The organism is Cellvibrio polysaccharolyticus (genome assembly GCF_015182315.1).
In the GTDB taxonomy this organism is placed as follows: domain Bacteria; phylum Pseudomonadota; class Gammaproteobacteria; order Pseudomonadales; family Cellvibrionaceae; genus Cellvibrio; species Cellvibrio polysaccharolyticus.
Map to the genome: position 1 here is coordinate 3,282,442 of NZ_PRDL01000001.1, position 115,343 is coordinate 3,397,784.

The 115,343-nt window shown below is 49.7% G+C and carries 94 protein-coding genes (1 of these 94 running past the window's edge); 35 read left to right on the forward strand and 59 right to left on the reverse strand.

What is annotated here, in order from left to right; translation table 11 throughout:
* Positions 1-104: 104 nt before the first annotated feature.
* Positions 105-965, forward strand: a complete 861-nt coding sequence (locus C4F51_RS13885) for a 6-carboxytetrahydropterin synthase (protein ID WP_193910763.1) — start codon at positions 105-107, stop codon at positions 963-965.
* Between the two features lie 66 nt (positions 966-1,031).
* Here C4F51_RS13885 and lpxL read toward each other — a convergent pair whose 3' ends face one another.
* The 6 genes from lpxL to fabV form a co-directional block, all read right to left on the reverse strand.
* Positions 1,032-1,958, reverse strand: a complete 927-nt coding sequence (lpxL, locus tag C4F51_RS13890; RefSeq protein WP_193910765.1) for an LpxL/LpxP family Kdo(2)-lipid IV(A) lauroyl/palmitoleoyl acyltransferase — start codon at positions 1,956-1,958, stop codon at positions 1,032-1,034.
* 173 nt (positions 1,959-2,131) lie between these two features.
* Positions 2,132-5,200, reverse strand: coding sequence for a non-ribosomal peptide synthetase (locus C4F51_RS13895; RefSeq protein ID WP_193910767.1), 3,069 nt, complete (start codon positions 5,198-5,200; stop codon positions 2,132-2,134).
* 420 nt (positions 5,201-5,620) lie between these two features.
* Positions 5,621-7,246 carry a methyl-accepting chemotaxis protein gene (locus C4F51_RS13900; RefSeq protein ID WP_193910769.1) on the reverse strand — a complete coding sequence of 542 codons (1,626 nt, stop codon included), beginning with the start codon at positions 7,244-7,246 and terminating at the stop codon, positions 5,621-5,623.
* 196 nt (positions 7,247-7,442) lie between these two features.
* Entirely contained in the window at positions 7,443-7,679 is a 237-nt protein-coding gene (locus tag C4F51_RS13905; RefSeq protein ID WP_193910771.1) for a DUF2789 domain-containing protein, read from the reverse strand.
* A 222-nt stretch (positions 7,680-7,901) separates the two neighbouring features.
* A complete protein-coding gene (locus C4F51_RS13910; RefSeq protein WP_193910773.1) occupies positions 7,902-8,810 on the reverse strand; it encodes an acyltransferase in 909 nt (302 codons plus the stop codon).
* A 248-nt stretch (positions 8,811-9,058) separates the two neighbouring features.
* Positions 9,059-10,234 carry an enoyl-ACP reductase FabV gene (fabV, locus tag C4F51_RS13915; RefSeq protein ID WP_193910775.1) on the reverse strand — a complete coding sequence of 392 codons (1,176 nt, stop codon included), beginning with the start codon at positions 10,232-10,234 and terminating at the stop codon, positions 9,059-9,061.
* A 326-nt stretch (positions 10,235-10,560) separates the two neighbouring features.
* Between fabV and C4F51_RS13920 the strand changes: the two genes are divergently transcribed.
* The 6 genes from C4F51_RS13920 to C4F51_RS13945 all read left to right on the forward strand — a co-directional run bounded on the left by C4F51_RS13920 (position 10,561) and on the right by C4F51_RS13945 (position 20,694).
* A complete protein-coding gene (locus tag C4F51_RS13920; protein WP_193910777.1) occupies positions 10,561-10,980 on the forward strand; it encodes an MAPEG family protein in 420 nt (139 codons plus the stop codon).
* Between the two features lie 210 nt (positions 10,981-11,190).
* A complete protein-coding gene (gene ydiJ / locus C4F51_RS13925; protein ID WP_193910779.1) occupies positions 11,191-14,259 on the forward strand; it encodes a D-2-hydroxyglutarate dehydrogenase YdiJ in 3,069 nt (1,022 codons plus the stop codon).
* A 200-nt stretch (positions 14,260-14,459) separates the two neighbouring features.
* Positions 14,460-15,338, forward strand: a complete 879-nt coding sequence (locus C4F51_RS13930) for a 3-keto-disaccharide hydrolase (protein WP_193910781.1) — start codon at positions 14,460-14,462, stop codon at positions 15,336-15,338.
* A 553-nt stretch (positions 15,339-15,891) separates the two neighbouring features.
* Positions 15,892-16,995 carry a phosphoribosylaminoimidazolesuccinocarboxamide synthase gene (locus C4F51_RS13935; protein ID WP_193910783.1) on the forward strand — a complete coding sequence of 368 codons (1,104 nt, stop codon included), beginning with the start codon at positions 15,892-15,894 and terminating at the stop codon, positions 16,993-16,995.
* An 85-nt stretch (positions 16,996-17,080) separates the two neighbouring features.
* A complete protein-coding gene (locus C4F51_RS13940) occupies positions 17,081-19,891 on the forward strand; it encodes a DUF349 domain-containing protein (protein ID WP_193910785.1) in 2,811 nt (936 codons plus the stop codon).
* Positions 19,892-19,980: 89 nt separating this feature from the next.
* Positions 19,981-20,694 carry a GntR family transcriptional regulator gene (locus C4F51_RS13945; RefSeq protein ID WP_235992339.1) on the forward strand — a complete coding sequence of 238 codons (714 nt, stop codon included), beginning with the start codon at positions 19,981-19,983 and terminating at the stop codon, positions 20,692-20,694.
* 6 nt (positions 20,695-20,700) lie between these two features.
* Here the strand turns inward: C4F51_RS13945 and C4F51_RS13950 are convergent, their stop codons facing one another.
* The 3 genes from C4F51_RS13950 to C4F51_RS13960 all read right to left on the reverse strand — a co-directional run bounded on the left by C4F51_RS13950 (position 20,701) and on the right by C4F51_RS13960 (position 23,643).
* Complete coding sequence (locus C4F51_RS13950; RefSeq protein ID WP_193910787.1) at positions 20,701-20,937, reverse strand: hypothetical protein; 237 nt, start codon at positions 20,935-20,937, stop codon at positions 20,701-20,703.
* Positions 20,938-21,083: 146 nt separating this feature from the next.
* Positions 21,084-21,869 (reverse strand): co-chaperone DjlA, encoded by a 786-nt coding sequence (gene djlA, locus C4F51_RS13955; RefSeq protein ID WP_193910798.1) that lies wholly within the window; start codon positions 21,867-21,869, stop codon positions 21,084-21,086.
* 169 nt (positions 21,870-22,038) lie between these two features.
* Positions 22,039-23,643 carry a protein adenylyltransferase SelO gene (locus C4F51_RS13960; RefSeq protein ID WP_193910800.1) on the reverse strand — a complete coding sequence of 535 codons (1,605 nt, stop codon included), beginning with the start codon at positions 23,641-23,643 and terminating at the stop codon, positions 22,039-22,041.
* Positions 23,644-23,794: 151 nt separating this feature from the next.
* On the opposite strand from C4F51_RS13960, the gene C4F51_RS13965 reads away from it, so the two are divergent.
* Complete coding sequence (locus tag C4F51_RS13965) at positions 23,795-24,928, forward strand: AI-2E family transporter (protein ID WP_193910802.1); 1,134 nt, start codon at positions 23,795-23,797, stop codon at positions 24,926-24,928.
* Between the two features lie 57 nt (positions 24,929-24,985).
* Here C4F51_RS13965 and gloA read toward each other — a convergent pair whose 3' ends face one another.
* The 13 genes from gloA to sbcB form a co-directional block, all read right to left on the reverse strand.
* Complete coding sequence (gene gloA / locus C4F51_RS13970; RefSeq protein ID WP_193910804.1) at positions 24,986-25,369, reverse strand: lactoylglutathione lyase; 384 nt, start codon at positions 25,367-25,369, stop codon at positions 24,986-24,988.
* Positions 25,370-25,508: 139 nt separating this feature from the next.
* Positions 25,509-27,215 (reverse strand): BamA/TamA family outer membrane protein, encoded by a 1,707-nt coding sequence (locus tag C4F51_RS13975; RefSeq protein WP_193910806.1) that lies wholly within the window; start codon positions 27,213-27,215, stop codon positions 25,509-25,511.
* Positions 27,216-27,492: 277 nt separating this feature from the next.
* The gene (locus C4F51_RS13980; RefSeq protein ID WP_193910808.1) at positions 27,493-28,416 is read right to left on the reverse strand and encodes a sulfite exporter TauE/SafE family protein; all 924 of its coding nucleotides are present in this window, start codon (positions 28,414-28,416) and stop codon (positions 27,493-27,495) included.
* 36 nt (positions 28,417-28,452) lie between these two features.
* Positions 28,453-28,665: a cbb3-type cytochrome oxidase assembly protein CcoS gene (gene ccoS / locus C4F51_RS13985; protein ID WP_193910810.1), complete on the reverse strand. Its 213-nt coding sequence runs from the start codon at positions 28,663-28,665 to the stop codon at positions 28,453-28,455.
* A 111-nt stretch (positions 28,666-28,776) separates the two neighbouring features.
* Positions 28,777-31,257 (reverse strand): heavy metal translocating P-type ATPase, encoded by a 2,481-nt coding sequence (locus C4F51_RS13990; RefSeq protein ID WP_193910812.1) that lies wholly within the window; start codon positions 31,255-31,257, stop codon positions 28,777-28,779.
* Positions 31,258-31,266: 9 nt separating this feature from the next.
* Positions 31,267-31,791: a FixH family protein gene (locus C4F51_RS13995; RefSeq protein ID WP_193910814.1), complete on the reverse strand. Its 525-nt coding sequence runs from the start codon at positions 31,789-31,791 to the stop codon at positions 31,267-31,269.
* Between the two features lie 39 nt (positions 31,792-31,830).
* Complete coding sequence (ccoG, locus tag C4F51_RS14000; protein WP_193910816.1) at positions 31,831-33,267, reverse strand: cytochrome c oxidase accessory protein CcoG; 1,437 nt, start codon at positions 33,265-33,267, stop codon at positions 31,831-31,833.
* A gap of 253 nt (positions 33,268-33,520) precedes the next feature.
* A complete protein-coding gene (gene ccoP, locus C4F51_RS14005; protein ID WP_193910818.1) occupies positions 33,521-34,423 on the reverse strand; it encodes a cytochrome-c oxidase, cbb3-type subunit III in 903 nt (300 codons plus the stop codon).
* 2 nt (positions 34,424-34,425) lie between these two features.
* Positions 34,426-34,626: a cbb3-type cytochrome oxidase subunit 3 gene (locus C4F51_RS14010; RefSeq protein ID WP_193910821.1), complete on the reverse strand. Its 201-nt coding sequence runs from the start codon at positions 34,624-34,626 to the stop codon at positions 34,426-34,428.
* A 2-nt stretch (positions 34,627-34,628) separates the two neighbouring features.
* Positions 34,629-35,240: a cytochrome-c oxidase, cbb3-type subunit II gene (gene ccoO, locus C4F51_RS14015; protein WP_193910824.1), complete on the reverse strand. Its 612-nt coding sequence runs from the start codon at positions 35,238-35,240 to the stop codon at positions 34,629-34,631.
* An 11-nt stretch (positions 35,241-35,251) separates the two neighbouring features.
* On the reverse strand, positions 35,252-36,706 hold the full coding sequence (gene ccoN / locus C4F51_RS14020) for a cytochrome-c oxidase, cbb3-type subunit I (protein ID WP_193910826.1): 1,455 nt from the start codon (positions 36,704-36,706) through the stop codon (positions 35,252-35,254).
* 383 nt (positions 36,707-37,089) lie between these two features.
* Entirely contained in the window at positions 37,090-38,307 is a 1,218-nt protein-coding gene (locus C4F51_RS14025) for an argininosuccinate synthase (RefSeq protein ID WP_193910829.1), read from the reverse strand.
* A gap of 234 nt (positions 38,308-38,541) precedes the next feature.
* Complete coding sequence (gene sbcB, locus C4F51_RS14030; RefSeq protein ID WP_328701379.1) at positions 38,542-40,032, reverse strand: exodeoxyribonuclease I; 1,491 nt, start codon at positions 40,030-40,032, stop codon at positions 38,542-38,544.
* 149 nt (positions 40,033-40,181) lie between these two features.
* Between sbcB and can the strand changes: the two genes are divergently transcribed.
* A complete protein-coding gene (gene can / locus C4F51_RS14035; RefSeq protein WP_193910833.1) occupies positions 40,182-40,811 on the forward strand; it encodes a carbonate dehydratase in 630 nt (209 codons plus the stop codon).
* Positions 40,812-40,922: 111 nt separating this feature from the next.
* Here can and C4F51_RS14040 read toward each other — a convergent pair whose 3' ends face one another.
* Positions 40,923-41,297 (reverse strand): 4a-hydroxytetrahydrobiopterin dehydratase, encoded by a 375-nt coding sequence (locus C4F51_RS14040; RefSeq protein ID WP_193910835.1) that lies wholly within the window; start codon positions 41,295-41,297, stop codon positions 40,923-40,925.
* Positions 41,298-41,619: 322 nt separating this feature from the next.
* Between C4F51_RS14040 and C4F51_RS14045 the strand changes: the two genes are divergently transcribed.
* From C4F51_RS14045 to C4F51_RS14130, 18 genes are all read left to right on the forward strand, one after another.
* Positions 41,620-41,961, forward strand: a complete 342-nt coding sequence (locus C4F51_RS14045) for a zinc ribbon domain-containing protein YjdM (RefSeq protein ID WP_193910837.1) — start codon at positions 41,620-41,622, stop codon at positions 41,959-41,961.
* Positions 41,962-42,096: 135 nt separating this feature from the next.
* Positions 42,097-42,438 (forward strand): DMT family transporter, encoded by a 342-nt coding sequence (locus C4F51_RS14050; RefSeq protein ID WP_193910839.1) that lies wholly within the window; start codon positions 42,097-42,099, stop codon positions 42,436-42,438.
* Between the two features lie 570 nt (positions 42,439-43,008).
* Positions 43,009-43,884 (forward strand): glucose-1-phosphate thymidylyltransferase RfbA, encoded by an 876-nt coding sequence (gene rfbA, locus C4F51_RS14055; RefSeq protein WP_193910841.1) that lies wholly within the window; start codon positions 43,009-43,011, stop codon positions 43,882-43,884.
* Positions 43,881-44,762 (forward strand): dTDP-4-dehydrorhamnose reductase, encoded by an 882-nt coding sequence (rfbD, locus tag C4F51_RS14060; protein WP_193910843.1) that lies wholly within the window; start codon positions 43,881-43,883, stop codon positions 44,760-44,762. The genes rfbA and rfbD overlap by 4 nt, the downstream gene beginning before the upstream one ends.
* Before the next feature lie 8 nt (positions 44,763-44,770).
* Positions 44,771-45,319 (forward strand): dTDP-4-dehydrorhamnose 3,5-epimerase, encoded by a 549-nt coding sequence (gene rfbC / locus C4F51_RS14065; RefSeq protein ID WP_193910845.1) that lies wholly within the window; start codon positions 44,771-44,773, stop codon positions 45,317-45,319.
* Positions 45,320-45,337: 18 nt separating this feature from the next.
* Positions 45,338-46,111 carry an ABC transporter permease gene (locus C4F51_RS14070; protein ID WP_193910847.1) on the forward strand — a complete coding sequence of 258 codons (774 nt, stop codon included), beginning with the start codon at positions 45,338-45,340 and terminating at the stop codon, positions 46,109-46,111.
* On the forward strand, positions 46,111-46,821 hold the full coding sequence (locus C4F51_RS14075; protein ID WP_193910849.1) for an ABC transporter ATP-binding protein: 711 nt from the start codon (positions 46,111-46,113) through the stop codon (positions 46,819-46,821). The genes C4F51_RS14070 and C4F51_RS14075 overlap by 1 nt, the downstream gene beginning before the upstream one ends.
* Before the next feature lie 80 nt (positions 46,822-46,901).
* Complete coding sequence (locus tag C4F51_RS14080) at positions 46,902-48,290, forward strand: hypothetical protein (protein ID WP_193910851.1); 1,389 nt, start codon at positions 46,902-46,904, stop codon at positions 48,288-48,290.
* On the forward strand, positions 48,291-49,313 hold the full coding sequence (locus C4F51_RS14085) for a hypothetical protein (RefSeq protein WP_193910853.1): 1,023 nt from the start codon (positions 48,291-48,293) through the stop codon (positions 49,311-49,313).
* Positions 49,314-49,362: 49 nt separating this feature from the next.
* Positions 49,363-51,768: a glycoside hydrolase family 99-like domain-containing protein gene (locus tag C4F51_RS14090; protein WP_193910855.1), complete on the forward strand. Its 2,406-nt coding sequence runs from the start codon at positions 49,363-49,365 to the stop codon at positions 51,766-51,768.
* Positions 51,758-53,578, forward strand: a complete 1,821-nt coding sequence (locus tag C4F51_RS14095) for a hypothetical protein (protein ID WP_193910857.1) — start codon at positions 51,758-51,760, stop codon at positions 53,576-53,578. The genes C4F51_RS14090 and C4F51_RS14095 overlap by 11 nt, the downstream gene beginning before the upstream one ends.
* 66 nt (positions 53,579-53,644) lie before the next feature.
* Positions 53,645-55,243 carry an aldolase catalytic domain-containing protein gene (locus C4F51_RS14100; RefSeq protein WP_193910859.1) on the forward strand — a complete coding sequence of 533 codons (1,599 nt, stop codon included), beginning with the start codon at positions 53,645-53,647 and terminating at the stop codon, positions 55,241-55,243.
* A 10-nt stretch (positions 55,244-55,253) separates the two neighbouring features.
* A complete protein-coding gene (locus C4F51_RS14105) occupies positions 55,254-55,994 on the forward strand; it encodes a 3-deoxy-manno-octulosonate cytidylyltransferase (RefSeq protein ID WP_193910861.1) in 741 nt (246 codons plus the stop codon).
* Positions 55,991-56,635, forward strand: coding sequence for an HAD family hydrolase (locus C4F51_RS14110; RefSeq protein WP_193910863.1), 645 nt, complete (start codon positions 55,991-55,993; stop codon positions 56,633-56,635). Before C4F51_RS14105 ends, C4F51_RS14110 begins: the two co-directional genes overlap by 4 nt.
* Before the next feature lie 33 nt (positions 56,636-56,668).
* Positions 56,669-59,371, forward strand: a complete 2,703-nt coding sequence (locus tag C4F51_RS14115; protein ID WP_193910865.1) for a class I SAM-dependent methyltransferase — start codon at positions 56,669-56,671, stop codon at positions 59,369-59,371.
* A 96-nt stretch (positions 59,372-59,467) separates the two neighbouring features.
* Positions 59,468-61,540 (forward strand): glycosyltransferase family 2 protein, encoded by a 2,073-nt coding sequence (locus tag C4F51_RS14120; protein ID WP_193910867.1) that lies wholly within the window; start codon positions 59,468-59,470, stop codon positions 61,538-61,540.
* A complete protein-coding gene (locus C4F51_RS14125) occupies positions 61,537-62,409 on the forward strand; it encodes a glycosyltransferase family 2 protein (protein ID WP_193910869.1) in 873 nt (290 codons plus the stop codon). The genes C4F51_RS14120 and C4F51_RS14125 overlap by 4 nt, the downstream gene beginning before the upstream one ends.
* A 33-nt stretch (positions 62,410-62,442) precedes the next feature.
* Positions 62,443-62,907, forward strand: coding sequence for a hypothetical protein (locus C4F51_RS14130; protein WP_193910871.1), 465 nt, complete (start codon positions 62,443-62,445; stop codon positions 62,905-62,907).
* 23 nt (positions 62,908-62,930) lie between these two features.
* On the opposite strand, the gene C4F51_RS14135 is transcribed toward C4F51_RS14130, so the two are convergent.
* From C4F51_RS14135 to C4F51_RS14190, 12 genes are all read right to left on the reverse strand, one after another.
* A complete protein-coding gene (locus C4F51_RS14135; RefSeq protein ID WP_193910873.1) occupies positions 62,931-63,902 on the reverse strand; it encodes a glycosyltransferase family 2 protein in 972 nt (323 codons plus the stop codon).
* Positions 63,895-65,754, reverse strand: a complete 1,860-nt coding sequence (locus C4F51_RS14140; RefSeq protein ID WP_193910875.1) for a DUF2142 domain-containing protein — start codon at positions 65,752-65,754, stop codon at positions 63,895-63,897. The genes C4F51_RS14135 and C4F51_RS14140 overlap by 8 nt, the downstream gene beginning before the upstream one ends.
* The gene (locus C4F51_RS14145) at positions 65,739-67,859 is read right to left on the reverse strand and encodes a DUF7657 domain-containing protein (protein WP_193910877.1); all 2,121 of its coding nucleotides are present in this window, start codon (positions 67,857-67,859) and stop codon (positions 65,739-65,741) included. The genes C4F51_RS14140 and C4F51_RS14145 overlap by 16 nt, the downstream gene beginning before the upstream one ends.
* 208 nt (positions 67,860-68,067) lie before the next feature.
* Positions 68,068-69,096 (reverse strand): protein-glutamate methylesterase/protein-glutamine glutaminase, encoded by a 1,029-nt coding sequence (locus C4F51_RS14150; RefSeq protein ID WP_193910879.1) that lies wholly within the window; start codon positions 69,094-69,096, stop codon positions 68,068-68,070.
* A 9-nt stretch (positions 69,097-69,105) separates the two neighbouring features.
* Positions 69,106-69,714, reverse strand: coding sequence for a chemoreceptor glutamine deamidase CheD (gene cheD / locus C4F51_RS14155; RefSeq protein WP_328701381.1), 609 nt, complete (start codon positions 69,712-69,714; stop codon positions 69,106-69,108).
* Positions 69,707-70,564 carry a CheR family methyltransferase gene (locus tag C4F51_RS14160; RefSeq protein ID WP_193910881.1) on the reverse strand — a complete coding sequence of 286 codons (858 nt, stop codon included), beginning with the start codon at positions 70,562-70,564 and terminating at the stop codon, positions 69,707-69,709. The genes cheD and C4F51_RS14160 overlap by 8 nt, the downstream gene beginning before the upstream one ends.
* A 32-nt stretch (positions 70,565-70,596) precedes the next feature.
* Positions 70,597-72,555: a methyl-accepting chemotaxis protein gene (locus tag C4F51_RS14165; protein WP_328701382.1), complete on the reverse strand. Its 1,959-nt coding sequence runs from the start codon at positions 72,553-72,555 to the stop codon at positions 70,597-70,599.
* Positions 72,556-72,580: 25 nt separating this feature from the next.
* The gene (locus C4F51_RS14170; protein WP_193910883.1) at positions 72,581-73,063 is read right to left on the reverse strand and encodes a chemotaxis protein CheW; all 483 of its coding nucleotides are present in this window, start codon (positions 73,061-73,063) and stop codon (positions 72,581-72,583) included.
* A complete protein-coding gene (locus C4F51_RS14175) occupies positions 73,060-74,868 on the reverse strand; it encodes a chemotaxis protein CheA (RefSeq protein WP_193910885.1) in 1,809 nt (602 codons plus the stop codon). Before C4F51_RS14175 ends, C4F51_RS14170 begins: the two co-directional genes overlap by 4 nt.
* Before the next feature lie 22 nt (positions 74,869-74,890).
* Positions 74,891-75,256, reverse strand: coding sequence for a response regulator (locus C4F51_RS14180; protein WP_193910887.1), 366 nt, complete (start codon positions 75,254-75,256; stop codon positions 74,891-74,893).
* Positions 75,257-75,280: 24 nt separating this feature from the next.
* Positions 75,281-76,414, reverse strand: a complete 1,134-nt coding sequence (locus C4F51_RS18365) for a methyl-accepting chemotaxis protein (protein ID WP_328701383.1) — start codon at positions 76,412-76,414, stop codon at positions 75,281-75,283.
* Positions 76,415-76,772: 358 nt separating this feature from the next.
* Entirely contained in the window at positions 76,773-78,293 is a 1,521-nt protein-coding gene (locus C4F51_RS14190; RefSeq protein WP_193910892.1) for a fumarate hydratase, read from the reverse strand.
* 329 nt (positions 78,294-78,622) lie between these two features.
* On the opposite strand from C4F51_RS14190, the gene C4F51_RS14195 reads away from it, so the two are divergent.
* The gene (locus tag C4F51_RS14195) at positions 78,623-80,671 is read left to right on the forward strand and encodes a methyl-accepting chemotaxis protein (protein WP_193910894.1); all 2,049 of its coding nucleotides are present in this window, start codon (positions 78,623-78,625) and stop codon (positions 80,669-80,671) included.
* Positions 80,672-81,338: 667 nt separating this feature from the next.
* Here the strand turns inward: C4F51_RS14195 and C4F51_RS14200 are convergent.
* From C4F51_RS14200 to C4F51_RS14220, 5 genes are all read right to left on the reverse strand, one after another.
* On the reverse strand, positions 81,339-82,145 hold the full coding sequence (locus C4F51_RS14200) for a hypothetical protein (protein WP_193910896.1): 807 nt from the start codon (positions 82,143-82,145) through the stop codon (positions 81,339-81,341).
* 252 nt (positions 82,146-82,397) lie between these two features.
* The gene (groL, locus tag C4F51_RS14205; RefSeq protein WP_193910898.1) at positions 82,398-84,041 is read right to left on the reverse strand and encodes a chaperonin GroEL; all 1,644 of its coding nucleotides are present in this window, start codon (positions 84,039-84,041) and stop codon (positions 82,398-82,400) included.
* 55 nt (positions 84,042-84,096) lie between these two features.
* The gene (locus C4F51_RS14210; protein ID WP_193910900.1) at positions 84,097-84,387 is read right to left on the reverse strand and encodes a co-chaperone GroES; all 291 of its coding nucleotides are present in this window, start codon (positions 84,385-84,387) and stop codon (positions 84,097-84,099) included.
* 263 nt (positions 84,388-84,650) lie between these two features.
* Positions 84,651-85,130, reverse strand: coding sequence for an FxsA family protein (locus C4F51_RS14215; protein ID WP_193910902.1), 480 nt, complete (start codon positions 85,128-85,130; stop codon positions 84,651-84,653).
* 35 nt (positions 85,131-85,165) lie between these two features.
* Complete coding sequence (locus C4F51_RS14220) at positions 85,166-86,179, reverse strand: DUF481 domain-containing protein (RefSeq protein ID WP_328701385.1); 1,014 nt, start codon at positions 86,177-86,179, stop codon at positions 85,166-85,168.
* Positions 86,180-86,286: 107 nt separating this feature from the next.
* Between C4F51_RS14220 and C4F51_RS14225 the strand changes: the two genes are divergently transcribed.
* A complete protein-coding gene (locus tag C4F51_RS14225) occupies positions 86,287-86,598 on the forward strand; it encodes an MGMT family protein (protein WP_193910904.1) in 312 nt (103 codons plus the stop codon).
* Here C4F51_RS14225 and C4F51_RS14230 read toward each other — a convergent pair.
* The 5 genes from C4F51_RS14230 to C4F51_RS14250 all read right to left on the reverse strand — a co-directional run bounded on the left by C4F51_RS14230 (position 86,569) and on the right by C4F51_RS14250 (position 92,555).
* Complete coding sequence (locus C4F51_RS14230) at positions 86,569-87,954, reverse strand: AmpG family muropeptide MFS transporter (protein WP_193910906.1); 1,386 nt, start codon at positions 87,952-87,954, stop codon at positions 86,569-86,571. The two genes, C4F51_RS14225 and C4F51_RS14230, sit on opposite strands and share 30 nt — an antisense overlap.
* A 115-nt stretch (positions 87,955-88,069) precedes the next feature.
* Positions 88,070-88,552, reverse strand: coding sequence for a YajQ family cyclic di-GMP-binding protein (locus C4F51_RS14235; protein WP_193910908.1), 483 nt, complete (start codon positions 88,550-88,552; stop codon positions 88,070-88,072).
* A 65-nt stretch (positions 88,553-88,617) separates the two neighbouring features.
* Complete coding sequence (gene ampE, locus C4F51_RS14240) at positions 88,618-89,532, reverse strand: regulatory signaling modulator protein AmpE (protein ID WP_193910910.1); 915 nt, start codon at positions 89,530-89,532, stop codon at positions 88,618-88,620.
* On the reverse strand, positions 89,529-90,089 hold the full coding sequence (gene ampD / locus C4F51_RS14245) for a 1,6-anhydro-N-acetylmuramyl-L-alanine amidase AmpD (RefSeq protein ID WP_193910912.1): 561 nt from the start codon (positions 90,087-90,089) through the stop codon (positions 89,529-89,531). Before ampD ends, ampE begins: the two co-directional genes overlap by 4 nt.
* 87 nt (positions 90,090-90,176) lie before the next feature.
* Positions 90,177-92,555, reverse strand: coding sequence for a DUF1631 domain-containing protein (locus C4F51_RS14250; RefSeq protein ID WP_235992340.1), 2,379 nt, complete (start codon positions 92,553-92,555; stop codon positions 90,177-90,179).
* 408 nt (positions 92,556-92,963) lie between these two features.
* On the opposite strand from C4F51_RS14250, the gene nadC reads away from it, so the two are divergent.
* Positions 92,964-93,824, forward strand: coding sequence for a carboxylating nicotinate-nucleotide diphosphorylase (nadC, locus tag C4F51_RS14255; RefSeq protein ID WP_193910916.1), 861 nt, complete (start codon positions 92,964-92,966; stop codon positions 93,822-93,824).
* Positions 93,825-93,944: 120 nt separating this feature from the next.
* Here nadC and tfpZ read toward each other — a convergent pair whose 3' ends face one another.
* The 4 genes from tfpZ to C4F51_RS14275 form a co-directional block, all read right to left on the reverse strand.
* Positions 93,945-94,682, reverse strand: coding sequence for a TfpX/TfpZ family type IV pilin accessory protein (gene tfpZ / locus C4F51_RS14260; protein WP_193910917.1), 738 nt, complete (start codon positions 94,680-94,682; stop codon positions 93,945-93,947).
* 36 nt (positions 94,683-94,718) lie between these two features.
* A complete protein-coding gene (locus tag C4F51_RS14265; protein WP_193910919.1) occupies positions 94,719-95,450 on the reverse strand; it encodes a glycerophosphodiester phosphodiesterase family protein in 732 nt (243 codons plus the stop codon).
* 106 nt (positions 95,451-95,556) lie between these two features.
* Positions 95,557-97,053: a sulfatase-like hydrolase/transferase gene (locus C4F51_RS14270; RefSeq protein ID WP_193910921.1), complete on the reverse strand. Its 1,497-nt coding sequence runs from the start codon at positions 97,051-97,053 to the stop codon at positions 95,557-95,559.
* Positions 97,054-97,128: 75 nt separating this feature from the next.
* A complete protein-coding gene (locus tag C4F51_RS14275; protein WP_193910923.1) occupies positions 97,129-97,599 on the reverse strand; it encodes a pilin in 471 nt (156 codons plus the stop codon).
* 343 nt (positions 97,600-97,942) lie between these two features.
* Here C4F51_RS14275 and pilB point away from each other — a divergent pair, with 343 nt between their 5' ends.
* The 5 genes from pilB to yacG are packed head-to-tail and all read left to right on the forward strand — an operon-like array spanning position 97,943 to position 102,664.
* Positions 97,943-99,667 carry a type IV-A pilus assembly ATPase PilB gene (pilB, locus tag C4F51_RS14280; RefSeq protein ID WP_193910925.1) on the forward strand — a complete coding sequence of 575 codons (1,725 nt, stop codon included), beginning with the start codon at positions 97,943-97,945 and terminating at the stop codon, positions 99,665-99,667.
* A 6-nt stretch (positions 99,668-99,673) separates the two neighbouring features.
* Entirely contained in the window at positions 99,674-100,939 is a 1,266-nt protein-coding gene (locus tag C4F51_RS14285; RefSeq protein ID WP_193910927.1) for a type II secretion system F family protein, read from the forward strand.
* Positions 100,939-101,841 (forward strand): prepilin peptidase, encoded by a 903-nt coding sequence (locus tag C4F51_RS14290; protein WP_193910929.1) that lies wholly within the window; start codon positions 100,939-100,941, stop codon positions 101,839-101,841. The genes C4F51_RS14285 and C4F51_RS14290 overlap by 1 nt, the downstream gene beginning before the upstream one ends.
* Positions 101,838-102,479, forward strand: coding sequence for a dephospho-CoA kinase (gene coaE / locus C4F51_RS14295; RefSeq protein ID WP_328701387.1), 642 nt, complete (start codon positions 101,838-101,840; stop codon positions 102,477-102,479). The genes C4F51_RS14290 and coaE overlap by 4 nt, the downstream gene beginning before the upstream one ends.
* Complete coding sequence (yacG, locus tag C4F51_RS14300) at positions 102,476-102,664, forward strand: DNA gyrase inhibitor YacG (protein ID WP_193910931.1); 189 nt, start codon at positions 102,476-102,478, stop codon at positions 102,662-102,664. Before coaE ends, yacG begins: the two co-directional genes overlap by 4 nt.
* A gap of 76 nt (positions 102,665-102,740) precedes the next feature.
* On the opposite strand, the gene C4F51_RS14305 is transcribed toward yacG, so the two are convergent.
* From C4F51_RS14305 to murC, 10 genes are all read right to left on the reverse strand, one after another.
* Positions 102,741-103,682, reverse strand: coding sequence for a Nudix family hydrolase (locus tag C4F51_RS14305; RefSeq protein ID WP_193910933.1), 942 nt, complete (start codon positions 103,680-103,682; stop codon positions 102,741-102,743).
* A gap of 82 nt (positions 103,683-103,764) precedes the next feature.
* Entirely contained in the window at positions 103,765-104,985 is a 1,221-nt protein-coding gene (gene argJ, locus C4F51_RS14310; protein ID WP_193910935.1) for a bifunctional glutamate N-acetyltransferase/amino-acid acetyltransferase ArgJ, read from the reverse strand.
* Positions 104,986-105,322: 337 nt separating this feature from the next.
* Complete coding sequence (secA, locus tag C4F51_RS14315) at positions 105,323-108,031, reverse strand: preprotein translocase subunit SecA (RefSeq protein ID WP_193910937.1); 2,709 nt, start codon at positions 108,029-108,031, stop codon at positions 105,323-105,325.
* 113 nt (positions 108,032-108,144) lie between these two features.
* Positions 108,145-109,080: a M23 family metallopeptidase gene (locus C4F51_RS14320; protein ID WP_193910939.1), complete on the reverse strand. Its 936-nt coding sequence runs from the start codon at positions 109,078-109,080 to the stop codon at positions 108,145-108,147.
* 311 nt (positions 109,081-109,391) lie between these two features.
* Complete coding sequence (gene lpxC / locus C4F51_RS14325; RefSeq protein WP_193910941.1) at positions 109,392-110,303, reverse strand: UDP-3-O-acyl-N-acetylglucosamine deacetylase; 912 nt, start codon at positions 110,301-110,303, stop codon at positions 109,392-109,394.
* Positions 110,304-110,601: 298 nt separating this feature from the next.
* Positions 110,602-111,765 (reverse strand): cell division protein FtsZ, encoded by a 1,164-nt coding sequence (gene ftsZ, locus C4F51_RS14330; protein ID WP_193910943.1) that lies wholly within the window; start codon positions 111,763-111,765, stop codon positions 110,602-110,604.
* Positions 111,766-111,851: 86 nt separating this feature from the next.
* The gene (gene ftsA, locus C4F51_RS14335; protein WP_193910945.1) at positions 111,852-113,090 is read right to left on the reverse strand and encodes a cell division protein FtsA; all 1,239 of its coding nucleotides are present in this window, start codon (positions 113,088-113,090) and stop codon (positions 111,852-111,854) included.
* A 54-nt stretch (positions 113,091-113,144) separates the two neighbouring features.
* Complete coding sequence (locus tag C4F51_RS14340; RefSeq protein ID WP_193910948.1) at positions 113,145-114,023, reverse strand: cell division protein FtsQ/DivIB; 879 nt, start codon at positions 114,021-114,023, stop codon at positions 113,145-113,147.
* A 1-nt stretch (position 114,024) separates the two neighbouring features.
* The gene (locus C4F51_RS14345) at positions 114,025-114,966 is read right to left on the reverse strand and encodes a D-alanine--D-alanine ligase (protein WP_193910950.1); all 942 of its coding nucleotides are present in this window, start codon (positions 114,964-114,966) and stop codon (positions 114,025-114,027) included.
* A gap of 13 nt (positions 114,967-114,979) precedes the next feature.
* A protein-coding gene (murC, locus tag C4F51_RS14350) for a UDP-N-acetylmuramate--L-alanine ligase (protein ID WP_193910952.1) crosses the window boundary here: on the reverse strand, positions 114,980-115,343 show its 3' end. The gene runs 1,061 nt beyond the window's last position; the window shows 364 of its 1,425 coding nt (coding positions 1,062-1,425); the start codon falls outside the window, past its right edge — the gene reads right to left on this strand; it ends in the stop codon at positions 114,980-114,982.

Consider the following 115,343-nt stretch of genomic DNA (forward strand, 5'->3'; position numbering starts at 1 on the left):
GGGTAATTGGCCGGCACCGGCGCTGAAAAACTCATCGGGACCTCAGGCATGCGCAGAGCGATCTGTTATCATAGCCGCCCCGAAACATCATCACCGGCCCCATCATGTTGCTATTTGTCGATAACCTCACCAATGTGGATTTCAGCTTTCTGGATGATCAACGCGGTTTGCTGGGTGAAACCTGGCTGGCCAATATCCGTTTGCATGGCGCGCTTGATCAGCAAGGCATGGTGTGCGATTTCGGCACAGTAAAAAAAGTGATGCGCCGCTGGCTGGATGAAGAACTGGATCATCGCCTGGCGATTCCGCTACGGTCGCCGCGCCTCACGCTGAAAGAAGAAGGCGAGCTGCTGGATATCGAGTGGCGCTACGCCGATAGCAACGAAATATTGCACACCCGCTGCCCCCGCTCCTCCGTCGCGCTGGTAGATACCGATGTACTGACCGACCGCAGTATTGCCGACTGGTGCATAGGCCAGTTTAAAGCGCTATTCCCGGATTCCATTGAGCAAATCGAACTGACGTTTTCTACCGAAGTGATCGACGGCGCTTTTTATCATTACAGCCACGGTTTGAAAAAACACGATGGTAATTGCCAGCGCATCGCTCACGGCCACCGCTCGCGTATTGATGTGTATCTGGATGATGTGAAATCAGCGCAGCAGGAAGCCTTATGGGCCGAGCGCTGGAAAGATATTTATGTAGGAACTCGTGAAGATATTCTTGCCGAGCCGGAAATCAACGGCCACGCTTGCTACCGTTTTGCTTACACGTCCGCGCAAGGTTATTTTGAAATTACCTTACCCAAAGCCCGCTGCTATTTGATGGATACCGATTCTACCGTGGAGCTGATTGCGCACCATATGGCACACAGAACAGCGGATGAAAATGCGGGAAAAACCGTGCTGGTACGCGCCTATGAAGGTATCAACAAAGGCGCGATGGTTATTGCAAGAAAGGATTAAACAGAAAAAATAAAACCGGCTATTTGGATGCCGGTTTTATTTTTTCTGTAAAGAACTCACTGATTTTTAAATCCTGCCCGTGTAGAAAGACGTTTCACCCTCAGGCCGGGTTTTAAAACGCGGTGTTGCCCAGAAGTATTGATCCGGACAGGGCAGGATTTCCCGCTCCATAAACTGATTTACCCGCAACGCATCCTCGTATTCATCACCGGCAGGATAATTTTCAAACGGTGGATGAATAGTCACCTCATAACCTTTGCCATCCGGCAAGCGGCGCTGGGTAAACGGAATGACTTTGGCTTTACCCATACGGGCAAACGTGGCCGTTGCCGTTACGGTAGCGGTTTGCACGCCGAAAAACGGAACAAAAATACTCACCTTGGGGCCGAGATCGCGATCCGGCGCGTACCAGATCATACGGCCCTGGCGCAGGCGGCTGATCATGGTGCGTACATTGTCACGGGGAATGGTAATACCACCTGGGCAGTAAGCCTCACGGCGCACCTTTTGCAAATAGTCATACACCAGATTTTTATGCGGACGATACATACCATCGTAATTGACGAACTGCCCCAACATGGCACTGCCAAGATCCAGATGAGTGAAGTGCAAACTCAGCAGCAAGGCGCCCTTGCCTTCGGCATTGGCGGCCTCGATGTGCTCCACACCGGTGATGGTGAATAATTTATGCAAGCGCTTTTTCGACCAAAACCAGGCAATACCGGTTTCGAACAGCGCCATCGCCATGGAGAACATATTGTCGCGCAATATTTGTTCGCGCTCCGCTTCACTCAAATGTGGAAAACACCGGGCAATATTCACTTGCGCCATGGCATAGCGGCGCTTGCGGCCTTTTAACAAAGGCGCCAGGGCTTTTGCCATGCGGTATTGAATGCCGTAAGGAAGTTGAGCAAGCAGAAACCAGACGCCAGCCCCCAGCCAGGATAACCAGTGGCGCGGTGCCAGCAATGAACGGGAAAAATGCGAAGCCATAAAGCAATCAGAATCCGAATAAACCTTGCCATCCGGTAGAGACGGCAGAAAAGCCGAATTATAGGCCAAACCACTACCGATAGTGGTGATGAAATAGCCTCATTGGAAAGTGAAACAGCAAAATAAAACCCGGCGTCGCCGCAATAGCGACGCCGGGCGATGACGAGCGGTTATCAGGCAGACAGCTTTCGTGGCTGCGCGGGCAGGAATCCGGACGCGCGCCAGGATTGTAAATAGCGGTCCAGCAGCGCCTGGTTCATGGTCGGGCAATGCGCGTCGGCGCCCAGCACCTGCCGGACGTTATCGGTGCGATAGACCGGCATATTTTCATAGACTTCCCAGCGCGTCAGAGCACCAAATACCGGCTCTTGCAGCATCGGCACCAGCGGTAATAAAGGGTTGTCTGACAAGGTGCTGTGCGCGGCCAGCCGCTGTACCCAGCGTGAATAGGGCAACAGCTCCAGTGCGTAACCACTTTGCTCCAGCATGGCATGCAACTCCAGCACACTCACCGAATCTCTCGCGTGCAGCGGCACCAGATTGTAGGCATGGCCATAATGCTGCGGGTTTTTGGCAATAGTGAGAATAGTGCCAGACACATAATCGACGGTGATGAATTCTTTTTTCTGCTTTTCCAGCCGGGGAAATGCGCCCAGTAATATGCAGCCTTTAATCAACCGGGCAACGAAGTCTTTGTGGTTGCCAATTCCCTGCTGGCTGTCGCCCATAATAAAACCGGGGCGGTACACCACCACCGACAACCCCCGCTCTTTGGCTGCCCATACCAACTGTTCGGCAACCCACTGGCTTTGCGAGTAGCCGGTGTCGTATTTCTGCGACTGCAAATGCAAATCCAGCGACTCTTCTTCGTAGAGTTCGGTGGTGCCGGTAAAGAAACCGGTGGGCCCGTAAGCGGCAATACTGGAAACGTAATGCACACCCTTGCCCCGGCCGGTATTGGCGAGGTTCAGAATGTTCAAAGTGCCCTGCACATTTGCCTCACGGTGGAACTCGTAGGGCTGGGTATAGTTGACGTGCGCGCCCAGGTGAAAAATAACGCTGGCCCAATTTGCCAGCTCGGCAAAACCCTGTGCCCCCAGCCCCAGGGTTTCATCGCCAAGATTGCCGATCAGCACCCGAATGCGCGCAGTGAAGGTTTCATTCCATAAACCATAGGCATCAAGATTATCGCGAATGCGGGCCAGCCCATCGTGTTGGTTGTCCGCCCGCACCAGACAGGCAACCGTTTGCACACCCGCGGTATGCAGCAGGTCATGCAGAAAAAAGGCGCCCAGAAACCCGGTCACGCCGGTTACAAAAATGCGCCCTTCATCAGCGGCCAGCCAATCCGTCACTTCATTCGGCCTGGCGATTATCTGGTCCGCCAGGCGGGCATCTTCGCGCAAGGCGGCTACCGTATCGGTCACCTGTAACCCGGCTTGATTGACAGACCAGTTTTGCACGAATGAGGAAAAGTCTTTCAAGTGCGGATGTTCGTACAGCGTTCGGATGGGCAAATCAAAAGCCAGGCGCCGCTTCAACTCGAGAACCAGACTCGCCGCTTGCAAGGAACTGCCGCCAACCTGAAAAAAATGATCTTCTGGCGTTAAAGAGTGAATGCCGAGAACATCCCGCCAGATACGGGCAATCTTCCCGCTCAGGGTTTCTTCCTCGTCGGCGGAGGGTTCAACGGGGGCGACATCATCCACATACAAACTCTTCAATGCACGACGGTCCGCCTTGCCATTCGGGTTTAATGGAATAAACGGCACCTGACGAATGCGCGGCAACATCCAGACCGGCAAGCGACTTTTTAAATCATTATTTAAAAGCTCGGGATCAAAACCGGCATCATCTGCCGCTACCACGTATGCCAGCAAATAGCCCTCGGCTTCGCCAATCTGTGGCCGAATATAATCAACCACCGCACCATCCAGCGTCCCGCCAGACAATAAAACCGTTTCTATTTCCTGCAGCTCGATCCGGTGGCCACGCAGTTTGATCTGGCTATCGGCGCGCCCGAGATATTCAATGGTGCCATCACGATTCCATGAAGCAAGATCACCGGTACGGTACACACGTACGGGTGGTTGATCCGCCGCGAGGCTCAAGGTGACAAAACGCTGCTGATTTAAAGCATCCTGTTTCCAGTAGCCTCTCGCCAAACCGTCACCGGCCAAATAAATTTCTCCCGTTTGTACGCCGGTCACCGGGCGCTGTTGTTCATCGAGAATAAATACCTGGGTGTTATCAATGGCACGACCAATGCTGACAGTATTTTTACCGTCCAGTAACCCGGGGACGATATGCAGTGAGGTGGCATACACCGTACTTTCTGTAGGGCCATAAGCATTGCGTAAATTTTTCACACCCGAATGCGCCAGCACTTCGCGTAAGGCGTGAGCATTGGCAGCTTCTCCGCCGACCAATACATGATGCACACCGGTAAACGCATCGGGCAGCGCCAGTGCCGTCAAATTAAATAGCGCGGTGGTAATACACATCGCCGTAATGTTGCGGTTACGAATCACCTCGCGAAATGCGTAAGGGTCAATCAAAGTTTGTTTGGGAATAACTACCAGTGAAGCACCATTCAGCAGTGCACCGTAAATTTCATAAAGCGATGCATCAAACGTCGGGTTGGAAATATGCGCCCATACGTCATCAGCAGACAGGGGGGAAAAGTCGCGGTTAAAGGCCAATCGCAAAATATTCAGCGCTTCTATTTCTACCGCTTTCGGGCGGCCGGTGGTACCGGAGGTGTGCAGAAAATGAGTGCGATGTTGTGCGTTGGTGACCACCGGCTTGAAATGAATGTCGGCAGGCGGGCTATCGGTCAGCAGAATATGATCGACGTTCAAACGCTCTTGCCATTGGGCGGTAGTGACCAGCAAACGGGTTTCCAGGTCGGCCAGCATATCATTCAGGCGCGCATCCGGTTGCGCCGGGTCTAATGGCACACAGGAGCCACCGGCGCGTAAAACACCCAGCTGCACCGCGATTTGATCAATACCGGAATCCAGCAATAGGGCAACCGGCTCTTCCGGCAAGAGTTGATGATCCTGAAAAAGTTTTGCCCAGGCGCTGGCTTGTTGATCCAGAGCGGCATAGGTGATGGTTTGTGAGCCAAAAATAACGGCGGGTTTGGCGGAGTGTTGTGCAGCTTGAAGACGAAAAATGCTGTCCAGACTGCCGGTAAACGGATAAGGCGTGTGAACGCCCTGACTTGAAAAATACAACATACGTTACTCCCTGATTCCATGTAAAAATACAATCCACTGGTGCAAATCACTTTCGCACTGCAGGAGTCTGGCCTATTTTACGGATCAGGTATTGAATTATTTCGTTCTAGCGATATAAATTATTATTCCCTGCGTTACATCAATTTTTTTTCGTGAAAAATTATTTTTTTAATACAACGGACATAAATAAAATAAAAAATGCACGTGCCGCTATGTCAGTTTGTTGTTAGGGGCATGCTGCAAAACCGACAAGTCACTGCGCCTGCGTTGCGCCAACCGTGTTGCGCCAACCGCGTTGCTCCAGCTTCCGCCATCCATGGCGGGCTTACATGACAGTTTTGCAACATGCGCCCTAACACCAAACTCGCATACTGCCTGTCGTAGAACTGGCTGCAACCTGAGAAGGCAAAAACGTCTTAATTACACCCGGTAAGAAGATGCCTGTTGCTGCAAACGAGCCGCCAGTGCGGCGAGTGAGCTGCTGGCACCAGCACTGTGGCCGGCGCTGCGGGTAATTTCCCCAATACTGCGACTGAAAGCAGCGATATTCTTGCTGATATCATCAGCCACCACAGTTTGTTCCTCGGTGGCGGCAGAAATCTGCACGTTCATATCTACAATCACCCCCACCGCCGATTTAATGGCTCCCAGCACACCGCCAGCATCCTTCGCATGGTCAACACTGGTATTGGCATACTGTGCTGACTGCGTCATGGCACTCACCGCTTCATGCGCAGCATTTTGTAAATTGTCGATCATAGTGCGGATAGATTCGGTGGCTTTTTGGGTGTTGGTGGCCAGCGTACGAACCTCATCCGCCACTACCGCAAAACCGCGCCCGGCATCGCCGGCGCGCGCCGCTTCGATAGCTGCGTTAAGCGCCAGCAAATTGGTTTGTCCGGCAATATTTTGAATAACCGCCAGCACCTGGGTAATTTGTTCAGACTCCTGATTCAGCTGCTCAATCACGTCGCTGGCGCTGTGGATAATCGCCGAAAGCTGCTCAATGGAGCTGACATTGTCGGTAACTTTTTGATAACCCTGACCGGTTTTTTCATTCACGTCGCCAGCCTGCTCGGACGTTGACGACGCGCGGTTGGCAACCTCCTGAATCGCCATCGACATTTGACTGACGGCGGTAGCAATGTGCGTTGCCTGTTGTTCCTGTTCAGAAGCGGTATCACTTACCCGCTGGCTGATCTGGCTCATTTCTTCCGATGCCGCCGCCAGTTGAAAAACTGCCTCTCCCAGCTCGGTAAAATTTTGATGCACCACATGAATCGTCTGGTTAAATGCGAGTGCGGTTACCGCAATTTCATCATTACCAAATACTTCTGCGCGAGCACGCAAATCCGACTGGTGCCTGACCACTGAAATAGCTTCTTGCAATTTGTGCAGCGGGTTTTGTATGGAGCGATAAATCATCCAGGAAAGCAGCGCAAGAACCAGCAGTACCACCACCAGTACCGTTAAAAATAATTGCAGAAAAAATTCATATTGTTGCGCAGCGTCGGTTTTGAATTTTTCGGCTTCAACCAGCTGAATGTCCATCAAACGATCCAGCGTAGCACTGAGCGGATCGGCAATTTGATACAGCTCCCGGTTAAATTCAGTGGCGCTGTCCTGCTGCAAACTGCCATCAATAATGCGCTGCTGATAGTCGGTTATTTTTTGTTGAAAGCGGGCAATTTGAGGGCGAGCCTGTTCAACCAGTTGTTCCTCTTCGGGAGTAAGCGTGGTTGATAAATAATTCTGCCAGATCTGACTGGCTAGCGTTGCCTGCTGCTGCAATTGCGCGGCAGCTTCCGAGCCGCCCATCAAATTGCTGCGGTATTTGTGCAACACATCGACCGAGGCAACCGCGTAGGCATCGGCGACCTGTTTGATCTCTTTAAGCGGCACTACCCTGTGCTCGTATATTCCGGACGCACTATCGCGCAGCATTCCCATCTCCTTAATAGCGATGGTACTGGTGGCGATTAACACCAGTAAGGGCACACACACCAGAAGTAAAAGACGCGCTTTTACCGAAATTTGATTTAACATTTAAATAATTAATCCTCAACAGATCAGTACTTTTTCACATTGACGCGGTAATCACCGCGAATACATCCAGCCGCTTGCTGCCAAAAAACCGAATAACAGACACAACAACTCGCGAGGTTGCCGGAGCAGCCTCGCGAGGATGGGTGAGTTGGGTTGTTATTGGAGGAAATTGGAAGGTAGTGGTAAGAATTTGCTCTTAGTCGCGCAATAAAACATTCAGCTCGTCGACAATCTCGGCCCAGTCGGAATCCTTGGCTATCGCGTCACGCAGAAAATCAGCCTGCGATGGCGTCCAGCAAGGGGCACTGGCCAAAGGTTCTGCTTGTGGCAGAGGTCTATGGGTCTCAACAAATTGCTGAATTTCATGCGGGGCGTTGGGCAACCCCAGTTGTGCAAACAAACCACTCATTGAGTGGACAGACGTATCAAGCATTCTGACCTCCCCACGGTTAATTGACCCCGGAAACGTTCAGCAGACAGAAAGCCCCGCTTTCATAATCACACTGACACACCGCGACGAATTTACAGAGTCCTGACGCGGAAGTCGAGCTTTTCACAGCCAGGATTAACACCCGGCCATGCCTGTCAAGCTACGACGCCGGTCAATGGTCGGCGCCTCAGGGAGTTGGAGGTTACGAAGATAACTTCGTTCCCATTAATTGCCCTGGCAATTCCCCTGGGCCATCTCTTTAAGCCGCTGCAAACGCTCGTCCTTGGCTTGCCAGAGGGTGTTAACCCAGGCTTGAAAACGCTGGCGAAAGGCGGCGTCGTTGGCGTAGTCACCAATCATATCGGCGGGAATGCGATATTCACGAACATCCACCAGGATGCGCGGCACCAGGCCACTGGCATATTGCCAGTAAGTGGGAGCGCCATCCGGGTAAAAAATCGTTACATCCAGTAATTTGTGCAATTGCCCGTCCATCGCCGCCAGCGCGAAAGCCATGCCACCCGCCTTGGGAATCAGCAAATTCCGGTAGGGTGACTTTTGCTGGCGGTGTTTTTCCTCGGTAAAGCGCGTGCCTTCCAGGAAGTTGATAATGGTCACCGGGTTGTGGCGGTACATTTCGCAGGCGCGGCGGGTTTCTTCGATGTCTTTGCCTTTCAGCGCCGGGTTACGCTCCAGCTCGGCTTTGCTGTAGCGGCGCATAAATGGAAAGTCCAGCGCCCACCAGGCGATACCCAAAAACGGCACCCAGATCAGCGATTTTTTCAGGAAGAATTTCACGTAGGGAATGCGGCGGTTGAAAACCCGCAAAATAACCAGAATATCCACCCAGGATTCATGGTTGGCCGCCATTAAATACCATTCCTGGCGGCTGAATTTTACATCACCGGTTACTTCTATTTGGGTACCGGCCAGCCAGCGCTGATGCAGGGTGTTGGCCGATATCCAGGTGCTGGCAATCCAGTCGAGCGCGCGGTTGCAGTGCTTTTGACACCAGGCAAAGGGCAGCAGCCGCTTTACCAGCGCCAGCGGCAATAGCGGTACGAAAGCGACCAGCGTCAGCACCAGGAATAACAGGCTGGTCAGCAAGCCGATGAAATGACGCACTACAATCATGAAATTTCCTGGCGGTTAAACTTTGATGTCGTGATTTCTGTACATAACAAAATGGCTCCGCGAAAGGAGCCATTTTGTTATGTGGCAGGTGCCGTTCTGTCCGTTTGTCATCAGGATGTTTCTTCCAAAAACGCATGAATACGTTCCCTGTAGCTCTGACGAGTCATCCCTGACTCGACAGTTTTGGAAGAAACATCCTGACGCAAAACTCACATTGTGCGGATCTGGAGCCTGGCGTCAAAAGACAATCAAAAATTGGTAGCAACCAGCGGGCTGGTTTCGGCGTCGTAATCTACGCCATCAATACCGAAACCGAACAGGCGCAGGAACTCAGCCTTGTAACCTTCAAAATCGGTCAGCTCGAACAGATTCTCTTCGGTTACCTGATCCCAAATCGCTTCCACCTGGGTTTGTACTGAAGGGTCCAGCTCAAGCTCGTCTACGCGGTAGCGGTTATCAGCATCCAGACGCGGTGCGTTGGAATACAAACACTCGGTAAACAGGCGCTGAATTTGCTCGATACAACCTTCGTGGGTGCCCTGCGCTTTCATTACCTTGAACAGAATCGCCAGGTACAAAGGCATAACAGGAATCGCCGAGCTGGCCTGGGTTACGACCGCTTTCAATACCGCAACACGGGCTTTACCACCGTGTTTGGCACTCAGCTCGCGGGCTGCTCGGTCGAGGTCTTCTTTGGCTTTACCAATGGTCGCTTTGCCATAAATTGGCCAGGTCAGCTTGTCGCCCAGGTAGGTATAGGCCACGGTTTGGAAGTTGTCTGCCAACAGGCCGGCAGATTTTAATGCATCAATCCACAGCTCCCAATCTTCGCCGCCCATCACTTTTACGGTGTTGGCGATTTCTTCGTCCGAAGCCGGTTCGATAGATACATCGGAAATTTTCAGCGTATCGGTGTTCAGGTTTTTGGAGGTGTAGGTTTTGCCGATAGGCTTGAGCACCGAGGAATAAACGTCGCCGGTTTCCGGGTCGGTGCGGCGAGGTGATGCCAGGCTGTAGATGACCAGATCAACTTTGCCGATGCCGTTTTTCAGGGTTTCGATAACCTTGTCTTTGCAGGCGTTGGAGAACGCATCGCCATTGATGGTTTCAGCGTACAAACCGGCCGCTTTGGCCGCATCGTGAAAAGCCGAGGTATTGTAGTAACCCGCAGAAGCGGTTTTGGTATCGGTAGGCTCTTTTTCAAAGCACACGCCCAGAGTATCTGCGCCGCCACCAAAAGCGGCCGTAATACGCGACGCCAGGCCAAAACCGGTAGAACAGCCCAGTACCAGTACTTTTTTAGGTGCGTCTGCAATGTCGCCCTTGGCTTTGGTGAAAGCAATTTGCTCCTGCACATTGGCAGCGCAGCCTTGCGGGTGGGCGTTGGTGCAAATAAAACCACGTACTTTGGGCTTGATAATCATGAATGAGTCCTGTTGATAGAATCCGGGGCTGAAACCTGTCTGAACGCTGCAAAGCTGGCCGAAAACCTTGCGCACCTTGCTCGGTCCGGGCTAACCAGACCTTTTCGATGGCATGCGGCCGTTGGTAAAACCTGCTCCAGACACAAAAGCCCGACATTATAGTGTGCTAAACACCAGAAAACAGTGCTTTTTTCCCGCCAGCTGCCAGCCGCAGTAAACCGCCTTCATCCGCCGCCTCCGCGGCCAGCTCGCCGGATACCCGGGCGCTGCTACACTGAGTGGCAGAGCATTTGCTCACCTTCATTTGCCCTGCACGGAGACGCTCTATGTTTTACCCCATGTTTGCCATGGTTTTGCTGACCCTTCTGGTTGCGATCGTGCTGATGATCAAACGCTTCCGCGCCGTTAAAAATAAACAGGTGTCTATCGGGTACTTTCGCCTGAACCGTGGCGAACAAAGCCCACCGCCCGACGTTATTGCAACTGCGAATCATTTCAGTAACTTATTTGAAGTGCCTTTGTTGTTTTACGTGGCCTGCCTGCTGGCTTTTGTCTGGAATTTTCAGCCCGCCACCATGGTGCTGCTGGGATGGATTTTTGTTGCCTCACGTGCCGTACACGCGTTTATCCACATCACTTATAACAATGTGGTGCATAGAATGTTGTCATTTGCCGTCAGTTTTTTGAGTGTCATTCTCATTTGGTGTCTGCTTGCCGCGCACGTTATTGCTCGTCAAAGTTTTTAAATCGCAGCGCATGGAATATTGCCGGTCTGACCGTTGGTGGCTGAGCCCGGCAAAAAAACGGATGATGATCTGCTTTGTATTGGCCGGTTAAATACCGGCTTGATAAATCAGCCCCGGCACGCCATCGAATGCACTGATTTTTACCTGGAGTTCCAGTAGAATGCGCCCCCTGTAAATCTCCGTTATCGTTCCTCGTGGTATATCCGAACTATGATCCCAGCCATTTCACAAACCTCCGCCGTTCAGGCTCTTTATCTGGCATTTATTGATGCCTTGCGCCAACAGGAATTTGAGGGTGATCTGAGCCCGGATTATGCCAACCGCACGGTACTGGCCACCGACAACTCGATTTATCAGGTCTTGCCGCAGGGTGTTATTTACCCGCGCAATACCGGTGATCTGATTAAAATTACCCGCCTTGGGCAGACCGATGCCTTTAAAAGCATCGTGCTCAGCCCACGTGGCGGCGGCACCGGTACCAACGGCCAATCACTCACCGACGGTCTGGTAATTGATACCTCGCGGTACATGAATCAGATTCTTGAAATCAATACCGACGAAAAATGGGTGCGTGTGCAGTGCGGCGTGGTGAAAGACCAGTTGAACGCAGCGATCAAACCTTATGGTTTGTTTTTCGCACCGGAACTCTCCACCAGCAACCGCGCCACTATCGGCGGCATGATCAATACCGATGCCTCCGGTCAGGGCTCCTGTCGTTATGGTAAAACCCGCAACCATGTACTCGAATTGCACACGGTGTTGCTGGATGGCAGCGAGTTGCATTCCTCAGCAATTTCTGACGAAACCCTGGCGGCCTATTGCCAGCGCACCGATCGCATTGGTGAAATTCACCGCCTGGTGAACAGCATTGCCGACGAACACGGCGCGTTGATTGATGAAAAATTTCCGAAACTGAATCGCTGCCTCACCGGTTATGACCTGGCGCACATCCGCGATGAAGAAGGCCGTTTTAATCTCAACAATATTTTGTGCGGTAGCGAAGGCACGCTCGGTTTTATTACCGAAGCCAAATTGAATTTGCTGAGCATTCCCAAACATGCGGTATTGGTGAATGTAAATTACCGCGATTTTAACGCCGCCCTGCGTGACGCTACCGAACTCATGAAGGCCAACCCGACCTCCATCGAAACCGTAGACTCCAAAGTATTAAACCTGGCGATGAATGACATCGTCTGGCACAGCGTTGCCGACTTTTTCCCGGCGCCGGAAAGCGGCGAAAAAATTCAAGGCATCAACCTGGTGGAATACACCGGTGATGATGAAGCGGCGCTGCAAGACGCCGTAAAAAATCTTACCGACATGCTCAACGCCACCTCGGCTAATGATGGCTCAGGCCGTATCGGCTACACCACCGTGTGGGGCAATGATGCGGTTGGCAAAATCTGGGGCATGCGTAAAAAAGCCGTTGGTTTGCTGGGCAACGTCGACGGCGAAGCGCGCCCGCTGCCGTTTGTAGAAGACACCGCCGTACCGCCGGAAAACCTCGCCGACTATATTCTCGAATTCCGCCAATTGCTGGATGAGCATAAACTCGCTTACGGTATGTTTGGTCACGTCGATGCCGGCGTATTACACGTACGCCCGGCGCTGGATATGAAAGACCCGGCGCAGGAAAAACTGATCCGCACCATTACCGATGCCGTGGCGGCACTCACCCACAAATACCACGGTTTGTTGTGGGGCGAGCATGGCAAGGGCGTACGCTCGGAATACGCACCGAAATTTTTTGGCGAGCTCTACCCGCAACTGCAACGCATCAAAGCCGCTTTCGACCCGCGCAACCAGTTAAACCCGGGCAAAATTGCCACTCCGTCCGCCGACCTGGCGCTGCTGAAAATTGATGAAGTGGCCACACGCGGCCAATACGATCGCAAAATTCCAACCCAGGTGTGGGAAGCGCACAGCGAAGGCATGCACTGTAACGGTAACGGCCTGTGCTACAGCTGGAACCCGAACGATGCCATGTGTCCGTCCTGGAAAGGCACCCGCGAGCGCGTTCACTCGCCCAAAGGCCGCGCTTCATTAATGCGCGAATGGTTAAAGCAACTGAGTGATCGCGGTGTCAATCCGCTGGCAGAAAGTGTTGCGGTAAAACAAAGCAGTTTTATCGGCACCCTGCCCGGCCGTATTAAAAACACGCTGCAAAAACGTCGTGGCGATTATGACTTCTCGCACGAAGTGCACGAAGCCATGGCCGGCTGCCTTGCCTGTAAATCCTGCGTGGGGCAATGCCCGATCAAAGTCGATGTACCGGAATTTCGCAGCAAATTTCTCGAGCTTTACTACGGCCGCTATTTGCGCCCGCTGAAAGATTATTTTATTGGCGGCCTCGAATTTATGATGCCGGCGCTGGCGCGAGTGCCCTGGCTGTACAACGCCATGATCAAACCGAAATTTATGCAGCGTTTTATGGCGCGCTTTATCGGCATGGTCGACAGCCCGAAACTGTCCGGTGTTTTGCTGGACAAAGCTACCGCCAAAATGGGTATTCGTTACGCCAGTCTGGAAAATATTGCGCAACTGTCTGACGAGCAAAAAGAACGCGCGGTAATTGTGGTGCAAGACGCGTTCACCAGTTATTTTGAAACGTCTTTTGTACTCGACTCACTGGCACTACTGCAAAAGCTCGGTTTTATTCCGTTGATTGCGCCGTTCAAACCCAACGGCAAACCCTTGCAAGTGCACGGCTTCCTCAAAGCGTTTAGTAAAACCGCTGACCGTAACGCCATGCTGTTGAATGGTTTGGCCTCGTCCGGCATTCCGCTGATCGGTCTTGAACCGGCCATGACACTCACCTACCGCGCCGAATATAAAAAGGTACTGGGTGCGCAGGCGCCGAAAGTTCAATTGATTCAGGAATTCCTCGCCGGGCAGAAAACCCGCCTGGAAGAACACAAAGCGCTGTTTGGTAGCGGCGAGTTTTCCCTGCTGGCACACTGCACCGAAAAAACCAACGCGGTGGCTTCCATTAAAGATTGGCAAACCGTATTCGCCACACTCGGGCAAACACTGCAAGTCATCGAAACCGGCTGCTGCGGTATGGCAGGCACCTACGGCCACGAAACGGCCAACGTGGAAACCTCGAAAAAAATCTATGCCCTGTCATGGGAAAAAGTGGTCAACAATCCCGCCAATGAAGGCAAACTGACCGCCACCGGCTATTCCTGCCGCAGCCAGGTAAAACGTCTGGATGACGCCCAATTGCCACATCCGCTACAAATTTTGCTGGCGCAGCTGCAAACCGGCAACCCACAGTAAACAATGGCACACGGCGGTGGTCGCAAACCTGCACCACCGCCAGCAAAACCCACCGCACACCCCGCCCTTCTTTTGCACTTCTTAACGATACTTTCCGTCAGTTTGACTTTATGTTGTGACCACCTGCGCCTGTAGCTGCAGGATCACATAACACCGGGGCGCACCTCCGGGAACATAACAACGACTTAACGGACTTCACCATGCGACAATTTTTATCGGCACTACCTCTCTCCCTCTGCGCGCTGGCGGTAACGCCTGCACTGGTACAAGCAGAAGAATGGAAACCTTTACTGGATCTGGAACTCAGCCAGTGGAACACCTACCTCGGCACCCCCAACCCGGAAACCCCGATCAGCGATCTGCCAAAAGACGCTGACGGCAACTACACCCGCCCGATTGGCCACAATAAAGACGAGCTCAACGTATTTTCCGTGTCTGACGTAGACGGCCAACCGGTGCTGCATATTACCGGCGAGATTTACGGCAGCGTTTACACCAAAGCCGAATACAGCAACTACCACCTGAAAGCCCAGTACAAATGGGGCACCAAAAAGTGGAAACCGCGGCTGGATCTGGAGCTGGACACCGGCATCCTCTACCACGCGATTGGCGAACACGGTATCGATTACTGGAAAGCCTGGGCACTCTCCCAGGAGCTGCAAATTATGGAAGGCAGCACCGGTGACTGGTGGCAAATTGCCGGTTCACAAATTGATATCGCGTGTGAAAAGCCGGAAGGCGAAGAAGTGCATATTTTTAATCCCGAGATTGAGCCCATCAGTTTCGGCCCGGGTGGTGCGGGCATAACCTGCCTGCGCAGCCACGATATGGAAAACCCGAAAGGCTCCTGGAATACCGTTGAGTTGATTACTTACGGCGACAAGAGCTTGCATATCGTTAATGGCGAAGTGGTGATGGCGCTGAGTAATTCACGTTATACCAAAGAAGATGGAGAGGTGGTTCCTCTCACCAAAGGCGCAATTTTGTTGCAGAGTGAAGCTGGAGAAGCGTTTTTCCGGGATATCAAGTTGAAGCAAATTACAGGGATTCCGAAAGAGTATCAGCATTATTTTGAGTAAATAAATATCTGGCTGGAAATTGGCTGGTCAGAAGGATTGCACTTCGCCAGCCGCTTTCCGTCCGGGTAGCACTTTCAAAAACGCATAAACACGTCCGTGTGGCTCCCGCAAGCCATCCATGGCTTGCAAGGTTTTGAAAGCACTACCCGGACGGCAAGCTCACCCTGAGTGGGCACCGACACAGAAAATCAAACCGGGGATATCAGGTGGTAGCTTTTTAAAAAGTCGCATATCTCTGTTTTTTTAAGTACCCCGACCACGCCCAGATCGGCACAATGCGAGTTTGGCCTCCGGCAGTTTGTTCCAAAACCGTCGAGTCAGGGATGACTCGCCGGAGCTACAAGGACTGTATTCATGCGTTTTTGGAACAAACTGCCGGAGGCCAAACGGACAGAAGGCACCTTGTTCAAAATCCGCTCCTCGACAAACTGGCATTGTATCGGCCATCGCTCACTAACAAGCATCACTCCCGAGGTGGATTAGCAGCAAGCAGTGGATCTGGTATGATTCGGCCTTTGTTCCTGTAACCCGGATATTGTGGAAAACGCACCCCATGAGCCTTGCCAACCAAGTACTAGCTGTCAACAATGACCTCCCCATCCGAACCGACAAACCGGTTCACAGCGGCAAGGTTCGCTCCGTTTACTGGTTAACCGCAGAAGACAGCCGCCGCTTGATCGCTGAACGTGGCTACAACGTACCTGCTGACGCACCACTGGCCATCATGGTCATCAGTGACCGCATCTCTGCGTTTGACTGCATCTGGCACGCCGAAGGCGGCCTCAACGGCGTACCGGGCAAAGGCGCAGCGCTCAACACCATCTCCAACCACTGGTTCCAATGCTTCCGCGAACAAGGCCTGGCTGACAGCCACATTCTGGAAATTCCACACCCCTTTGTCTGGATCGTACAAAAAGCCCGCGCCATCAAAATTGAAGCCATCTGCCGCCAATACATCACCGGCTCCATGTGGCGCGCCTACAGCAAAGGCGAGCGCGAGTTCTGTGGCATCACCCTGCCCGACGGTTTGCAGAAAGATCAAAAACTGCCCGAACTGCTGATGACCCCGTCCACCAAGGGCATTTTGAAAGGTATTCCCGGTGTGCCGGAAGCGGACGACGTGAACATCACCCGCAAGAATATTGAAGACAACTACGCCGCCTTCGGTTTCAGCACCCCGGCCGATATTGACCGCTACGAAGTGCTGTTAAAAGACGGCTTTAAACTGATCAGCGATGAGCTGGCTAAAATTGATCAGATTTTCGTGGATACCAAATTCGAGTTTGGCTACGTCACCGATCGCGATGGCCAGGAAAAACTGATTTATATGGACGAAGTCGGTACACCGGACTCTTCCCGCATATGGGACGGCGAAGCCTGGCGCCGGGGCGAGATTGTTGAGCGCTCCAAAGAAGAGTTTCGCCAGGAGTTGTTGAACTACTTCCCGGATCCGGACATCCTACTCAACAAGGATCGTATGCCAGAGCGCGAAGCGCTGGCGCGTGATAATGCATTACCGGTTGATGTACTGCAGCGAGTGTCCAAAACCTATTTAACCATTGCCGAAAAAGTTGCCGGCCATGCGATAACCTTGTCGGACAATCCTCGCCAGGAAATTATTGATATCCTGCGCGACCAGTACGGCCTGATTGACTGATGTTTGCGCCGGGGTTTCTGTCTACGGACCGAAACCCCTGTTGTTTTACAAGGAACCATTCCATAACAGCTATCCGGTATCTGCCATGAACTTTCTCCGCCGCCTGTTTTCTCCCAAGCCTGCTGCCAAACCAGTCCGCACGGCAACGCCGCCGGTAACACCGCTGGAACAGCAATCACCGGAGCAATTACTCAACATTGCCCGCACCGAGTCAAGCGACTCGCAACGCGAAGGGGCGATTGCCCGCTTACCCTTCAGCAGCGAGCTGGTTGAGCTGGCAAAAAACCCGAGTGGAAAAATTCAGTCGGCGGCGCGCAAGCGCATCGGTCAATTACTCGAAGATGGCAGCCTCAGCCTCGCGCAATTACAAGCGCAAGCAAGCGGTGCCGATGACATTATCCATCTGATCAGCTACGCACCCACGGCACAGCAACAATTTCTTGTTTCCGTCACCGACCCGGCAGCCTTGCTGCAACTGGCCAGCGACGGTGCCAGCAGTCAATTGCGCCAAGCCGCCGCCAACCGCCTGGAAACCCGCGATGAACTGGAACAACTTTGCAAGCGCGTGCAAAGCAAAGACAAAAACGTTTATAAAATTGCCAAAAGCAAACTGGATGTTTTCAAAGCAGACGATGCCCGCCTTGCGCTGGTTCAGCAACAGGTTGGCACCCTGTGCGAAAAACTGGAAAAACTGTCTCGCGTAGAAGCCGATTCGCTGTACAAAGCCCGTGTTGAATTACTGGAAAGCGAATGGAATGGCCTCGCGGCTGAAGCCTCCCCGGCATTGACCGAACGCTACCAACATGCCCTGGCCGGCTGTCGCCAGCAAATTGAAAAGCGTGCAGAAATTATTGCCCGTGAAGAAGAACAGCAAGCGCTGGATCAACAAGCTGAAGACTTTTCCCGCAGTGCCCGCAGCGAAGCGCTGGCGCTGGTAAGCGAACTGGAAAACACCCCGGCGCTCACCGAAGACCTCGCCAATCAATTCCGTCAAAAACTGAATGATCTGCAACAGGCAGCAAGGCTTGCCGCGTCACGTACCGGCTCTGCTACTGAAGTACAGCAAGTGCTGGAACGCGCCCGCCATTACGCCTTGAATTTGCTGGAGCAATTTTCCCGTCACGGTACGCTGGTGCAATTGCAGCAAACCCTGGCCGAGGCCGGTGAGAACCTTTCCACTGAAACCCGCCAGTTCGCCAACACATTGATTGGCGGCGCGCGTGAATTTCACCAGCAAACCTTACCCGCTGCGTTGCAATCTGTTCAGGAACAGCTACAGTTGCTACGCCAGCGTGAGTCCGAACTGAATCGTCAGGTAAAAGAAAACCTGCGCAGCATTGAAGACCTGGTGCGCCGCGGTTTGCGCGCCGCCGAACAAGGTATGGTGCGCAAGGCGCGTGGCATTCATAAAGAAGTGCAGGAAAAAACGGCCGTTTTATCCTCAGTGCCGCAATCCATCAGCAACAAACTTACCGATCTGGATCAGGCCATCCATCGTCTCGCCGATTGGCATGAGTTTGCGGTTACGCCGAAAAAAGAAGCCCTGATTACACAAATGCAAGCGCTGGCCACCAGCACCCTTGCGCCCAATGATCTCGCCACCCGTATTCACGATTTACAAGATGAATGGCGCAGCCTGAGTAAAGGTGTGCAGCAAGCCGATGAAACCTTGTGGGAACAATTCCAGCAAGCCTCACAAGTGGCCTTTGCACCTTGTAAAGAATTTTTTGACGAGCAAACCCGCGAGCGTGAAGCCAATCTGGAAAAACGTCGCGCACTGACTGCCACGCTGCAAACTTACATTGACCAATACGATTGGGACAATGCGGTGTGGAAAGACGTTGAACATACCCTGAAAGTTGCCCGTCAGGAATGGCAAGGTTACTGGCCGGTACCGCGCAAAGCGGCGGAAGCCTTGCAGGAAGCCTTTGATCAATTAATGGATCAGGTTTACAACAAGCTGAAACAGTATTACCAGGCCAACAAACAACTCAAGCAGGAATTGATTGCCAGCGCCGAAGCATTAACGCAACAAGACAATTTAGCTGAAGCGATTGAAGGCATTAAACAACTGCAAGCGCGCTGGAAAAATATTGGTAAAAGTTACCCGCGTGAAGACCAGCAACTTTGGCATAACTTCCGCCAGCATTGCGATGCGGTATTTGCCCGCCGTGCCGGTGAACACAACGAACAACAAGCTTTCAGACAGCAGCAGGCACAACAAGCCACTGCCCTGACGGAAGAACTGCAAACGCTGGCAACACAGGATTATGAAACACTGCTGCAAAGCAAAGATCGCGTTGAAGCCATCAAGCAGGCATTCAAAGCACTGAACGAGCTGCCACGCGATCAGCAAAAATCCCTCACCCAGGCTTTTTACCAGGCGGCTGACACGATTCGTGATCGTATCCGTGCCGAGCGTAACCAGGCAGAAATTCAAAGCTGGCAGGATTTATTCGCCCTGGCCAACGATGTTTTGCGTTACGAAAACGGTTTGCTGGATGGCAATCTGCAAGATTCGCTGGCTGGTGCGCTGTCCGATAAGCTGGCATCAGCGCCGAGCTTGCCGGCAGGTACACTGCCGGTGTTGCAACAGCGTTTTGATCGCGCCGCACAACTCAATGCTGGCCTTCGCGAAGAAAATACCACCCTGCTGCAAACCCTGACTATTCGTGCCGAAATTGCCGCCGGTTTACCAACACCGGAAAGCGACAAGCAACGCCGTATGAGCTACCAGATCAGCCAGCTGCAACAGGCATTTGGTAAACAGGATGCCGCACTGGAAGCTCTTGTATTCGAGTGGATCGCTATTGGTGGCGTCAGCGAAGCCGATTACCAACCGCTATTTGTGCGCTTTATGGAATGTTTGGCGGCGGGCGACAATACCAACGCCTGATAGCCTGCCGGCCTTGCGCCGGCAGTTGATTTTTTGCTGTTAACCTGGTGTTACGCCGCAGGCGGGAACACTGCAGAGAGGATATAACCTTGGCCAAACGACCCGTTAGTATTTCAATGAAATCCGGATCTGAAAATCGCGGCTTGTCGTTTGATCGCCCCGTTGCCAGTCAGATTTATGCCTTTATACGCGATGCGATTGTCAGCATGGAGTTGCTGCCCGGACAGATGATTTCTGAAACGGCGCTGGCCGAACAATTTGGTGTTAGCCGCACGCCGGTGCGCGAAGCGCTGATTCAGCTGGCCAATATCGGCTTTGTGGAAGTGTTGCCGCAGCGGGGTACTTATGTATCCCGTTTCAGCGTAGAAAAAATTCTTGAAGCGCGGTTTATTCGTGAAGCGCTGGAAGTTGCGGTGGTGATGCACCTGGCCGAAAACGTAACGCCGGAAATTGTGCAGATTGGCGAAAAAATGATTGCCGAGCAAAACGTGGCCGCCAATGACGACGACCCGCATGCGTTTCAACGTCTGGACGACGAGTTTCATAATACCCTGGCAAATTTCACCAGCTACTCGCGCGTCGCAACGCTGATTGAAGCTGAAAAAGCGCATATGGATCGGGTGCGTAAACTCAGCTTGCATATGACCGGACAATACAAGCGGCTTATCACCCAGCACACCGCGATCATCAAGGCTATTAAAGCCGGCTCACCGGAAAAAGCCGCCAAAGCCATGGGTGTGCACATGAAAGACGTTTACAACGTGTTGCAGGTTATTCCCAAAGAACATCCGGAATATTTTTAACAGCGCTTAACCATTCAGTTCATCCGGCGAATCCATGGGCGGTAACTCGGTGGATTCACCGGCGGGAATTTCGACCGGCTCTTCAACAGGATACTCTTCCGGCTGGTGGTGCGGCGCTTCTTCCGGCTCCTGCACCGGTTTTTCATCAGGCGTTTCGGGCGGCAATTCAACCGGCGGATTTACCAGCGGCTCGGGTTGTTCCGGGGTGTGTTCGGCGGGTTTACCTGGTTGTTGCGTTGCCATACAGAGTACCTCGTTTAATAAAACAGGATGTACTCTTAACTCTAGGGAGCGCCGGGGGAAACGCAAACCCGGTAGAGAAGTTTGCGCAGGCCATCACGCCTGCGCCCCTGATTCGACACTTCCCCGCCACAAACTGCAGGGTGCGATTAACGCCCGCGGGATTTTTTAATCAGATCGTAGGCCGCCTGCACTTCTTGCGACCGCTCCGTTGCTTCCTTGATCATATCTTGCGGCATACCCTGGCCCATCAATTTATCCGGGTGGTATTCGCTCATCAATTTACGCCAGGCTTTTTTGACCTCGGCGTCAGATGCACTGGCAGAAACACCCAGCGCCTTATAAGCCAAAGCTAACTGATCCGGGCCTGGTGCCTGGTTGCCGCCACCGGTGTACCGGTGCTGACCGCCGCCAAAACTGTTTTGCGCCTGAATCATGCCGAGAATTTGCTCGAAGGCAAAGCTGGAGATGCCCAACCCTTCAGCAATGCGGCGCAGCACGGTGGCTTCTGCCTGTTGCAGCTGCCCATCGGCAATGGCCAGATTGATCAAATAAACCAGTAGCATTTGCGTCAGGTTGCGGCTGCGTGAGCAGTCTTCACGAAACTGGCGCAAGGCTTCATCCGGGTTGAAGTCGGCACCTGCACCGGTTTTAAATAATAAAATGGCTTCCTTACGGTGTTCCGCGGTCAAGCCCATTTTGCTCATCAGCGATTCCGTCAGGGCAATTTCGGTTTCCGAAATACGGCCGTCAGACTTGGCAACGTAACCCAACAGCAAAAACAGGGTTTTGAAAAAAGTGCGCTGAATTTTTTCCCGCTCTTCGGGGGAAACCGGCTTTTTGAAAAGGCGGAAAATGCGGTAGGTGATAAACCCGACCAGCAGGCCGAACAAGGCCAGCAAGCCAAAGATAGCCGCAAGAATTTTTCTGATCATAAATTACCTGTAGTCAGTGTCGAGATGATGCCATTATCCAATAGTGCGCGTTAATACACGCTTAATTTTTTGTAACTATTTTGCTATTCCAGCGAACTGCCCTGCACCTCAGCCGCGCAGCCTCCTCACTTTTATCAGCACGGCCATAGCCCGGCAGCAACGCGCTGCGTCAGGAGCTGCATGACAACATCGAGCAGCCCGCCTTGTTGCGCGCCCACTCCGGGCGTTTGGCAAAGAGATCCTGATGTTCGGGTTGTTCGTCGTAGGGTCGTTTCAGCACGTCCAGCAACCGCTGCACCATGGAATAATCGCCATCAGTCGCCAGGTCAATCGCCTGTTGCGCCAGATAATTGCGCAACACATATTTGGGATTGGTGGATTGCATCAACCGATAACGCCGGTTCAAGGCATCGTCATACTGCTGCGCCTCCTGCTGCACGCGCAGGCGATATTGCTGCAACCAGTTTTGCAGTTGCTGCTGATAACCGGCTGGCGGCGCCCGGTAAAGCGCCTCGGCCAGCAGCGAAGCATCAATAGTTTCTGCCGCCACGCTATTGAGCTGCAAGTCCACGTCAGCGAGGTGACGATAGAAGATCGTCATATCTGTTTCGGTAAGTTGCAACACCCGGTGCAAGTCATCAATCAGCAGGTCATCCTCGGGCTGCCACTGTTGTAAACCCAGCTTGGCGGTCATATCCAGCTGGCGAGCCTGCTCAAGGGTTTGTCGATACACATCAAGCCCGGCATTCAGCGGTTCGACCTCTTCCACCAACGGATAGAGTGCGTTACCCAGCTGCGCCAGATTCCACAGCGCCACCGACGGCTGGTTGCCGTAGCGATAGCGGCGACCCTCAGCATCCGTGGTGTTGGGCGTCCATGCCGGGTCAAATCCTTCCAGCCAGCCGTAGGGGCCATAATCAATGGTCAGCCCGAGAATGGACATATTGTCGGTATTCATCACGCCATGCACAAAGCCGACCCGCATCCAGTGAGCAACCATCTCCGCTGTACGGCGGCTGACGTCGTGAAAGAAGGCGATATACGCCGCCTTGCCCGGTTCGCCAAATTGCGGAAAATCGTTGCGCAGGGTCACATCCACCAGCTGGCGCAACAAGGCTATATCCCCGCGCGATGCAGGTAACTCGAAATGACCGAAGCGGGTAAAGGACGGGGCGACCCGACACACCACCGCGCCCGGCTCCCATTCCGGCCGGCCGTTGTAAAACATATCCCGTCTGACGTTATCGCCGGTGGTTACCAAGCTGAGGGCCCGGGTGGTGGGCACACCGAGATAATGCATCGCCTCACTGCAGAGAAATTCACGCACCGATGAGCGCAACACCGCCAGGCCATCGGCGGTGCGGGAATAAGGGGTTAACCCGGCACCTTTCAGTTGCAGGGTAAGATGATCGCCCTGCGGCGTTACTGCCTCGCCAAGATTAATAGCCCGCCCGTCACCCAATTGACCGGCCCAGTTGCCAAACTGGTGGCCGCCATAAACCATGGCGTAAGGCTGCATACCCGGTAGCAACCGGTTGCCGGCCATCACCTCGGTGAATAGCGTCTTGTCGGCGTCGGTGAGATCAAACCCCAGATCATTGGCAACATCGCTGGAATACGCCACCAATGAGGGACGGGAGGCAACCCGGGGTTGAACTTCCGACCACAAAGCGCCCTCCACAGAACGGGGGAAATTACGGTGCTCCGGGTCAGCGGGAAGCTGCTGGATAAACCGGTTGTCGAACTGCAGAGACTGAAAAGTGCGAGAGGCCATGAACGATTTCCCGGTGAAAAGCAGGAGTGTATCACCGGTGCTTACCCTTTGCCGGAGGCGGAGGCTGTAAACGCGACTCACTTAGCGGTAGGCAATTTGCCGGGGAGTGACTTACAATCAAAGCTCTGTTGACAGAGTCGGAATGGTTTTTATGTCGTCTGTTTTGCCCGAAAAAGCTTTTGCTCGCTGGTTACTGATCTTTGTCCTGATTGCCGGTATCTACTTCTTCAGCGGTTTCCTGGTGCCGGTTCTGGCAGCACTTATCATCGGTTTTGCCAGCTGGCCACTGTACGAACGGCTGCTCACACTCTGCCGCGGCAACACCGCCGCCGCCGCCACACTGGCGCTGCTGGTCATTCTCACGGTGCTGGTTATCCCTATCGCGATGGCCTTTTCCTACGCCTTGCAGGAAGCGCGGCAGTGGATTGAGTGGTTGATCATCGCCAACCGCGATGGCGCGGCCATGCCGGAATGGATTTCTGCCTTGCCTGGCATTGGCGACTGGCTTACTCCTTATTGGGAGGCCAACCTCAGCAAACCCCACGCACTTGGCGAATGGGTGCAGGTAATCAGCGGCGAACATCTGGGCAATATTTATCGCTGGGCGTTGGCTTTCAGCGGCAAGGCATTTCACCTCGCACTGACCCTGCTCTTTATGCTGATCACGCTGTTCTTTATTTATAAAGACGGCATTCGCCTGAGCTTGCAGCTGGACAAAATTGGCGAGCGTATTCTCCCCGACCAATGGCAGCGCTTTTCCCGTGTAGTACCGGCCACTATCAGCTCTACCGTGATCGGCATGGGCGTTATCGCGCTGGGTGAAGGGGTGATTCTCGGTATCGCCTACGCGATTGCTGGTGTGCCCTCGCCGGTGGCGCTGGGGGTAATCACCGGCTTTATGGCATTGATTCCCGGCGGTGCGCCGCTGGCGTTTACCCTGGTGTCGCTGTACCTGTTCGGCTCGGGCCATGTTATCGAGGGCATCGCGCTCTTTATGTGGGGTTCTATCGAGCTGTTTATCGTCGATAAAACCTTGCGTCCACGCCTGGTCGGCGGGCCCATCAAGCTGCCCTTTCTACCCACGTTTTTTGGCCTGATTGGCGGTGTACAAACCATGGGGCTGGTGGGTTTGTTTATCGGCCCGGTATTGATGGCATTGCTGGTGGCGATCTGGAAAGAATGGTTGCGACAGGCCGAAAATGATAGCCACAAAGAGCTGCTACAAAATGAAGAGGTGGGTACGCTTGCAACCAGCCGCCCGCCACCGGAAACGCCTTCCCCATAAAACAAAAAGGGCAGATGGAATCACCATCTGCCCTTTTTTATAGTTCGCCCTGCCGGCTTATTTAACACCCAGCAACTCTACCTTGTAACCGTCCGGATCTTCTACGAACGCCAGAATGGTCGTGCCGTGCTTCATCGGGCCCGGCTCACGAACCACCTTGCCGCCAGCGGCGCGGATTTTTTCACAGGTTGCATACACATCGTCGCAACCCAGCGCGATATGTCCGTAAGCAGTTCCGAGCTCGTATTTTTCCACACCATAGTTGTAGGTCAATTCAATAACCGAGTGGTCTGACTCGTCGCCGTAACCGACAAAGGCCAGGGTAAATTCTCCCCCCGGAAAATCCTCCTTGCGCAACAGCTTCATACCCAGGGTTTCGGTGTAGAAAGCGATGGAACGTTCAAGGTTGCCGACGCGCAGCATGGTGTGTAATAAACGCATGAAAAATCTCCGATGCTTACCGCTTGTACTTCACTTTATGACAACGGCTTTTTTAAAAGAAAACGACGATGAGCGGCTGCAACCGGTCATCGTCGATGCTGTATTACAAACGGTTACCCGTTATTAAATGCCAGGCCCACTAGAAGGACTGCTGGGCATGAACCAGTAATTGTAAATCACTGATACCTTCACGTTCGACCAGCGGCGTCGCCACGTTAATGTGAATCACATTACCCACCCGTACTTTACTGGAGCTGAGGCGCAAACCAAAACCGACGTTGGCAAGAAAAGGATTGGAGATACCATCGTTGTCACCCCAAACGCGCCCGCCATCCACAAAAATAACGCCGCCCATACGAACCAGGTTAAACAGGTGAACGTCGGAGAAGTAACGACGTTCTATGGAAACCACATAGCGTTTATTGCCGCGCTGATAGTCGGTCGGGTAACCGCGCAAGCCTGTGGTATCGCCACCGGTTAACTGTTCGTATTGCTCCAGGTTTTGCCCGGCAGCCACATTGAGGCTGGCATACCAACGATTTTTTTCATCAAGAAAATAGTTGTAGGCAACCTTACCGCCAATAATTGTGCTGTCTTTGAAATTGGATTTCAGGCCATAACGACCATCCACATGCGCGCCCATTTCCAGCACATGACGACCGCGAACATCGCGAGCGTTGGAAATTTCGCCCATGTAACGAATCATTTCATCGGCGCCATCCAATGCGGTGCCGCCGTAACCCAATCTGAAATCGGCATTGATACCCAGCGGAATATCTTCGGTACGGTTGATCTGGTTGACGTTGCGGTAAACACCGAATTCATTACGAATATATTCGTAACCAATCCACGGATAAACCGCCTTGCGGTATTCCGGTATGCCCTGTTCTGTTTTTTCAGTCGCGTAAAAAGAATCTTCTTCTTTGGTTATACCCACATACCAGCGGTCAGTAAAATCGGAGTGAATACGCGTTGCCAGACCGGCATAAATTTCCTGTTTTACAATCTGGTGGCGAAACTCATTAATAATTTTGCCACCGGAGCGAATCGGATTCACCTCGGTAATATCTTGCGCCAGCACACCGGCTGACCAGGGTGTATTCAGCGAATAAAACGGGCGGGAGAAACTGAACAAGGTATTTCTACCATCACTGGTATCGGCGTATGACACCTGAATAGAGTAAGGCTTGTTCAAAAAATGCGGGTTGCGAAAGCTGTAACCGATACTGTTACGATCGGCGAGCTGTTCGTATTCAATTTTGGCACTGTTGCCGGTACCGAAAATATTATCGTCGCTAATACCGAAACCGGATTCGCTTTCACCGGCTTTGCGTTTGAAGGAAACTTCCGGCTCCAGTGACCAGGCGTCCTGGGTTACTACCAGCACATCAATTTCGTTATCGCAAATTGCCGCAGGCTGAATATAGGCGTTGGTCAAATAACTGCGCGTACGCAAAATACGCTCGGTCTCGTGTACCGAATCTACCCGCAAGGAATCGCCTTCTTTAAACAGCAACTGCGACTTGATGACATTCGGCAAAGTATTAATGTGCAGACTGTTTACAAAACGATACAGACGATTGTTTTCTTCCGGATTCTCCTCGTCGAATACATCAATCGTTTTGAGAACAATGTTACGAATCGTTTTACCTTCATGCCCCGCAAAAGGATCGCGCGTATCCCGCTTGGCACCAGCCTTGGGGCGCTCGGCGAGGATGACGCGCTGATCCAGATAGGTACAACCATCGTTGGGCGGCGTGGTTGGTTCTGCGGTTTCCTGTGCAGTGGCCTTGAATGTCCAGAGGGCGCAGGCAATGCATAAGCCGTTACGCAAGGCGTTGATCATTTTTCACTCTCTGGCAGGGTACGTTCGGGATAGACATAATAGATTCAAAAGTCAGCAATGTTATTGGAGTGATTATAGCCGCTATAGTTGGAAGCTCCTCACAAGCTTGACATTAACACGCCAAACCCGGGAATCACAAAGGGGGAAATGCAAGAATATGTGAGCGACTTCCGCAATCCGCCAACAAACTGACGAATTGCGAAAAAGTGAAGGCAGACGAAGAATTCATCAAAATAAAGGCAGAAAAAAATACCGCTATTATTTTCAGCGCGGCAATCTAGTGATGGTGTTGGTGGTCATTGTGAGCGTCCGGATTTTCAACCGGATGGGCATTATGTTGCTGAGGCGCATTGGGATCTGATTCAGGAAGCTGCTCATGAGCGCCATGCTGATCGGACGTGCTTTGGTTGTGATCAATCGGCGCACTGTGATGATCGTGGCTGCTCGTTGATGCGTCATGATGATCATGATTTTCCACAGAGGCGCCATGGTCATGATCGCTGTGATCGCTGTGATCGCTGTGATCGCTGTGATCATGATGGTGATGGCCGGTGGCGGCCGCCAGTGTCCAGATACCGAAGGCAATAATCAGCAGCGCAAAGCCGGTGCGCACCGAGCGCTTTTGCAGCAGGCCGGCAAAACGCTCGGCGGCGAGGCCGGTAGCCATTACCGCTGGCAAAGTGCCGAGACCAAATGCAAGCATCAACAAGGGAGCCATATTGCCGTGGGTCATACTGAAGGCCAGCGCGGTATATACCAGCCCGCACGGCAGCCAGCCCCACAAAGCACCGAGAAAAAAAGCCTGGGAGACCGAACGCACAGGAAGCAAGCCTTTACCCAGGGGTTGCAAATACACCCACAGGTAACGCCCCAAGGTTTCCAGACGGGTGAGCCCTCGCCACCAGTTGGCCAGGTACAAGCCCATCGCAATCAGTAACAAACCGGCAACAACACGTAACCAGGCAGCACCGCCCGCCATAATGATGGCACCGGCAAACAGCGCGGTAATCGCGCCCATGAAAGCATAACTGAGAATGCGCCCGATATTGTAAGCCGTAACCAGCTGAACACGTCGTTGACGGGCTTCCGCCGGAATCGCCATGACCAGAGCGCCCATAATGCCGCCGCACATACCCACGCAGTGGGCACTGCTGAGTAACCCGAGCAAAAACGCAGAAAGCAACGAAGCCCACTCAATCATAAGTAACCCGTTTTCACCACAAAAAAGCTGCCATTGTTAATCCACTTTGTCTGGCGACGAATCTTTTCCGGTTGCAGCTGGCTGCGGTTTGGCAGGTTGTTCCAGAGGCGTATCATCATCAAAGAGAATACGGTTGGCTTCTGTTTCCAGGTTATCGTATTGGCCGCTTTTCAGCGCCCAAAACAAAAAACGAATCGCAAGGCCGATAAAGATCAGTCCGACAGGAATGATAAAAAAATAAATTTCCACACTCAGCCTCTCATTGTTTATACACAGTGTTTGTAAAAAAACACCGGCAAGGGGTGCATGTCATTTACCAACTGCATGAATCAGGCAGTTGGTAAACCGCGAGCAAAATCGCTACTTTTGCTGGTCGTTATCACTCAGTCGCAGCGAGTTGAAAATCACTACCAGAGAACTTGCCGTCATACCAATGGCGGCCATCCAGGGAGCAATCCAGCCTGCCGAAGCGAGGGGTAAAGCCACGATATTGTAAGCCAGCGAAAAGCGCAGGTTCTGCCGAATGATACGGCGAGTGCGACGGGCGATGACCATGGCTTCATGAACCACCATAAGATCGTCATTCAGCAACACCGAATCGGCTCTGGTTTGCGCCAGGTCAGAAGCGGCAGCCATGGCAACAGAGACATCGGCACCCGAAAGTACCGGCACATCGTTAATGCCATCCCCCATCATCAGTACCTTATCACCCTGTTGTTGCCAGGTGTGCAAGTGCGACAATTTGTCATCCGGGCTGGCGCCGGCGACAAAGGTATCTATGCCCAGCTCGGCGGCCAGGTGCGCAACGGCGCCGGACTGATCGCCACTCAACAAAGCCACCGCAATGCCATCGGCACGCAAAGCCTGCACCAGCGCTTTGGCGCCCGGACGAATTTCATCGGCCAGGCCGAACCATGCCAAAGGCTCGTCCGTGTTCGCCAATAACAACCAGGTTTTTTCGCTGTCCGGCAGTGTCGGAAGCGAATTTTCCGGGCTTGTTGTATACAACGCTGCGGCGAAATCGGGGCGACCGAGCCGGTAGTGTTTACCGGCGATAAAACCTTCAACCCCGGCGGCGGTAACCTGCCGGAATTGTTGTACCTCCGGTAACGCGGCCTGGTGGTCAAAAGCCGCCGAAAGCGGGTGATTGGCCCGCAGTTCCAGCGCGCTGGCAAGTATCAGACAGTCGGCGTTGCCGGTTGATCCCAGGGCGATCTGTTGTTGAATAACAAATTGTCCACGGGTCAGCGTACCGGTTTTATCAAACACCACGCGATTGATCCCGGTGAGGCTTTCAATCACATGGCCACGGGCAATTAAAAAACCGCGTTTGCGCAAGTTGGCCGTGGCCGCACTCAGGGCCGCCGGCATTGCCAGCGCCAGTGCACAAGGGCACGTGACCACCAGCACCGACAAGGTTACCCAGAAAGCGCGTGACGCGTCGTACCACAGCCAGAAGGCAAACACTGCCACACAAATAACCAGCAGGCGGGCAATAAAAAACCGCGCAATGCGGTCTGCCATGGTGACCTGCACCGGCTTTTCAGACGATGCCTGCGCCGCCAGGCGTTCGATAGCTGACAGGCGCGTTGCCGCACCGGTGGCGGATACGCTCACCACCAGCGAGCTGTCGTTATTCAAAGTGCCGGCAATCACCTGATCGCCCGGTTGCTTGGCGACCGGAACCGATTCACCGGTGAGGATGGCCTCTACCGCACTGCTCTGCCCGTCTTCAACCACACCGTCACAGGGGAAAGTTTCGCCAGCCCGTACCAGCACCCGGTCACCCGGGCGCAACAATTTCAAAGGTACTTGCTGCAATTCGGTGTTGGCGTTCAATTCTGTCAGCGAGGGATGGCTATTGTCGGAGGGCAAACAACAGGCGGTCAGCGGCATCAACTGGGCGAGATTGCCGAAAGCCTGACGATTTTTATGACGGGCCCGCATCTCGATGTAACGCCCCAACAACAGGAAGAAGGCAAACATTGAAACGGATTCAAAGTAGATTTCACCGGTGCCGCGCACGGTGGCGTACAAGCTGCCGAGGTAAGCCAGCCCCATTGCCAGCGCGACCGGCACATCCATCACCAACTGCCCGGCCTTGAGGCTTCGCCACGCGGTTTTGAAAAAAGGCTGAGCACTGAACAGGATAACCGGGGTGGCGGCAATCAAACTTTGCCAACGCAAAAATTCCACCCAGAATTCGCTGGCGCCGGTGTACATACCTACTGCCACCATCATCGCCTGCATCATGCCGAAGCCGGCAACCCCGATGCGCATCAACGCCATGCGGTTTTCCTTGCGCACCAGCTCCTGCTGCTGCTCGTCCGTTGCCGGGCGGGGGGAATAACCGATGTCGGCCAGCGCGGCCATGAGTGCGGAGAGATTTTGCTCTTTACCGGACCACAGTAGCGTACAGCGGTGGGTGGTAACGTTGATGGTTACCGACCGGACACCGGTCTGCTTTTTCATGTGGGTTTCAATAAGCCAGGAACAGGCCGCGCAGGTAATGCCTTCAAGTAGCAGGTTGGCCTGGCGGATATCCTGCTCATCATCCAGCGGGGTGACGAAGTCTGCCTGAATTTCCGGCAGATCATAAATAGACCAATGGGTATTCAGGGTATTCCCGTCCGCCTCGGGACGGGCGCTGACGCTGGTGCGAAAACGGTAAAAATTGTCCAGACCACCATCAACAATGGCGGTCGCTACCGCCTGGCAGCCGGGGCAACACATCCACTCCTGCTTGCCATTGATTGCCACCGGAAACCCGGGGCTGGCAGGAACCGGCAAACCACAATGAAAACAGGGTTGCCCCGCAACAGGGCCGTCAGCAGTGGACATAGCTTGTTATCAATGCGCCAGCGGTTGGAGAACGATAAAGTCACCTTCGGTAAAACGGATCTGACCGCTCAACACCCAATCGGCGTTCTTGCGCTGATTTTTGTCGAGTTCAGGAATCAGCGTCAGGTACCACATATGGTCAATGGTCTTATCCAGCTGACCGGCATAACGCTGGTCTGTCAGGCGATTGAGGATGACGGTTTGATCCAGATCGGCCTCGAAGGGATGATCGAGCAGCAACAATAAGGTATCCGGCAGCTCCGCGCCCGCTGGCATATCCAGGGTTACGTCACCGGTGGCGCGGTCAAACGCCAGTGCACCGGTGAGGTTCAGTTCGGCGGCACGGCGGTGTTGCACCATGACCTGATTGATCATGCGGCCTTCCTTGTAGTAGTTATCAATAACCACGTCGTCGGCGTTTTTGTAGGCCACACTAATCAGAATGGAAACCACAATCACCACCACGAACAGCGGTGTCATCAGGTACCAGAACCAGAATTGGCGATACCAGGGCTTGATAATTTCAGTACTCATACATATCTCACTACAAGAGAAGTGAACGCCCGGGCGGCGTTAACGGGCGCCCGAAGCAGGACCAATAAAGCTGGTGGAGTGGGAAGCCCGAACATCCGGGTTCTCCCGTGACTGCACCGTGATGATGATTGGCGTCTGCACATCTTTCAGTTCACTGCGTTTAACGGTTACCCGCACAGGAACCGTAAGGATATCACCTTCTGCCACTTCACTTGGGCGATAGCCCTTGAGTTCGAAGCTATAACTTCCGGTAACCGCCACATCAAAGACATGGCCATGACGGTCCATGTTGTTGATTTTGATGGTGTAGACGTTCTGGATTTCATCACCGGCGACGCGATACATGCGCACGCCCCTGTCTCTCAGTACCTCCATACCCACCGGCACACGGGTGGAGATGGTGTAAACAAAGACACTGATCATCGCCAGCAAAATAAATGCATAACCCACCAGGCGCGGACGGAAGACGTTGCTTTTGCCGGTTTCGATGGCTTCTTCGGTGGTGAAGCTGATCAGGCCGCGCTCGTAACCCATTTTGTCCATCACGGTATTACAGGCGTCAACGCAGAGGCCGCAATCAATACAATCCGGCTGCAACCCGTCGCGGATATCAATATCCACCGGGCACACCTGAACGCACCAGGAACAGTCGATACAATCGCCCAGTCCTTTTGCCTTGTAGTCTTCATTGGGTTTGCGCGGGCCGCGATTTTCGCCGCGCTTGTAGTTATAAAACACGGTCAGGGTGTCGCGGTCGTACATCACTGACTGGAAGCGGGCATAAGGGCACATGTATTTACACACCTGCTCGCGCAGGAAGCCGGCGTTCATGTAAGTCGCCCCGGCAAAAAAGACCACCCAGAATGCCGGTGCCAGATCGGACTGGAAGGTCACCAGGTCATAAATCAGGCCGCGAATCGGGAAAAAGTAACCCACGAAGGTCAGCGCGGTAATCAGCGAAATCGCCAGCCAGATGGTGTGCGTGCCGGTCTTGCGCAGGATTTTTTCTGCATTCCAGGGGCCGGCATCAAGCTTCATACGCTTGTTCCGATCGCCCTGACAAAAGTGTTCCGCCCAGATAAACATCTGCGTCCATACGGTTTGCGGACAGGTAAAACCACACCACACACGCCCCACCAGCACGGTGACAGTAAAGAGCGCAAAAGCGGCGATAATCAGCAAAAACGCCAGCAACATGCCGTCATGCGGCCAGAAGGTCAACGAAAGGATATGAAACTTGCGCTCGGGCAAATCAAACAACATGGCGGGCCGGCCATCGATGACCAACCAGGGCATCAACAAATAGCCCAGCAAGAGAGGAATACCGGTGTAACGTCGCAAGCGTTGGTAAAAGCCGGTGATGCGACGGGTATAGATTTTGTCGGCAGCTTCGTAGAGGTTTACGTAGCGAATTTCGTTGGCGGGGTCCTGATGCTGGACGGTGTTTTTTGAAGATGTCTCTGGTTTATCGCTCAAGGGAAAAACCTCGCAGGAAGAGAGATAACAGCTGAAAAAAAAGGGAAAAGAAAAAATGTTTTCTTTTCCCTCTCTTATCTTTTTAACACTTGCTCCTACGGAACCTGCCTCGAATCGTGCAGGCCGCGGTCAAGAATGACGATCACTGAAAGATGCATTTTACATGCATTAAATGGTAATTTTCCAGCGATTTTCAAGGCCTGCGGCCAGCAAATATCAATTCCTCAGCGAATTCCTGTAATGCACTGCAGCGTTATTCCGCATCCTCAAGGGACAGGCTGTAAACATAAGCAGCCAACAGATGGATACGCTCCTCTTTCAGCAGTTCCTGCTGTGCAGGCATCATGCCGTTACGGCCCTGACGGATGGTTTGACGGATTTCGTGTGGCTCACCGCCGTATAACCAGATGTTGTCAGTCAGATTAGGCGCGCCCAGTAACTGATTACCTTTACCGTCTACGCCGTGGCAAACCGCACAGTTGGTAACAAACAATTGCTCACCCGCCGTACTTTTAACATCATCATGCTCGCTACCGGACAGCGACAGTACATATTCAGTGACGTTGGTAATGCCGGTTTCACCCAAAATGGCAGACCAGGCGGGCATTGCTGCCTGACGACCATGAAGAATGGTCTCCTTGATCTTTTCCGGGGTACCGCCCCACAGCCAATCGTCATCTGTCAGGTTAGGGAAACCGAAGTTACCACCACCGTCAGCACCGTGGCACACCGCACAGTTGTTGGCGAACAGACGCAAGCCCATTCTCATCGCTGCCGGATCACGCGCCAGTTGTTCAATAGGCGTGTTGGCATAGATACCAAACTGTTCTGCGTAACGGGCATCTGCCTGCTGTTGATGGCCACGCAATTCTTTTACCGACGTCCAGCCGGAAACACCTTTCCAGTCACCCAGACCCGGGAAAACAATCAGATAGCCAATGGCAAAGATGAAAGTGCCGATAAACAGGTAGAACCACCAGCGAGGCAGCGGGTTATCGTACTCTTCAATACCGTCGTAAGAGTGACCGGTAGTCCGGTTCTCTTCCTGATCCTGATCGCTAACAGCAACTTTACTGTTGGCCAGCAGAACCCATAACAACAACGCAAGGTTGGTCAGGGTTAAACCGATAATCCAAAAATTCCAAAATATACCCATGCTTATTTCCGCCCTGCTTCATCATCATCGGGATGATGTTGATCATTCTGTTTGTGTTGCTCTTCATCATCGTCGGCAAAAGGAAGGTTGGCGTCGTCACGAAAGCGACCCTTCCTTTTAGGCGCGAACGCCCACCAGCAAACTCCGATGAAGGCAATCGTTACCAAAACTGTGGAGATGGCGCCAAGCGTTCCCTGGTCCATAATCAACGTTTCTCTTTAAGCAGTATTCCAAGTTGCTGCAGGTAAGCAACCAGCGCATCCATCTCGGTAACACCTTCAACAGCTGCTCGGGCACCGTCGATATCATCATCGGTATAAGGCACACCGACACGGCGCAGGGCACGCATTTTGGCAGCGGTGTGCTTGCCATCCAACTTGTTGTCATACAACCATGGGAAGGCAGGCATGTTCGATTCCGGTACCACGATACGCGGGTTGAACAAGTGCACCTTGTGCCAGTCATCTGAATAACGACCACCTACACGGGCCAAATCCGGACCGGTACGCTTGGAGCCCCACAGGAAGGGATGCTCATAAACAGATTCACCGGCAACTGAATAGTGACCGTAACGCTCAACCTCGGCACGCAATGGACGAACCATTTGCGTGTGACATACGTGACAACCTTCGCGAATATAGATATCACGGCCTTCAAGGATCAACGCCGGCAGCGGCATCAGGCCTTCAACGGGCGTGGTTGTTTCTTTCAAAAAGAACTGCGGTACGATCTGAACCAGACCACCGAAGCTGATGGCAACAATCACCAGCACAGTCATCAGACCAATATTTTTTTCTACTACATCATGACCTTTCATCGAATTTCCCCTTAAGCCGCCTGTGGAGCCGGAGCCACATTGGTATCCAATGCGACAGCATCAGGAGCCTTGGCTGTACGGTAGGTGTTATATCCCATCAGCAACATACCCGCGAGGAAGAACGCCCCGCCCAGGAAGCGGACAAAGTAGCCCGGGTAGCTGGCATCAACGGCCTCAACAAAGCTGTAAGTCAGGGTGCCGTCAGCATTAAATGCACGCCACATCAAACCTTGCATAATGCCGTTTACCCACATGGAAGCGATGTACAAAACAGTACCGATGGTAGCCAGCCAGAAGTGGATATTTACCCACGCCACGCTATACATGTGCTTGCGTCCGTAAAGGATTGGCAACAGGTGATACACCGCACCGATACTGATCATAGCTACCCAGCCGAGCGCACCGGCGTGTACGTGAGCAATGGTCCAGTCAGTGTTGTGTGACAAGGCGTTAACGGTTTTGATGGACATCATCGGGCCTTCAAAGGTCGACATACCGTAGAACGACAGGGAAACCACCAGGAAGCGCAGTGTCGGGTCGGTACGCAGTTTGTGCCAGGCACCGGACAGCGTCATAACACCGTTGATCATACCGCCCCAGCTTGGCGCCAGCAGAATCAGGGACATCACCATACCGAGGCTTTGAGTCCAATCCGGCAGTGCGGAGTAATGCAAGTGGTGAGCACCAGCCCAGATGTACAGGGAGATCAGCGCCCAGAAGTGAACGATAGAGAGCTGGTAAGAATAAACCGGACGACCCGCTTGCTTGGGTACGAAGTAATACATCATGCCGAGGAAGCCGGCAGTCAGGAAGAAACCTACCGCATTGTGGCCATACCACCATTGCACCATTGCATCGGCAGCACCGGCGTAAGCAGAATAGGACTTGGTCAAGCTAACCGGCGTAAAGGCACTGTTAACGATATGCAACACCGCAATCGTCAGAATAAAACCACCGTAAAACCAGTTAGCGACGTAGATGTGGTCGGTGCTGCGCTTGACGATAGTGCCGAAGAAAACCACTGCGTAGGAAATCCAGACAACCGCAATCAGAATATCAATTGGCCACTCCAGCTCCGCGTATTCCTTGGCGCTGGTGTAACCCAGGGGCAAAGTAATAATGGCCAGAATAATAACCAGTTGCCATCCCCAGAAGGTGAACGGCACCAGCCAGCCACCGAAAAGATTGGCCTGACAGGTACGCTGCACAACGTAGTAAGAGGTACCAAACAACGCACAACCACCAAACGCGAAAATTACCGCATTGGTGTGCAGAGGACGCAAGCGACCGAAGTGAGTGTAAGGTTGGAAAATATCATTCAACTCAGGCCAGAACAGCTGAGCGGCGATAAGCACTCCGATAGCCATACCGACCACACCCCAGACGATGGTCATAATGGCGAATTGGCGTACTATCTTGTAGTTATAGACCGGACGGTCATTGGCGGCAGCCACATTACTACTCATAGGACATTCCTAGCGACAATTTAAAAACTGAAAACGAATCGAACCGATTCGGGCATAGCCGAGATCGGATCTCCGCAGTTGCCTATGGCATGACTGTGGCATCTTCCGCCAAAATCCGACCGTCGGCTTTGATATTGATCAATTTACCTAAAAACAGATCAATATCAGAAACTTGCAGACTGTCTTCACAATGCCATAAGCGATGCGCCTGCCCATTAAACTGAATGAGCAAACGACCACAGGCGCCCAGGCGCCTGTCCTATAGCATCGGAGTCTTTGCAGCGATCACAGGAGGGTCACTGAAAGCCAAAAGACAATCCCGGGATATAGCTAAACCCGGAAATCATCCAACTTCCGGGCTAAATATCCATATCTGAGAACAATCAGAACAGCGAACGGCCTTTGTTGGCAGCAATACGCATACGCAGCGCATTGAGCTTGATAAAGCCTTCGGCATCTTTCTGGTTGTAGGCACCAGCATCATCTTCAAAGGTGGCGACTTTTTCGTCGAACAGGCTGTCAGCAGAGCGACGACCCACAACGTGTACAGCACCTTTATAGAGTTTGACGCGTACTTCACCGTTTACAAACTGCTGTGACTCGTCGATAGCCGTTTGCAGCATTTTGCGCTCCGGGCTCCACCAGTAACCGTTGTAAATCATTTCGGCGTAGCGTGGCATCAAGCTGTCTTTCAAATGCGCCACTTCGCGGTCCAGAGTAATAGACTCAATCGCGCGGTGTGCCTTCAGCAAAATGGTACCGCCGGGGGTTTCGTAGCAACCGCGAGACTTCATGCCCACGTAACGGTTTTCCACGATATCCAGACGACCTACACCATTCGCACCACCCAGCTCGTTCAAACGCGCCAGAATGGTAGCCGGTGACAAACGTTCGCCATTGATAGCAACCGCATCGCCTTTTTCATAGGTCAGGTCGATGTAGGTAGCCACGTCCGGTGCAGCTTCCGGAGAAACACTCCAGCGCCACATATCATCTTCAGCTTCGGTCCATGGGTTTTCCAGCACGCCGCCCTCGTAAGAGATGTGCAGCAAGTTGGCATCCATAGAATAAGGGGATTTTTTCTTTTTGTTGAAATCCACCGGAATATTGTGCTTCTCACAGTACGTCATCAGGGTTTCGCGGGAAGTCAGATCCCACTCACGCCATGGCGCAATCACTTTAATTCCTGGTTTAAGCGCATAAGCTCCCAGTTCGAAACGAACCTGATCATTGCCTTTGCCGGTAGCACCATGAGAAATGGCGTCGGCACCAACTTCGTTGGCAATTTCAATCAGACGTTTGGCGATCAGAGGGCGCGCAATGGAGGTACCGAGCAAGTACTCACCTTCATAGATGGTATTGGCACGGAACATAGGGAATACGAAATCGCGAACAAATTCTTCACGCAGATCGTCGATGTAGATTTGTTTAACACCCAAAGCCTGAGCCTTGGCACGGGCTGGCTCCACTTCCTCACCCTGACCAATATCAGCGGTAAATGTAACAACTTCGCAATCGTAATTTTCCTGCAACCATTTAACGATTACGGAGGTGTCCAGGCCACCCGAATAGGCCAGAACCACTTTTTTGATGGATGACATAGGGAGCTCCCACGAGAATTCTGTTTGTAAATACGGCGTAAACCACGGGTGAATCAGCGCGCAGGATTGTACTCGTAAAAATAACAAATTCCCACACACTCGTTAAGGATTCGTTGTTTTTTCCTGTTTAAACAGGCATATGGTAAACCTTCTCATTTAACCAGCCACGAGGCGGCATCTTTTATAACCATGCCAATGCGGCATAAGCTGCCCTGGTAAAATCCGCTATCAATGTTACAAATAAAGCCGTGGATCGCCACCTGCCATCCGCAACTTTTCTTCAGCCCACACCTGCAACTGTTGCAGCAATATTAGCCGGGCCTCGTCAGACACTTGCAACCGCGACTGCGCCAGCCGCTCGGCAAACGCTGGCCAGGCAATGCTCGCCCCGGCGGCCGGGTCTGTCAGCCGCTGATAGCAGAACTGCTGCCAGCGCTGCTGCTCTTCAGCCGAGAGCGTATGCGGATAGTTTCGTGCGCGGTAGCGAAATAAAAGCTCGGGCAGCCGGGCATCTTCAAACGGAAAATCCGCTTGTGCCAACCCCTCGGGGGCCGATAGCCGCACAGCTTTCATCAGCCGTTTGTCGGCATCACTGAAAAAGCCGCCGCTGTAGAGCATTTGCTCGGGATCAGTGCGCGGAGCAAATTCCCCCATGGCATAGAGCGCCGCCAGCTTTTCCCGTAGCGCCGTACCCTCAAAAAGCGATAGCTGATTAAAGACCTGCCAATGACGCTCGCACCGCCCACGATCCAGCCCCAGCCGCTGCGCCGTGCTGGCATCCAGCATCGTCAGCGGCAGAATCATCGGGGTTTTATTCAGGTGAATTTCTTTCAGCGCCAGTCGTTCCTGCCCGGCAGGGAGGTCTTCCTGCCTAACATAAAGCCGTGCGTGCAATTCCTCCGCCGAAAAATTCAACAAGTCAGCAGGGTCAGAAGAGAGATTAAAAGCAATCACACTGTTTTTGTTGGCGGGGTGCAACGCCAACGGCAACATCACCGCCGCATTGCCCTGCCCGGCCGAAAATCGGGAAGAAATATGCAATACCGGCTTGCTACCATCAATATCAATAAGGCTGTTGGCGAAACGCTTGTCCCGCAGGCGCCAGGCAAAGTCGTAGAGCCTGGGTTGCCGCTCCTTCACCAGACGAGCCAAGGCGATGGTGGCATAGACATCCGATAAGGCATCATGCGCATGCCCGTGCTCAAGACGGTTGGCTTTGGTCAGCATCTCAAGCTTGAAGCAGGGCGTGCCGTCTTCGTAATCGGGCCAGTTAATGCCTTCCGGGCGCAGAGCTCGCGTCATACGTACCATATCAATGATGTCCCAGCGGGAATTGCCGTTTTTCCACTCCCGCTCATAAGGGTCATAGAAATTGCGGTACAGCGCGTAACGCGTTACTTCATCATCGAAACGAATCGAGTTGTAGCCTGCACCGCAGGTTCCGGGCCGACTCAACTCTGCAGCAATGCGAGATACGAACGCAGCCTCGGCAAGCCCCTGTGCTTCTGCCACCTGCGGCGACAAACCGGTAACCAGACAAGCCTCCGGTTTGGGCAACACATCCGGAGCCGGCTTGCAGTACATCATCAGCGGGTCACCGATAATATTCAAATCGGTATCGGTACGCACGCCCGCAAACTGCGACGGACGGTCCTGGGACGGCACTTCACCCCAGGTTTCGTAGTCATGCCAATAGAGTGTTGTTTGCTGCGATGTCGAGGCCACACGCCCTCCCTGCCCTGCAGATGAACCGATAGATTGCGGCACCTTAGCATTTGTCAGCCGCTTTGAAAAAGCGCCGCTTGCAACAAGGTTTGAGAGACATGCCCGGTTTGAAATATACTGCACGTCATATATTCCGGACGACATTGACTATGACTGATCTGAATCATCTCTTTGCCAATAACACTCGATGGGCAGAAACCATCAAATCGGAACAGCCCGAGTTCTTTTCAACCCTCTCCAAACAGCAAGCTCCCGAGTACCTGTGGATTGGCTGTTCGGACAGCCGGGTTCCCGCCAATGAAATCGTCGGGCTATTACCGGGAGAGCTATTCGTTCACCGTAATGTGGCCAACATTGTTATCAGTACCGATTTGAACTGCCTTTCGGTGATGCAATTTGCCGTGGAGTATCTGAAGGTCAAGCACATTATGGTGACCGGGCATTACGCCTGCGGTGGCGTAAAAGCGGCGCTTGAAGGCAAGCAGTTGGGATTGGTGGACTACTGGGTGCGCAGCATCCGTGACGTGTACTTTGCCAACAAAGACCTGATTGACGGCATTTCTGATGACACCACCCGCCTGAATCATTTGTGCGAATTGAACGTGATGCAGCAGGTAGCCAATGTGTCGCATACCAATATCGTACAAAACGCCTGGAAGCGCGGCCAGGAACTTACCATTCATGGCTGGATTTACGGCCTTACCGATGGCCTGGTACGCAATTTAATGGAGCCCATCGGCAGCATCGAACAGGTTCCCGAGCAGTATCGCGTTTATTAACTCACCGATTCCTGCAACCAAATAGCAAAAAGGCGATGTTTCCATCGCCTTTTTGCTATGGCCAACTAACGGACAAGATGGCAACGCGGCTGCCAATCCTGTCCGCTTTACTTATTCGTCTACACGCTCACTAAAAAGGCGCTCTGTACGGGCCGCCATAATGAAGTCATTGCGGTGCAAGCCTTTTACCTTGTGCGTCCACCACTCTACCCGCGCCTTACCCCATTCAACCAAAATAGCCGGATGGTGATTGGCACGCTCCGCCTGATCGGCAATCGCCCGCGTAAAAGCCAGCGCCTGCATAAAATTTTTGAACCGGTATTGGCGCGACAAAATCGACATGCCGTCCCGCTCAATCACCTGCCAGTCGGGCAACAGCCCGGAAAATTCCTCAATTTCTGCCGCTGTTAAGGCCGGGGTATCACCATGGCAAGGCTCACAGTCTCCGCTCACCAGGTCAACGGCATTTTTAGGTATTTGATTCATCAGCAACTCTCCACGCTTGTTATTGTTCCGCGCCCCTCAGTACAACAAAGAGCGCGCAATCAGGATTCAGTGTAACTGCTGACAACAGGGTTGCCGGAAAAGTTCGTCATTCGCCCACCAGCCACATCCAGCCCAAGGCTAAACGACCTACCGGCAGCGTTGCTCACCAAGGAAAGGTGCACAACCGCTACTCACCGGCCTGAAACCGCCCCTTACAACCTTTTATTACAGAAAAAATGTCACATTTATAATTTAAGGATATAATTGCCGCTGTTTTCAATCCGGGTGATATTGCAAACCCCGCCGAACCAAAGAGAAACCCATGTCTACTCTGCCCCCCTGCCCCCAATGCGCTTCCGAATACACCTACGAAGACGGCCTGTTACTGGTATGCCCGGAATGCGCCCATGAATGGAATCCATCAGCGCTAGCCAGTGAATCCGCCAGCGGCCCGGTATATAAAGACTCGGTAGGCAACATCTTGCAAGACGGCGACAGCATCACCGTGATCAAAGACCTGAAAGTCAAAGGCTCATCGCTGGTAGTAAAAATCGGCACCCGCGTGAAAAATATCCGCCTCGTAGAGGGCGATCACGACATCGACTGCAAAATTGATGGTATCGGCGCGATGAAGCTGAAATCGGAATTTGTTAAGAAAATTTGACCGCAGGGTGCCTGAAGGAAAAGGAAATCAAACATTTATCACGAAGCAGAAAGCCATGCTTATTAAAGGATTGACACCAGGCTGCTTCTGCTTCAAAAAGGCGCGCTGAATAAGCAATATCGGAGCTGAAGGGAAATGTGGGTACAACTGGTAGCAATATTTTGTGTGGTTGGCATTGTAATAGGCCAGCTGTTATTCAAGCTGGGCGCCAACGCATGGGCAAGCAGCGGCAGTTTTTTTTCCATCAAAACACTCACCGTACTGGCTACAGCTATGGCCCTGTATGGCCTTACATCCCTGGCTTGGGTGTGGGTATTGCAAAAAGCTGATTTGGGAAAGGTTTACCCTTATATGGCACTGGCATTTATTCTGGTGCCGCTGGGCAGCTATTTGCTGTTCGCAGAAAAATTCCAATCGCAATATATTATCGGTGTTTGTTTTATAGCCATCGGCATCGTCCTTACCGTTAAAAGCTAACCCGGATAGTGAAAACACCGTGATCAAGGCGTCAGAGATATTGACGCCTTGAAATTGACACCCAAAGCCACACAACTTTATACAATTAGTATATTATTCCCCAATTATGTGATGAACCCCTCCTTTTCAATCATGAAAAGTCAGAGCATTACAAATTCGCAACACCCGTTACAAACAAAACCTGCATTGGCGCTTTATAATCGCTTTTCCTGAATTTGGCAGCTGTCAATCACAGAAAAAGTGAAAACTGCGGCACAGGCAATGTTGAAAAAGCGAACCCTACGCTATTCAACTGCGCCTATACGTTTAAAAATGACGCCAGATTCGGCGGCATCTGTGATGCCTGAAAAAGGAGCTTTAGCTTGAACAACAGTTTTATCGGTAAATTACTAGCAACCGGAAACCGCTACGGTTACAAGTAGGCTCGACACCAATGAAACTGTATCAATCGGGTATCAAAAACTCCCCTCTGTTTTTGACTGCTGAATCCTCACAATCAATTCATCCATGTTGATGCGGCTCGCCCCAAGCCCCGCGTTGGCATCAGATCGTTAAGGTAATTGGAATATTATGAAAGGTATCATTCTTGCTGGCGGAAGCGGCACACGTTTACACCCCATCACCAAAGGCGTATCCAAACAACTGTTACCGATATACGACAAGCCGATGGTCTATTATCCGCTGTCGGTACTGATGCTTGCCGGTATTCAAGATATTCTTATTATTACTACCCCGGAAGACTCTGCGAGCTTTATGCGCCTGCTGGGTGACGGCTCACAATTCGGGGTACGCCTCAACTACGCCGTTCAAGCCAACCCTGATGGTCTTGCCCAAGCGTTTATTATCGGCGAAGGCTTTATTGGCAGTGATAGCGTTTGCCTGGTGCTGGGCGACAACATCTACCACGGCCACGGCCTTACAGAACACCTTAAAAAAGCCGTAAAACGTAAAACAGGCGCCACCGTATTCGGCTACCACGTTAATGACCCGGAGCGCTTTGGGGTTGTGGAGTTCGATAACGAAAAACGTGCAATCTCTATTGAAGAAAAACCGAAGAAGCCTAAATCCAATTACGCAGTCACCGGTTTGTATTTTTACGACAACCGCGTTATTGAAATTGCCAAAACCATCCAGCCATCCAGCCGAGGCGAACTGGAAATCACCAGCGTAAATAACGTTTACCTTGAACAGGGGGAGCTTAACGTTGAGGTGCTTGGTCGTGGTTATGCCTGGCTAGATACGGGCACACATGACAGCCTGCTTGAGGCCGGTCATTTCGTACAAACCATTGAACATCGCCAGGGGCTGAAAGTTGCCTGCCTCGAAGAAATTGCCTTCAACAATAAATGGATCAGCAAAGAACAACTGGTCGCCGAAGGTAAAGCATTGGAAAAAACCGGTTACGGCCAGTACCTGCTGAAAATCGCGGAGCAAAGTCAGGAATGAAAATATTAATTACCGGTGCCAATGGCCAGGTAGGCCATTGCTTGCAGCAACAATTGCTCGATAGCAATATTCCGTTTATTGCCGTTACACGCGAACAGCTGGATATCACCGATGCGCACGCTGTAGAGCAGTTGTTGCAAACCGAACAGCCCACCATTGTAATTAATGCGGCGGCACACACCGCTGTAGATAAAGCCGAAACCGACCAGGACAACGCCTTTGCCATCAACCGCGACGGCATTGCCAACCTTGCCCGTATCAGCGCAAACATAGGCGCAGCAGTATTCCATATTTCTACGGATTACGTATTTGATGGCGAGAAAGATTCGCCCTACAGCGAACATGACGCGACCAACCCGCAAGGCGTTTATGGCCACAGCAAACTGGCCGGAGAGCAAGCGGCCGCAGCAGCCAACCCACGGCATATTATTTTGCGCACCGCCTGGGTATTCGGCGAGCATGGCAATAATTTTGTAAAAACCATGATCCGCCTGGGGCGCACAAAAGATGCACTCGGCATAGTTGCAGACCAGCAAGGCAGCCCGACTTACGCCGGTGATATTGCCAAAGTGCTGATCATCCTTGCTGATATTTATAGCAACAGTGGCGAATTGCCCTGGGGCATTTACCACTACGCAGGCGCACCGCATACCAACTGGCATAGCTTTGCCCAGGCAATTTTTCAGCAAGTTGAAGCATCCGGTATTTACGAAAAGCCCGTACCTGCGTTGAGTGCTATTACTACCGCAGATTACCCCACCCCGGCAAAACGCCCGGCCAATTCGCGGCTGGATTGTAAAAAAATTGAAGATGCGTTTGGCATCCCCCCTTCAGACTGGCAAACCGCCCTGAACAATATTCGTGCATACGCAGGTTAATGAATCCAATGAATGTTATTGACACCACCATTCCCGACGTAAAAATTTTTGAGCCCAAAGTATTCGGTGACGAGCGCGGGTTCTTTTTTGAAAGTTTCAGTCAAAAGTTTTTTGAAGAAGCCACCGGCCTGAAACGCACTTTTGTACAAGACAACCACTCGAAATCCGCTAAAGGGGTTTTACGAGGTTTGCACTACCAACTGCCGCCGATGGCACAAGGTAAATTGGTACGCGTAGTGCGAGGCGAAGTATTCGATGTTGCCGTGGATATTCGCAAATCTTCACCCACATTTGGCCAATGGGTAGGCGTTCACCTATCCGCAGAAAATAAACGCCAACTCTGGGTGCCAGAAGGTTTTGCTCACGGCTTTCTTACCCTGAGCGATACCGCCGAGTTCTTATATAAAACCACCAATTATTACTCCCCCGCCCACGAAGGCGCCATTATCTGGAATGACCCAACGTTAAATATTGAATGGCCGGAAGCTGGCGACATACAAGTCTCCGGAAAAGACCAGGTAGCACCAGTATTTACACAAGCGGCCTACTTCGATTAACAAGGGTGGATATCCAGATTGAAACTTCATGACTTTATTATTTTGGTCGATACCAAGGCCAAAATGAGCTTAAAGGCCGAAGCATCGCGCCTTTACCTCAGCTTTTTATGGTGGATTATTGAGCCAATGCTATTTGTGTTGGCTTTCTATTTTGTATTTAGCGTACTTCTCAAAGTCCGTCAGGAAGATTTTCTTATCTTTCTTATGTGCGCCAAAATTCCTTACATGTGGTTTTCAAAAGCGGTAACCAGTGCAGCCGGTAGCATAGTGGCTAACCGGGGCATTATCAGCCAACTGGATATACCAAAAATACTTTTCCCTTACGCAGCCATTCAAGTAACTGTGTATAAAGAGATTCCAGTATTCCTGCTGTTAGCCGCCCTGTGCGTGGGTTACGGCTATGCACCACAAGTTGAATGGTTATGGCTTATTCCACTTATTGTTGCACTCTATCTTCTTATTGCCGGCTTTAGCCTCTTGTGCGCCCTACTGGTGTGCTATGCGGATGACGTGCGGATGTTAATTAATATGCTAATGCTGTTTTTAATGTTTACCAGCGGTATATTTTTTGACATATCAACTATTGATGCCCCATTAAGGGATTACCTGCTCCTATTCAACCCTTTGGCATTTTTGTGCGATGCATTCAGAGTCATATTCATGAACAAAGGCATGTACGATGTTGAACACCTCGTATGGCTAATGCTGTTTTGCACCGTATTTATTGGTGTTTTTCACATGATATACAGCCATATGAGCAGAACCATTGCAGCCAGAGTGGTGAACGCATAATGAGTGAATCCATCATTCTCTCCGCACAAAACCTGCACCTTACCTATAAAACACGCCGGGGTATTTTTAAACAATTTACTCACGAAGCAATTAAAGGCGTGTCGTTTGACCTTATTAAAGGCGAAACCATCGGTATTCTGGGCAAAAACGGTGGGGGCAAAAGCTCATTACTGCGCATTCTCGGCGGCATCGTCAACCCCACACAAGGCAAAGTAATTTGCCCGCCCAAGACTACCCGTGCACTACTTACATTAGGGTTGGGGTTTATCCCTAATATCAGTGGTCGCGAAAATGCCATCTATTCGGTAATGTTACAAGGCGCCTCAAAGAAGAAGGCCAAATCCATTATTCCTGCTATCGAAGAATTTACCGAACTGGGTGAGTTTTTTGACCAACCAATAGAAACTTATTCGTCAGGCATGAAAGCCCGTTTGGGCTTTGCTACCGCGTTGATGGCAGAGGTAGATATTTTGCTGATTGACGAAGTACTGAGCGTAGGTGATGCCACCTTCCGAAAAAAGGCTGAAGCAGCCATGCGGAATAAACTGAACGGAGAACAAACCTGTATTTTTGTTTCACACAACTCCGATCAGGTTAATAAAGTGTGCGGTCGCGTAATATGGATTGATAAAGGTGTTATTCGTGAGCAGGGCGATACCGCTAGCGTCGCACATCAATACAACCTGTCCATGCAAACCCAAAACAGCTAAAAAATATCAATTCGTATTCATTAAACTGAATAGAGCTCTTCTTAAGATCATATTAAAAAAGGGCAAACAAGGAATTCTATATGAGCTTACTGCTAACGGTCTACGAATCTCCAGATTGGAATCGATTGATTGACGTTTATGATCTTCCAGTAGCGGAGCACACCGAATTATCCTCAGTGGGTGGAAAAACAAAAGCATTGAAACCTGCCCAAAAACTCTCCTCGATAGCTAAAATACTTTCAACTAATTCCGCGGAGAACCACTTATGGTTGGGTGTAGTTCAAGCAGAGTATTTTCTTTCAAAGGCTGTGGAAGATGGTAGTAGCATCGCTGAAGCGTCGGAGCAATGGCAAAAAATTACCCAAGACCTACTGGCGCTTAAGCGCGAAAATCGTCAGCGAATTAATCTTTTCAATCTTAACCAAGCTTTAGCCCATCCGTATGAATTCAATAGCACTCTTGGCTTAAAAAAAACAGTAACCCACAGGACGATTGCCTCAAAGAAAATCGAGTTCTCCTTGTTAGCAGCCTGCCAATATGTTAGCCAAAAGGAAGAGATTAAAGAACTGAACAGTGTTTTGCATGCCTATACAATATCATTCAATAGCGATGAAGCTCCGATTTTGGATATAGAGAAGGCAATCCAACAAAACAACAAAATAACCAAAAAACTAAGCGAAACCGAAAATGAAAGAAACGCCATTTTATTGCAACTTCAACACGCCCAGGAAGAAATCGAAGATAATTACAAGTCACTAGCGGTAGCTCAGGAAACAATTGATCAACTAATTACTCAAAATGAAATAGATACAGAACGTCTAAAAGCAGAAACCCAAGCAGTGCACACGCGAGAGGTCAAAAAACTAGAAGCCAAGTTTCTAGAACAGACGTATGATTTGGAGAAAAAACTGAGCGAATTACATGTTAGCTTGGAGAAAGCAGAACATTCCATGCTGGCCCATGAAAAGCAATACAATAAAGAGTTAAGCAAACAAGAAAATTTTCTTCGTAAAATGAAGGCTCAGGCGGCTTACGCAGAATATAATTGCAACTTACTCCAGCAAGAAATAACTGACCTGAGAAATTCTACCGCGTGGAAGAGTACAGCTCCCGTTCGGGCATTGGGGCGATTAGTTAAAAACCCCAAGACATCCAACATCAAACTACTCCAAGATGCAGCCTTGTTACTAACATCCGAGTACTTCGATGTAGAATGGTATTTGAAAAACTACGCCGACGTATCCGAAAGTAAAATTAATCCTGCTGAACATTACCTACTCTTTGGTGCTTCGGAAGGCCGTCTCCCCGGCCCATTATTCGACGGCAACTGGTATTTACAACAATATCCCGATGTGGCTGATACTAAAACAAACCCGCTTCTACATTTTATTATGTTTGGGCAAGCTGAAGGCCGGAGAAGCTCGCCTGTTTTACTAACAAATGACATCCAGAACAATGTGGAGCAATAAATGAGTAAAAATTTTTCGCACACTATCTGGCTTGGCGCTGGCACAGCATCCACTCTAAACGCACAATTAGAATCCTCGGATTACGTAACGCTAGTTGAGGCTCGGCAGCTCGCCTATGCACATTTATTAAAATACAAAAATGTAAACATTGATGTTTTAAATCTATTGATAACGCCCGATGGAGAAAAGGTTGAATTTACCGAATACAACCTTGCGGAGTATTCTGCAACTGGAAAACCAACAGGATTGAGAAAATTATTTCCCGGAATAAAAGCCGTTAAAAGCGAGCATCGAGAAAGTTATAATCTTACTGCTCTTGTTGGAGACCTTAGCCTGCAAGATAACAATAATGTTCTAATTATAGAAATTATTGATATAGGCCTACCTTTACTTGAAAATCTGGCCTGCTCGGGATTATTAAAAAAGTTCAAGCAGATCCACATTCAAACCAGCGCCACACCTCTTTACGAAAATTCGCCAACAACCGGCGACTGCACTGCCTTTATGGAAAGACAAGGTTATTTCATTCATCTGACGGACAAAAGTGATCCAGACCTACCGTTGATAACCTTTCAAAAAAATCCCCTTTTTGAAATTTTAAATGAAAAAGAAACACATCTGTCTAACTTCAGAAAAGACAGAGAAGATTTGCTTGAAAAAATAGACTACTTTCAGCAGCGCCTGCAACAGACAGAAAGCGAGCTTTCCTTAAACATCATTCAGCTCGAAAAAAAAGACGACACCATCCGGGAGCTCAGCAAAGCCCTATCCAACGAAAAATATAACGTCACAACAGAACATAAGGATTTGTTAGATAAGGTCAACCGACTTTCAGAAAAGGCTTCTCATATTCAACAGCAATCCGATATTAGGCTTGAAAAAATAACGGAGCTAGAAGAAAAAAATAGAATATTAGACAAAGAAAAAGCAGAACAAGTTGAGCAAAACAAATCATTAATGCAGGAACTTTTAAAATCCGAAGCTCAAATTGAACTAATCAAAGAAATAATGTTGAAAGAGTAATCCAAAATCAATGAATATAAATTTTGGAAAAAACTCAGAAGGTTTAAAAATGAATAAAACTTACCAAAAAACTACCCTACAGGAAGCGAACGAAGCCTTCCAAGCAGGCCTTTATCAAGCAGCTCTTGATCTATATATAACTGCAATCAGAAACAATCGATCATTAGAAAAAATCACTAAAATCAATATTAGTCTATCTTTGAGTCGGCTTGGTTTTGAGCACGATGATGAGTCTGTAAATACTTACCTAAAAAGCCATCTACGCCCTAAAAGCCCTGAAGTGGGCGTTCATATCGAACCTACAGACTTCCCTTTAGTTTATGAAAATTCAGTGGACGCTGAATTTTACATGTCTATGTATCCAGACATACAAGCTGCAAACGCTGACCCCTTTGTTCACTACACGACATGGGGCTGGAAAGAGGGAAGATTGCCGAACTCCTGGTTTGATCCAAATTTTTATCGTGAGCAATACATCGACGCAAAGGAAACCAATCAGGACCCCTTGGCTCACTATATAGAAATTGGTCAATACGAAAAAAGAAAAACAAAAACTTTTTCAATCTCCTCTGTACCAAAATATATAAAAAAAGAAATTCCGACAATTTCATTTGATGAAACGTCGGAAGCTTATGTTGATTTCAAGGTGCAACCAGAGATAGCAAGTAAAATTAAAGCGCTGGCATTCTATCTACCACAATTTCACCCTTTCCCAGAGAATGACGCGTGGTGGGGAAAAGGGTTTACCGAATGGAGCAACGTAGCAAAAGCAAAACCGAACTATGATGGACACTACCAACCTCACCTCCCTATTCACAACGGATTTTATGACTTGCGTGTCCCGGAAGTCATGGTTGAGCAGGCTCGCCTTGCCAAAAACTATGGAATTTACGGTTTCAATTTTTACTACTATTGGTTTGATGGCAAAGTTCTTATGCATAAGCCGTTCGAGATGCTTCTTAATAATAAGGACGTTGACATAAAATATTGCCTTACTTGGGCTAATGAAAATTGGACCCGCCGATGGGACGGGGCTGAAAATGATGTATTAATAGGGCAGAATCATTGTGAGAGTGATTCAATAAAGTTCATTGAGCATCTTTATCAATACTTCGAAGATGACCGATATATTACGATTGATGGCAAACCGGTATTAATTATCTACAGGGCCAATATTATTCCAGACATGGCGGAAACAATTGAGCTATGGCAACGTAAAGCCAGAGAAGCAGGATTTCCTGGGCTTTATCTCATTGGAGCCCAGACTTTTGGATTTAAAAACCCAAAAGAGTTCGGTTTCGATGCTTCTATGGAGTTCCCACCACACACTGTAAAAAGCAATAAAATCAACGATTCCCTTGACATTGTTAATGCAAACTTTGCGGGCAACATATATGACTATGAGGAAGTTGTGCGCAACTCCTGCACAGAGAAGGAATTTACATACAAATGCTTCAGAACCGCAATGCTGTCATGGGACAATACGGCAAGGAAGCAGGATAATAGTCACACGTTCGCAAACTTCACTCTATTAAAATATAAACAGTGGCTGACTCACATAGCTACCCGCACGCACGACACAGCAACACTTTCCGACCAGGAAAAGTTTATATTTATCAATGCATGGAACGAATGGGCTGAAGGCACACACTTAGAGCCCGATCGTAAGCATGGGTATGGCTATCTACAAGCTACCTACGATGTACTAAAGGAATTTGATATTAAGAATGTCGAAAAACTCTCGACCGAGCAACCTGTGAGGAAAAATAATTACGCGGTCATCCTCCATATCCACTACACCGACATATGGGATGAGATCAGCCACTATCTGAAAAACCTTAAGGGCTACGGTTTTGATCTTTTTGTCACCCTCACCAACACCCAAAACAACATTGTAGATTTAATTAAAAAAGACTATCCAGATGCCTATGTCAACCTAGTAGAAAACCGAGGAAGAGATATAAGACCATTTATCGAAACCTATAGAAAAATTAAAAATTTGGACTACGATGCTGTCTGCAAAATCCACTCGAAGAAAAGCGTGTACCGTAACGACGGAGATAATATACGCAATGAAATATATGAATCATTACTTGGCACTAAAGATCTCATTGGTTCTATATTAGAGAAGTTTGACCAGGAAGCTAATGTGCTAGGGCTATTGGTTCCAAAAAAATACTTCATCCCCCACACAAGTAAGAACATGAGCTACGACCGAGACATAGTTCTCGGACTTTCAGCATTGCTTGATCTGGATTTCAGCTACTCTGATTTCCCCGCAGGCTCAATGTATTGGTTCGCCCCTAGAGCTCTGAGCGGCCTCGAAATGATAGAAGATCATTACTTTGAGCCAGAAGAAGGGTTGGCGGATGGCACCATTGCACATGGTATAGAAAGAATAATCTGTAGTTTAGCTGAGAAAAATGGCTTTATAGGTCGATCTTATGAGTCATGAAATATATTTTGACAAACAAAAAGCTTCGGAATTAAACAAAAAAATTAAAGGAAATTTCGACAACCCCTCTCTTAGAGAAGGAGGGATAACTGGTACAGTATTTTTTTCAGGGTGGTTCCTAGCAAACAGTGAAGACTTATATATAAGAGTAATAAAATCCGACAAAACATCCAAGATATATTACCTCACCGTAAATCGCCCGGATGTAGTCAGGCATTTTAATTTGAAGGAAGACCATCTGCTCTGCGGATTTCAGTTTGAGATAGAGCTAGACAATATCGACCATGAAATTTCAGTACACTTTCAAGGAGTGGAGTACTCCATATGGAAATTGGCTTTTTCGGATGCTTATAAACCTCAACTACTGGCAATAAAGAACAACTGGGAATCATTTCACACAAAAAAATCAAACTTCATACATACGAGTGGAAACACTGAGCTATCAGCCGCACTGCTGGCAGAGTTCACCATATTAAATATCAACGAACTACATGAAGAACTAAAAAAAAACGGAATTTGTATTTTTGAAAACGAAAGAGAAACCAATAATTTTGTTCAACAATTTAAAGAGCCCTATTGGGCAATGACGGCTATCGAAAATTCAACGAGAGATGGATCACTCCATGGCCAATACAAAAGAGAGGGTGCTTTGTACTACTGCGTACAAAGCTACTCTTTAGGCGACTTTAATTTTCTACTATTCGATAGCGATGTTCTTACATTTTATCTGGTGCAACACTGCACCAATGTATTACTTTTATTCCCCACAATATATAAAGCAGTCGCTTTAGACATCCAACAGTGGGCTCTTCAAGCGATACAAAAAATCCCAAAGTTATACTTACATCTGGAGCACCTGAAAATCTCTGGAGCGAATTTTCCAGAGAAAGAAAAGGGGGCTTTTGTGGGAGTCAATCTATCACAATCAAGACCTTATCACTTCGTGTACGATTATTTGCATGGAATAGAATATCTTTGCCAGAGAAAAATACATTTTAATTCCATATCTATCCCGGGATTTAACTTTATAGATCCTTCTAGTTATTTCGAGAATATAACAACGCACAAACTACTGGATGAAAAATCAATCAGCTGCTCGAATATCAAACCATACTTTTACATAATGCCATGTTTGCAGCATATGAAATCCGAGTTTGACCCACAACTACTAGCGCTGAGCAGCAGGATTACTAGCAGGACTAACTATAAGACCAACATCTCAAAAGATCTCACGATGCCAAATATGGATAACTATGATTTCGTTTTTTGGGCAGGCATATCAGTTGAAAAGCGCCGCTGGACAGAACAAAAAGAAGGACTCATCAATATAATCAAAAACATATCCAGCGAATTTGATAAGCCATTAATACTCATCGACGGCAGAACATCTACACTTACCGACCCTGTAGACATAAAAAATGTATCAAGTCAAGAGATGCAAATATACAATGACATAGAATCCCAACTTCCAAATGTTAAATTTATCAATTTAATTGGCAGAACCATGCCCGAGAAAATATTTTTTGCGTCACTGGTAGATTTTTTCTTCACATCGTTTGCTACTGACTCTATCTATCCATCCTGCATTCAGAGAAAGAGGGGATTAGTCTATGCAGCTCCCTCGATAAAAGATCAGAGAAGCATTCATATTCACCCAGAGGCAAACTATATCCCTGACTCATTAATAACTGAAATCGATGCTAACGGGAAGTCGTGGCATGAAATCAGCGTCAGCATGAAGTGGGAAGATATTTATCATTGCATGGAACATTTTATTCGAGATATAAAATTTAGCCGAGTCGCGCACTAATGATCGATCAAGTTGATTATTACTACAAGCCAAAATGTATACGGAACTAAATTGGAGCAAAACTAAATGTATATTTTAGACTGCACTCTTCGAGACGGGGGGTATTACAACTGTTGGAATTTTCCTCTGGATGTAACCAATAAATACCTGAACGCCATGCACGCAGCTGGTGTTAACGTTGTTGAACTGGGATTACGCTCAAAGATCAACAAAGGCTTTAACGGTGCGAACGCATACTCTACAGAAGACTATTTGCGGACGCTAACCATACCTAAAGACCTGAAAATTGCAGTGATGGTAAATGCCTCCGAGTTAGTTACCAGTGACTATCTACCCTCTGTGTTAGAAAGCTTATTTCCCGTACATGCTAAAGACTCAGCGGTATATATGGTGCGTATTGCCTGCCATGTTCATGAGTTTATTAATGCACTTCCCGCTTGTAAATGGCTAAAAGAGCGAGGTTATATAGTAGGCTTTAACTTAATGCAGGTCGCAGACCGCTCCCAAACCGAGATTGAAGCACTATCTTTTGAGGCAAGCAAATATCCCATAGATGCATTGTATTTTGCGGATAGCATGGGAAGTATGACCCCCTCCCAAACCTCCGAAATAATTGGCTGGTTACGTAAACACTGGCACGGAGCCATGGGAATTCATACCCACGACAATATGGGTCTTGCATTGTCCAATACGCTGCAAGCAATTAAGGACGGAGTTACTTGGCTCGATACTACTGTAACAGGTATGGGACGAGGCCCTGGTAATGCCCGAACCGAGGAGCTGGTTATTGAAGTAGCTGATATTCGCCAACAAAACATCAATATGGTTCCGCTAATGAGCGTTATAAGGAGTTATTTTCAACCATTAAAAAATAAATGTGGTTGGGGCTCAAACCCCTATTACTATCTTTCAGGAAAATATGGTATTCACCCGACTTACATTCAGGAAATGCTCGGCGATTCACGTTATAGCGAAGAAGATATTTTGGCTGCAATTGACCATTTAAAAGTAGAGGGTGGCAAAAAGTTCAGCTTTAATGCCTTGGATGCAACTCGCCATTTTTACCAAGGTGATGCCCATGGCAGTTGGTCGCCTAAGGATCTAATAGCTGGAAAAGATGTACTTCTTCTTGGTGCTGGTGGCGGCGTTGCTGAACATAAAACGGCTATTGAAAACTATATTAGAACGAACCAACCAGTAGTTATTGCCCTTAACACCCAATCTGCGGTTACGCAAGATTTAATCAATATACGAGTGGCGTGTCATCCGGTTCGCTTGCTTGCAGACTGCGTCGCGCATATTGCCTTGCCTCAACCTTTAGTTACACCTGCTTCAATGCTACCAGAAGATATGATTAGATCATTTAGCAAAAAAGAGCTATTAGATTTTGGTCTGACAGTGAAAGCTGATACATTTAGTTTTTCTCCGACCAAAGCGGTTGTGCCAAATTCGCTAGTGGTTAGCTATGCCTTGGCAATAGCAAGCAGTGGTCACGCCAACCAGATTCTGCTTGCAGGCTTTGATGGGTATGGTGCAGATGATCCGCGTACGAAAGAAATGCAACAGATATTTTCCTGCTATCGATCAGCAGAAAATGCACTTGCTGTAACCTCCATTACTCCAACTACCTACACTATTCCCACAATTTCCGTTTACGCACTTTGAGGACATTTACATGCGCGCAGTGGTTTTGATACCTGCTCGATTCAAATCGACCCGCTATCCAGGTAAACCATTGGTTCCCCTGCTGGGTAAACCAATGGTTCTATGGGTTGCAGAGCTTTGCGCCAGAGCGGTAGGCGTAGAAAATGTGTATGTGGCGACAGAAGATCAACGAATTGCAGATGTGGTAACGGACGCGGGTTTTAATGCAGTTATTACCACAGATACCTGCTTGACGGGCACAGATCGGCTGGCAGAGGCAGCACTCCAAGTGAAAGCTGACATTTATGTCAACGTTCAAGGTGACGAACCTTTAGTGAATCCCATTGATATTATTAAGGCAATTGATACCAAGCGTGCAAATATGAGCGCTGTAGTTAATGGATATAGCTGGATCTCGGCTAGCGAAAATCCCATCAGTGTAAATATTCCCAAGGTCATCACTACAGAAAACAACAAACTGATATACATGTCACGCCAGGCTTTGCCGGGTTTTAAAGATAAAAAATGCGCACCAGCCCGTTATAAGAAGCAAGTTTGCATATACGCCTTCACAGCGGATGAATTGGCTATGTTTGCATCTTTTGGCCGAAAAAGTGAGCTTGAATTTAGTGAAGATATAGAGATTTTACGATTCCTTGAACTGGATAAAACAGTAGAAATGTACGAAACACAGCCTGGCAGCCTAGCAGTAGATATTCCCGAGGATGTTGCGCCAGCCGAAGCCGCTCTTAGAAGACTGCACGACTTATGAAGTTAGATAAATACAAAACTATTATTTTTGATTGTGACGGCGTGTTACTCAACTCAAATAGGGTAAAAACTGAAGCCTTTTTTAAAGCTGCGTTACCTTATGGCACTATAGCAGCTCAAAAATTAGTTGATTATCATGTTGCACGAGGCGGTATTTCCCGCTATGAAAAATTCGAATGGTTTTTAAAGAATATTGTCATGGATAGCCACGGACCAGATATTGATCAGCTGCTTATGACTTATGCTAGCGAAGTTCGGGTGGGGCTATTAACATGTGATATAGCCCCGGGGCTTCAGGAGTTAAAGATGAAGACAGAAAGAGCAAACTGGCTAGTAGCTTCCGGGGGAGATCAAAACGAACTTCGCGAAGTATTTCATAAACGCAACATTAATGACCTCTTCGACCAAATATTTGGCAGTCCGGACTCTAAAGAAACCATTCTCAGCAGGGAGAAAGAGAGCGGTAATCTTAACTATCCGGCGCTGTTCATTGGGGATAGCAGATATGATCACGTTGCAGCTACGAAAGCCGGATTGGAGTTCATATTTCTATCTGGCTGGTCGGAATTCAACGAGTGGGAACATTACTGCGAGACCAACAAAATCCTTCATTTGAAGTCGATTTCTGAGTTAACAATGTAATTTTATTAGTATCCAATCATGACCGGTGAGTCCATGCCTCCAGACAACAATCAGAAAAATTTAACGAAGACGTCCAGAGCAAAGAGTTCACAAGCTATTGTCGTTAAAAAGACAGAGCCCCAAATCATAAGTGTTGATTCAGTCTTTTCACAACAATTGAAACTTCATTGGCAGTTAGGGGATTGGTCAGCGCTGGAAAGACTGTCAGATCAAAACATAGAAGCGAGAGACAACCGGGCTGAGTGTGCTGTTTATATAACAGCAGCATGCTTCCAACTTGGTTTGCTCGAAAAAGCAGCATTTTTTAAATCACTCGCTATCCAGTGGGGCGCAAGTCGAAAGGATCTAAGCCGGGTTCTTATCAGTGGAGTCTACAACAATCTTGCTCTAGCTTTCACTTTAGTGCTAGATAAACCTAATAAAGCTTTGCAACATTTTATTACGGCAGCACAGGTAGCTATGCCGGGTGTCGCGATGTCAGCAATAATAAAGGCTCGTACGGATCATCAGCTATCCCTTCTCCGCAGTCACTCATCTGTTGATGTCAAAACACTTATTCCAACGGCTTTCAGCCCAAATTATCAATCCATCATTGAACCTGAAACACTTGATGCGGAAGTTATAAGTCATCATTATTTTTTTGACAAAGCAATAAAAGTCTGGCGGCGAACCGCTCAGTATGATTTTACATACAATGATGGCGATGAAATCGAGCAACGCCTCCTGTCAGCATTGAAGCTCTGCGACGATGTGAGCGTTTTATCCAAAGAACTGCTGGCACACCAAATAGACTGGGCTAGTGAGTACCATCTTTCCTCTGATAGAGCAAATCTCTTAAGACCGTTCTCCGATATTTTCAAAAACGCAAATGTGTTGGAATTGGGTTGTGGCTGTGGAGCTATCACTCGCTATCTCGGTGAGAGTGGAGCTTCTGTAATCGCAGTTGAGGGTAGCCAGCAGAGAGCAACTATTGCAGCAGAGCGCTGTCGAGAATTAACAAATGTTTCAGTTATTCTCGATAAAATCGAACAAATTCCGTTCAGCAAACAGTTTGATGTGGTTACTCTTATTGGCGTGCTGGAGTATTCCAGAATTTATGTTGATGCAGAGGATCCTATTCAACATATTCTGGAAAAGGCTCGATCTTATTTGAAGCCTAATGGCGTGCTTATTGTCGCAATTGAGAACCAACTCGGCCTTAAGTATTTTGCTGGTGCTCCGGAAGACCATGGTGTCGGCGTGATGGCCGGAATTAATGACCTTTATCAGGCTGACACTGCAGTTACTTTTGGCAAACAGGAGCTGGAGCGACGCTTTCTGAAAGCTGGCTTCTCAAAATCAGACACCTACCTCGCATTTCCAGACTACAAACTTCCTTGTCTAATGGTACATCCCGGCGGATATAATGATCCGACAAAATTTGATTTGAGCAACCTGCTCAGTGGTACAGTATTTTATGATAGGCAGGGCATTAGCAATCCCTTGTTTTCACTTGAGAATTGTTGGCCATTGATCTACCGCAATGGTTTACTTGCAGATATGGCAAACTCACATCTTTTCCTGGTCCACAACGAGGAAGTTTTAACTACCCCTTCAAATACTTTGCTCGCCTCTTACTATTCCCCCAAGAGAGCCGGAGATACTGCTCAATCGTTGATTTTTTATAAAGATGGTAATGATATTCGTATTAAGCGAACCAACGTTAATAGGAATAGTACAGATCAGCAGCTTTCTCAGGATGAAAAATATGTATCTGGAACTCTGCATAGCCAGTTGCTCAATCGCATTGTTCAGAAACCTGGCTGGACTCTTATAGATATCAAGCGATGGCTCCAGCAATGGCTGGATGCTCTTGATAAAGTAGTAGTTACCTCTACTTCTGTCCCCCAAGGCTGGCCGTCATGTGATAAATGGCTTCCTGAACATTATATTGATGCCATACCGCGCAATTTGATCATTAGTGAAAACGGCCATGCTACATTCATCGACCTTGAGTGGACACAAAACCACATTCTTCCAATGTCACTGGTTCTGTATCGCGGCTTGGCTATTACACTAGGAACAACCACTTCGATCGCGATGCCAGCAGATCCTGAGATGATTCAACGGCAGAAAGTTCTTAATATTCTGATGGAGTACTGTGGTTACTCATTGACAGCGGAGGAGTATCGGCTATTTATTCCGTTCATGGAAAAGCTCTCCCGGAAGGCGAGTGGTATTGAAAATGAAAAGCCTTACAGCACCCAAGAGTTAGTAATTCCCCCATTTACTGTTCGAAAAACAATAGGCGTCTATCAAGATAATAGCGTTTGCTTAACTCTGTATTGGAGGGGGAAGGATGATGCAAGCTTTTGCGAGGAAAACTCCATCAAACACCTCTATAGCGCTAATGGTACACGCCAAACAATCAGTATTGGCATATCAAAGCAAGACAATACCTATTCGAGATTTAGACTGGACATTGCCGATAGGCCTGGTTGCTATAAAGTTACGAAACTTGCTTTTAGCGATTCCGACGATGTGGTTTTGTGGCAGTGGGATTTTAACTTGAGCCAGCTCACTAATATTGGTGGGCTCTCATTTTACAAATCGCAGTCAACAACTGACGATATATGCCTCATGGGTGAAGATCACGACCCCCAATTCGAGCTGGAAATACCAGAGCATGTATTGGATAAACTTACTTTTGGCAGCAATATGCTCTTAGAAGTAACTGCCTATTGTGAAAACAAATAGCACATTCATAGTTAAGCGAATATCAAATAATTCACTATAGCAATATTATCTTACAAACTGAGGACGCGGCTCATAAGGAGCTGGCGGGTAGATCAATTGTTCAAGAAAAAAGTAGATGCAAAGTGGTACTTGGCCACTAACCCCGATGTTGGCAATAGCGGCATGTCTGCAGAAGAACATTATCATTCTTTTGGAAAGGCGGAGGGACGCCGCCCCTCCCCTCCAGGATTGGTCGAGCGTCTTTGCATCCGTAGTCGCGTCATTGTAGAAGCACTTCATTTGTTGGCTAGCCAGCAAGGCGGATATCTCGCTATGGCGAGCTACCTGAATGAAACCCGAAAAACACAGGGTATGGCAGGTGTTAAGCATTTGATTTTACGTACGCATAACGAAAGTAAAATCAATAAAACTGCTATTAGCTACCAGGATTGGATTGTTCAAAATGAGCTGGGCAGCGCTGATTTTGAACAGGCAGTTGCCGAAATTCAGACGATGCGCCTGCAACCACTGATTTCAATTATTGTGCCTACTTATCAGTCAAACCTGGTGTGGTTACAAGAGGCTATTGATTCGGTTAAAAATCAGCCGTACACCAACTGGCAGCTCTGTTTTGCTGATGATGCATCCCCCAACCCTGCCGTTGCGGAGTTTTTGGCCCAACAAGCGGCGCTTGACGCACGTATAAAATTTACTGTTCGCGCTACTAACGGCCACATTTCCGACGCGTCCAATAGTGCTGTAGAGCTTGCCAGCGGTGAGTGGTTGGCGCTTTTTGACCACGATGATTTGTTGCATCCTTTTGCGCTCTATTGGGTAGTGAAAGCAATGAATACCCATCCGGATGCTGCGCTTATTTATTCCGATGAAGATAAGACTGATGAGAAGGGTAACCGGCATAGCCCTTATTTCAAGTCTGACTGGAACTATGATTTATTTTTGTCCCAAAACTGCTTTAGCCACCTGGGGCTGATTCGTAAAGACTTGTTCAACGAAATTGGTGGTTTTCGTAAAGGCTACGAAGGCTCTCAAGATCACGACCTTATATTACGTGCAGCCGAGCACGTAAACCCGGAGCAAATCGTTCACATTCCCAAGGTACTTTACCATTGGCGGGTTCACGCAGAAAGTACAGCAGGCTCGGCAAACTCGAAGCCCTATGCCGCCATTGCGGGTGAAAAAGCGATTGCAGACCACCTGGCCCGGCAGGGCGCTGACGCTGAGGTAAGCTTTGAGGGCTATGGTTACCGGGTTAAATATGCTTTACCGGTTCCATTACCGCTGGTCAGTTTGATTATTCCTACCCGCAATGGTTTAACTTTGCTTCGCCAATGCATAGAAAGTATTCAAAATAAAACCCTGTATAGTAATTATGAATTCATTATCGTTGATAATGGCTCTGATGACCTTGATGCCTTAACTTATCTAAATCGACTAAGGAGTAAACCAGGCTTTACAGTGATTCGAGATACTCGCCCGTTTAACTACAGCCAACTGAATAATTTGGCGGTTTCCAAAGCCAAGGGAGAGTTGGTAGCGCTAATTAATAACGATATTGAAGTTATTAGCCCCGAATGGCTAGGTGAGATGGTTGTTCAAGCTCTGCGCCCCGGTGTCGGGGTAGTCGGCGCTAAGCTGCTGTATCCGGATAACCGCCTTCAACATGGTGGGGTCATCCTGGGGATTGGTGGCGTAGCTAACCATTCACATTTATTTATTAATAGGAATGACCACGGCTACTTCGCAAGAGCCAGTGTTGTACAGCGGTATTCAGCGGTAACAGCAGCCTGTCTGGTAGTTCGTAAGTCAATCTATGACGAAGTTAATGGGCTTGACGAGAAGAATCTTGTGGTTGCCTTTAACGATGTGGACTTTTGCATCCGCGTGGGCAAACAGGGCTACCGGAATATCTGGACACCTTATGCCCTGTTGTATCATCATGAGTCAGCCACTCGCGGCCACGATATTGCGCCAGAAAAGTATGCGCGCTTTGTGGGCGAGGTGAATTACATGATGGACACATGGAAAAAAGAATTGTTAAGCGATCCTTATTACAACCCCAATTTGAATCTGGACTTTCCGGACTTCACCTTGCACAAAACCCCCAGAATGGATAAATGGGCGTTAACCATCCCGCTTGCGGACGAAGCTGAACCTCGGGATAGCGTGTGATTATTGTTGCTGTTGTTGTAACTTTTAACCCGGATGCAGATATCCTCACGTCGTTGATCGATACTCTGCATCCGCAAGTTGACCATGTTCTGGTTATTGATAATGCGTCCGACGCTCCCATCAACCTGCCCCCGCTCAACAAAGTTTCTCTGGTAGCGAATGCGGTTAATAAAGGCTTGGGATATGCTTACAATATAGGCAGGGAGCAGGCCAAAGCGTTCGGCGCATCACACCTGCTGCTGTTCGATCAGGATAGTTGCCCGGCACCCGATATGGTCAGCCAGCTGAAGCAAGCCTTTCTTAATACGGTCGATGGCTCTGTTGCGGCTGTCGGGCCACGTTATAGTGATGTTAAAGGGCAATATACTTCCCCTTTTGTTGTGCTTTCAGGCATCAGCTTAAAACGCGTAGACTGTGCAGACGGTGAATTGGTTGACGTTGATCACCTGATATCTTCCGGTTGCCTGATTGCGCTGGAAGCATGGGAAGATGTAGGAGTATTTGAAGAACAGTTGTTTATTGATTATGTGGATACCGAATGGTGCTGGCGGGCTCGCCGCAAAGGTTATCGCTTGCTGGGGGTTGGATCTGCACGAATGGTGCATAACCTGGGCGATGACGAGTTTATAGCCTTTGGCAAACCCCGTGTTTTGCACGCGCCCTTCAGACTGTATTACCAAATGCGAAACCGCTGCTGGATGATTCTCCAGCCAGGGGTTGGCTGGCGTTGGCGGGTGATGGATACCTTACGCAGCATTAAGATTTTTCTTGCCATTGCACTATTTTCACCCAATCGATGGCAACGGGTAAAATATATGAGCAAAGGAATTGTGGATGGCCTCTGCGCAAAGATGGGTCGGGCGGGTTAATAATACCGATATCAATTTCTTAACAGGTTATTTATGAATTTTGCATCATTCTGTAAACGCTCACTGCTGCTTGTTCCTGCTCTGCTGCTGGTGGCATGCTCGAAACCCGACCAAAGCGCCGAGCTTAAGTCCTACCCGGTTTATGGTGTGTGCACTATTGATTCGCCAGCCAGAGACGCCGTAATTGATGGAAAAACAGATTTCAATCTGGGTGGCTGGGCTTTTAATAAGCAGGATAGCAGCGTTCCGGGCGCGGTAATTGTGTATTTTGTGAATGAAGAGACAACCGAGTTAACTACACGCACCGCAACACGCGCTCCCCGCGAAGACGTTGCGGCAGCTTTTGGACAGGAAGGTGTGCTGAATAGCGGTTTCAACGCTGTGGTAGCACAAAACAGCCTGAAACCTGGAACATACCGCATTGAGTTAATACAGGTGAGTAACCGCGATGGCAGTTTCCGTTGCGATGGCGATGTTCACCGCATCACCGTACAGTAATCCGCTGTGAATAAAACGCCGTGCTAGACACGGCGTTTGTGTATTACCCGGCGAGGAACATTTTCAATATCGTAAGACAAAAATGAAAGTAACAACTGCACACCAATAACAATAGGTAGCACTGCCAACATCACCGTACCCGTAGGCGTCGTTACACCCTTGCTCGAAAAATCAACCCAGTTCCACACGCCGTAAATCAACCCGAAAACAAGCAAAGGAACTGCAAGAAGCAGCTCCAGGGATGCAACTGACATATCCCTTAAGTAGTAATTATAAAAAATTCGTTTGCAGGTATTTTTTATATTTTTCTTTGTAAACTCTCCCACAATTTTGGAAATTTTCAGATTACTTTCTTCATCGCCATAGGATGCGTCCATGGCGATATCAATAACTTTTGCACGCACTGTATTGAGACGGAATAACATATCTGACTCAAAAAAATACCGCTCGCTAATTTTTGCAAAAGGCAGTTTTTTCAAAACATCAACATGCACAGCCGTGTAGCCATTGGTAGGATCAAAAACATCCCAATAACCGGAAGATATTTTGTTCATTAAGGAGAGAATGGCATTGCCGAACAAGCGGATCTTCGGCATTTGGCTGATTTCTTCGAGGTTATAGAACCGATTGCCTTTGGTGTAGTCGGCCTCGCCAGCAAGGATTGGGTGCACAAAGTCCGGCATGAGTGCCGGATCCATTTGTCCGTCGCCATCCACTTTCACCACAACGTGCATACCGTCTTCAATCGCTGCGCGGTAACCGGCCATGACTGCACCACCTACCCCTTTATTTTTTTCGTTGTAGATAACTCGCAGACGCGGGTCCTGAATCTTGCTTTCAATGAATTTCCCGGAAGACTCGGGGCAGCAGTCATCTACTGCGTAGATACGCTCCACCCACTCAGGCATGGCTGCAATTACGCCACCGATGTGTTGAGTCACCTTGTAACAAGGTATAACGACCGCAACACCAGCGCCAATTAATCCATTATTCATGATGCTCTACTCCACATTGGTAACCGCTATTACCGGAAGAATGAATTCTGTGAGAACCAAACTCGGGATCTTCGGTATAGAGACAAAAATCTTTCATTATATTGACAAGATCAGCGGTGCTATCAAACCGTATTTTCAATTCGAAACCCGAAGAAATATAGGCTTCATTATTAAATGCGGCAGCCACATCTGGCCTGAGAATATTTTTATACATAACAGGAATGGAGTCGGGCAGGTTTGAGAAAAATTGTTTGCTACCACTGGAGAAAAAGCCCCATCCGACCAGGGTTACTTCATTATCTTTAATGGTCAGATTATCAATGTGACCTTCGTGACTCCCGGGAAAGTCGGAATGACGCGCTTCCAATATGCTTCCTTGAAAAGAAAAACCGTTCTTTTCATTCGATTGTGCACGGTAAATTTCTGCTACGTTGGAATCTATATAGTATCTTTCAAGGAGCACATTGGGCAGCTTTACAAGGGTGATAGAAACTATAACCAACAAGAGTGAAATACCAACAATTTTGACTGGCTGTGTAAGTTGATTAATACCCTGAGTTAAAGCAAAAGATAACAACAGCGCCGACGACCACAAATAACGCCCTTGCACGCCCTCAATAACTTCAGCCGGGTGCGGTGTCCATGTGACCAACATGAGTAGAAAAACCATTAATGCAGAGGAAATTGCCACCAGCGCAAGAGTTGCACGTTGCTGCCACTCTTGAGTTAAACGCTTGATACTCACAGAGATCAACAACAACGCCGCAAGCGTAGCGCCTATCCACTTTATATTCTGATCCCCTATCGTAATCTCCAACCACCCCATAATGCCAACAAAACTGAAGCCATAAAAATGCTGCAGAGAAGAGTCGTGAATACTGGCCCAGACAATGTTCAGGAAGCTGAAAGGATATGAAAGATAATAAAAAAACAGAGTTGATGTTGAGGCACCAAGGGCTACGCGATTATCCACAGTAGACAGCAACGCATAAAGAACCCACAACAGCACCACGATTGTTGCCGCCGCAAACCCTGCCCATAACCACCGACAGCGATAGCGCCATGCCAGTATGAGAGGCATCAATAACATGGGTATCAGGTTAATTCTGCTTGTCAGTAATATGACCAGCCCAACCATAAATACAATGTATTGGTTTCTATCGCTGCTGGACATGCCTCTCATCAAACGGATAAAAATTGAACCACATAGCACTAAAAGAGCGATTGCCACCCCGTCCTGGCTGGTTGAGATTCCCTGGAAGAGCACCGGCGGCATGCATAGCAAGCCCAGGGTAAGAAGGCTGGGCGACGCCAGACTGAATGCATACCAGAGCATCACCAAAATACTCAGCGATGCCATAAAACGGGCAAGGTGGTAAGAGTGATGAATACTGAGATCAAGCAGTTGCCCCAACTTCAGGCCGATACTTTGTGGTAAATAAACCAGTGGGAAATAGTAATTTACCCCTGGCGCGATGACGAAGGTTTCATTACCCGACCAGTGTAATTGCCTGGCTTCATTCACCATGGCTTTGTTTACTTTTTCGTGCTCCTTGCCGGTTAAGCGGGAGTGAACCAGCATGTAATTAAATAAGGACTGATCAATATAACCTCCCGTTGAACTATTTTCAGGGCTCACCATTGCGATTCGCCCCTGCGCCAGGAGATAGGCGCGTTTTAAATGATCCGGTTCATCCGGTGATTGAAAAGGAGGGATGAGCGACGAAAAAAATGCAGTAATGATGAAAAATAAAAGAGCAATCAATACATTGCTCTTTGAACTGAAAAAATTGTTCAATAAAAAAACAGGTTTCATAAATAGATGACGCATATAAATCAGTGGTTCCCACATTGGTAAGCCGGTGCGCTTTGGGTCGGTAGCAAGCGATGGCGACCAAAAGCCGGGTCATCACTGTACAAACATAAACTTGAGAGCGGCAGCTTTTCAGAGCTGTGAATAAACAGGCGGAAACCTGATAAATTTAGCCGCGGGTCGCCTTTAGCCTCCGCAACGTCGGGTCGCTCTACCCGCTCTATACGTGCTTTAATGGATTTTTTTTGATTGCTCAGAAGTTGCACACTCTCTTCAGAAAACATTCCCCAGCCACGTACTTCAAGCCAGCCGTTTTCTTCTATCACCTGATCAATAAAGCCATCATGCTTCAGATCGCTGGCTTCCATACCCGCACTTTCAATAGCGATGATTGTTGCAGGACCAACCACCACTTTCGGCAAGCGAATAACATCGAAACCTGATGTCCAGGGTTCACTCACATCCGCAACTTGAATATGAGCATAGCGATTGAAAATATGTCTGAACCGGTTGTCCGACATTTCAGGGAATAACGCCCTGAAAAAGGGCGACTTTGGCATCATCAGCACATGCGATATGGAAGGCAACCCCAACCCTTGCAAAATAGCACCAGGATAGCCGCCAACAGCCACCCATCCCTTGGGATGAGTTTGCCCAAGTTCTTTAAGGTTATTCAGCGCCGGTGATTGTTTTAAAGAAAAGATTGGCTTGGCAGATTGCCCGGGATTGAAAGTGCCCCAGTAAATGAGATTGATCAATAAGGCTGTGACCAGTAATACCAGCAATTTCTTTGTGTGATCACCCGCTAACTGTTGACCAGCCAGTACCGCCACAGCGATGAGGATAAGCGGAGCAATCAATTCCCACGCTGATTTTTCTCCAATAGGTTGGCCATGTAATACACAGGCTGCACTATAAATACCAACTGAAACTATTAAAAAGACAAGGGCTCTTACCAGTGTGAATCGAATATCGCAGACCATCAATGCGTAAATTGCCAGGAAATTTACGGTTAAACCTAATGCCCACATCATGCGTATTCCGGGCACACGGTCGAGCAGTGTTAAACGAGCCAACCATTCCGGACTGGACACCAGCATCCACAGTGACATAGCAATGATTGTGAATATAAACATTGCTATCACGGTTTTTTGAGTCCTTACAAGGGATCGATAATTACCGAAAACTACCGCCATAAGTGGTAGCAAGCTTGTGACAGCTCCCACCTCGCAGATATTCAAAATCCAGGCTTCGTTGTTGGAGTGATTGATATAAGGAATAAAGGCCGACAACCATAACAACCAGGAAGCATCCCCGCCAAGCGAAAGCCGCTGTCCAGGATAAACAGTTTGCGACATGATCGCGATAGGGTCTTCCAGATAAAGATAAACCACTACCAACGCCGCAATGCCGCCCACACCGAGCCCGACAATAGTTTTAATATTTAACAATTTGCGGTTAAAGGCCAGCAGCAACAATAAGGCGAAATAAGCGGTTGAAATGACGATAGGCGGATAGGTATGAGACAACAACCAGGCGGCAGAGATATAAAAAAAGACGACTATTTTTTTTAAGGATATGGTTTCACACCAGAACACGGCGAGTAACAACCAGGGTGTGAGCGCAATTATTGGCCCAAGTGTTGTCCACCATACCTGTGTAAAACCACTAAAAAAAAGAACAAGGGAAAATATTCCCGCAACATAGCCGGTTTTTGTCTCCGGAAGTATTTTTTCGGTGAGCTGCTTCCAACCAAGGATAAAAGCAACCATGATTAAAGCGTGATGCATGGAGAATGCATAAGCTTCATTCATAATCAAAAAGGGCCATAACAGCGGCTTGAAAAACAGCCCCCAATCTTTAATGGGCAAGGCGCTGAAGCCGCGAAAGTCTTCGTGATAGATTGAATTCAGGTTATGTCTGGCAAAATCATTGTTAACAACCGCTTGGAAATAGGGTGTCCAGACCGCCCATTCATCAGAACGAATGGCTTTGGCGGAACCCCACCACAAGCCTTCCCCGTTATGACCGAACATATCAAGGACCAGACCGTATGACGAAGGGGTGAGACAAAAAGCGACGTAAACAATAAAAAAGGCCAGAACGGCCAGATTGAATTTATCCAGATATTGGCGTGACAACACAAAGCATCCCCTGATATATGCCCCCGGTATGGTTTTTTTGTGAAAAACGCCCGGGAATCTCCTGATAATACAGGGACATATAGTAACGAAAGAATGAAATGATGCCCACTTTATAATGGTCAGAGCCAGAGCCAGACTACGGTTTCGCAACACAGGCCACAAAGCTGATCAAAATTCACTCAGCGATGAAAGCATTCGCTGCTGCAGGTTAACGGGAAAGATTTCTCACAATAGCCTCCCCCACGCCATTTAAAGGAATAACCTCATTAACACCACCCAACTTGATCGCCTCTCGCGGCATACCGAAAACCACGCAGCTTTTTTCGTCCTGGGCGATGGTGTGGCCGCCTTGTTGATGGATGTTGAGCATACCCCGGGCGCCGTCTTTGCCCATGCCGGTTAGCAAGACGGCAACGGCATTTCTGCCCGCTGCGGCGGCTACCGAGTTGAAGAGCAAGTCTACTGCGGGTTTGTGGCGCAAGCTGGGGGGTTCATCGTTCAACCGGGTGATATAGGTGTTACTCATTCGAGCCACAATAAGGTGCTTGTCGCCCGGAGCCAGGAAAACGTGTCCGGGCAAAATGCGCTCCTCTCCTTTGGCTTCAACCACCGTCAAACGCGTAAGGCGGTCCAGGCGCCTGGCGAAGGATTCGGTAAATCCGGCGGGCATATGCTGGGTGATGACGATACCGGGAATATTCGACGGTAGTTGCGACAGCACCGATTTGATCGCTTCGGTTCCTCCGGTTGAAGCACCGATGGCAATTATTTTTTCAGCGCCAACCAGCGGCGTTTTATAGGCAACCGGGCTGGCTGGCGAACGGGAAGGATTATGTAATGATGCTTTTGCCGCTGCCAGCAGTTTTTCAATGATGATCTCAGCGTATTCATTCAAACCCGCCGCGATGCCCACCGACGGCTTTTCTATAAAATCCACCGCACCCAGCTCCAGCGCCCGCAAGGTGGCCTCTGCGTGTGAGTGGGTCAAGGTAGAAATCATAATCACCGGGGTTGGCCGAGCGGCCATCAGTTTTTCAAGAAAGGTCAGCCCGTCCATACGAGGCATTTCAATGTCCAGCGTGATTACATCCGGCTTGAACTGAAGAATCATTTCACGGGCAATGAACGGATCGGCCGCTGCTCCCACCAATTCCAGCTCACTGCTTTGGCGAATAATGCTCGCCAACAAACTGCGTATCAGTGCCGAGTCATCCACAATAAGCACTTTGAAAGGCATGTTCACTCCTTAGAAAAAGTCTACCTCGCCGGATTTAGGCGATAACCGCATCCGCATACGATATTCGCTCTCCCGGTCCATAATGGTGGTGTTGTGCAGTACCCGCAGCTTCTTCACCAACACTTTGCCGCTGTCCGGAAAGAAGTAAATTTTACGTGGATACACATCCAGCAAGTCCTGCGCGAGTAAAGGGATATTCTCCATACGCAGGTAGTCGAGGGTAAATTCCGCATTGCGCTGCCCGACGTTGGTAACGGTCATATTCTGCATGAGGTTGGCCCCACCAAAGACTTTCGCTTCCAACTGCCCGCGACTGGCTCCAAATTTAATGAGCTGATTGATTAGCATCTCCATCGCATAGTTTCCGTAGCGGGCTGACTCAGCTAAAAAATCACTGCTACCGGAAACATCACCGGGTAATAAAAAGTGATTCATACCGCCAAAACCGGTGCGTCTATCGCGAAGGCAAACCGCAACACAAGAACCCAGCACAGTGACTATCATCCGCTTGCTCTGTGTTGCGTAAAATTCGCCGGGTAAAATTTTCACCGCCTCCTGCTGAAAATAGCGGTCAAAATAACGGTTGGGCGCCATCTGTGCCACAGATTGTTCATTCACGGAGTGCGCTCCGGGATACCGGGCGGTAAATGGATTTACCAGCCAACGTAACAAGGTGGCTGGCATGCAAAAAACTTTCAGAGTGCCCGGCAATGTATAAACCATCAGGAGCTAACAGGCTCACCATTTTCTGCAGAATGTCCAGCTGCGTTTTTTTGTCAAAATAGATCATGACATTGCGACAAAAAATAACATCAAAAGGAGGTTTTATTGACCAACGGCTATCCAGCAAATTGATCTGTTGAAAATCAACCATACTTTTCAGGGAATCGCTTACCCTGACCTTGCCCGTTTGAGCACCCCGCCCTTTGAGAAAGTATTTTTTTAAATAGTCTTCGGGAATGTTCTTTGTGCGCGAAAGATCATAAACCCCGGTTTGTGCCTGAGTGAGCACCCGGCTGTCAATATCCGATGCGATGATCTCTACCGATGCATTACATTTTTTTGCGGTCTCCGCCAGCGTCATGGCAATGGAGTAAGGTTCTTCGCCGGTACTGGCGGCGGCACACCAGCAACGCAATGTTTTTCTCTTATTAAAAACAGTTAACGCATGGTCAGCCAATATATTGAAATGGTGTGCCTCTCGAAAAAACGCGGTCAGGTTGGTCGTTAATGCATTCACGAACTCCTCGTGCTCTTCCGGGTGTTGCTGCAACCACTGAATATATTCCTGAAAGGTTTTCAGGTGCAGCGCTTGCAACCGGCGTGACAAGCGCGAATACACCATTTGCGGTTTGCTGTCAGAGAGATTGATGCCGGTTTTCGCGAGCAGCAGCTTTCGAATAAATTCAAAATCCCTGGCAGAAAAAGCATAGCGGTCAAATTCCTGAAAAGCCTTTGTTTCATCCATAGCGGCTCCGTCAACAATCAGCCGGGGATCGGCTAAAACTCCTCCCAGTCGTCACTCCCTTGAGACTTTTTGGATAGTGCCGGTGATGTTTTTGACGGTGTTTTCGCCAGCTGTTTAGCCGGTTTGGCAAGCAGGCGGTTGGATACGGCTAACGGTTGGTTGGCATCCGTATTTAAACTGAACAAGGCTACCCGGCGGGTGAGCTGGTCGGCCTGCGACTGCAAGCTTTCTGCGGCAGCCGCTGCCTGCTCCACCAACGCAGCATTTTGCTGGGTCATATCATCCATTTGACTGACCGCGGTTGAAACCTCCTGAATCCCCAACGATTGCTCGGCAGAGGCAGAGGCAATTTCCGACATGATGTCATTGACGCGCTTGATAGCGGTCACAATTTCCTTCATGGTATTTCCGGATTTACTCACCAGTACATTGCCGTTTTCTATTTTTTTCACGGAATCGGAGATGAGGCCTTTGATATCTTTCGCGGCACTGGCCGACCGCTGCGCAAGTGTACGGACCTCTGAAGCGACTACCGCAAAACCACGCCCCTGATCTCCGGCTCTTGCCGCTTCGACGGCCGCATTGAGCGCAAGGATATTGGTCTGAAAAGCAATACCGTCAATGACACCAATAATGTCGGAAATTTTTTGCGCTGATTCATTAATCGCATTCATGGTAGCAACCACCTGCTGAATCAACTCGCCGCCTTCGGTGGCAACATTGGAGGCTTGTTCGGCAAGCGTGTTGGCTTGCTTCGCATTATCGGCATTCAGTTTCACGGTGGAGGTCAACTCTTCCATACTGGAAGCGGTTTGCTCGAGGTTGGAAGCTTGTTGCTCGGTTCGGGAAGAGAGATCGGCATTGCCTGAGGCAATTTCACTGGATGCGGTAAAAATGGTTTCCGCTGCACTGCGAATTTCGCCAATCATTGTTGAGAGGCTGGCGGTGGTATTCTGGCAATATTCCTTTAATTCACCAAAGGTGCCCTGGTAATCTGCCACAATGTTTTCGGTGAGATCACCTTTGGCCACAGCACCCAATACCCGGCTAACATCCGTTAAACCTTTTTCTGCGGTTTCAACCAGCGTGTTCAGGCCCTCCGCCAATGTCAAAAAGAAATCGTTTTTACCTTCAATGGCAATACGCTGTGAGAAATTGCCATTGGCAGCCGCCAGCACGAGCTGATTTACTTCGGCTTGCACAGCCACTTCCTGGGTGCGATCCAGCCATTCAACCACCGAGCCCAAACGCTTGCCATCGGCAGTAAAGATCGGGTTGGCTACCAGCCGAAAGTGACGGTTGCCCACCACAATATTGCCCACGTAGGTACTGGTCAGCTTTTCCAACAAGGCTTGTTGGTGGGCCGGGTTTTTATGGAAGATATCCATGTTGCTGCCAACGATGGTATCCACCGAAAAATGCGGTAGCACTTTACGTAAATCTGACTCGGCGCCGCGCAACATACGGTCCACCGATTTATTCATATAGATAATTTTCCGATCATTGTCGGCAATCATCACATTGGTTGTGGTGGCTTCCAGCGCGCCGAGCATACGGCTCATCGCATGCTCGGCGGCAACCTCTTTTGTGGTGTCCTGCCACTCAACCACCGAACCAAGGCGCTCCCCTGAATCGGAAAATATCGGGTTGGCAATCAAACGGAAATTTCGTTTTCCGACGGTGATATTGGAGGTGTAGGTGGACGATAATTTCTCCAGCAGTTGCTGCTGATGTGCAGGGTTACGGTGAAAGCTGTCCATGCTGGTGTTGATAATTCTATCCACCGAGAAATGTGGCAACACCTCGCGAATGTCTGCCTCCGCCTCACGTAGCAGTTTTTTCACGGCTTCATTCATATAAACAATGATGCGGCCGGCGTCCGCAATCATCACACTGGATGAGGTTGCATCCAGTGCCGAGGTCATTTGTCGCTGCAGTTTTTGTCTGGCGACTTCCTGATTAATTTGCTGCGAGGATTTAAAAAGATTCATAGCAATTTCCCTGATAATAATGTCGCTATTGAGCGTCCACCAACCCCAACTCATCACTGCTGATCATTTTTCCTATATCAACGACGATAATCATGTCGTCGTGCACTGCCGCCAAACCAATCAAATAACGATGGTCAAAAGCTACACCAAAATCAGGCGGGGGCTTAAGCTCAGCCTGATCCAAAGTAATCACATCGGAAACGCTATCCACCACGATACCGACAATCCGTTGGTGGATATGCAGAACAATGACGATGGTGAATTCGTTGTAAACGCTGTTACCAACCCCGAAACAGAGGCGTAAATCCACGATGGGCACAATTTCACCGCGCAAATTAATAATGCCTTTGACATGCTCCGGGGCATTGGCGATACGCGTTACCGATTCGTAGCCGCGAATTTCCTTAACGGTGAGAATATCAATAGCATAATGTTCGTCACCCAGCCGAAAAGTCAGGTATTCCCGCACCCGGTTATTATCCGTAGCAACACTGGCTGATGCCGTCATGCAGCATACCCCCGCTGTTTTTCTGAAGGGTTGTTTTCATACAAGGACTCGATATCCAGAATAAGTGCCACGCGCCCGTCGCCCATGATAGTTGCTCCGGAAATACCGGTAACGCGTCGATAATGTTGTTCAAGACTTTTGATAACCACCTGTTGCTGCCCCACCAAAGCATCAACCAACAGTGCAAAATGCTTGTGTGCCGACTCAACCAATACAATCACCCCATCGGTGGGCTGCTCAATGGTGGTTTCTATTTCCATCTCGCGGGATAAAGATACAATTGGCCAATATTGATCTCTTACCCACAGCAACTGATCCTGCCCTGCCAGCGATTTGATATTGGCAGCATCCGGTTGCAAACATTCAACGATATTTGCCAAGGGGATAATGAAAATTTCATTGCCCACCGAGACACTCATACCATCCACAATAGCCAACGTCAGCGGCAGAAATATTTTAAAACAGGTGCCCTGCCCGGCGACTGAATGGATTTCTATTCGCCCCCCCAGCGTTAGCACATTGCGTTTAACCACATCCAACCCGACTCCGCGCCCGGAAATATCGGTCACTTGCCGGGCGGTAGAAAACCCTGGGGCAAAAATCAATTGCCAGACGCTTTGGTCATCGCTCGCATTATCCACAGCAATGTTTTTTTCCAGGGCTTTGGCAATGATTTTTTCACGGTTAAGGCCTGCACCATCATCCTGAATAGCAATGACGATGTTTCCACCCTGCCGCGATGCTTGTAGCGTTACCGTTCCTCTACTCGGCTTTCCGGACGCTTGCCGCACCGATGCGGCTTCAATGCCATGGTCAATGCTGTTGCGTACCAGATGAGTGAGCGGGTCAACCAGCTTTTCGATCAGGCCTTTGTCCAGCTCGGTTTGCTCGCCTTCAATAATCAGATCGATTTCCTTATCGAGTTTTGAAGAAAGTTCACGCACAACGCGCGGAAAGCGGTTGAATACAGAAGACACCGGTAGCATGCGCACACTCATAACCGCTTCCTGCATCTCACGGGTATTGCGCTCAAGATCATCCAGAATAACCTGAAATTTTTCTGCCATTTTTCCATCCAGCTGTTCCGCCATCACCGCCAACATGGATTGCGTAATAACAATTTCACCCACCAGATTAATCAGACAATCCAGCTTTTCGACGTCCACCCTTACCGAGGCGGTCTCGCGCGCATCAACCGTTTTTTTGACCGGAGGCTTTCCGGTCGCCGGCGTAACGGCAGTCATCGCTGTGGTGATTGGCTCGGCGGGAGGCATTTCGATAATCGGCGCCGGTGTGCTGGCATCCAGCTCATCGAAAAAACCGAAGAAAGGATCCTGGTCTGCAGGTTTGGGCGTTTCCAGCGGTTGATCATCAAAAAAACCGAAACCGTCATCCGATGGTTTATTCACCGTAGAATCTGACAGCTGGAAGCTTTCGAGCTTTTTTTTCATGCGCGCAATGGCCGCGTCATCCACGGAATTTTGCTGGCGATAGGCACAGAGCGTGTCTTTGAGCACATCGGTCGCCTCCAAAAAAACATCCAGCATGGCGCGCGATGGCGCCAGTTGATGATTCCTTAATTTATCCAGCAAACCTTCGAGAATATGTGTCAGCGCGGTCAGTGCGGTGAAGCCGAATATTCCGCTGCCGCCTTTGATGGAATGTGCCGCACGAAAAATACTGTTTAACGCTTCGGTATCAGGATCGGTCAGATCCAGCGATAGTAACAACTGTTCCATGGTGTCGAGGTGCTCCTGGCTTTCCTCGAAAAAAACACCGTGAAACTGCTGCATATCGATCGACATAACACGCTTCCTGTGCGTTGGTTTAACCCAGAACCCGACGAGCGACTTCCAGCAGTTTTGCCGGATCAAAAGGCTTTACCATCCAGCCGGTTGCGCCAGCGGCTTTGCCCTGCGCTTTCATGCTGTCGCTCGCCTCGGTGGTTAACACCACAATCGGTGTTCTCAGGTAGCTGTTTAAGTTACGCAGGGATTTGATCAGGGTAAGCCCATCCATGTTAGGCATGTTCTGGTCAGTTAATACAAAATCATAATTATTTTTTTGACAGTATGCCAATGCCTGCTGCCCATCATTAGCCGCTGTTACGTCATAGTTGGCAGAACGCAAGGTGGTTTCTACCATCTGCCTTACCGAGGGTGAATCGTCCACGATCAGAATATGCTTTCCCACAAAAAACTCCTTTAGTCTGACGATCTAAAAAAATTCGACGCCCCCGCTACTCATACTGGAAGCAGACACCGGGTTATGATTTCGCTCTGCCTGCTTTTTTTGCCAGCTTTCAACTTCATTAATGACTTTTTGCTGGTCGGTATTACCATCGGCATCGACCAGCGACAGCGTTTTCATTAACGGCCACAAACGCGTCAGGGATTCCCGCGTGTAATGAATATTTTGCGATGACATATCTTCAAATTGCAGACCGCGAATCGCATCGTGCAATGCTTGTAGTAATTGCGTGGATACCATTTTCAAACCGGCAGCGACATCCAGATCGGATTGCGCTTTTTCAATCAGTGCTGTCAGGGTTTTTTCAACCTCCTGCCGTGCTGACATGACGTAGGTCATGTCCTGGGAAGCAACGCTTTGCACATCATCGGCCAGCGATTGCACCGCCCGATTGATGTGCAGTAATTGCTCCTGAATGGTGTGGCTGAAACCGGCTGAACGGTTGGATAGCGCACGTACTTCATCAGCCACGACGGCAAAGCCGCGGCCAGCATCCCCGGCGCGCGCGGCTTCAATGGCAGCATTGAGCGCCAACAAATTGGTTTGCGAGGCAATTTGATCAATATCTTTCATTGCCTTCATGACTTGCGGCATATCGGCAGAAACCTTGCCTACTTTTTCCATCAGCGCATGAGAACCCTGGCTCATGGTGATAGCGGTATTGACCAGGCGATTAAGCGTTGTTGAGGTGTTATCGGCCAGCGATGACATTTTCACACCGCCACCCAGGTCATCTTCAAATAACAAGCGGTGTACATCGCTCTGTTGTTGATCAAGTAACACTTTAAAGTCGCTAAATGCAGAATTCAGCGTCTTGATGGCATCCGCTTGAATGGAGGCGACTTGCTCCATGTTATGGAGTACTTCTTTAATAGTGTTATCAATAATGCCCACACTATTGTGGCAACTGGCAACAAAATAAGGGTCGGTAGAGGGCGGATCCGGAAATTGATTAACGGCAGCAGGATGTTTGAGAAGGTATTGAAAGATTAATGCGGCGCCAAAAGTGCTAGCAAGGGCGCCGACTAACGTATGAAAATAATAACCGGTTGCCCAGCCTGCAAGCACGGGCAACACCAGAAGTGCGTATCTGAAATCCATCTTCGGCATAAGTCCTGACCATCAATATCGATTATTGCTGCGCTGACTGCTGACACGGCGAATGTTTTTTGAGCATAGCAGTAATTTATTTTGATGTAGAGAATTTAACCTTACAGAAAATATTTTTTATTATGAAATAACTATTTCACGCAGAAAAAACTGAAGTAAAAAAATAAATATTACAAAGACATTACAACAAAAAAATAATAACCGATAAAAAATGACAATTTTTATTTCAAAAGCGAATTAACAAAAAGCCCCGCGAGCGTTTCCACTGGCGAGGCTTTTTGGTGCACTAGCTGAAGCGATAAAAAAACAAGATACAGCCGGTAGTGACCGGTTGCATCTTTACCGGGCGTTATTGAACTTCAACCACACCTTCTTCAATTTTCGCTTTCCAGACTTTCGGGCCGATGGTGTGTACTGACTCACCACGCGAATCTACTGCTACAGTGACCGGCATATCCTTAACATCAAATTCGTAAATAGCTTCCATACCCAATTCCGGGAAGCCAAGCACTTTTGATGATTTGATGGCTTGCGCCACCAGATAGGCTGCGCCACCTACCGCCATTAAATAAACGGACTTGTTATCACGAATAGCTTCAATGGCAGTAGGGCCGCGTTCGGATTTTCCGATCATGCCCAACAAGCCGGTTTGCTCCAACATGGTGCGGGTGAATTTGTCCATGCGTGTGGCGGTCGTCGGGCCAGCCGGGCCAACCACTTCGTCACGAATAGGATCAACCGGCCCCACGTAATAAATGAAGCGACCTTTCATATCCACAGGCAGCGATTCGCCTTTGGCTAACAGGTCGGTCATTTTTTTATGGGCGGCGTCACGGCCGGTCAGCATCTTGCCCGACAACAGAATCGTTTCACCGGTAGTCCAGGTTTGCACATCTTCCGGCGTTACGGTATCGAGATTTACGCGACGAACGCTGTCGCCCACGTCCCAGGAAATTTCCGGGTAATCTTCCAATGACGGCGGCGTTTGCAAAGCCGGGCCGGAACCATCCAGCACAAAATGCGCATGGCGGGTAGCGGCGCAGTTGGGAATGATCGCAATGGCTTTGTTAGCCGCATGGGTAGGGTAATCTTTGACTTTTACGTCCAGTACGGTGGTCAAACCACCCAGCCCCTGAGCGCCAATACCCAGACGGTTTACTTTGTCATACAGTTCGATGCGCAGTTCTTCAGAACGATTGCTGGCACCACGCGCCTGCAACGCCTGAATGTCCACCGGCTCCAGCAAGGCTTCTTTGGCCAGCAACATGGCTTTTTCAGCAGTACCGCCAATGCCAATGCCCAACATACCTGGCGGACACCAGCCAGCACCCATCTCGGGAACGACTTTCAAAACCCAATCAACGACCGAGTCAGACGGGTTCAACATGGCGAATTTGGTTTTTGCTTCACTACCACCACCTTTGGCAGCAACATGAATGTCTACCGTGTTACCCGGTACTATGTTGTAGTGAATAATTGCCGGGGTATTGTCTCCGGTATTTTTACGTGCACCGTCCGGGTCAGAAAGAATGGAAGCCCGCAACACGTTGTCCGGGTTCAGGTAAGCGCGACGCACACCTTCGTTAACCATATCGGTCAGGCTCATGTCTGCATCCCACTGCACGTCCATGCCCACGGTGACAAATACCGTTACGATGCCGGTGTCCTGACAAATCGGGCGGCGGCCCATGGCACACATCCGGGAGTTGATCAGAATTTGTGCCATAGCATCTTTGGCGGCTTTATTCTGCTCGCGCAAATAGGCCTGGTGAACGGCCTGAATAAAATCAACGGGGTGGTAATAGGAAATAAATTGCAGCGCATCGGCAACGCTGTCGATCAAGTCTTTCTGACGAATCACGGTTGGCATGGCGGGATCTCATTGTTGTATGGAAAAACGGCGGGGATTTTACACCATCAACGGCCGGATTCCGTGTTATTTCCGCAATCAACAAAACACCAAAAAAAGAAACAAGAATCATTTTTGTTTGGTTATTAAATTCCTCACCGGCCACTCGTCCATGGAATAGCTTTTGCTTTAAACAAATGAAGCGGCAACTCTTCACCGGTTGTCGCTTCAGTGGATCAGGAAGCGCAATTTTTGAGACGTACCCATGCCGCCCCCGGCAACCCTCTCGACATCCTGCCTTCGACAAGGAAAACGCCAGCAATGTAAATCACCTTATCGGGATTCAAGGTATGCCAACACCATCCACGCAATTACGCTTTTATCAAAGTTTGAAAGGACAAATTTTTCTTTACCTGTTACTGCCCATCGTGGTGATCCTCGCCATTATTATTACCGTCAACGCCTTTCGGGAGCTGGCCGCCGCGCATAAAAATATTGAAATTACGCTGCTGCATTCGGTACAAAACACCGCCTTGCGTCTGGAGCAGGATAATGCGCTGGCACTGCAAACGGCTAAAACCATGGCCGATGCGCAAACTGCCGGGCTATTTGGCCTGCGAGAAGAATCCAGCCGTTTTGCGCGCAATGTATTGCAAAACAACGAGGCGTTTACCGGCGCCTATTTTGGCTATGAGCCCAACGCTGACGGACAGGATGACCATACTCAGGCCATCGAACCGCTAACCCATGCGGTCAATGAGCAGGGTCGCTTTTTACCTTACTGGCATCGCGACGCAAACCAGCTGGTATTAACCCCGTTGGTCGATATGGAAACCAGTCTTTATTACGATGGCGTACAGCGATTATTTCTGCGCACTCAAAAAGTACAAGGGTTGATTACCGAGCCCTATTCCTATCAGGGAAAAATGATTGTTGAACAAACTTTTCCGATTGTTATCGGCAACAGCTTTAAAGGCATCGCCGGTGTGGATCGTTCGCTGGATTATATTGACCGGCTGCTGAATAACCTCAAACAACAAAACGGCCAGGATTATTTTCTAATCAGCCGCGAGCACAAAGTTATCTCTGCTACCGGCCAGGCCGGCGAATTGAAAACCCGAGCCATTGCCCAAACGCCCTACCATGCGCTGTTTGATCAGGCGATTGGCAGCGCAGGAAATAGCGGCCAGGCCGTTATGCTTGAACAGGACCCGACAGACAACAGCGCCTATTATTTTTCGGTAGCCACCATTGATGAAGGAGGCTGGATTCTTATTCAACGCACCAGCGAACAAAGCCTTATCGGCCCGGTGTATGCCGGTATTGGAAAAACCCTGATGGTCGCAGGCGCAGGGTTAATCGCCATTATTATTTTATCGCTCTGGTTTGTTGGCTCCATCAGCCGCCGTATAGACCGCGCCGTTCATCTCGCCAATCGGGTTAGCACTGGTGATATCGAAGGCATTGCCATTCAACAGCAGCAGACGATTAAAGACGAAATTGATGTGCTGGTTCATGCACTGAACGGTGTATTTGAGGCCTACCGGGATATCAGCCAGATGTGTAACGCCATCGCCGGCGGTGATTTTTCATCAAAGATGCACCCACGTAGTGACCGCGATAATGTAAGCCGCACGCTCAACGACATGTCAGCAAAACGGCGCGAAATTGAAGAAAAATTACGTGAACGCAGCAACCGTATTCTGGAGAGCACCACGCAACAGGGCCGTGAAATTGAAAGCGTTGCCGCTGCCATGCATGAAATGACCGCGACTATTTCGGAAGTAGCTGGCTTGGCCAATCGCTCTGCAGACGGCGCGGTCAGCACCGTCGATGCCATTGGCAAAGTTAAACAACAACTCGGTAACGCGGTGAAAGAGGTGCAAGCGTTATCACAGGACATCAGCAAAACCAGCAACGCCGTCAGCAAAGTGTCCGACAGCAGCGACAACATTAATAAAATTATTGAAGTGATCAACGCGGTTGCCGAACAAACCAACTTGCTGGCGCTCAATGCGGCCATTGAAGCGGCGCGCGCCGGTGATCAGGGGCGAGGCTTCGCGGTGGTTGCCGATGAAGTACGTGGCCTTGCCCAAAAAACCCGGCAATCGACAGAAGAAATTCGCGGCTTGATTAACCAGCTGAGTGGCGATGTTAAAGAAGCGGTGGGGCTGGTAGATCGTGGTCTGGTGCGAGCCAACCACAGCGTTACCCTCTCGGTAGAGTCTGACCAGTCATTGTCACAGGCTACACAGCAGGTGGAGATGATCAGCAATCACATGTTGCAAATCGCAGTATCCGTTGAGGAACAAAGCACCACTTGCGAAGACATTAACCGCAACCTGGTAGGCATACAGGACGCGGCTTACGAGCTTAGCCGTACCGCCACCACACACTGATGACGGCAATGCACCAATGCGGCGCAAAGCATGCGTGCAATGCATTCCACATTGGTGCAGGCTTTTCGCCCGGGCAGGTAAAACCCGGGAGTCGAGCCAAATGACAGGTTGCAAAATGAGTGATCAGGAATTGACCGGATGCTGAAACCCCTGTGGTTATGCGGCTCAGGAGGGTTACCAAAAGTTCTTACACATAGTTATCCACAGAGAATGTGGATAATGGCTTCGGCGGTAGTTAACCGTGGCTGTGTATAAGCCGATTTCCGATTATTTTTTTCCAGGAAAATCAAGCTTCTGCCAAAATTTTCAACGCGTTTTTTAAACCCCGAAATCGCTTGACGGAGGCTGAAAAATAGCGGTTTTTTCTCATTACGCAACTGATCATAAATCAATCACATCTCGCAACCCCAGTGTTTACAAGGCTTAGCCGGGTTACCAAAAGTTCTTACACATAGTTATCCACAGAGAATGTGGATAATGGCATGAGCAGGGTTTATCCACATTGCCTGGAATAGTGCCAATGCTCTCCGGTTTGCCCGGGAACGGCCAAAAATAATCGCCCAAACGGATATTGCCAAGCAAAAAAACGGCGAGTCATAGGACTCGCCGTCTGGTTTTCACCGTCTGAAATATATCAGGCGGTAGAATCTCTACTCAGCAAAACTGATCAGTTAATACCCAGTTGCTGTTTGATACGCAAAATGTCGCTGTTTAATGTTCTGCGGTTGGCATCAATAGCAGCAATAGCTTCTTCGCTAGTTCTTACTTTACCTTCGATGGCTCTCAGGCTGGCCAACTGCGCGTCAGTACGGTCGAGTTGTTCAGTAAGATCCTGCAAGCGTTTACGCTGGTCTTCAATGCCCTTCACCGCGGTGTCCAGTTTGGCTACCGAATTTTCTACCGCCGTTTTACTGGCAGTCAGCTCGGGTCTGAGCGCTGTTGCGGCGGTTTTTGCTTCAGTGGCATCTTTTTTGGCAGCAGCCACGTCGGTTTTAATAGTGGCGAGATCTTTTCCCAAACCGGCAATTTTGTCGGTGTTGGCGGCGATGGCTTTACGGTTGGTATCGTTGGAAATACCCCAGAGTTTGCGGATTTCCGAATCCACCCACTTCAGTTTGGCATCGACCTGAGTCAACGACTGGCTGGACTCGTCAGAACTGACATTCAGCCGCCCTTCCAATTCAGCAATGCGATTTTCTGCATTGGTGAGACTTTTCTCCGCCCCCACCAGCTTCCAGCCTAAAAAGCCACTACCGGCAGTAGCCGCCAGCGCAACAACCAACGCTACCAGCGCAAGCGGGCTACCGGAAGAGGGAGCCGTAGATGATGGCCGTGATGGGGGCGGAGGTGGTGGTGTATGGGGGCGAGTTGGCCGGGGTTCGGGTGCTGGCGGCACGGTGCGACGAATACCAGCGTCGTCCCGCTCCGGTTGCGAATTGGTTGAGGGCGAAAATGTGGGTTCTTTACGTTCCATAATTCAAAAGCACCTGACGTTTGAAATCTGCGTCACATTCTATCGTAGCGCAACCACCAAAAGAAGCGGCCACCTGGCAGCCGTTAAAAAACAGGCAAAAATTGCCGGAAGCCATGTGTGACCCGCAGCTGCCGTTGCCTGATGCGTGGCCACACGTGATGGTAGGCCACAAAAAAAAAGAAGGCGACCGGAGTCGCCTTCTTCGAACAGTGCGGGTTGTCATGGTTCCCCATGACAAGTCCGGACGGGCTATTACATCATGCCGCCCATACCACCCATACCGCCCATGCCACCCATGTCCGGTGCAGCTGACTTGTCTTCCGGCAGGTCAGCAACCATAGCTTCGGTGGTGATCATCAGACCGGCAATAGAACCGGCAGCCTGCAGTGCAGTACGGGTTACTTTAGCCGGGTCAAGGATACCCATTTCCAGCATATCGCCATATTCACCGGTAGCAGCGTTGAAGCCGAAGTTACCAGTACCCTGCTTCACTTTGTCAGCGATAACAGAAGGCTCTTCACCGGCGTTGGCCGCGATTTGACGCAGCGGTGCTTCCATCGCACGACGTGCAATAGCGATACCGGCGTTCTGGTCTTCGTTGTCGCCAGTCAAATCAGCGATAGCAGCAACAGCACGCAGCAAGGCAGTACCACCACCAGGAACCACGCCTTCTTCTACCGCAGCGCGGGTAGCATGCAACGCATCTTCTACACGGGCTTTCTTCTCTTTCATTTCCATCTCGGTGGCAGCGCCCACTTTGATGACAGCAACACCGCCAGCCAGTTTGGCTACGCGCTCTTGCAGTTTTTCACGATCGTAATCGGAAGAAGTTTCTTCGATTTGTACACGGATTTGAGAAACACGTGCTTTGATCTCGTCGGTTTTACCGGCGCCATCAACAATCACGGTGGTTTCCTTGTTCATGGTTACGCGCTTGGCGGTACCCAGATGCTCAACAGTAGCGCTTTCCAGATCCAGGCCGATTTCTTCAGAAATCACGGTAGCACCGGTCAGTACAGCGATGTCTTGCAGCATGGCTTTACGACGATCGCCGAAGCCTGGTGCCTTACAGGCAGCCACTTTTACGATGCCACGAATGTTGTTCACAACCAGTGTTGCCAGCGCCTCGCCTTCAACGTCTTCAGCAACAATGATCAGCGGCTTGCCAGACTTGGCAACGCCTTCCAATACCGGCAGCAACTCACGGATGTTGGAGACTTTCTTGTCAACCAGCAGGATGTAGGGGCTGTCCTGCTCAACACTCATGTTGTCCTGGTTGGTGATGAAGTACGGAGACAGGTAACCGCGGTCAAACTGCATACCTTCTACAACGTCCAGCTCATTCTCAAGGCTGGTGCCTTCTTCAACGGTAATAACGCCTTCTTTACCCACTTTTTCCATGGCTTCGGCAATCAAACCACCGATGGAAACATCGCTGTTGGCAGAGATGGTGCCAACCTGGGAGATGGATTTGCTGTCAGAACATGGCTGGGCGATAGATTTTACGTGGGCCACAGCAGCGATAACGGCTTTGTCGATACCACGCTTCAGGTCCATCGGGTTCATACCGGCAGCAACAGACTTCAGACCTTCGTTAACGATAGCCTGAGCCAGAACAGTTGCAGTGGTAGTACCGTCACCGGCATCATCAGACGCACGTGAAGCAACTTCCTTCACCATTTGTGCGCCCATGTTTTCAAATTTGTCTTTCAGGGAGATTTCTTTGGCAACGGACACACCGTCTTTGGTCACGGTAGGCGCGCCGAAAGACTTTTCCAGTACCACGTTACGACCTTTTGGGCCCAGGGTTGCTTTTACCGCATCGGCCAGAATGTTGACACCAACAAGCATACGCTGACGGGCGCTATCACCAAATTTTACATCTTTAGCTGACATAATCCATTTCCTTCAAAAATTCGTTCAAACAGAGGGTTGTTCGTTAAATCAGGGCTTAAACCAGTACAGCCTTGATATCACTCTCGTTCAGAATGACCAGCTCTTCGCCGTTCACTTCAATAGTGTCACTACCGGCATATTTGCCGAACACCACAACGTCACCCACTTTTACATCCAGCGGACGCAATTCGCCGCTTGCCAATACACGGCCATTACCCACCGCCAGGACTTCGCCCTGATTCGGTTTTTCTTTGGCTGAACCCGGCAGTACGATACCACCCGCGGTTTTTGTTTCTTCTTCTTTGCGGCGAACCACAACACGGTCATGTAAAGGACGAATATTCATGAGCTCATTCTCCAACAAGCGATTAAACAAAAAAATGCCGGGAGATTCCCGGAATGATACCTAAATAGAGACAACCCTTTGGATTTCAAGCCACTACGTAAAAAAAGACCTTGAATCAGGGTTGCCCCAAAAAAGCTGTGTGAGATATGTGGGGCCGTTACCCGCGATTTCAACAGCCTTATACAAAATATTTGTGGTTTATTACAAAAAAGCCCATGCCGGCAATAACGGCATGGGCTCCGGAGCCGCAGCTGAAAACACCCTTAACGCCTTAAATCGTCCTCACCGCGTGGCAAATACTGTTGTGCAGGTCTGGATTGGGCGTCATCCACCGGTTCCGCCTCGCCTTCATAAAGGTTGCCCTGCCGACCGGTCTGGTAAAAATGGCTACTCACCTGGGCGTTTTTCATCCAGCGCTTGACCAGCAGCTGCTGTAAGGGCGGTAACAACAACAAGAAACCGATCAAATCGGTGGCAAAGCCCGGCAAAATCAGCAGCACCGCCGCCAGCGATACAAAGATCCCCTTGGCCAGCGCCGCTGTTGGTTGCTGCCCGGCAGACATCAGTTCACGCGCCTGGCGCAGGCTGGCGGTGCCTTGCACCCGCAGCAGTGTGACGCCAGCAACAATCATCAGGAGTAGCCAGCCAAGGGTTGCCAGCACGCCGATTTCGCTGCCAATTTTAATCAGCAGCACAATCTCGATGACCGGCAAAATAAGAAAGAACAACACCAAAAAACGCATAAGTCAGCAAATTTCCTGCGGTGGGAGAACCGAGTCTACCATTTATAACTCACCCCCAGCGACAGCCGGGTATCTTTGGATTCTTTATCGGGGCGCGGTTCTTTATCAATGCTGTAGTCCAGCTTGATCTCGGAATAAATGCGGCTGATCAGCATCGTGCTCAGCCCGGTAGTGCTTTTAAGGCGCCAGTTGCTACTGGAATCGAAAGATTGCATAAACTCATTCACATGGAAAAACCCCACCCCCCAAGGCAAGGTGTGGCGAAAATTCATGGTCGAGCGACCCGCCGAAAAGTTATCGTCGTCTTCAAAGGCATCAGCCGATTCCTGGTATTCCTCGCCGAAGTAGGCAACCCCCAAATTCATACTCAAGGCTGAATCGCGACTTTCCCAGAATTGATAACCGGCACCCGAACCGAATACGTAGTAAGCCTCAGTGCCTTTACGTTCGTCCGCACCGACCTCCATGTTGTTGTACCAGAACCAGCGCTCGCGAAAAAACCAATCCACTGAATAGCCGGTGTTCCACTTTTTCGGCGAATTGGCCTCGCCCAGCGCGGTTTCTGCATACTCTCCGATAAAGTTATGTCGCCATTCGGATTTGCGCAGCGACATTTCTGTTTGCAGATTCCATTCGTCACGTACCTCGTTACCGCGAGCATAGGTACCGAGCAGGCTCAAGCGGCCATGATGGGTGTATTTTTCTTCAACAAAGTCTTCGTAAGGTACCATCGCCTTGATAGACAACAGCGATACGCGGTTCATGCGCGAACGCAAGCCACAGTAATACACCAGATTTTCTTGCTCCATTTTTTCAACGATACAGGGTGTCCGGTTGCCATTGATTTTGAGCGGGGTTGAGCTGCTGAAATTTTTGATGCGCTGCTTGGGAATGTTCTGAACACCGAAGTTGACCGTGTTCCACACCAGATTATCGCCGTCCACCCGAACCAGTTCGCCAGCCACACGGTCGCCATTGAGCAACTCAATATGACCTGCCTGCACCAACGGAACCCATAAAAGAACTATCAAAAAACGTAAAAATTGCACGGCGAAATACCTGATAATACCCGGCTATGTTCAACAACTGATTACACTGGCGAGCCTGCGCCGTGGCAATCATAAAAGTGTTAATTAAGGTAAGTTACGGAAAATTTATGACTAACATCGCATCCAGAGAAGCCATCTGGTTGGCGCTTAGCCAGATTCCGCCGGGTAAAGTGGTCACTTACGGTGAGCTGGCGCGCATGGCCAATTTGCCACGCGCAGCGCGTTTGGCAGGAACCGTTTTGAAACAATTACCGGAAAACTCACAATTGCCCTGGCATAGAGTTATTAACGCACAAGGCAAACTGTCGCTACCGGCATCAACACCCGCCGGTAAGGAACAGGCAAGGCGTCTGACCGCAGAAGGCGTGATTATATCCGCAGGGAAAGTATCACTGGCTCAATTCGGTTGGCTGCGCTGATTCACGCTGTTTGAATTTGCGGCCAATAATCAGTAACAATACGAGGCCGGGCACCACCATTAACGCGGTGATAACAAAAAACAGCGCCCAGTTTCCGCCCAGCGAATCCACCATCTGGCCGCTAAACGAAGACAATGCAGTTTTGCCAAAATTGCTCAATGACGATAAGAGCGCATATTGTGCAGCAGAGAATGCGCGGCCAGTCAGCCAACTGAGAAACGACACCATGGCAACCGTGGCAAAGGCTGTAGTGAAGTTGTCCACCAGAATGGTGGCGAGAAACAGCGATTCTTTGGGGCCGGCAATGGCAATCCAGGCAAACATCAAATTGCTGCCAGCCATGGCCACACCGCCGACAAATAACCCGCGAATAATACCGTAGCGAATATTGATGGCACTGCCTATCAGGGTAAATGCTACCGTGGCGAACCAGCCAATCAGCTTGGAGTATTCGGCAATTTGTTCATTGGTAAAACCGACTTCGCGATAAAACACAATCGACATACGGCCGAGAAACGCCTCGCCCAATTTGAACAGAAAAACAAAACATAAAATCATCAGCGCCAGCTGCCAGCCGTTGCGACGAAAAAATTCAGCGAAAGGTTCAATTACCGTAACAGAAATGCGGGCGAGTATTTTTCGCCAAATGCTGTCAGTCACTGCCAGTTGCTGTTGATAACGCAACTCTGCCTGACGCTGTAAAAATTCGCGATCGGTAACCGGCTCACGAATCAGCAAGGTAAATACCATTAACAAGCCGATAAACGCCGCCAGCCCAAGATATACAGCATTCCAGCCTACAGTGTCCGCATAAGCAAACGCGAAATAACCCGGCAGTGAAAAACCGGTCCACCAGCCAATCACCCCCATCGCTGCTGCAGGTGGCAGTTTGGTTTTTTCATCGCCAATAATATCAATACGGTAAGCATCAATTGCAATATCCTGGGTTGCCGAGCAGGTAGTAATGCAGAGGGCTAGCAGCGAGGTCCACAACAGACTTTCTGCAGGGTTGGTAAAGGCAATGCCGAGCGTTGCCAGCAACATTAAACCCTGCATGAAAAAAATCCAGCCGCGACGCTGGCCAAGGCGAGTACAAAACAACGGCAAGCGAACGCGATCAAGCAACGGTGCCCATAAAAAATTGATCGCGTAAACAAGGGTGACTGAACCGAAAAAACCGATAGCAGAGCGGGACAAACCGGCGTCACTGAGCCAGCCGCTCATACTGGAGCCGACCAGAACCCACGGAAAACCGGAAGCACAACCCAGCAAAAAAATATAAAAAAGGCGGTGATCGGAATACGACAAGAGCGTCTCACGCCAGCCCTGTGATTTGCCATCAAGGCGATTCAACATATTTTTCTACCGGTGGTTGAACGAGCATTATGATTATCAATAAGCGTTTGGCGCTTCGCCGCTGCGGCAGGGTGTTTAAACCGCAGCGGCTTTGCCGATAGCTTGCGCCGTTTTATCAATCGCGGAAGTTGGTAAATTGCAGAGGTAATTCAATGTCGGAGGCGCGCAACAAGGCGATCCCCTCTTGCAGGTCATCGCGCTTTTTACCGGTAATGCGCACCTGGTCGCCCTGAATTTGCGCCTGCACTTTTAATTTACCGTCTTTGATCAAACGAACAATTTTTTTGCTCAGCTCACTCTCAAGGCCGGTGCGCACCAGGATTTCCTGCTTCACCTGTTTGCCCGAGGTTTTGACGTCCCGCACTTCGAGGCAGGCGATATCAATGCCGTTTTTGTGCAGTGAACCCTTCAATACATCCAGCATCTGCTCCAGCTGAAATTCGGCGTCGGCGATCATGGTTACTTCGTATTCCTTGCGCTCGAAGTTGGCATCAACGCCTTTAAAATCGTAACGGTTGGTGATCAGACGGTGCGCCTGATCAACCGCGTTGGTTAATACGTGTTTATCAACTTCGGATACCACATCAAATGATGGCATTGAATATTCTCCTCTTCTTGAAATACAACATCGCCGCCGTTGCCAGCGGCGATGCTCGATTTTATTTATATTGCCAGCGTGATCAGTGCACTGGCACACATCCACAGCAACAAGGTGCGCGATAACAGGTCGCCAGCCTGGCCAACCGCATTGCGCAACACACCGGTGAGCAAGCGCTCATCCTGAGGAATGGCATGGTCCACCAGCGTGGCTGGCGGCGTGCGATCATCTTCTGCCGCCAGCCAGGCACCCGGGCCGGACGCTTGCGCCAGCACATTGCCAAGAAATATCGCTAACGGCAGACGGCGAAAGCCATCGCGTTTTACAACGGCCATCACCGTATCAAACTGCCCTACCAATGCCCAACTCAAACCCAGCAAACGTGACACCGGCCACTCCAGACAATACACCAGAGATGCAAAAGCCGGTGCATTGGCTCCGCCCTGCTGTACCGCACGTTTGTGGATGTCCGCCAAACGGTAAGCCAGCGCACCGGCTGGCCCGGTGACAAAAAACCAGAACAACACCGCGAAATAACGTTGCAAAACCATATACCCGGTCGCCTCCAGCGCCTGCTGGTGCAGTTGGCTCCAGCCCGCCTCGGTCTGGTCAGTATCACTGCCCGCGCGCTTATCCAGCTGCATGGCATCGACCCATTCACGGGCAGCGATATTATCCTGCCGATCTGCAGCCTCAACATAGCGGTTAAGCAAACGGTCCATATCACCGGCACCCAGACACAACCACAACACTGGCACATAAATCAGTAACAGCACCACAACCGATACCGAGTGATACAACCAACCGAGCAACAGCAATAACAACATGACCGGCAACACCACCGCCACGGCAAACAGCAGTACGCCGCGCAGACGGCGAGCTAACCAGCCATGCCAGGCCGACAGCACGCGCCCCCCGGAAAAAGACGACTGAAAAAGATACAGCCAGAGAATCACAATAAAGGTACTTAAAAATATCATGGGCGCACTTCCCTTAAACCATTCAAATAATGGGCCCAGTCAAATGCCGGGCCAGGGTCGGTCTTACGCAACGGCGCTATTTGTTCATGCCCGACGATTCGCTCCGGCGTAATGCCCGGAAATTGCGTCATCAGGATTTTTGTCAGCGTCAGCAGCGCATCATACTGCGAGTCAGCATAGGGAACATCATCACAACCTTCCAGCTCAATGCCAATACTGAAGTCATTACAGTTACCCACACCATTAAAATTGGACGCACCGGCATGCCATGCCCGGTCATACAGAGAAACAAACTGGGTGATTGCACCATCGCGCTCGATTAAAAAATGAGCGGATACACGAAGATCGGCGATTGTTTCAAAATAACTGTGGGCGGAAACGTCCAATTGCCCTTGAAAAAAAGCGGCGATGTGACCGGTGGCAAACTGACCTGGGGGCAAACTGATATTGTGGATAACCAGCAGATCTATCGCTATGCCCTGGGGGCGCTGGTTAAAATGGGACGATGGGATATGCCTGATACCCTCAAGCCAGCCATCAAATGGATCGGATGTCACACAACCGCCTTATGTAAAAAAAGTGACATGATAACGGGGAGAATAACGCCAGACCAGCATTCTGCCCGGCGGTGTCAGATGTGGCGATCAGGAACCGCGCTGCTCTCGCAGCGAACCGATGACGGCTTCGAGGGCACGATCAAATAACATACTGTCGTCCAGTAACAGCAAACGGCCATTTTTCAGCGAGAGCGCCAGGCTATTGCGCGTTTCTTCGGCGACTTTCATACCGGAACGATTAACAAAAATGTATTTCCCGGTAGCGCGAATAATTGCGGCGAGTCGGCAGCGAAATTTTTGCCCTGACACATCGGTCATTTCAAACCAGCAGCCCTGCGTCAGGTTATTCACCAGGCGGTAATGCGGATCACTGTCCGGCAACACCTCATCGCCCGGGGTTTCAGCACCTTGCTCGGCAGTCACCAGGGAAGGTGATAATTCGTCTTGCGGTGCGGTAAGAACAGATTCACCGGCCAACAAAGTAGGCGCACTGTTGAGCAAAGGCTCAACGGTTTCTACGTCAAGCGATACGGATGTTTCATCGGCGCCGGGTTCAATAAGACCAGCATCAATAGTCGAAGCGGTTTCAACAGAGGAAGGGGCGGCATCTTTTGCAACTGCTTCGGGTTCTTGCTCAGCAGAACTTGAAGAAACGGGTACAACACTGTCTTTTGTAGCGATACTGGCAGATACCGCACCGGCTTCCGGGGCCGCGGGCGGTTTCAAGCGGGCAAGGTGCAGCACTTCGAGCTGCTTGAATAAATGGGTCGTTTCGAAGGGATTGAAGGCAATGCTTTCAAGGCCTTTACGCAATTGTTGCAACAACTGCGGCACAACTTTCAGCAACTGCCGCCGGCTGTCGGCCGACATGGCCGCCGTCAGGCTCCACACCAGCAGTTCAGCGGTTTTACTAACCGATTGCCACTGTTCGCTGCTGGTACCGTGCTTGAGCGCAGTAATAAACATGACGTTGGCCCAGGCGTTTTGTAAAATTGCCAGCCCGGCTTCGGGCAAAGGCCGCTCGCCGACAATCAACCCCAGCGCCCGGTTTACTTCAGCGCGCGCCTGCTCTGCTTTGGCTTTACCGTCTTCGGCATCCAGGGTTCTTTGTTCAAGAATTTGCGCTCTGCGACGCTCTTTATCCAGCCAGGCCCGAAAATCGGCCAGCATACGGGAAAATATTTCTACATCGCTTTCAAAACCGGTGAGGATGTCAGCAACCATGGTTTCCATGCGCTGAAACAGGTTATCGCCACGGCGATTATCCTCGGCCTCTTCCTGCCAACCCAGCGCCGCACTGGCCATTTCATTTAATAAACGCCGTGCAGGATGGCCGCCTTTACTGAAAAAGCTCTTGTCGGCAATGGCTACCTTGACCATCGGGATCTGCAAACGGCCAATCAGCGCTTTCATTGGCGCCGCCAGGTTGCGATCTTCAAGAATGAATTCAAACATCATCCCCACCAGATTGATCACGTCATCATCCACCGGATTGATGGCCGCGGGCATGCCCTGGCGGGCAGAATATTGCTGGATCACCTGCCGCAAATCCACCGCATGTTGCTGCGGGGAAGTCAGCGCAACATCACTCCATGCGGTTTGCTGAGCGCTGGATAACAGATGAATCAAACCCGCTGAATCCAGCACTGGCTGGTCGTGGGTTAAGGGTGCGGAGATTGACTGCTGGCGACTGCCTAATAAAGCACGCAAGGTTTGCAAAACCTCGCCAGCATGATCGGCATCAAGCGAGCTGCCTGTGCCGCTATAACTGTTCTCACCACCGCTGGTATTACCACTACCGGCACGGAGCCCGGCAGGTTTACCACGGTTTTGCGAGGGAAGCGTGGGTAAGATATTGGCATCAATCAGTAGCTGGTTAAGACGCTGGTAAAGCCCGGCAAGCTTGCCCAATACCATCTGATCGAACAATTTGAACAGCAGCAACCTGGCTTTAACATCCATCCGAACCGGACGGATCGCCTCGGAGAAGCTGTGGCAAATGGGAAAAGGCGCAACCGGGTTGTTCTTTTGATACACCTTCACCGGCACCAGGTGATCAATGCGCAACGTCAGGGGCTGCAATAAATCGGCGAAGCGCTCGGTCGACTTGTTGATCATGCCATCAACCGCCACCATCTCTTCCAGCTCGTCATTTTGTACCAGTGACAGCTCATCCAGTGACACGCTACGGCTTGCCTCTGCCTTGCTGCGGTGGGCATCTACCTCAACCAGCAGCAGCAAATTGCTATCGAAGGCCTTAAAAAAAGACGCCTCGATGGCGCGGCGCCGAATTCTCACCTCACGCATGGAGTCAAAATAGAGATTTTGCTCCTGGTTGTTGCCAGCCTTGTCGGCCAGATCGAACAGCGCATCATCGGCGCGATCAAACAACTCACGCAGCAATGTCTGCAACTGCTGGCGCGCCTGCTCACGGAGGGATTGCAAAGGAGAAGGTAAACGAGCCAAAGGAATATACCCTGCCGCGCTCCGCTCAGGATTGAGAGGAACCACATTGGTCGATTCTGGTTTTAGATGCTCGGACATGATGAGTGGCCAGTGGAGAGACTACTTCGAAAGATGAGTATACCTAACCCGGAAATACATCCCATAGATATAAATCAAGATCGAGAGGCATATCACATTTAGTGCTAACTCCACCAGTTTTTGATAACCGACATGTGCCCGAGTCGGCAAAATGCGCAGGAATTGGAATATACAACCCTGTTCGTTTTTTAAACACCTAAAGCATCAACAATCCGGGTAGCCGATAGAAACCAACAGTGGCAAAATGACCGACAATCAGGGTAAATACTGCCAGCACCCAGGTGAGGCAAAAGACTACCCTACCCCAACCTCAGAACAAGACCTGCCGATATGATTACCAGCATCGCTCAAAACATTCCCTTTCTTGAAGACGACATAGCCTTGAGCGTGCAACAAGCGCTGGCAGAAGATATCCGGGATGGCGACATCACCGCGCAACTGATTGATGAAAATGCCATCGCAGAAGCTCGAATTATTACGCGGGAAGCCGGTGTATTTTGCGGCCAGCCCTGGGTTGAAGCTGTATTTCAGCAGCTGGACCCAGAAGTAAAAGTAACCTGGCACACGCAAGATGGTGCAGCACTGCAAGCAGATGATCTTCTGTTCACGCTGAGCGGCCCCGCCCGCAGCCTGCTGACCGGAGAGAGAACCGCGCTCAACTTCGTACAAACCCTGTCCGGTACAGCCACCATCAGCAACACTTATGCCCAAAAAGTGGCTCACACCAGCGTAATCCTGCTCGACACCCGCAAAACCATTCCCGGCCTGCGCTCCGCGCAAAAATACGCAGTCGCTTGCGGCGGTAACCGCAACCACCGCATCGGTTTATACGATGCGTTCCTTATTAAAGAAAACCACATCGCCGCCAGCGGCGGCATCACCAACGCGGTTACCCGAGCACTCAAAATCGCCCCCGGCAAACCGGTAGAAGTGGAAGTAGAAGATTTCGAAGAACTGCACCAAGCCCTCACCGCAGGTGCAGACATCATCATGCTCGACAACTTCAGCCTTGATGATATCCGCAAAGCAGTAGCGCTTGCCAAAGGAAAAGCCAAACTGGAAGCATCGGGAAATATTACCGATGAAACGTTAGTGAGTTATGCAGAAACGGGCGTGGATTTTATTTCGATTGGGGCGCTGACGAAGCATTGCAAAGCGCTGGATTTGTCGATGCGGATGAAAAATACTTAATATATAAGACTGGTCTTTATATTGAATAACTTTCCCGTAAGTTCAGCGCTGGAATCTATATAGATTGGACGATCAGCCTAATCAAACAAGCTACATAGAGAGCACAGAAGAGAAGAGAATTTACCAGGGAGCCAAATCAACAATCGCAATAACTTCTGCTGTTTCTCTCCGTAACAAAACCGTCATGGAGGAGTCTTTCGAACCGCTATAAATTGGCAGATATGAGTCAGCAGAAGGCCATTTTACCAGCTCGGACTTCACCACTTCAGGTATATTAAAAGATATCAGTTCCGATAACGGTATTGCTCTTTGGCTGATATCAGCTGCAACCGCACTATAACTGACATAAAGATCCGAGCGCTGGGGCAAATCAATGCTTTCAGAAACAGATGAAAAAAGCAGTTCGTCTCTCGCTTTAGCATCCTCCGGCAATTTTGCTCCGATCCAGTGCGGCCCTCTCCAGGAAATATCTGAAAACTCCGGCTGAGCATTATCCAAGTACTTATTATCAACTTCATAAGCCTGAACCAGCTCAAATCTGTCCCCCACAAAAACAAGCCAGGCTGGACGCCCCTCAAAAACCGTATACATACCGTAGAAAAATGCACCGAGCTGAATAAAAACAATGACTGACAAATCAAATTTGAGGGATTTTTTCTTTTCATTGCCTACAATGAAAGTCAACAACGGCCCCAGAACCACATCGACCGACAACAGAATTAGAAAAATGCCAGTGATCCCCGCCATTGCTGATAAAGGGGCTGGATACCAATAACCATACACCAGAACGACAGATACTAAAGCAACCACCAAACAGAAGAGAAAATGTAAACCTGCAGCCTTCAGCCTGAACAACATTTTTCAATCTCTATAAATTTATCTGAAAAAGATCCACTACTTGCAGTTTACATCTAAAAACAAACTATCGGTGTACACCTCAAAGATATTGAACTCAGAACTTAGATAACACATCTCTTCCGGATCATTAATTACATGAACATATGTATTAACGTGAGGAAATTTTTTTTGTAATAGATGAGGTAAACCATAAATCAAATACGTTTTATCAAATGCCAAGGCAAATGGTGCTGAAAAACCTTCAATAGCCTTAATGACATCAGAAGCCGCACCTTTAAAACGATAGAGTGTCCAGATTATTTTTCCGTATCCCATCTGTCTGACCTGGTGAAAGTCTTCAGAGAAATAAATCTGAGGGATTATTCTATTAACCAGATGGGCATATTTTTCTGAAATACTACGTAAAGCAGCAACATTCTCCTGCTTTACGTCAGTAATCAGCCATACATCACCTTTTTCAGCCACCCAAGCCATAAGCTGATCGAGAGTGCACGCAGGAAAATCCAAACTACTCATGACCTGTTCAAAGTCGCTCTTTAGAGGAACTCTTACCCACTCATACCCTGCATTCCTGCCGAACCATGAGTGCCCACAAACCAGCTTTTGGTCGGCAGTGCGGATGAGATCAACCTCAAAATAGCGATACCCATCCTGATACCCTGTTTCAAACGCAAGCAGACTATTGGAGTAGCGTCGATCTGCGTAGTCTCCACCGGCATGGAGAACCCTTGTAGAATAAGCTGTGGAATCGTGGCTTTCATGAAACATAAAGAAAGCCAGAAAAATAGAAATTAAAAAGTATACACAAAAAAAATATTTACTTGTTCGCTCCCACATATACAAAGCCCTGTAAATATTTCACATATAAACAGAATCAATCCCAGTACTCCCACAGGGATGAGCGCCACGCTACAAGGTGCTCATAAAACGATTCTTTACCATATAACTCTGTCAAGGTTGGATCTTCCAATAGCAAGTTTCGACCTAAAGAAAACCCTTTAACATCATACCCGATTAGTGCAAGCAACGAAGGAGCCACATCCAACATGGTAGCATCCCGGGTCATTATCTGACCGGAATACAGGGTATTGAATACCATAAAACTATTAGTTCGCCGCCTATCTCCAGCCAAAAGTCCAGAATCACTTCTCATCATCAAATGATCCGAACCAACAATCAATATGACGTCTTTGGACAGAGGGGAACTCAAAAATTTTTTTATAAATTCGGATATCAAATGATCGGCACAATGTACCGAGTTAAGCATTTTACTTCCGCCATTTTGATACATCTTGTTTCTACACGCTGGTGTTTCATGTCCATAAGGAGAATGAGTATCGAGCGTCAACCCAACCAGACCAAATGGCCTATCAAGGTCAGCTAAAACTTCAAACTCATTCCAAAGCAGCGAAAGCAAGTCATCGTCATAAATCCCCCATTTTGACTTGGGAAATATTTTTGAATACAGCAATTCGAGCTCCTGATACCCTTTGACATCAGAAAACCCATGCGCCGAATAAAAATTATTTTTCCCGGCAAAGCTGATGTCTGCCCCACCCACATAAGACAGGAAGTATCCATTTCGACTCAGAACATCTCCAACACAGTTGGCCTCCGGAAGGAAGTGCGCCATTTTGCCCATTTCATTCCTACCTTTTGAAAAAGTAGCCAAAGGGATACCACACTGCGAAGCGGTCATACCGGCGATTGTCCACTCTGTCATAGGCGCCTGCCCAATACCTTTAATCACCAAAGCATCTCGCCTTAATTGATTCAACTCAGGTAAAAGTTCCGGATAAGCATCATCATCAAAAAAGGATTCTTCCAGACTTTCAGCATACAGATAAATAAAACTGCGTGGTTTATCTGTTACAAGTCCGCTAACAAAAACGACCTCGTCCTCCAGCTTCCTAGATTGCGACACTTTATATTCGGTGACAACGACGTGATAAGTTTCCTGTATTGCAGGGTGGCTAATTAGCACAAAACCAGCCACGAGAAAAACAACAGCATTATAAAAACATAAAAAACCAGAGCTAAACAGCGCTACTCTTTTCTTTGAAGCTGATGGAATATGAACTGACGCTAAATAATGAAAAAGGCAAATAGAAAATGTGAGAAATACTATACAAGCTAAAAATACAATCCAGTGCTGGCTGATAGTTCTAATATCTATCGCATAAAGAATATGAAATACCACCGAATCATTTATACCATTGCCAGTATAGTAATGAGCAATCAAATAAAACCCTGAGAGATATAAACCAAGAAAAACAAGACAACAAACGGCCAAACCAACGACTCTACTTCCTCGCCAAAATAGCAATGCAACAAAAACAACCACCAATCCAGCCACTGAAGGAATCAACATTTCAAATTAATCTCTCAAGGAATGCCACTCATAAAAAAAGGTGCCCTAAGGCACCTTTTTTCTTTTAACTTGAACTTATGAACGACAGGATGCTGGTAAGTGTTTCTCAGCCACATCAGTAGCATCAGTTCCTTCCGCTGAGGCACCGGTAGGTACATCAGCATAGCCACAAACCCACGCTACATTTTGGGATGCAGTAAGAGCAGGGCGAATGGTTAAAAGCTTACCTGACAGAGAAGCTGCGTTAGCCTTTTCACCATAAGTTACAGTAATAACGCCATCTTCAACCTCAATTGTTTCTACATAATTGCCAACAATATCCCCACTGATTCCCAATGCCGCATTATTGGCTGCCCATTCGCCACGGTCGGAATAATGCTCTGATATAGCTGTTCTCAACCCTCCAGCCAAGGTGGGCCCCTCTGCAGCTTGCGCACGGATGGTGTAATCCTGATAAGCAGGCAGAGCAACAGCAGCCAAAATACCGATAATGGCTACTACGATCATCAATTCAATAAGAGTAAAACCCTGTTGTACTTTTTTCATTGCATATCTCCGATGTTAGAAAGTCGAGCAATAAAGCTTCGTTATGATTAAAGCAAAATACAAACCAACTTTAATAAATAACAATCGAAGCAGGAAAAGCTCTTGAGACATAACGCCGAGCAACCATTGCTGCTGATACTTAGTCGTTTTTCCAACGTTCAGAACAAGCCTGGCGAGCCGCACAAGAAGTCAATAACTGACGCATTTTGTCACCCCTCATTAGCGCCCGGCGGTCAAAAACATGGTTTTACATTGATGCAGACAGAGATCGTTTATTTCCACGTGCTTACAGTGTTTAATAAGCACCCGGCTCAACACCCTTAAAAATGGAGAAAGCCTGCGTATGAATGCGCCTACAGTTTCATTAAATGGATTGGCCCGCCGCCTGGTAAGCGATGGACTGCTGGACGGAGATTTGGCGAAACAGATTTCTACGGAAGCTGCCAGAGAAAAAGTGCCATTTATCCATTACGCAGTAAGGAATGGTGTGCTGGACGCACGCATTATTGCTCAGGCTGCCTCAATTGAGTTTGGCACCCCTTTGTTCGACCTGGATGCGCTCTTCAAAGACACTATTCCGGACAAGTTGGTCGATGAGAAACTCATTCGCAAACATCATATTTTACCCATGGTTCGTCGCGGCAACCGTCTGTTTCTTGCAGTAGCAGATCCTACCGATTTACATGCACTCGATGAGATTAAATTCAGCACTGGCATCAGTACCGAGGCTGTACTGGTAGAAGCCGATAAACTCGCAGTGGCTATAGAACGGTATTTGAAGTCTCTTGTTGAAGGTATTGATGATGCTCTGGCGGGTCTGGACGACGACGGACTGGAAGGACTGGAAGTATCCGGCAGTACAGGCAATGACGAAGAGAGCCCCGAGAAGTCTGAAGCAGAAGAAGCCCCGGTAGTACGATTTATTAATAAAGTCTTGCTGGATGCGATTAAAACCGGTGCTTCGGACATTCACTTTGAACCCTATGAAAAGACTTACCGCGTAAGATTCCGTACCGATGGCATTCTGCAGGAAGTCACCAAACCGCCGGTAAATCTTGCGACCCGCATGGCTGCACGCTTAAAGGTGATGTCGCAAATGGACATTTCGGAGCGACGGGTTCCTCAGGATGGCCGCATCAAGATGAAACTGTCGAAAACCCGCGCCATCGACTTTCGCGTCAACACCTTGCCCACGCTTTTTGGCGAAAAAATCGTACTGCGGATTCTGGATGCTGGCGCAGCCAAGCTGGGGATTGATGCACTGGGCTATGAAGATAGCCAAAAGAAAATGTACATGGACGCCTTGGCGCAATCCCAAGGGATGATTCTGGTAACCGGACCTACCGGTAGTGGTAAAACGGTATCGCTTTATACCGGTTTGAATATTCTTAATACCGATGAAGTGAACATTTCTACCGCAGAAGACCCGGTAGAAATTAACCTGGAAGGCATTAACCAGGTTCAGATGAATACTCGGGTAGGCCTTACTTTTGCCGAAGCGCTGCGCTCATTTTTACGGCAAGACCCCGATATTATTATGGTGGGGGAGATTCGGGACCTGGAAACCGCCGAAATTGCCATTAAGGCAGCGCAAACCGGTCACCTTGTACTTTCTACACTGCATACCAATAGTGCGCCTGAAACACTGACTCGTTTGCTGAATATGGGCGTACCCGCTTTTAACGTAGCCACCAGCGTGAGTTTGATTATTGCCCAGCGTTTGGCGCGCCGCTTGTGTACACTCTGCCGTAAACCAGCGGAAATACCGGCAGATATTCTTAGTGAAGAAGGTTTTGACGAGATTGGTATTGCTCGTTCGGAATTTGAAATTTACCATCCGGTAGGTTGCCCACAATGCAATAAAGGTTATAAAGGACGACTGGGCGTTTATGAAGTAGTTCGCATAACCCCTGTGATCGCAAACCTTATAATGGAGGGAGGAAACTCTCTGCAAATTGCCAAGGCAGCCAAAGAGGCCGGTTTCAATAACCTGCGAACGTCGGCTTTACGCAAGGTTGCCATGGGTTTAACCAGCCTCGAAGAAGCTAACCGGGTCACCAAGGACTAAGTACACATGGCCACCATTTCAGCCACCAAGAACAAAACAACAGGCTCATCTACCCGCAAAGTGTCGGCAACCACCAATACGTATGTATATAAAGGTGTCGATAGAAAAGGGCAAAAGATTCAGGGCGAAATGAATGGTATAAGCCCTGCCATAGTTAAGGCTCAGCTGCTAAAACAAGGGATTGCAGCAAAAACTGTTACTAAAAAAAGCAAACCCTTATTCGGAAGCGGCGGTAAGGCTATCAAACCTGCAGACATCGCCGTCTTCTCCCGCCAGATGGCCACCATGATGAAAGCCGGTGTGCCGCTGGTTCAAGCGTTTGATATTGTTGCCGATGGTCTGGAAAACCCCAATCTTAAAAAACTGGTTTTGGATATTCGCGATACGGTAGCATCCGGGGGTGGGTTTGCTTCTGCACTGCGCGAGCATCCCAAGTATTTTGATGATTTATTTTGCAATCTTGTGGATGCCGGTGAGCAATCCGGTGCACTTGAGACCATGCTTGATCGTATTGCCACCTACAAAGAAAAAACCGAAGCATTAAAAGCCAAAATCAAAAAAGCGATGACTTATCCGATCGCAGTAGTGGTCGTTGCTCTTGTCGTAACAGGTATTCTTCTCGTGAAGGTTGTGCCCCAATTTGCCGAGACTTTTAGCGGATTTGGCGCGGAACTACCTGCTTTCACATTATTTGTAATGCATCTGTCCGAGCTGGCTCAAGCCTATTGGCTTTACATTCTTATTGGCTGCATTGCTTCAGTCTTTATCATTAAAGAAGCAATTAAAAGATCCCCTGCCCTCGCCTATGCGGTAGACAAATACATCTTAAAAGTGCCTATCGTAGGTCAAATTCTGTACCTATCAGTAATGGCGCGTTTTGCCAGAACACTGTCCACCACTTTTGCTGCGGGGGTTCCGCTAATTGATGCACTTACCTCGGTCGCGGGTGCAGCAGGAAACCGCGTTTATAGTGAGGCAATTATAAGAGTACGAGAGGACGTTTCCACCGGACTGCAATTGAACACAGCACTGAAAGCACGCGCTATATTTCCAACTTTATTGGTACAAATGTCTGCCATTGGTGAAGAGTCTGGCGCATTGGATGGGATGCTGGACAAGGTGGCCGTTTATTACGAAGAAGCTGTAGATAATATGGTAGATAGTCTTACATCTCTCCTTGAGCCTATGATTATGTCCGTACTAGGGGTTCTGGTTGGCGGCCTGATGATTGCGATGTACTTGCCTATTTTCCAACTCGGCGCGGTGGTTTGATGTTGCATGATTTTCTCCACGCGCTGGCTTTATTCCCCGCACTGTCTCTTGGTCTTGTATTAATTATTGGCTTGATCATTGGCAGTTTTTTAAATGTGGTTATACACCGCTTGCCGAAAATGATGGAGCGGGAATGGAAGCAGCAGTGTGAACTGCTACTTGATACTGCCCATACAGCAACCGATACCACAACACCCGCTGAAAATACCCAGCCCTTCAATTTGATGGTGCCGCGCTCGCGTTGCCCGCATTGCGGTCATGCCATTACGGCGCTACAAAATATCCCGGTGATCAGCTACCTGGTATTGCGCGGCAAGTGCGCAGGCTGCAAGGCGGCTATTTCTCCCCGTTATCCCATTATTGAACTGGTGACCGGTTTATTGTCGGTAGCGGTAGTGGCTTATTTGGGGCTTACCACCGCCGCTTTATTAGGGCTGGTCTTTACCTGGTGCCTGATCACCTTGACCATGATCGATGCCGACACTCAATTATTGCCGGACGATATTACCCTGCCGTTATTGTGGCTGGGGTTAATCGCTAATAGCTTCGGCGTGTTCACCACCCTGGAAAATGCACTTTGGGGTGCGGTTGCCGGTTATATGGTGCTTTGGTCTATTTTCTGGCTCTTCAAATTACTCACGGGCAAAGAAGGCATGGGCTATGGCGACTTCAAGTTACTGGCCGCCCTGGGTGCCTGGATGGGCTGGCAAGTTTTACCACAGATTATTATTTTGTCGTCTCTGGTCGGAGCCGTGGTTGGTATTGCCTTGATGCTTATTAAAAAACGCGGTAAAGAAGTACCTATTCCTTTCGGCCCCTATCTCGCGGTGGCAGGCTGGATCGCCTTTGTGTGGGGCGATGCGATTAACCATCATTACCTTTCTCTCACGCTTCCACAGTGAAAAACACCATCCCCTTTTCCCCTGCCACCGACAAGCTGAAAATTGGTTTGACCGGTGGCATCGGCAGTGGCAAATCGCTGGTTTCCGATATTTTTCAACAGCAACATGACATTACCGTCATCGATGCGGATCTTCTGGCAAGGGAAGTAGTAATGCCCGGCCAACCGGCACTGGAAAAAATTGCCGGGCATTTTGGCGACGCCATATTACAAACCGATGGCTTTCTTGATAGACGCACGTTGCGGGACATTATTTTTACTGCGCCGGCCGCAAAAGAATGGCTTGAGCAGTTGTTGCACCCGCTGATTAACCAGCGTGCAGCAGCGCAGCTGGAAATTGTCGAATCTCCCTACGCCATCTTCACCTCCCCATTATTATTGGAAGGCACGCAAACCAGGCTGGTCAACCGGGTATTGGTGATAGATGCCCCGGAAGCCATGCAAATTGCCAGGGCGAGTTTACGGGATGGCAGCACCGGCGAGAAAATCCAGCGCATTATGGCGACACAATTAAGCCGTGAAGAGCGCTTGGCGCAGGCAGATGATATTATTCATAATCACGGTACGCTGACTGACTTGCAACAACAGGTGGCTCAGCTACACGAATTTTATGTATCGCTTGTGCAGGAACAATTTTGACAACGCCAACCAACCCTGATGTTTTGCAGCTGAATTGCCCTATTTGTAAAAAAATAGTGCTCTGGAATGACGACTTTCCTTTTCGACCCTTTTGTAGCGACCGCTGCCGTCTGATTGATTTAGGCGATTGGGCCAGCGAAAGTCATCGTATTGCCGGTGATCCGGTTATTCCGGACGAAGAATAAACCGTCGTTTTATGAGCTCGGAAAGTGCCTTCCTTTTTTACACCAAAGGACAGGAGTCTTAACACTCACCTGCCCTTCACGCATTCCACCAGGCACTGATGGCGGCGATTCCGTGGCCGCCATGCTGTTTCGCCGTGGGTAAATCCTCAGGGTGCATTCCTCCCAGAGCAAATACCGGACAACCCGCCAGCGCCGCCAGTTCTGCAAACTTTTCCCAGCCCAGAGGTTGTGCATCCGGATGCGATGTGGTTTTGGCAACGGGAGACAGCAGGATGTAATCCACCCCGATTTTTTTTGCTTGCAGAATCTCTTCAGCATTATGGCAGGAGGCGCCCAGTAATCGGTTTTCTGCAACCGGGCGGGACGCCAATTGCGCTAACTGATACCGGTTCAGATGTAAGCCATCTGCCGACAGGCTGGAAAAAACTTCCGGAGAGGTATTCAACAACAACAGTGCATCATGTTCACGACACAACGCCCGCACACGATCAACCAGTGACGCGGACAACTCCCGGCCTCCATCTTTAACACGCAATTGCACCAGGCGGATGCCAGCCTTCAGCGCACCTTCAACCCGCTCAAAAAACTGCTGCTCCGTTGCTGCATCGCCCGTAATCAACATATTACCCGGCAATTTCAACGCAGCAATAATAGCGCGATTGGCCTTGGGGAAATCGAAATCCGCTAACTGCTGCCGTGAAACCCACTGCACCGGCTGCCCTTCGTTGCCGACGGGTTCACCGGTAAAACCGGTTACGCGGTGAACATCCAGCAATACTTGCTTGTCGCCATAGTCGTGGCGAATTTTTATTAAGGGTTCTGAATGGAGAACCTGAATCGCCAACTCCTCTTCCAGCTCACGCGCCAATGCCTGCTGCACAGTTTCCCCGGGCGAAACCTTGCCACCCGGAAATTCCCATAACCCGCCCTGATGCGCCGAATCAGCGCGACGGGCAATAAATATTTTTCCATCTGCCGCCGTGATGACACCAACAGCGACGTGAACTTCCTTAACCATACAACGAACACCGGTCAGCTGCCGCTTTTAAACTTTCAGGTTGAAAAGCGGCAATGAAAAAGGAATGCGAATCAATGAAAAATCAGGAACGGTAGTCAGCGTTAATGCGCACATATTCGTAAGAAAGATCGGTAGTCCACAAGGTTTCATGGCTGTCACCACGCCCCAGATCAATACGAATGGTGATTTCTGCACCCGACATAACGGCCTGGCCCTGCTCTTCGGTATAAGAAGCCGCTCTGCCGCCATTCTCGACAATCAATACATCATTCAAATGCACGCGCACTTTGGCTGCATCCAGATCTTTTACACCCGCATAACCAATCGCCGCTACGATGCGCCCCCAATTAGGGTCAGAGGCAAACAATGCGGTTTTGATCAATGGCGAGTGTGCTACCGCGTAACCGACATCCAGGCATTCATTGCGATCACCGCCGCCGCTTACGTCCACTGCAACAAATTTGGTAGCGCCCTCACCATCGGCAACAATACTTTTTGCGAGGAAGATATGGGCCTCGATAATGACATCACGCAGTTGCTGGTAAAGCTCACCTTCGGCGGTTTGAATTTCCGGCAAATCTACCTGACCGGAAGCAATCAGAATGCAGGAATCATTGGTCGAGGTATCGCCATCAATGGTGATGCGATTGAAAGATTTATCTGCAGCCTCGCGCAACAGCGCTTGCAACACCGGCTGTGCCACTTTGGCATTGGTAGCGATGTAACCCAGCATGGTTGCCATATTGGGTTTAATCATTCCGGCACCCTTGGCGATACCATTCACGGTAATGGTCTGGCTTTGCCAGACGATTTGCTTGCTGAAACCTTTGGCGCGGGTGTCGGTGGTCATGATGCCGGCGGCTGCGTCATCCCAACCTTGCTCGGTAACTTTTTCCAGTGCTTCCGGGATAACCGCAACGATTTTTTGTACCGGCAGCGGCTCGCCAATAACACCGGTTGAGAATGGCAACACCTGCTCTTTTTTCAACCCGCGTAATTGTGCGATGGACTCACAGGTCGCAAGCGCATCGTTAATGCCCTGCTCGCCCGTACAGGCATTGGCGTTGCCGGAGTTGATGACCAGATAACGAATCGGCGCTGCGGCCAAATGCTTTTTACAAACCGTCACCGGCGCTGCGCAAAACGCATTGAGCGTAAACACACCGGCCACCTGGCTGCCTTCAGCCAGTTCAAACAATACAACATCACGGCGGCCTGGCTTTTTAATACCAGCGGATACCGCCGTTAATTTAACACCGGCAACGGGATGCATTTCGGGAAAAGGATATTCACCAACAGCCATAGCAGACTCTCTTGTTTGAATGTTGTATTAAAAATGGGTTTTGTAATTAATCAGTGCTACCAAAAGAAAATCCACAACCATGATATATGGATGTGGATTTCAAAATACTAACAACTGGCATTATGCGAGCTTGTTGCCAGGATCTTTGTTCCAAAACCGTCGAGTCAAGGACGACTCGACGGAGCTACATGGATGATGCACTCGCCACATCCCTGTGGCTCACCCTGCGGGCAGCTTCACTGTGCAAATTGGCAATCCTGCCAATTTGTCATGCGCTTTTGGAGCAAAGATACTGACAACAAGCGGACAAGAAAATACTCGTCCGATTAAAAGCAATTTATTCCAGCTGACCGTGGCAGGATTTATATTTTTTACCTGAGCCACACGGACAAGGATCGTTACGGCCTACTTTGCGACCTTCACGAACCACCGGTGTTTGGCCGGCAGGACGCTGAGCTTCTTCCGGTACATTGCTGGTCAAGTCAGCCGCCTGTTCGTGTTGCAACTGCATCTTCTGGCGCTGTTGCGCTTCGCGACGCTGCTGTTCCATCGCATCCATTTGCTCGCGGGTAATCGGTTCCACACGCGCCATTAAATGGGTGGTTTCGCGCTTCACGGTTTCGAGCATACGCTGGAACAACTCAAAGGCTTCGCGCTTGTATTCCTGCTTGGGGTTTTTCTGTGCATAAGAACGCAGGTTAATGCCCTGACGCAGATGATCCATATTGGCCAGCTGCTCTTTCCAGGCGTTATCCAATACCTGCAACATCACCTGCTTTTCAATTTCCAGCATGATGTCGCCCACGCGCTCACACTTGGCATCGTAAGCAACCTGAACTTCTGTGAGAATTTTTTCACGCAAGGTTTCTTCATGCAAACGGCTGTCTTCTTCCAGCCACTTGGCAATCGGTAACTGCAAGCCGTAATCCTGCTCAAGTTGCTTCTCAAGGCCCGGAATATTCCATTGGTCTTCGATGCTTTGTGGCGGGATAAATTCGCTGATGGTGTCTTGTACAACGTCAGCGCGCACCGCGGTGACTGTGTCACGGATATGCTCCGCATCCAGCAATTCGTTGCGCTGGCCATAAATAATTTGACGCTGGTCATTGGCCACATCGTCAAATTCCAGCAGTTGCTTACGAATATCAAAGTTACGGCCTTCCACTTTGCGCTGTGCTTTTTCAATCGCATTGTTCACCATGCGGTGCTCAATGGCTTCGCCTTTATCCATACCCAGCGCTTGCATGAAACCGCGCACGCGGTCAGATGCAAAAATACGCATCAGGTTATCTTCCAGCGACAGATAGAAACGGGTCAGACCCGGATCACCCTGACGACCGGCACGGCCACGCAGCTGGTTATCAATACGACGGGATTCGTGACGCTCGGTACCGATGATATGCAAACCGCCCGCTTCGAGCACTTGCTGGTGACGAACCTGCCAATCTTTTTTCAGCGCTTCCAGCTGTTCCGGAGTCGGGTTTTCCAGCTTGGCCGCTTCCGCTTCCCAGTTACCGCCGAGCACAATATCGGTACCACGACCGGCCATATTGGTGGCGATGGTTACCGTACCGGGACGACCCGCCTGGGCAATAATTTCCGCTTCCTGTTCGTGAAACTTGGCGTTAAGTACACGGTGAGGGATTTTAGCGGCCTCTAAACGGCGGGACATTTCTTCCGACGTTTCAATAGAAGCAGTACCCACCAGAATCGGTGCGTTTTTCGCCTGGTAGTTTTTAATATCTTCAACAATAGCGTTGTATTTTTCTTCTACCGTCAGGAATACCAGATCGTTCATATCGATCCGCTGCTTTGGACGGTTGGTCGGAATCACCACCACATCCAAACGGTAAATTTCACGGAATTCAAACGCTTCGGTATCTGCAGTACCGGTCATACCAGAGAGAATCGGGTACAGACGGAAATAATTCTGGAAGGTAGTGGATGCCAGTGTCTGGCTTTCGCTTTGAATAGGCACGCCTTCTTTGGCTTCCAGCGCCTGGTGCAGGCCTTCTGACAAACGGCGGCCCGCCATGGTACGGCCGGTGTGCTCATCAATCAGCACCACCTGATTATTTTGCACAATGTATTCAACATCGCGGTGGAACAGTGCGCGGGCACGCAACGCCGAATTGACGTGGTGTAGCAACGCCAGGTTATTAGGCGCATACAAACTTTGGTCAGCGGTGAGCAGATTGGCGCCAATCAGCAAGTCTTCAACATGCTGATGGCCTGATTCGGTCAGTTCAACCTGGCGGGTTTTTTCATCAACGGTGAAATCGCCTTCACCACCTTCCGGTTGCACGTTGAGCTTGCTCACCAGCACATGCATCAACTTATAGAGTTCGGAACTGTTTTCGGCAGCGCCCGAAATAACCAGCGGGGTGCGCGCTTCGTCAATCAGGATGGAATCCACTTCATCGATGATGGAGAAGTAAAGCGGACGCTGAACCTTGTCAGCCTTGCTCAGCGCCATATTATCGCGCAGGTAATCAAAGCCGTATTCGTTGTTGGTGCCGTAGGTGATATCCGATGCGTAAGCCTGACGCTTTAATTCCGCTGGCTGCATGGACTGGATAATACCCACGTTCATACCCAGGAATTCAAATACCGGGGTCATCCATTTGGCATCACGATTGGCCAGGTAATCGTTCACGGTAACCACGTGAACGCCTTTGCCGGTCAGTGCGTGCAAGTAAGCGGGCAAGGTAGATACCAGGGTTTTACCTTCACCGGTGCGCATTTCAGCAATGCGACCTTCGTGCAATGCCATGCCACCAATCAACTGCACATCGAAGTGACGCATCGCCATAACACGGCGGCTGGCCTCACGCACGGTGGCAAACGCCTCCGGCAACAGTTGATCGAGCGTCTCGCCCTTGGCCAGACGGTCACGAAATTCAACGGTTTTATTCTTTAACGCGGTGTCATCCAGTTTTTGCCATTCAGCTTCAAAACTATTAATACGCTGAACGACCTTGTTCATGCGCTTCAGCTCACGCTCGTTTTTCGAGCCAAACAACGCTTTTGCAATCGAACCAATCATGTGTATTACCGTAAATTTAAACTATCGGGTCGAGCGACCCACAATGACTCGCCAACATAGCTGGCAAGTAAACCGAAAGGTGCCTGGCAAAGCAAGCAGAAGGAAATGAAGATTTAACGACTGGCGCGATGGATATAGGTCGCGGGATCGATGGAGCGCCCGTGTTTGTACACTTCAAAGTGCACATGGGCTCCGGTAGAACGGCCGGTTGAACCAACCAGACCAATAATCTGGCCCTTCTTGACGACATCGCCAACCTTGACCAGATTTTCCTTGTTGTGCGCGTAACGGGTCACGTAGCCCGCGCCGTGATTGATCTCGACCATGTAACCGTAGGCACGGTCTTTACCGGCGCGGGTTACAACACCGGCAGCTACCGAAGTAATTTCAGTACCGGATTTGGCAGAAAAGTCGATGCCGCCGTGAAAGGCGCTTTTGCCTGTGAAGGGATCGGTGCGACGGCCATAACGCGAAGAAATCCAACCCTTGGCAACCGGACGACCGGCGACAAAGGTGTCGTCTTCAATTTTTTTGCTGGCTAATAAAGACTCGAGAACTTCCAGTTGTTGCTGGCGGTTTTCTATCTGACTGGAGAGTTGATCAACAACGGTGAGAATATCGGGCGGCGAGTAGTTTTCGTCGGCAAAGGCTGTTTCAGGGCCACCAACACCGGGGGTGCTGGAGAAATCAAACTCGCCTTCATCCAGTTGCGCCATATGGGTGAGGCGTTCACCCAGCGCATCGAGTCGTACCAGCCGACCTTGCAGCTCACCCATTTTTACAGTGAGGGCTGTCAGTTGGGCGCGGGTTTCCTTGCGGGTTTGTTCAACTTGTTGCTGTTGTTCTTCAAGCGCTTTTTCCCACGCCTGCAAGGACTCGGCATTGACGCGCTCTGCACCGCTGCCCGGCCCGGTCAGCCAGGCATAACCGATAGCACCCAGCGCGGCAGGCATACCCAGTAAACACACAGACAAGAGCGCGCGCGTCCACCCGCCAAGGGTAAAACTGCGTGACTGATTATGGCGTTTACTGACAATAATAATTTTCATGTAATGAGAAGATTCTTTTTTTCGGAACGGAACAAAAAATCCGATTCTATTAACCATTCATTATTGAGAATTAACCGTAATTCAAATTCTGTACCAACAACGAGGCAAGCATGCCTTTTTATCGTGTATGTATTGGTAAAACAGCAGGTTACGGTATTTTGTAACACCTGAAAGAACGTCTCCGGAAGCGGGAGGAATGTGCCAAAACAGGTATGGGGCGGGAATATCGCACAGAAAAGCAGACGTTTGCAACAAAAATTCAGGCGACCTGCCCTGCCGGGGAGCAGAGCTGATCACCTTGTCACATAAGATTACACAGCAAGCAAAGGTTTCATGTAGCGGATCGGCGCGGCATTGGCGTCTTCAAAAGTAACCACCTCCCACGCATCCGGATCTTCGATCAGCTTGCGCAAAGAGCGGTTATTGAGGCCGTGACCGGATTTGTGCGCTTTGAACTCACCAATCAGGCTGTTGCCCAGCAGATACAAATCGCCGATAGCGTCCAACACCTTGTGTTTGACGAACTCGTCTTCGTAACGAAGGCCATCCTCGTTAAGAATACGGTATTCGTCCACCACGATAGCGTTATCAACACTGCCGCCTTTCGCCAGACCTTTGGAACGCAGGTATTCAATTTCGTGCATAAAACCAAAGGTTCTTGCCCGGCTGACTTCCTTGACGAAAGACGTGCTGGAGAAATCGACCGAGGTTTTCAGCGTTTTGCCCTGAAATACCGGGTGGTCAAAATCAATGGAGAAGGTAACTTTGAAGCCCTCAAAGGGGAGAAAGCTGGCGACCTTGTCACCTTCTTCCAGAACTACCGGCTTTTTAACCCGAACAAATTTCTTCGGCGCCGACAACTCCTGAATACCTGCAGACTGGATCAAAAACACGAACGGGCCGGCACTGCCATCCATAATAGGTACTTCGCCAGAGCTGACTTCCACAATCGCGTTATCTATCCCCAAACCGGCAAACGCCGACATCAAATGCTCAATGGTTGAGACTTTGACATCGCCCTGCACCAGCGTGGTGGACAGTGTTGTTTCACCAACATTGTGGGCTTTGGCCTGAATTTCCACCGGAGGGTTCAGATCAACCCGTCGAAAAGTAATACCGGTATCTGCCGCCGCCGGAAGCAGCGTCAGATAAATTTTTTCACCGGTATGCAAGCCGACACCGGTAGCGCGGATAGCATTTCTCAGGGTTCGTTGTTTGATCATTCGTATAAAAGCTCTGTGGAAAAGCAGCTGGATAGATCATTAATATCAAGCCGGATTGAACAGACAACGCTTATAAAGAGGCTTGTACAACCCTCTTTTTATAGCGTTTCAAGTGCCGCCATAGTATCAATTTATGATGCTGTAAACCAGATTGCCACGCCATACCGGAATTTATCGCCTCAATAGCGACAGTCGATAACCCGATAAAGACACCACGATCAGCGGTAAGTGGTTATACCCATGCAGCAAGTATCCGCCTTGGTACAACACTGTCCCGCCAGATCGTGATTGGTGTAAATCAATCTGCCTGACGACGCAGGAAAGCCGGGATATCCAGATATTCGATATCTTTTTCAGCCATTGGCGCCAGTGCCTGGGCGTGAGCCGTATTGGCACGCAAATGTGCCGGACGGTCCAATGCACTGTAGTCAATCTGACCATTCGGGCGACGCGTGTTATCAACCACAACCTTGGTGGGTGCCGGGCGTGCAGCCTGAACCGGCACTATCGCACCCAGCCCGGTAGCAACCACGGTTACGCGCAACTCATTGGACATTTCCGGATCAATAACCGTACCTACCACCACGGTCGCTTCACCTGAGGCAAACTCTTCGATGATGGCGCCCACTTCAGAGTATTCACCCAACGACAAATCAATACCGGCGGTGATGTTAACCAGAATACCGCGAGCGCCCTGCAGATTAACGTCTTCAAGCAGCGGGCTGCGAATAGCCGCTTCGGCCGCTTCGCGCGCACGGTTGTCACCGCTGGCACGACCGGTGCCCATCATCGCCATGCCCATTTCAGACATCACAGTGCGCACGTCGGCGAAGTCCACGTTGATCATGCCCGGACGAATAATCAGATCGGCAATACCTTGTACCGCACCCAGTAATACATTGTTAGCCGCTTTGAAGGCATCCAGCAGGCTGGTGGTTTTGCCCAGTACCGCCAACAATTTTTCATTCGGGATGGTAATTAATGAATCTACATGTTCCTGCAGTTCACGAATACCGGCATCCGCGATCGCCATACGCTTGCGCCCTTCAAACGGGAAAGGCTTGGTCACTACCGCCACGGTAAGAATACCGAGATCACGGGCAACTTCGGCAACCACCGGCGCGCCGCCAGTACCTGTGCCGCCACCCATACCGGCAGCAATAAAGACCATGTCCGCACCGCGCAATACTTCGGCGATACGCTCACGATCTTCAATAGCGGCCTGACGACCCACTTCCGGGTTGGCGCCAGCGCCCAGACCTTTGGTCATGGTGTGGCCGAGCTGTAAAACGGTACGGGCATCGATGTCTTTCAATGCCTGGGCATCGGTGTTGGCGCAAATAAATTCTACGCCTTCAACACGGTTGGCAATCATGTGTTTGACCGCATTACCACCGCCGCCACCGACGCCAATAACTTTAATCACTGCGTTTTGCTGAATACTATCTACGAGTTCAAACATGGCCGTTTCCCCTTTTATCCCTTGCGAGAGTGTAACAATGAAATTGAAAGTAAAAATGCGATTGATCAGTCACTTTTTAAGCAATTTTAAAAATTACTTTGAAACAGTTTTTTGATGCGTGAAAAAAACGAACTCTGCTGCTCTTTATGATGCGTAACACTGCGCCCTCCCTCCTGATGCTGACGCATTGCGTACAACAACAAACCGACCCCGGTGGAGTAAATCGGATTGTTCACAATGTCTGTCAGACCACGAATATTTTGTGGGGCGCCCAAACGTACCGGCATATGGAAAATTTCTTCCGCGAGCTCCACCACACCTTCCATCTTCGAAGTACCGCCGGTAATAACAATACCGGCGGCGATCAGGTCTTCATATCCGCTGCGGCGCAGTTCTGACTGCACCAGCGTAAATAATTCGTCGTAACGTGGCTCAACCACTTCTGCCAATGCCTGGCGCGACAGGTCGCGCGCATCGCGGTCACCTACACCAGGTACCTTGATGGTTTCATCCGGGCTGGTCAGTTTGGCCAGCGCACAGGCGTAGCGAATTTTAATTTCTTCCGCATTCGGTGTCGGCGTGCGCAATGCCATGGCGATGTCATTGGTTACCTGATCACCGGCAATGGGAATAACGCTGGTGTGACGAATGGCGCCGTCTTTGAACACGGCGATGTCGGTGGTGCCACCACCAATATCCACCACACACACACCCAATTCTTTTTCGTCTTCCGTTAATACGGCATAGCTGGAGGCCAGTTGTTCAAGAATAATATCTTCCACCTCCAGCCCGCAGCGGCGAATACACTTCTCAATATTCTGTGCCGCATTCACCGCGCATGTTACCAGGTGCACCTTGGCTTCCAGACGAACACCGGACATGCCCAGCGGCTCTTTAACACCGTCCTGATCATCGATCAGAAATTCCTGCGGCAGAATGTGCAGGATTTTTTGATCAGCCGGGATGGCTACCGCCTGAGCGGCATCGATCACCCGCTCCAGATCCTGGGCAAATACTTCACGGTCTTTAATCGCCACAATACCGTGCGAGTTAAGGCTGCGAATATGGCTGCCAGCGATACCGGCGTAAACCGAGTGAATCTGGCAACCGGCCATCAACTCCGCTTCTTCGATAGCGCGCTGAATCGACAACACCGTCGATTCAATATTCACTACCACACCTTTTTTCAGGCCGGTCGAGCGGTGCGATCCGATTCCGACAATCTCAAGGCGGCCTTCCGGCGTAATAGCGCCAACAATAGCCACAATTTTGGATGTGCCTATATCCAGACCAACAATCATTTTGTTGTCATTAGCGCTTGCCATGGAATAACCTCGTTTCACAATTTCCTTACGTTACCGATAATGCTCACGGTTAACTTATGAAGATTTTATAAAGTGTGCGCCAGCTTCCGATTCGGGAATCCATTGCACTGCAATACCATTGGTATAACGCACATCTATCGATTTCACATCCAACCAGTAGCGGTGCAGGTGTTCGTCGTAGACGCTAATAAACCGCCGCATTTTTTCCATTACCTGATCGCGCCCGATAACCACTTCAATGTCATTTTTCAATGTCATCCGCCAGGCGCGCTTGTCATCACAACGCAGAGCCACCACTTCAAGCCCCCGCGTACGCAATAACCGTGATAAATCCTGATACTGCTGCATCAACAACCAGGCATCCGCTTCGGTGCCGTATAACCCGGGCAAGTCACCCAGCTGCCCGGTGGAATCAACCTGGATAATTTCTCCACGCTGATTCATAAAGCCGTTATCGCCCCAACGTGCGATGGGCTTTTGTTCAACAATCCGCACCAGCAAGGTGTCAGGCCAGCGGCGTCCCAGCGAGGCGTGTTCCACCCAGGGATCACTTTCCAACACCTGCTTCAAGCGCATCAAATCCAGTTGCAGAAAATCATCATCCAGCTCTGCACTGATCAGGTCACTGGTTCTTTGTTTGCTAACGTAGAGAAACTCTCCCTCTACCGTCACCCGCGTTAATGGTCGCTCAAGAAACGTCATTAACGGCCCGGCGGCAAAAAAAGCCCCAACCACCAACACAATCACAAACAAACTGCTGCCGATAATACGGGCATAACGAAAGCGATTGCCTTTTCCTTCCTGCCCGGACTCATTGCCCGAGCCGGATGGCATTACGTTGCGGTAACCGCGCTCGCGCCTAATGCGTTGCTCACCCCGGTCGTAGGGAGCAACCAGTGGCTCCCGTCTGGCAAATCTTTCGTCCTGGTCCACTTTATAAAGTGGCTTTTAAAATGGTTAATACCAGCTCATCAAATGACAGGCCATCTGCTTTGGCAGCCATTGGTACCAGACTATGACTGGTCATACCAGGAACGGTGTTAACTTCCAGCAAATAAAAATTTTGTTGTTGGTCCGCCATCACATCCAGACGCGCCCAGCCACGGCATCCAATAGCATTGAAGGCTTGCAGCACCAGATTTTTCAATTCTGTTTCTTTTGCCTCTGACAGACCGCAGGGAATTAAATAGCGGGTGTCATTGGCCAAATATTTCGCATCAAAATCGTAAAAGCGATGATCGGTTTCGAGGCGAATGGGTGGCAGCACCTTGCCATCCAGTACGGCCACGGTGTATTCAGCACCGATGATCAATTTTTCTGCCAGCACACTTTTATCGTATTGCGCAGCATTCCGGTAAGCCGCCGCCAAATCGTCAGCAGAGGACACTCTTGCCATACCGATGCTGGAACCTTCGTGAGCCGGCTTGACCATCAGGTCACCGCCCAAACGGTTTAACACCGTTTGCCAATCACTTTTTTCACTGAGCAGTTCAAAATCCGGCGTAGATAAATTCACACCGCGCCACAATTGTTTGCTGCGTAATTTATCCATGGCCAGCGCCGACGATTGCACGTCACTGCCGGTGTAAGGAATCTGCAAATACTCCAGTACTGCCTGAATGCGCCCGTCTTCACCGCCCGGGCCGTGCAAGGCAATAAATGCACGGTCAATACCGGCTGCCTGAATGTCGACAATCGCCGATTTGCCAGTATCCAGCATGACGTATTCCACACCGGCCGCTTGCAGCGCGTCAGCAACCGCCTGACCACTTTGCAGGGAAATTTCGCGCTCCGATGATTGACCACCGTACAGCACGCCAACGCGGCCCAATTGCTTTACCAGGGATGCATCCACCTGATGATTAATCACCGACATGCTCTTTTTAACCTCAACGCAATTCACGGCGCGACAACTCGGGAGACAAAGCCCCTACGTTGCCTGCGCCCTGGGTAATAACAATGTCACCGGCCTTGACCAGATCACGAATGATGGCCGGAACACCCTCGATAGTTTCAACAAAAACCGGTTCTATAACACCGCGTGCGCGAATGCTGCGGCACAGGTGGCGGCTGTCTGCTCCGGGAATAGGATCTTCACCGGCGCTGTAGACTTCCAGCATCACCAGCGCATCCACGGTGGTTAACACTTCAACAAAATCTTCATAGAGGTCACGGGTGCGGGTAAAACGATGCGGCTGATACACCATCACCAGACGGCGATCCGGCCAACCGTCGCGCACCGCTTTAATAACG

What these genes read in the sequence shown, in the direction of transcription:
- C4F51_RS14305 (WP_193910933.1), bottom strand. Translation starts at nt 103,682, where the DNA reads ATGGTTAAGGAAGTTCACGTCGCTGTTGGTGTCATCACGGCGGCAGAT.
- gloA (WP_193910804.1), bottom strand. Translation starts at nt 25,369, where the DNA reads ATGCGTTTATTACACACCATGCTGCGCGTCGGCAACCTTGAACGTTCC.
- can (WP_193910833.1), top strand. Translation starts at nt 40,182, where the DNA reads ATGACTGATCTGAATCATCTCTTTGCCAATAACACTCGATGGGCAGAA.
- C4F51_RS14265 (WP_193910919.1), bottom strand. Translation starts at nt 95,450, where the DNA reads ATGTTTCATGAAAGCCACGATTCCACAGCTTATTCTACAAGGGTTCTC.
- fabV (WP_193910775.1), bottom strand. Translation starts at nt 10,234, where the DNA reads ATGATTATCAAGCCCAAAGTACGTGGTTTTATTTGCACCAACGCCCAC.
- C4F51_RS14090 (WP_193910855.1), top strand. Translation starts at nt 49,363, where the DNA reads ATGAATAAAACTTACCAAAAAACTACCCTACAGGAAGCGAACGAAGCC.
- C4F51_RS14270 (WP_193910921.1), bottom strand. Translation starts at nt 97,053, where the DNA reads ATGTTGATTCCTTCAGTGGCTGGATTGGTGGTTGTTTTTGTTGCATTG.
- C4F51_RS14135 (WP_193910873.1), bottom strand. Translation starts at nt 63,902, where the DNA reads ATGAATAATGGATTAATTGGCGCTGGTGTTGCGGTCGTTATACCTTGT.
- C4F51_RS14165 (WP_328701382.1), bottom strand. Translation starts at nt 72,555, where the DNA reads ATGAATCTTTTTAAATCCTCGCAGCAAATTAATCAGGAAGTCGCCAGA.
- C4F51_RS14320 (WP_193910939.1), bottom strand. Translation starts at nt 109,080, where the DNA reads ATGAAAATTATTATTGTCAGTAAACGCCATAATCAGTCACGCAGTTTT.
- C4F51_RS14290 (WP_193910929.1), top strand. Translation starts at nt 100,939, where the DNA reads ATGTTGCATGATTTTCTCCACGCGCTGGCTTTATTCCCCGCACTGTCT.
- C4F51_RS18365 (WP_328701383.1), bottom strand. Translation starts at nt 76,414, where the DNA reads ATGGATTTCAGATACGCACTTCTGGTGTTGCCCGTGCTTGCAGGCTGG.
- C4F51_RS13950 (WP_193910787.1), bottom strand. Translation starts at nt 20,937, where the DNA reads ATGGCAACGCAACAACCAGGTAAACCCGCCGAACACACCCCGGAACAA.
- C4F51_RS14010 (WP_193910821.1), bottom strand. Translation starts at nt 34,626, where the DNA reads ATGGACCAGGGAACGCTTGGCGCCATCTCCACAGTTTTGGTAACGATT.
- C4F51_RS13960 (WP_193910800.1), bottom strand. Translation starts at nt 23,643, where the DNA reads ATGGCCTCTCGCACTTTTCAGTCTCTGCAGTTCGACAACCGGTTTATC.
- C4F51_RS14140 (WP_193910875.1), bottom strand. Translation starts at nt 65,754, where the DNA reads ATGTGGGAACCACTGATTTATATGCGTCATCTATTTATGAAACCTGTT.
- C4F51_RS14175 (WP_193910885.1), bottom strand. Translation starts at nt 74,868, where the DNA reads ATGTCGATCGATATGCAGCAGTTTCACGGTGTTTTTTTCGAGGAAAGC.
- C4F51_RS14160 (WP_193910881.1), bottom strand. Translation starts at nt 70,564, where the DNA reads ATGGATGAAACAAAGGCTTTTCAGGAATTTGACCGCTATGCTTTTTCT.
- rfbC (WP_193910845.1), top strand. Translation starts at nt 44,771, where the DNA reads ATGAATGTTATTGACACCACCATTCCCGACGTAAAAATTTTTGAGCCC.
- C4F51_RS14025 (WP_193910829.1), bottom strand. Translation starts at nt 38,307, where the DNA reads ATGTCATCCATCAAAAAAGTGGTTCTGGCCTATTCGGGTGGCCTGGAC.
- C4F51_RS14105 (WP_193910861.1), top strand. Translation starts at nt 55,254, where the DNA reads ATGCGCGCAGTGGTTTTGATACCTGCTCGATTCAAATCGACCCGCTAT.
- C4F51_RS14190 (WP_193910892.1), bottom strand. Translation starts at nt 78,293, where the DNA reads ATGCCAACCGTGATTCGTCAGAAAGACTTGATCGACAGCGTTGCCGAT.
- C4F51_RS14210 (WP_193910900.1), bottom strand. Translation starts at nt 84,387, where the DNA reads ATGAATATTCGTCCTTTACATGACCGTGTTGTGGTTCGCCGCAAAGAA.
- secA (WP_193910937.1), bottom strand. Translation starts at nt 108,031, where the DNA reads ATGATTGGTTCGATTGCAAAAGCGTTGTTTGGCTCGAAAAACGAGCGT.
- C4F51_RS13995 (WP_193910814.1), bottom strand. Translation starts at nt 31,791, where the DNA reads ATGAGTACTGAAATTATCAAGCCCTGGTATCGCCAATTCTGGTTCTGG.
- C4F51_RS14230 (WP_193910906.1), bottom strand. Translation starts at nt 87,954, where the DNA reads ATGTTGAATCGCCTTGATGGCAAATCACAGGGCTGGCGTGAGACGCTC.
- ccoP (WP_193910818.1), bottom strand. Translation starts at nt 34,423, where the DNA reads ATGGGTATATTTTGGAATTTTTGGATTATCGGTTTAACCCTGACCAAC.
- C4F51_RS14195 (WP_193910894.1), top strand. Translation starts at nt 78,623, where the DNA reads ATGCCAACACCATCCACGCAATTACGCTTTTATCAAAGTTTGAAAGGA.
- C4F51_RS14040 (WP_193910835.1), bottom strand. Translation starts at nt 41,297, where the DNA reads ATGAATCAAATACCTAAAAATGCCGTTGACCTGGTGAGCGGAGACTGT.
- ydiJ (WP_193910779.1), top strand. Translation starts at nt 11,191, where the DNA reads ATGATCCCAGCCATTTCACAAACCTCCGCCGTTCAGGCTCTTTATCTG.
- rfbD (WP_193910843.1), top strand. Translation starts at nt 43,881, where the DNA reads ATGAAAATATTAATTACCGGTGCCAATGGCCAGGTAGGCCATTGCTTG.
- C4F51_RS14110 (WP_193910863.1), top strand. Translation starts at nt 55,991, where the DNA reads ATGAAGTTAGATAAATACAAAACTATTATTTTTGATTGTGACGGCGTG.
- C4F51_RS13990 (WP_193910812.1), bottom strand. Translation starts at nt 31,257, where the DNA reads ATGTCCACTGCTGACGGCCCTGTTGCGGGGCAACCCTGTTTTCATTGT.
- lpxC (WP_193910941.1), bottom strand. Translation starts at nt 110,303, where the DNA reads ATGATCAAACAACGAACCCTGAGAAATGCTATCCGCGCTACCGGTGTC.
- C4F51_RS14170 (WP_193910883.1), bottom strand. Translation starts at nt 73,063, where the DNA reads ATGACGGCATCAGCCAGTGTTGCTACGGATAATAACCGGGTGCGGGAA.
- C4F51_RS14215 (WP_193910902.1), bottom strand. Translation starts at nt 85,130, where the DNA reads ATGCGTTTTTTGGTGTTGTTCTTTCTTATTTTGCCGGTCATCGAGATT.
- djlA (WP_193910798.1), bottom strand. Translation starts at nt 21,869, where the DNA reads ATGATCAGAAAAATTCTTGCGGCTATCTTTGGCTTGCTGGCCTTGTTC.
- C4F51_RS14285 (WP_193910927.1), top strand. Translation starts at nt 99,674, where the DNA reads ATGGCCACCATTTCAGCCACCAAGAACAAAACAACAGGCTCATCTACC.
- nadC (WP_193910916.1), top strand. Translation starts at nt 92,964, where the DNA reads ATGATTACCAGCATCGCTCAAAACATTCCCTTTCTTGAAGACGACATA.
- C4F51_RS14080 (WP_193910851.1), top strand. Translation starts at nt 46,902, where the DNA reads ATGAGCTTACTGCTAACGGTCTACGAATCTCCAGATTGGAATCGATTG.
- argJ (WP_193910935.1), bottom strand. Translation starts at nt 104,985, where the DNA reads ATGGCTGTTGGTGAATATCCTTTTCCCGAAATGCATCCCGTTGCCGGT.
- C4F51_RS13920 (WP_193910777.1), top strand. Translation starts at nt 10,561, where the DNA reads ATGTTTTACCCCATGTTTGCCATGGTTTTGCTGACCCTTCTGGTTGCG.
- C4F51_RS13895 (WP_193910767.1), bottom strand. Translation starts at nt 5,200, where the DNA reads ATGTTGTATTTTTCAAGTCAGGGCGTTCACACGCCTTATCCGTTTACC.
- C4F51_RS14150 (WP_193910879.1), bottom strand. Translation starts at nt 69,096, where the DNA reads ATGCCTTTCAAAGTGCTTATTGTGGATGACTCGGCACTGATACGCAGT.
- ftsZ (WP_193910943.1), bottom strand. Translation starts at nt 111,765, where the DNA reads ATGTTTGAACTCGTAGATAGTATTCAGCAAAACGCAGTGATTAAAGTT.
- ampE (WP_193910910.1), bottom strand. Translation starts at nt 89,532, where the DNA reads ATGATATTTTTAAGTACCTTTATTGTGATTCTCTGGCTGTATCTTTTT.
- C4F51_RS14045 (WP_193910837.1), top strand. Translation starts at nt 41,620, where the DNA reads ATGTCTACTCTGCCCCCCTGCCCCCAATGCGCTTCCGAATACACCTAC.
- lpxL (WP_193910765.1), bottom strand. Translation starts at nt 1,958, where the DNA reads ATGGCTTCGCATTTTTCCCGTTCATTGCTGGCACCGCGCCACTGGTTA.
- C4F51_RS14235 (WP_193910908.1), bottom strand. Translation starts at nt 88,552, where the DNA reads ATGCCATCATTTGATGTGGTATCCGAAGTTGATAAACACGTATTAACC.
- C4F51_RS13885 (WP_193910763.1), top strand. Translation starts at nt 105, where the DNA reads ATGTTGCTATTTGTCGATAACCTCACCAATGTGGATTTCAGCTTTCTG.
- ftsA (WP_193910945.1), bottom strand. Translation starts at nt 113,090, where the DNA reads ATGGCAAGCGCTAATGACAACAAAATGATTGTTGGTCTGGATATAGGC.
- C4F51_RS13980 (WP_193910808.1), bottom strand. Translation starts at nt 28,416, where the DNA reads ATGATTGAGTGGGCTTCGTTGCTTTCTGCGTTTTTGCTCGGGTTACTC.
- C4F51_RS13940 (WP_193910785.1), top strand. Translation starts at nt 17,081, where the DNA reads ATGAACTTTCTCCGCCGCCTGTTTTCTCCCAAGCCTGCTGCCAAACCA.
- C4F51_RS13930 (WP_193910781.1), top strand. Translation starts at nt 14,460, where the DNA reads ATGCGACAATTTTTATCGGCACTACCTCTCTCCCTCTGCGCGCTGGCG.
- C4F51_RS14085 (WP_193910853.1), top strand. Translation starts at nt 48,291, where the DNA reads ATGAGTAAAAATTTTTCGCACACTATCTGGCTTGGCGCTGGCACAGCA.
- C4F51_RS14075 (WP_193910849.1), top strand. Translation starts at nt 46,111, where the DNA reads ATGAGTGAATCCATCATTCTCTCCGCACAAAACCTGCACCTTACCTAT.
- C4F51_RS14130 (WP_193910871.1), top strand. Translation starts at nt 62,443, where the DNA reads ATGAATTTTGCATCATTCTGTAAACGCTCACTGCTGCTTGTTCCTGCT.
- C4F51_RS13935 (WP_193910783.1), top strand. Translation starts at nt 15,892, where the DNA reads ATGAGCCTTGCCAACCAAGTACTAGCTGTCAACAATGACCTCCCCATC.
- C4F51_RS13965 (WP_193910802.1), top strand. Translation starts at nt 23,795, where the DNA reads ATGTCGTCTGTTTTGCCCGAAAAAGCTTTTGCTCGCTGGTTACTGATC.
- C4F51_RS14200 (WP_193910896.1), bottom strand. Translation starts at nt 82,145, where the DNA reads ATGGAACGTAAAGAACCCACATTTTCGCCCTCAACCAATTCGCAACCG.
- C4F51_RS13910 (WP_193910773.1), bottom strand. Translation starts at nt 8,810, where the DNA reads ATGATTGTAGTGCGTCATTTCATCGGCTTGCTGACCAGCCTGTTATTC.
- pilB (WP_193910925.1), top strand. Translation starts at nt 97,943, where the DNA reads ATGAATGCGCCTACAGTTTCATTAAATGGATTGGCCCGCCGCCTGGTA.
- C4F51_RS14115 (WP_193910865.1), top strand. Translation starts at nt 56,669, where the DNA reads ATGCCTCCAGACAACAATCAGAAAAATTTAACGAAGACGTCCAGAGCA.
- C4F51_RS14345 (WP_193910950.1), bottom strand. Translation starts at nt 114,966, where the DNA reads ATGTCGGTGATTAATCATCAGGTGGATGCATCCCTGGTAAAGCAATTG.
- ccoO (WP_193910824.1), bottom strand. Translation starts at nt 35,240, where the DNA reads ATGAAAGGTCATGATGTAGTAGAAAAAAATATTGGTCTGATGACTGTG.
- C4F51_RS14095 (WP_193910857.1), top strand. Translation starts at nt 51,758, where the DNA reads ATGAGTCATGAAATATATTTTGACAAACAAAAAGCTTCGGAATTAAAC.
- C4F51_RS14050 (WP_193910839.1), top strand. Translation starts at nt 42,097, where the DNA reads ATGTGGGTACAACTGGTAGCAATATTTTGTGTGGTTGGCATTGTAATA.
- C4F51_RS13975 (WP_193910806.1), bottom strand. Translation starts at nt 27,215, where the DNA reads ATGATCAACGCCTTGCGTAACGGCTTATGCATTGCCTGCGCCCTCTGG.
- tfpZ (WP_193910917.1), bottom strand. Translation starts at nt 94,682, where the DNA reads ATGTTGTTCAGGCTGAAGGCTGCAGGTTTACATTTTCTCTTCTGTTTG.
- C4F51_RS13905 (WP_193910771.1), bottom strand. Translation starts at nt 7,679, where the DNA reads ATGCTTGATACGTCTGTCCACTCAATGAGTGGTTTGTTTGCACAACTG.
- C4F51_RS14100 (WP_193910859.1), top strand. Translation starts at nt 53,645, where the DNA reads ATGTATATTTTAGACTGCACTCTTCGAGACGGGGGGTATTACAACTGT.
- C4F51_RS13900 (WP_193910769.1), bottom strand. Translation starts at nt 7,246, where the DNA reads ATGTTAAATCAAATTTCGGTAAAAGCGCGTCTTTTACTTCTGGTGTGT.
- groL (WP_193910898.1), bottom strand. Translation starts at nt 84,041, where the DNA reads ATGTCAGCTAAAGATGTAAAATTTGGTGATAGCGCCCGTCAGCGTATG.
- C4F51_RS14275 (WP_193910923.1), bottom strand. Translation starts at nt 97,599, where the DNA reads ATGAAAAAAGTACAACAGGGTTTTACTCTTATTGAATTGATGATCGTA.
- C4F51_RS14225 (WP_193910904.1), top strand. Translation starts at nt 86,287, where the DNA reads ATGACTAACATCGCATCCAGAGAAGCCATCTGGTTGGCGCTTAGCCAG.
- ccoN (WP_193910826.1), bottom strand. Translation starts at nt 36,706, where the DNA reads ATGAGTAGTAATGTGGCTGCCGCCAATGACCGTCCGGTCTATAACTAC.
- rfbA (WP_193910841.1), top strand. Translation starts at nt 43,009, where the DNA reads ATGAAAGGTATCATTCTTGCTGGCGGAAGCGGCACACGTTTACACCCC.